The sequence below is a fragment of the Marinobacter sp. SS8-8 genome (assembly GCF_030540945.1).
GTDB lineage: Bacteria > Pseudomonadota > Gammaproteobacteria > Pseudomonadales > Oleiphilaceae > Marinobacter.
In genome coordinates this window covers 1-113,445 of sequence record NZ_JASSVN010000012.1, presented here as the reverse complement: position 1 = coordinate 113,445, position 113,445 = coordinate 1, and the positions used below count along the sequence as shown (strand labels likewise).

Genomic DNA, 113,445 nt, shown 5'->3' with positions numbered 1-113,445 from the left:
CTTGAGTATTGCTCGGGCAACTTTAAGACAATCGTCACTGCACTGCAGGTTGGTCATGTATTTCCCAAGCAATCCATCCAAACGGACGAAAAAGCCAGCGGGAAAGGTTTGCTCTACTACCTGTCGACTGGCAGTGATGAGCGGTTGGTAGACCTCGCGGGACAGATACTCTCCATACAAGCGGTGGTAGAGGTAACGAAACAGCTGTGATGCTTCGTTTTCTTCACTGCTTGGTACGGGGGTCCATCCCTGTGCATGGATATATTCCTCCATTGCCGTCAGGGTGAATCGGGTACCGGGAAAAGCGTCCTGAATCAGGCCTTCTATCCGGATGTCCTCAATCAGGTTGGTCAGGTTGCGTTCGATCGCCGACCGGCACCTGCTCAATGTGGTGAAGTCGGAATCACGAATGTGAGCCGATTCATGAGCCAGATATCCGAACAGAACATCTTTTAGCTCAGACAGCGAATCGAGCATCGGTAGAACAATCGTCTGGCCGTTGGTGCACGCATCGCTGCCCGAAAGCACAACGCGAACCCCAAACTGCTCCCCATAGGCCGCAGCTACGATCGGCAATGCCCGTTCCAGGGCAGTTTTCTGATGTCTCATATAACCCCCTAGAAGTAGGCGCCCATCGAAACGACAGACGGTTTTGGTGTGGTTGATGCAAGTGAAGCGCCGCTTTCGCTCACATCCGTTCTCAGTCCTTCAATGAGCCTGGTCACCGAGAACTGGCCGTTTACGATGCATTCCAGCTTTTTATCGTCGGAACACATGGTCAGAAAGGTCAGCACACGCCCGAAACACGGGTGATCCTGATCGATCCGAACCGCGGGGATGGATTCCCGAAGTGCTCGGAACTCACTCAGGACCCTGAGAATCCGGCCGTTGCCAAAGCTCAGGGTGTCCAGTTTGCTGACCAGCGGGTCCAGCTGCTTCGAGAGGTTCTGGCCGCTGATGGCGCGTTTCCGCTCCAACAGACGATCGGACATTTCCCGGCAGCTCAGGCCTATTTCGTGCAGGATCTGGTCAGCAATTTCGACCTCATCCGGCTCAAAACCCTCAAGGGGTTGGAGTTTGTAGAGCTTGAACTCGAACTTGAATGCGTTCGCTACCGTTTCCCGGTCTGGTACCTGGTCCCGGATAATGTGAGCGTATTCGTCGTTCTCCGTGATCCAGTCCTCTTTATTCCTGTCAAAATCGTTGAGAAATTGCTGCAACGCTGACTCAAAGGACTGCTTTACGGTTTCCAGTCTGGCAACCACGTCATCGATGGCATCGTCGCGAACGGCGAAACCACCCATAAAGCGGGTTCCCTGTGCCAGACACGCTCTTTCAGCCGCTTTTCGCTTATTCAGCAGCGGATCGAGAGCCCTGGGCGGAAATATTTTCTTCCGGCCCAGGTCCAGCAATTTCTGTGGCGGTAGTTTGCCGTTGACGCCTAAAAGAATATCGCTGTCCCGTGAGGCTTTTTTCTCGCCGGACCAGCAACGCATTTTCAAATAGACAAGGGTGGTTCCATGGATAAATTCCATGTCGGATCTCCTGAGTTGAGAAGGTGGTGACCGCCGGGATTCCGGCGGGTATGAGGTTTGGCTCAATGAGCCTGGAGGTTCAGTGTCGATCTCAGAAAAATGCGGCTTTGGTGCCTGAACAGATGGCGTTCAGATCAACCGGGGCATCACATGCGCCCAGTGCAACACCGTATTTTTTGAAATCCGATTCGGTGCAGCGCTGACGCAGCGCCGCGAATTCTGATCCTTTGGCGATAAGCTCGATGAGCTCATCAAAGTCCGAGGTCAGAAGTTGGTTGTTGTCGTCTGCAATCTGAACCGGGCCACGCAAGGTGTCCGAGGTATCGGATTTCCGGAAGTGGCGCCGAAATGCAAACAGGAGAAGCAATGCAAGGGGCCCTTCGCTGATTTCAGCGCCGCCACTGTACTTGCCATGGTAAATCGACTGAAAAACCGGCAACTGCTCCAGTTCTTCCGCCATATCGCAGAATTGCTCTGCAAAACGATCGCTTGTGGCGTCCAGCCAGTCACGCATTTGATGGTCAGAGACCTTCGAACTGACGTGATACCACAAGGATGAGGGAAGCGAGTTCTGCTCTTCGGAAAGAGCGATCACGCGGCAGGTTTCAGGGTCCACGGTCAGGCCTTCTGCCCGGGTGTAACCTTTGCCTAACTTATCGTTCAGCCGTTTCCGCCAATTGCTGTCACTCGTTGGCGAATAGCGGAGACTGGAACCACGGCGGCCATACCAGATGTCATGACCCCCATCCGAATTAGGCTTACTGTCGATGGCCCAGATCTTGTCTGAGGTTGAGTCCCGGTAGTGCAGGACGGTAATCGATCCGCTCATTGGGTATCTCCCTGTGTCCAGTTCGAACCAAAAACGTCCTTTGCGATCTGCTCGATGGCAATTCGCTGCTCAGGTTCGGCTTTTGCGGTCAGAGACTGCTTAAGCGCGTAGGCCAGAGCGTTTGGTGCATTACGAAAACTCAGAGACAGCTTTGCCCACCGGCACAACGTACGAGTGGACATGGTGACGGTCAGCGGTGTCGCTGATTCTTCACCGCCGATGAATAGCCTGCGGATCTGATTCGCAACGCGAACCATATTCCGGCGGATTTCTTCGGGCAGCTCCGGGGTTTTCTGTTCGAGGATCATCAGTTCGACATCCTCGGTTGGATAGTCCACTTCAACCATCCTGAAACGATCCAGAAAGGCAATATCAAGCTGGTTAACGCCTTGATACAGCCCGGTGCTGTCGCCAGAACCGAGGCTGTTGCCGTTTACGATGAACCGAAAGTTTTCATGGGCGTGAATGATCTCTCCCCCGTTTGTCGCAATGACCAGCGGGTGTCCTTCAAGGACATCGTGGAGAGCCGCTAGCTGACCAGGATCAGCTCGGTCAATCTCGTTCAAAATAAAGAGATGGCCGTCACGCATGGCGATGGAAAGGGGTCCGTAGACGAACTCCATAGAGCCATTCACCAGTTTCCATGTGCCCACCAGGTCATCGAATTCCATGCGCGAGTGCGCAGTAAAACTCTGCACCGGCCAGTTAAGGCGTGAGGCGACTTGGTACGGCAAGGTGGTTTTTCCGGCACCGTAATGACCAGAAAAGTACAATCCGTCACCATCGGGATCATCCAGAAAACTCAGGATGTCCCTCAGTGTCTCCCGGCGAAATACATAACCGTCATTTCGTTTTGGGATAAACGGGTTGCTGATATCAGAGAATCCAGCGGTCATCACTTCGACCGGGACGTCCAGGTTAAAGGTGTTGCGAATAGCCATAGCTTGGTCGCGTACAGTCATAAAAAGGCTCCTTGAGTGAGGTTTCTCACCGAACCAGAGCGCATCAACCACCCAGTAGGTGATGATGGCCTACTGGCTGGTAAAGATTTGAAGAGAGTGGATATACAGCCGTAGCCGTCGTGTCCGTTTCAATATCCGGGATAGACACTTATTTTGTCGTGCAAGCACGAACAAAATGCTTTCGGAGTTGCCTGGAGCCAGGTAACCGCCTTCCCTATGGCCCTACCCAAGAAGAACATAGGGGAGACAGATACAAAGCGGAAAATGAGCTGTTCCGAGGGGTAAACCCCGGAACAGTCATGCAGTGGATTAGAAGTAAGCGGCCTTCACTGACGTCACCAGCTCATCAACTGCGGGGTTGACCAAATCATCTTCTGACTTGGTGAAGCGAACTTCTTCCCGAGTTGGTTTGCGATAGGGTTCCAGTTCGCTACTCACATCTTTACCTGGGAAGGTATCCCGCAGATAAGCGAGGTAGTCGATGCTGCCGGCCTTCTCAAACCGCGTAACTTTGACACCTCCGATATCCGCGCGTTGAAACGCCCCCATCAGATCGGTCATAGCACGCTGGACGCCCTTCTGGTCTTTTTCCAAGGCCTTCAGTTCGTCCTTCAGTTTCCTGATGCGATGCTGCTGGCTGCGCCAGGCATCGGCATAGGCTTCCCACTTGAACTTTTCCGTTCCGCTTTCCGGTATATACCAGTCACGATCAGGGTCCAGTTCAGGAGGGGTTTTGGTCTGGACTTGTTCCCAGAACTGCTTGGCCGCTTCCAGAATCTGGTTCTCACGTTCAGGCGTCAGTCGAATCTCGAAATCCTGATCCGAACCGTCTTCACGGTAGAAAATCAGCCGTCCGACACGGGTGCCAGCAACAGTTAACTGTGCCTGCACCTGGGCTTCGTAAAGCTTGAATGTCGGTGACGCAACGCCGTTGGCTTCAAGATCCTCCCAGACTGCTTTGGAGGGCGCTTTGAACTCATAAGGCTGATTGTGTGAATCGATGCCATCGAATGACGCACGAAGTACATCCCATCGCGCACATTCGCCGCACACCGGTAGCAGAATTTCACCGTAACGGTTTTCTGCGACCTTGCGTGCCTCATCCTCCAGAGCAATGCCCCGCTGGATGTTGGGATTACCAGAGAGATCTGGTGGGTTAATGCGACCTGTTTTCTCAGCCCAGAGCTGCCAAACGGTCTTGTAAGGGCTGAGTCCCAGAATGACGGGAATGTCGGTGGCGGTGACCCCCAGACTTCTCCAGTTCAACCATTCGTCTGAACGCTGGTTCAGGTCTACTACAGTCATTTTCGGCATTACGAGATCTCCTGATCGGGGTAATGCCGCCCAAAGGGGTGCATTACCCCATTGGGAAGGTTGAGTGATTAAGCGGTCATTGCGATCGCTTGGTCTGTGATGTACTGCTCGCACATTTCGGCGAACAACTTCGCGTAGTTTTCACACGGAAAATCAGCGACCGGGAACTCCGGATACTGAAACTGAACGTCAGGCCTGAATTGACCAATGACGGAATACCAGGCTGGTTTCCCGTCGGATTGCTCAGCTTCCTTGTGAGACTCAAAAACCGCTTCGACCCTGAACGAGCCAAAGTCACGCATTTGTTCCAAGCGTTCGAAGTAAAACATCACGGGTTTGCGTTGAGTGTTCATCGGTTAAGTCCTCTTGAGGGTTAAGAGGGGGGATGAACACTCCGAAGGAGGCTCATGACCCCCTTGGGTGGTTTATAGGTGGTTAGGAATTGACTGCTTGATCGCTGATGTCCGAGTTGCACTCGGTTCTGGCTTTTTCAAGCTCGTCGAACGCCCAGGCCAGCTCTGCTGGCTGTTTGATTCGACTTTCCATAACTTCTTTGCACGCTTCGAAGGCATTTTGTTGCACTGCCCGGTCCACCAGTTGTTTCACGGTGTTTTGAACAGCAATGGATACCTCGTCACGTGGCGGTGGTGCAGGAAGAGCAGCCGGTGAGACGACATTGTTTGCCAGCACAGCCAGGCCTTCTCCATTTTCCTCATTGAGAATCTGAAGGGCCCGGGCCATACGGGGCGTCGACATCGGCCACCATTTGCTCGCTCGTTTAACAATGCTCTTGAGCATCATTTGTTCAGCCCAATCAACCCATGGTCCAAAGCCTTTTTTGAAGGCTTCGCTGACATCCCGAATTTTATCCATGTCCGCCTTGGACATAGCTTCAACGAGAACGCCACCGGAAGGCAGCTCCGCAAGGCAGTAACCCCCGCGAATAGCGCCTCGATCCGTCGAAAACGGATCGCATTTGTGATCGGGTTTATCGGCGGGGCCTTTGTAGGTGAACTCATCATTCTCATAGACGAGTTCAGCCTTGGCCCACCGGATAGCACCAGTTTCAACGCCGATTGCGATCAGGCCGCGATAAGAGATATCGAGCATGACCTTGGCGTCTTCGTTTCGGCGCAATCTGCGTGGAACGAGATAGGCCAGACCCTGGTTTGGGTTGAGGGTTAAGCCCACAGCCGCGACGTTGTACATCGCAAGCCTGAGGCTAGACGGGTTATTCTTTGCGACATCGAGCAGGTATGAATTGTTCATTAACTGCTGAGTGGCAAAGATCTGCTCTTGTTTGAAGTCCAGGCCGGAGCCGGAAAACTTCTCTTTTGAGGATTCAATGGCCTGATGCCACTGAGCGGGTTTCACGACTTGCGGTGTGTGAGTCATAAAATGATCCCTTGCGAGTTGAGTGTTCAGGGGGATAATCCCTGAAGAGGTGAGAGTTGATGCAGACCAACCATTACATCGTCGATGACGCAGGCAATTTTCGGTTCACATCGGTTGGGCTTGAGGAACAGGGGCCTTTGCTGGCAAAAGCGGGCATTGATCCAAAGTCCATCAAGTCCTATGAGGAGTACCTTCAGAGCAGAAAGGCCGCGAGGCCTTACTTTCTGGAGTACCTCAGAGAGCAAACTGACCGAATGCTGGAAGGTCAGCCGAACACCACAGAGTGGCAGGCCGTGCGATCCATTGCGTTTGGTTCAGATGAAGAGCAGAAAGCTCTGATTGAAAAGATGAAGCGCAAACAATCGTTCAGGATTGTTTAGCCTCGGCACGGGCATTGATCTCTTCGATGATTCTGGCGCGAAGCCACTTCAGCGATTTGATCTGCTCCCGGTTGGTGAGTAACACAAGCATTTCTTGCGAATTTGCCAGGTGCCGTTTGAGCTGCTCATCACTCGCTGTCTCCAGCCAGTAATGGACCTCTTTTCTTGAAAACCCCATGGCTGTTCCTTTGAAAAGGATGGGGCTCTCCGGTCAGGGGAAAGTCCCCATCCGGGTTTATTGGTCTACTTCACTACAGCGGAATGTCGTCCCAATCGTAATTGTCGATGGGCGGGCTCTCCTGTGAAGTCTGACCTGAAGGTACGGCAAGACCGTTCTGGGCGCCCTGAGCATCTCGTTTGAAATACTTCGGGAGCTTTTTCGGGAAGTCGTTCACCATAATTTCCGTGGTAAACCGATCTTCTCCGTTCTGACTTCGCCATTGACGGGTTTTCAATTCGCCTTCAATGAGCAGAAGATCCCCAGGTTCGATATTCATCGCGATGTGTTCAGCGGCTTTACCGAATGAAACACAGCGATGCCATTCGGTTGTTTCTTTCCATTGCTGCGATTCCTTGTCCTTGATGGACTTGGATGTAGCGACAGAATAAGAGACAACCTGGGTGCCGGTTGGCGTAGAGCGAACATCTTTCTGGCCAAGTCGGCCGATGAGCTGGACTTTCTGATACATAATCATTTCCTCTTGGGTGGAGTGTATTCAATCTCAACAGGCACACGGCTGTTGGACTGGATGAGTTGCTGCCTACGCATGTGCTCAAGTTCGAGAGGCGTAGCAATAATTGGCCGGATAGCCATGTGTTCAGGTTTCTTGACGCGGCTAAATGCATACCGAATCAGAAGGACAAGCCCTTTAACACAGTGCTGAAGGGCCCATTTCAGGGTTTGCCCCATAACCACGAGTAGGCGATCGCTAAGAGCGGTGCCCCATCTCATGGCATTGAAGACAACCAGGCTGCCGAAGCAGAACCAGAAAAGCGCAAACAAACCGATCAACAGTTCCATCACGCACTCCGTTTAGTCGAAAAGACATAGCCGAACTCGGTGTCATACACCCAGGTCAGGTCATTTCTGGTCGAAGCGTTGAAGTGAGGAAGAACCAACACTTCACCAGCTTGCGAGGTGGCCACGATATAGCGCCCATGGGTGCTTTTCTCGATGGCCAGTTTTATTAGGTACCCGATTTTGTTGGCGTGGGTAGAGTGATGCTTGGGGGCATCGATTTCATGAAGATTCATGAAGCGTTCCTTTTTTGAGTGTGAAACCAGATTGCCGCAGCAATCGCATCCATTTCATGGCTTAGTTGGGGATGCTTATCAGGCGCCGGCGTTCTATGAACGGTCAGCAGCAAGATTCTTGGAAAGCTTCACTGAGGACACACTCAAGTCTGTATCCGTTGACAGGGACACAGGCCGCAGTGGCCTCGGAACACTAGGGCGTGAGAATTGGCGTACCAGGTGAGATAAAGACAGACACGCAAAGACACCGGGCTGAGGTTAAGCAGCTCGAGTCAGTTGCGCGTACTGTCTGGGGGAGTTCGCGAGAAGCGAGGAGAATAGAGTCGGAAGACTCAGGACTGATGTGCGGTATGGCCGTGCTCTTTATCGGCTTCGGCCAGTAGTTTGCGATGATTGAGAGTATCAATTCTCGCGGCCACTGCGATTCCGACGACGATGAGCGCTGTTAAAACACCTACAAAGACTATCACTTGAGCCTCCATAGCTTATGAACCTCCTGTCAGTTTGGTTGATTCTTGATCATCCTTCAACTCCTTTGGGGAATTGGGGGGATGATCCAGACGGGTTCGTAAGAGTTCAACAACGGTTGTGTGATAAGCGACCTTACCAGCAACAATGACCCGTATGGCGAGAATGATGATCGCAAAGATCATATAGATCGCCAGCTTCAGGATGTCAGAGTTGATCATGACTTCCCAAAGAGACAGGCTGATGGGTAACACAGTAAAACTGGTTACCGCCATTGAAACAGCTCTCCAGCGGGCAGCGTTGGTTTTTGAGCTGATGTACAGCTTTTGATTTGATGTGAACATGGTTTTCTCCGGTTTAGCGTTAAGCCAGATTGCCGCAGCAATCGCATCCGTTTCGTGGCTAGGTTGGGGATGCTTATCAGGTGCCGAGTTCGGAGAACTGCAGCAACAAGATTCCGGAGATCGCCGTTTACACGGTCAGCCCTGCCCTCTCAAAGAAAAAAGCACGGCATGACCGGAGTTCTGGCTTATAGCGAGAAAATCCAGCAGCAAGGGATGCACTGAAGAACAGAACTACAGGGTTGAACAACGCAGATGCGAGGATACGGGAGGTTTGAGTCTGGCTATGAGCCTGATGCCAGGGTCGACTCGGTGAGGCATCAAAGAGAAAGTTACAACACCGGTCTGCGCCTGACAAGCAGTTATTCGAGCAAAATGCTCAGGATTGTTACCGGTGGTGGATTGCGTGAGTTGTGACGGGCCGTAATACAGATCTCACGGTTTATAGGGCCTTCTGCTGGGAATCTGTAACAGTACAATGAGTATGGACGCACAATGGGCAAGATTTTGAGGGGCCACACCAGACGCCGCCCGGTACCGAATGTGATAATCGTCGATTAAGGTTGCTTAGACTCATCGCGGATATAAGCTAATCCAATACACACAACCAACAACCAGAGCTTTTTATGAGCCGCGAAAAATTCGAGATCTACAGAACACGACGAAGCCTGATTGCCCAGAGCGGCCGACTAGCCTTGGGCAGTGAGCCAGGTCTGAAGAAAGTGATTCGAAAGATGTCAGATGATGACCTGGCGCGGCATCTCATCGCTTCCAGCCCTGAAGCTGCGTATGGCCTCGACGGTTTGGTCATAGCCGAGGAGCTTTTTTGGGAGTCGGAAGGCAAACACATTATTTTCCCCCAGTCGGCTGGTTTTATCGAACGTCTCCTCAATGCAAAATTCGATCTGAGTGTGGTTGGCGGCTTCCAGCTGCCCTTCCCTGCATTCATGCTGCCGATGCCACTGGGCTTTACCCATGGTGGCACCCACATTCGGGGCATTCTGGTGACCAGCTACCGCCTGAACGAGACGCGAGAGATCATGCTGCGATATGCAAATTATCTGCAGCAGCCGTTCAATCCGGTGCTGTCGCGAGGCTTGGGTATTGACGAACAATCCTGCAAGCGCCACTTCAAGGTGCCCGAAGAAGCTCAGAATCCGGTCTCTGAGGAGTTAAAAAAGGATGAACCTTTGCTGTGCATCTCCTTGTTGGATGGGAACCGGGATCCCGTGATGTCTTCGACCATCAGGGGATCAGAAGGATTTAGTCGAATCGGCGATCTTCTTTCAGCCTCAACTCCGGAGGAGTTTTCACAACGGCTTGGTCCTATGAAACAGGCCAATTACCGGGTTCGCGGACTCTCCCGAGAGGACGAAGCGGCTGAATTCTACGCATTCAAGATTGTTTGTGCGCTGTCTGTATACAACATGGCGACCAACGGTGATCTGCTGAAACCCGGTTTTCCGGGCGAGCTGGCACCCCATATCGAGGGTCGGCTGGATCGCAAAGGCAGTCAGAGCTTCACGCTCGGCTACAGTGAATCAATGAGTGAGCACCACTCGGCACCGGGTATGCACTACCGGCAATGGCATTTCCGGCAGCTCAAGGATAAGCGTTACTATCAGGGGGAGTACGAAAGCAAACCCGTCGGTTCGCGTTGGGTGTTTGTTCGCGATACGGTAGTCGCGGCCCGTGGCGCCGACGCCTATACCCTGGAAGAGTAGCCAGGAAACACATAGGTAGAGATTTACGAGATGTGCTGATGCGTTTAGTATCGGTGGCAAATTGCAGTCCACCGAATCCACGTTAGACAAAAGGGCGTGCCCCGTGCAAAACAAAGAACTGATTCAGCAAATTTTGAGAATCGCCAACAGTGCTCGTGAAAGCGGCCAATACGTGCAAATTGAGTCAATGCTGCCAACGGTATCGATCATGCGCGGCGACGATGATGAGTTCTTTTTTCAGGAGCACCAGGCGGACGACATTCTGGAGAAGGCGCAGAAAATCATCGTTGATCTTGGTGAGGAAGCAGAGATGGAGCTTTCGGTTGAGGATGTCTTACTGTACCAGGCTCAGAATTGGTAACAGTGCGGAAGTGGATGAAGGTCGCCGTCGGCTTACAGTTTCTTTGCTATATCAGCCAATCATAGCGTCTTAGTGGCTGATCTGGGGCCTCATCAGATATCCGTGTTCTACATATTGTGAGTGCTCGATTCGCTTCAAAGAGCCAAACACGGTATAGCCGCCAGCAGTCCACGTACCCATGAAACCGGTCTGCGGGATCCGTATACAGTGGCACTTGAGTCGTCTGATAATTTCTTTGCTCGTACTCGCGACTCCCTACGGCGTGATTCTGCTCCCACGAGGACAGCATAGTCGTCACCGGCCCAATCTCGATTTCCGGCAGCGCGTCAGCTACAGTCTGGGAAATGCCGTCATCAGCTTCGAAGTGATCCCGCATGATGTAGTAAAGACTCTTTAGCTGTTTCACTAATCCCACAATTGAGTCCACCGTATCTGGGATTTCGACTCCTCGTGAAACTGCTCGGTGCAGCATCTCGAAGCACGACTCCATCTCTGGTGAAAACCGAGCGACCGGCTCGTCTGGAAGAACAAATACCGGTCCCGTAGCTTTTCTGCTCATGATCTATCCTTACATCGATTTCTCATTTTTAACCACTACAAGAGCTTCGCCGATCACCCTCGGGTGTTAATGGATGGAAAAGCTGAGCGCCACAGCTGGACCCCATGAATTTGGCTGTGGGACGAAGTGTTTTATGCCGTCAGTATATCTCGCAGAATGCAGAACACCTCGAGACTATCTCTAAAATGGAAGCCATGCGTGTTCGGAGCGAAGTATTCGAACACAGTACTCCATGGTAGTTTTACCGACACCCATGGCATCGCAGGCAGCTTTCACCGTGTATCCCTGCTCGACCACCAGCTGGGCAGCCTCCAAATGGACTTCCGGACTGAAGGACCTCTTTTTTTCGTCTTCGTCTTCACCTGATTCATTATGTGAGTGATCATACAACTCAACATCAGGTGGCCAGATTCACTATGCCACTACATGAAATCTGTTAGGAACCGGAAGATGGATCGTGAACCAAACAAAGAATTTTCGATGACGATGCCGAACCCTCGCTTGTTAACAGAGATTGAAACGGCCAGGCAGCAAGTCGTGCGAGCGGTCAACAGCTCTATGGTTCAGACCTATTGGCATATTGGCCGGCTCATTATCGAGGACGAGCAGCAGGGGGAGGCCCGAGCCGCCTATGGAAGGCAGCAGCTTCAGCGCCTGTCCCAAGAATTAACCAAAGAGTTTGGAAAAGGCTTTGATGTCACGAACCTGCGTAATATGCGTCGGTTCTATGAAACGTTTCCGAATCGAGAGACAGTGTCTCCCGAATTGAGCTGGTCGCATTACAATCATCTTTCTCGCATTGAGAACCCCGAAGCTCGCGCATGGTGCCAGCAAGAAGCGATCCAGGAGGGATGGAGTGTTCGTGCACTGGAACGGCAGATCGGTACGCTGTATTACGAACGGCTCCTAAGTAGTCAGGATCGGACATCGGTAAAGCAGGAGGCCAAGATCCAGACACGCCCATTGTCCGAGCCGGACCCCCAACCAGTTTATTGATGCCATAACAGTTCTCCAGATCTAATCCAAGTTTCATTTTGACTTCCTTTTCAAATCGTTAATTTCAAAAAACTGTGAACTAACACTGCTCACGCATACCTGCTTGAAAACTCGTCCATCGAATTTGATACAGTAAACTTCACGTCATCACCCAGGGCCTCAAAGTGTGCATGACCGCATTTTATTTTGGCGTTTTCCTCTGGGCGGCGCTCTACCGAGAAGAGCGTGCTCTTGGTTTCAACAACGAAATAAAGTTTTGCTTTTCCGTCCTTTTCAATCAGTACCGCCCAATCAGGGTTATAACCGCCTAGGGGAGTATCGATCTTGAACCAGCCGGGGAGTTTGGCGTAGAGCTTAATATCGTCGTTTCGCTCAAAGGCCGAGGCAAACTCCAGTTCGATATCAGAGTCGTAAACGACGTGGTCGAAGACTGACTTTTCAGCTTTCACCATGTTGTCTTTCAGGTAGCCGAACAATTCGTTTTGTTGGAATAGCTCCTGAGCATAGAACTGATCGTCACCAATTTTGTGGTACTTGATCCCGTCGACGATAAACAGGCGCATCTGACTTTTGATGATGTTGGCGGCCTGCTCGATAAACTTCTGCGGGTTATTCTTGAAAGATTCCAGGCGGCCACTTTTTTTGATAATGGCAACAATGCTGCGGCGCGTCAGGTTGGTTTCGTTCTGTAAGTAAGTGATCAAATCGGGCAAATCAAATGCGCGGGACTCGTAAACACTGGTTGTTTCCTGAACCTGCTCGGTATGCACGCCGCCCCGGTCTATTTCAGTCTTCGCCTTACGGTAAGTGAAGCGAGCCTTACCCACCTGAAGGTTAATTTTGATCTCTTCGGCGCACTTTTCGATCAGCGCGTTGGCATCAAAGTCCACGCGGAACGTGGTTCTGTATTTAATACGATCCCACAGCGCCTGAAACTCGGGGCTGAGATACACGGCTTTGTTCAGAGAAACCTTGGCTTTGTCATCACGGTTCTTGATGTTCAGGTTGCCAGCTACTTTCTTCAGTACCGACACAATCTGTGCTGCATGGGGCTGGAATGCCTCAGGCAACGCCAGAGTACCGTTCTTTAACGATACCCTAAGGCTATCCTGGACTTTACCTTTGCTGTCAATGTGGCTTTCGCTCTGCAAGTGCTCCCACAACTGCTTTGACGCCTCGGTACCTAGATATTCGTGATTGTGGTCGTCAACCGGCACCACGATATTGGCAAACAGGTGCTTTTCAACCACACCAAACTTGATGCCTTCTTCGTTTTCGATTTCCTTCTGCAATTGCTCTGCAAATTGCTCGTAGGATTCATTGGCCATCACGGTGAGTGTATTCACAGCAAAACCGTGTACACGCTCGCCATCTTGGTTAACGCAGATGCGCAAGCCCCGACCGATCTCCTGGCGTTTTTTGATCACCGAACTGGTTTCGTTCAAGGTGCATATCTGGAAGACATTAGGGTTGTCCCAGCCCTCCTTGAGCGCTGAGTGAGAGAAGATAAACTTCAGCTTTGAATCAAAGCTCAGCAGTTTCTCTTTGTCTTTCATGATCAGGTTATAGGCGCTTTCATCGGCGGCAGTTTTGCCCGATGAGTCTTTCACCATCTCGTTGCCAGAGCTGTCTTTTTTCTTGTCGACAGAGAAATAGCCGTTATGCACACCTTGCGCCGCCGTATCTAAATCGGCACCTTCGAATAGCTGGCTGTACTTGGGCTTACGAATGGCGCGATCGTATTCTTCTTCAAACATCAGGGCGAACTTGCCCTTTTGCGCGTTGCCGTCTTCGTCATACCAGCGGTAGTTGGCGACCTTGTCGATAAAAAACAGGCTCAGCACCTTAATGCCCTGTGGGCGCAGGCGCATTTCTTTATCGAGATGTTCTTCAACGGTCTTGCGGATTTGCAGGCGCTTAAACTCATCCGGGTCTACTTCGCCCAAGGCCTGACCCAGTTTCAGAATATCGGGCTTACTGGTAAAGCTGATGTATTCATTGCCCTGTTCGCAGTAGATGTCTTCAATGATGTAGCCGTCGTATACGTCGCGTCCACCGCTGTACTTGGCATCCAGCAAATCCGCTCCGCTGGTCACCGTGACCTCCTTGCGCTTAATGCTGCCATTCTTCAGGCGAGCATCAATTTCGATTTTGGCACTGATCGGACTTTTTTTGTTGTTCACACTTAGCAGCTTGATATAGGCCTTGTTGTGGCCGTCCTTAACCTCAATACCCGCCACTTCAATCTGCTTGACCAGTTTTTGCTCATAGGCATCGACTGAGTCCAGCTTGTAGAGCATATGGTACGGATTTCTATGTGTTGCGGAATAACGCAGCGTGCACATAGGGTTAAGCGAGGCGATGGCCTCCTTACTTTTATCTGTGGTGTCAACGCTCTGGGGTTCATCGACAATCACAATCGGGTTGGTTTGCTGGATAAACTCAATCGGCTTGGCACCGGTCATGCGGTCGTGTGCCCGGTGAATGATGTTGGCTTTGTTCTCCTGCTCCGGATCGGTGAAGCTTTTCCGGAAGGCATCGATATTAATCACCATGATCTGAATGTCAGGGCTGGTCGCAAAGCTACGCACATCCGACAGCTTACTGGAATCGTAAGTGAAATAGTCAAAGGCAACGTTTTCGTACAGCTCTTTAAAATGAGTCGCCGTAATTTCCAGTGACTTTTGCACACCTTCTTTAATGGCAATGGACGGCACCACGATAATAAACTTGGAAAAGCCATAGAGCCGGTTCATTTCGAAAACCGTACGCAGGTAAACGTAGGTTTTACCTGTGCCGGTTTCCATTTCTACCGTCAGGTTGATACCGCCTTTTGAATCAAAATATTCTGACGGCGCGAGGCCATTTTTCAGCTGTATTTTGCGGATATTGGCATGGATATCTTCATCCAGCAGGCGTAGGCGGTTACCAATACCCAGAGTATCTTCCTGAGTGCCATGAAACAGCGAGCCTTCTTCCCATGATTGTAGCGGCGCTACCGTGAAGTTGGTCTGGCAGATTTCCTGGCCGGCGAATACGCCCGTTACCGACTCAATGGCATCACGCTGATAATCCAGATTGGCATCGAACTGAATCTTCATGCTCATCTTACAGGCTCCTTACGTCTTCAATACCGGCCTGCTTGAGAATCTGTACCGCGTTAGTTTTTACCACGTCATCGGCAAAGCCAGCGTCTTTGAAGACCACGCGCATAATTTCCGGCTTCAGTTCGTCTTTGAGTTTGGCAATGCCTTCTACTACGTCGAGAGTAATGTCGTCCGACAGACAGATCATCAGCGCACCCATACCGATATCAAAGACTTTATGACCTGCTACGATATGCTCAGTAATCGGTAACGTCAGATCCAGACCGTACTTCAACAGTACCTCGTAGAGCACATCCTCATCTTTGCGGCCATGTTTGATATTGGAGATTTGATCTTCCAGATCCTGCTCCGTCAGATCAAAGTCTAGTTCCCAGGGTTTTATATTGGTGGAATCCAACTTGAACACCTTAAAGCCAAGGTCACCAGCGTAATCCGCCATAGTGGTTTTTAACTTTTCACTTACGCCTACAAGACGTCTTTTACCGATATCAACAATTGATTTAAATCCTGCTGCAAAAGCTTCTGAGTCCTGTTTAATCGGTTCTGGAATTTGAACCAAAAGAATCTTTCGATTTGTGGATTGCTCTGCATTCAATTCAAAAACCGCCTGAGCAGTTGTACATGAACCTGCAAAAAAATCGACGATCACATCGTCTTGGCATGAAAATGTTGCAATCAAATATTTGAGCAATAAAACAGGCTTCACAGTATCTAAACCATGTTTATTTCCCACCAGATCGTTTAAATCTGATTTACCGGACTCTGCTGTCCCTGTAAGGTCGGGATCCATAAAGCAATAAATTGGGTATAGTGGGTCTTGTTCTTCATGCTCGTATTTCTTTTCTTGAGGAACACCATCATCATTTAACTGAATTCGATTATTCTTGAATAGGTTGTCTATTGTTTCCCGACCAGCCTTCCATCGATAATCTTCATCTGGCTGATAACCACCAGATTCAAATCGCATGGTTTCCCTTCTGAAGGTCCCTCGATTTGAGGTCAAAATTGTGGTTAATCTATATTTTCCGTCAGAATCTTCATTAGGATATGTTCTTAATTTTGCGGAAACAACATTGAACTTTAATTCATCTCCAGAACGTCTACCGTAAACTACAACGTACTCAGCTACTTTTTGTGGCCTAAATTTAGCATCTCCAGCATTGGTTGGTTTTGCTCTAGACTTCCAAGTAAAGATAGCTACGCGGTTTTCTTCACCGAAAATCTCATTCATTATTGAAATCAGATTCGCAAGCTCTGCATCACCTATAGAAACTAGGATTACGCCATCATCATTAAGCATGTTCCTTGCAAGCTTTAAACGAGGGTACATCATATTCAACCAATTAGTATGATAGCGTCCGCTTGTTTCCGGATTGCTGGATAAGTTGCGTCCTTCGTCGTCGACCTGACCAGTGAACTCTTTGTAGTTTTTGATATTGTCTTGAAAGTTATCTTTGTAAACAAAATCCTTACCGGTGTTGTATGGCGGGTCGATATAGATCATTTTGACTTTCTTGTGATAGCTCTTTTGCAGCAGCTTTAGCACTTCAAGGTTGTCGCCTTCGATAAATAGATTCTGAGTCGAGTCCCAATCAACGGATTCTTCTTTGCAGGGGCGCAGGGTGCCGGTACTTGGGGTTTGTGCTAGCATGCGGGCTTTGCTTTTGCCATTCCAGGTGAAGCTGTAGCGCTCTTCACGGCCATCAATGTAGCTACCCAGCACTTCTTTTAGGGCATCGAAGTCGACTTTGCCTTCGGTAAAGGCTTCTGGGAAAAGTTCTTTGAGTTTGCTTATGTTGTCGGCGACGATGTCCATGCTTTTACTATCCACTTCTGGAATAACATTTTTCACTGTGTTTCCTCTCAATCCTTTTGCTTTCGGCTTATTTCAGCTTCTACTATTTCAATTCTGTTAAAGGGCTTCAGCGATCTGCCTGAGCCGCTGTTCCTGCTGTTTAATCTGGGTATTCAACACAACCTGCTGGCTGAACTCGGCCTGTTTGATCTGGGCACGCAGTTTATTAATGTTCTGCTCGATTTGGCGGTAGTGTTGCAATTGTTTACGTTGCTGTTCCGCCGCCTCTCCATTCACTAAACCATCCACCAAACAAAAGCGCCCACTGACTTCAGCACACTGAAGCGCTTGTATGCGGCACATAAAGGCTTGGTAAAACTGCCAGAAATTACTGTGCGGCAAGCTGGTAAAGTTCAGACTGTTAAAAAATACTTTGGTGATTCCCGTTACGTTGCTCAATGATAACCAGGGCGATAGCTGAAAATCTTCAATGACCCACTTTGTTTGATCCGCTTTGTTTATGCGTTTGTCCGCAAGGCAAATAGCCAGTTGTTCTTTGGCGTGTTGTTTTTCGCGTACGTTTGAACCCGGCTCGCCAGTTGCTTTTGTGCCGTCTTCTATGATGTTGCTTTCAGAGTGCACCAAGAAAATCACTAATGGGTAAGGAACCGCCCTGTTAATCAGGTGACCAATGCGTTCAGCACTTTTGGTACTGCTTAATTCCACGTATAGAAAGGCCAACTCACCATAATCACGCAGGTCGTCACTAAAAGGCGCGATATTGATGGTGCTGGGCTTTAGGGTGTAGAGCCAGCGGATTTTATCAATATCGTCTTTCAGAGCCTTTTTGTCTTTAGCGTCAAGGTCGGCGTGCTCCTGAAACATCTTTTTGAACAGGGGTTTATTGAGCACACAGCTATCGGGCACGTTCAGGTCTTCCAGAAAGGCTTCGAATTGTGGCAAGCCTAACCCCATATCAGACATCACGCTCTCCTTGTGCTCTGTTCCCTTTAGACTCATCAGCCTCGTTAGGGGCTGTCAATATCAGGTAGGACACCACCATAAAGTCTTCAATGCCCTGACTGGAGGTGGCGGTAAGTACGGTACCGCCTTTGGCAAACAGGCTTTCAATGCCTTTTTCTTCGCTCTTTCCGGCAATGCTATCTACGGCGACGGCAAGCAGATGCTGGAAGTGGCTCATATCACGCCCGTGACGTGTCATGCGGTTGACTTCGGTGATGGCGGGGTGATCGGGCGTTTTGTGTTTGAAGGCTTCGCGCTTGAGCAGATCGAGTATCTTTTTACTTTGGGTAAAGTTCAGCTCAACCACCGTGCTGCCTTCGGCATCAGCGGTCACGTAGATCAGGAAGTACGGTGCCAGCGGGTAATTATCATCCACCTGAACCGCTTCTTTACCACTGCGGATATTCTTCAGGCAGAAGATGACGCCCGGTTTAATGCAATCGACGGCCATATCTTGGTCAATACTGACGGCGGCATACAGCCCCAGCGGTGCTTGCTCCAGCGTTGTGAGGCGCGCTTTGTCGCTCATATAGCCAGACAGATCCATGCGGAAGTCATTGAGGGTAAGATCGGTAATGGATACACCTCCGCTCATGTCCTCCAGATCGACAACCGCATCTTTGAGTTGCTGCAGTTGTCTGCGCCGGTATTCAAGGTCATTCATGTCTTTGGCGCTTTCATCGATGACGTTCTCTTCGCCCGTCGCGGATATATCCAGCAACACCATACGCCCCGAGACCCGCGCTTCCAGGTTGATGTATTCATCCAGCTCCATGTTGGGCCAGAAGTTGATGAGCTGGATTTGCGTGTTTTTACTGCCAAGACGGTCGATACGGCCAAAACGCTGAATGATGCGTACCGGGTTCCAGTGAATGTCGTAGTTGATGAGCGTATCGCAATCCTGCAGGTTCTGACCCTCACTGATGCAGTCGGTGGCTATCAGTAAATCCAGTTCGGTAGTGGCAGTTGGGTCTACTTTGCTGCGCTCTTTGGATATCGGCGAGAAGGCGGTAAGAATATTGTTGAGGTCGGAACCTAAGCCCGTCATGGTGGTTTTATTCGTACCGCCACCCGTCACCAATGCACTGTGAATGCCTAATTCGGAATGCGCCCATTGCGCCAGATGGGCATACAGGTATTGAGCCGTGTCGGCGAACGCAGTAAACACGATCACCTTTTTATTGCCCGGATTGAGCGGGTTAGCCACTTTACTGGCAATGGCCTGTTTAAGCTGCTCCAGCTTTGCATCACGCCCTGCATTTACACTTTGTGCTGTTTCTGCAATGTGGTTTAAAAACTCACGGTCGGCCTCCAGCTCCTGTCGGAAGCGAATGAGATCCATATCCTGGAGCAACACTTTGGTTTTGTTGCCCACCATGTAACTTTCCAGTTCAGTGGACTCCAGCTCAAAGTCGTGAATATCCTCGATATTCAGCTCGGTCAGTTCTTCTGATTCGTGGGCATCAATTTTGGCCAGCAGTCGGTCGACCTGCTGAGCGAGCTTGGTGGCCGTCAGCGTGAACGAGTGAATTGAGCTTTCCATGCGCTTGAGCAAATTGACGCGCATGAGGTGAATCAGGCTTTCTTCACGGTCAACCTGTTTGAATACCCCTTTGCCTGCGCCCACGGCTTTATCGTAACGACGGGCGTACTCGGCTTTTTTTGCTTCACGCACGAATTTCAGTGGAGAATAACCCGCCAGGGATAGCCGCCGGATGGTTTTGTTGACGTCTTTTAACGGCGGAAACTCGCCGGAAGCGTCGATGTCGGCATAGATGTTTTTTGGTGGCAACCGAGTTGGGAAGCGGCCGATATCTTCGGTGCCGTAGTACTTTTCAATGTGTTTTCGCGAACGGGCAATGGTAACGATATCGAGCAGTTTGAAGTAGTCAAAGCTCATAATGTCGAGCAAGGTTGCCGTGGTACGCTTTTCAACCGGTTCGCTCACCCATTGGTTGAACTGCTTCTGGGCAAGTCGCAGGGTGGATTCAATATTTTTAATACCCTGTTCGGCAAAGGCATCATCCCGACCTTCTGTAATAAAGGCGACCTGATTTTTCAGATCGTTCATGCGATTGTTGACCGGCGTTGCCGACAACATCAGCACCTTGGTTTTCACGCCTGAACGGATAATGTCGTTCATCAGGCGCTCATAGCGGCTTTTACCTTCCGCCTTGCTCGGTGTGTTACGGAAATTGTGGGATTCGTCGATGACCACCAGGTCGTAATTGGCCCAGTTTAGTGTCTCCAGATTGATTTCGCCCGAGTAGCCTTTTGGTCGGGTCAGATCGGTATGGTTCAGTACGTCGTAATTAAAGCGGTCAGCGGCGAGCAGGTTGCGCTTGTCGTTGACCGTATACATGGTCCAGTTGTCACGGAGTTTTTTCGGGCATAGAACAAGCACGCGATCGTTACGCAGCTCGTAGTACTTGATCACCGCCAGGGCTTCAAAGGTTTTACCCAACCCCACGCTGTCGGCAATGATGCAGCCGTTGTGCTTTTCGAGCTTGTCTATTGCACCCAGCACACCGTCTTTCTGGAATTTGTAGAGTTTGTTCCAGACCAGCATGTCTTTGAATCCGGTTTTGCTTCGAATTATGCTGTCTTCGTCGATATCTTCGAGGAAATCCTTGAATAGATGAAATAGCGTCAGGAAATAGATGAAACTGGCCGGTTGATCGGCAGCAATGGCATCCAACCTGGCGATGAGGCCATTTTTAATATCACGAACATTGTGTGGATCAGCCCAGACGTTATCGAACCATGCCAGAAGCTGCCGGGTGCTCTCCGGATCAGACAGGCCCATGTTCATTTGTAATAAATCAGAGCGCACCTCACCCAATCCGGTTGGATTGAAAGTGGCACTGCCACTGATGGCAAAGCTTTCCTCCGGTGACCCCAGATGAATAATGTTCTGACCCGGCTGAGACCGTACGCTGGCTCTCACTTCAGCCTTGTTTGCCAGCCACTGCGAGAACTCCCTGGCAGTGCGTTTTTGTTGTAGTCGATTAAGTAACCGAACTTCCTCTGCGGAGCCAATGAGCGATTGAAGGTTGCCGCCCCCCCATTCGGTTAGTAAAAGCCTGGCTCCATCCAACTGCGCTAGTTCATGCTTGAAATAGGCAAAGCCATAGAGGCTCATAAGGCTTGATAGTACCGATAATTTTGCCCCCTTGAATGGGTGCTTCTTAAGCTCCTGGCCAACAAACCCACTTGATTGATTATCGAGTAACACGCGTGTTCAACTCCTGACTAATTCCCGAGGTGAGAAGGGGGCGGCCTGGCCTTGCAATGATGCGGGCGTAGAGACTCCGAGTACTTTCTTTAAGTCGTTAATCAAACCCAGACGAAGTTATCGGAGCTCAGGGTCTGCTTCAAGTCGTATCTATAAGCACAAAGTTTTCCACCCAGCCCACCGGCAACGCTGTAATCCAGGCAAGCAATGCGCTCATTCAGTGGAGCCGGCTCCCCTTTCATCCAGTAATGCCCTACAAATACCGGCTTCTCGCCGTCGTAACCCGGCAAAACATGGGTGGCCACCGGCTCATGCGGAATACTATCGATGACCTCTTCCGGCACCATCGCCAGGTCGCGATAGGTCAGTTCACCTTCGCGCCACCATTCGGAGCGAATATTGGTTCGTTTATTCTTATCTTTGTCGAAGAAGTGATGGTCGCCCGGAAGCGGAATCTCCAACCCTTTGAGAAGGGTTTCAATCGCCTCATAGGCCTCTGAGCCCTTTCGACTTGCCTCCTCCCAAGCGGTCGGAAGTAACCGGTTTTCTTTATTGGTGTACTTGGCTATGGCCGCAAGATGCTCCGGGTGCCAGCAGGCGTGTACTACTCGAAATTCCGGCAAGTCCAGATACACCGGCAAGGTTTTGAACCACTCGATCATACTGTGGTGCAGCTCGCTGCCTTCACCTACTTGCTCCAGAAAGGCTCTGTGCTGCTTAAGATTCTTATCAATATGGGGGCGAAGATGTTCGCCAGGGTTTTGCGGGTCTTCCGTAGCCCAGGCTACTGCGTTGAATTCGTGGTTACCCATCACCGCCAGTGCTTGGCCATTCTCGACCATGTTTCGGGCAATGGTGACGGTTTCTACCTGTTCCGGGCCGCGGTCTACAAAGTCACCCAGGAAAATGACCTTTCGCTCGGGGTGCTGCCACACGCCGTCTATTTCTCGGTAATCCATCTTGCTGAGGAGGGCTTTGAGTTCAGTGGCGTGGCCGTGAATATCGCCGATCAGGTCGTACATCTTTCGTCCTTGTTTGGTAAATCTCTCTGCGCAGCCGGTCCGCCAAGTTCAGAAAAGTTAGGCTGCGTTGCATTCCGAGTATAAGCAATACTGCGTGAAGTTGGAGCGAATTCCAACAAACGTAACTATTGTTTACATGTTGCAAAGTATTTTTCGCCAATCACGTCACCTTCAGTCGACAGGACATAGGCGTGGCCTGGCGCCGGGATAAACCAGTAAGCTTCAATCTTGCCCCAGATACCGAGAGAGCCGGTGGTCTCGCGCATGTGTTCACGAATCTTTTCACCCGCTTTGGCCAATTGTTGCTCCAGTGGTAGACGCCAGAAACCCTTCGGAAAGAATAGGTGGCGGAATGATTCACACGCGGCCAAAGCGAAGATCGGCTGGGTGGTGCGTTTGAAGTTGGTATCTACCCAGAGATATGGCTTGAATGCATGCCACTCTTCAGAGAGGGGGTGCTCAAGGTGGCTGATCCGATGGCGAGCCTCCTGCCCCTCAAGACCTGCCACTTTACTCAGTGCCAGCAGAAACTCTGCCGAACTGTATTTCAGGTCAAATCCTCCTCCCTCGAGGCCAAGATGTTTACTGGCCAGCACGTTCTTCAGGCGCTTGATGTTCGCAGGAGTCGGGTTTCGGTAGCCCATGGCTATCAGAATGGCGGTATGGGACTTTCCCTTCAATCCGGCTTTCAGGTCGGTTCTAAGTTCACTCATGGTGTCGTCCCTCTTTCTCAAGCCATTCAATGACGGGCCTGATCACAGCGGGTTGCACTGGAAGATCCTCATCATCATAAAACCAGGCTCCGAGCGCACAGGCAAAAGCATGTTCCAGGGCTTCACCATTCTGTAGATGCTCACTGACACTCCGGGCCACTGCGTCGTACTCATCGAAGCAGTCATTCTCTGTGCAGCACGTGCGCATAGGATCTGTGTGGAACAATGCACGGGAGATGCTTTCAGCGGTGTAGTGGGTGCTCATTCATCCCTCCTTTGTTGATAAGTTCATTCTAAGGAACGTCTGCGACAATATGTGTCGCCCAACTAGCCTAGACTGATCGCAGTTGAACTGAACAGGGAGAAAACGATGAATCGTGCCGAAAAAGAACTGCTCAAGAAGCGCACCGCAGAACGGGAAGCTTTATCCGAGGAGGAGTGCCGAAAGCTGGATGAGCTCAACAAGCTTGTCCACGATGTACACTACGAACTCTTCCCGGAAGAATACGATGCCATGATGGATTCCATCGCAGACGCCAATGACCGTCGCCATGGTATTAATCCCATGAGTTTGGATTACACCGAGAAGGTAAACGCCCGTCGGAAAGAGCGCGGGGTGCCACCGCTGGGAGCTAACGGATTGCCTACCGACGATTCCAGCTGGGATGTTGCACGGGAAGAAGCGTTGCGCCGCTTAGGATAATCTCCTCCCTTCCCCTGAGCCCTTGCAGCTCAGGGGGCCTTCAGCCTGACTGAACGTCAGGCTTTTTGTCTGAGCTGGTAGTAGCCCATGCTTTTTTTGTCCTGGGCGGTCTTGCGGGTACCGTTGTCCGTCAACGCCGCGTATTTTGCCTCGGCTTCCTCTCGAGGCATCGCTTGCCCTTCGAAACTGTCCGAAGGATTCATCAGGTCAATATACTCCACTACCCACAAATCTTGCGGGAAGCCGGTTTTTGGTTTTTTGCTCATTATGCGGCGCTCCTGATCTTTTACGATTGAACAAATCCGATTGGTTGGCTGACAACGCCCTCCGTCTGCTGGCGCTGCTCTTCTTTCAGCGCCTCCAGCAGCCTCACAGTGCGTGCTTTGAAACCCCGCAGCCGGAGGTTCTGCACCGCAGCTCGGATCAGACCCGGGGTGAGATGGTCCAGGTGACTGAGCTGCTCGGGGGTTAACGCGCTCGCCTTATCCTTATCAACCACACATGCACTGACAATAGCCTTTACCTGCTCGGCTGTCAGGCAGCTGAACGCTACTTTCAGCTGGAATCGGCGCAGGATGGCTTTGTCGAAGCTGTCGAAGCGGTTGGTGGTGGCCAGGAAGACACCTTCAAACCGCTCAAGCCGAATCATGAACTCGTTCACCGCGCTCACTTCCCAGCTACGCTGGGCCATGCTGCGGGTGTAAAGGAAGGTGTCGGCTTCATCCAGCAATAGAACTGCACCGGTTTTTTCTGCTTTGTCGAACATAGCGGCGATGTTCTTCTCTGTTTGCCCGACGAACATCCCCAATAAGTCACTGCCCGATTGCAGCATGAACGGCTTTTTCAGGCGCCGGGCCAGTTCCTGGGCATAGGCGGTCTTCCCTGCGCCCGGTGGGCCGTACAAGCAAATGCGCGCGGTGCCTTCATCACGGGCCAGTCGCTCTGCGTTCCGTAAGGTTGGGCGGGTGTTGATCCACTCAATCCTGAATTCCGGGAAATCGGCTTTACGAGGCTTTTTCAGAATCTGCACCGGGCGATTCTCGCCCATCGCCACCAGGCGCTGTTCGATCAGTGATTCCAGCCTGTTCTGGTTTCGGGTGACCTGTTTTACTGGCAGATACTGCGCCACCTCTGACAGGTTTTTGGCCAGTGCAGGTGTCATCCAGGGCTGCTTGGCAGCACTCGATGCCCAGTCAGGTGAAACTGGCAACATAAGGAGTTCCCTTTCCATACGTTCGGTTTGCTGATCAGTTCCACTGCCTTTCACTTCAACAATGAAATCGAAACGACGTAAAAAAGCCGGATCCATTTCTGTAATGTTGTTGCTGATCCAGATAACCGGTGCCTGGTTTTCCTCCAGTAATTGGTTGAACCAGCCCTTGGCCAGCTGATCCGATTTACGGAAGGCATCTTCCATTTCATCAAACAGGAGGATGGCGCCAAGCCGGTCTTCTAGAAACATCTGGGCCAGTTTGGACGCATCCAGGCGTATCCGGCCTGTCATTGATCCGGTGTTGTCGCTTTTGGTCGGCACTTCATACAGAGGGGCTGCGAGTTTTTCGGCCATCGCCCGGGCCAACTGGGTTTTACCGGTACCGGGCTTGCCATGCAGCAGAATATTTTTGCCTCGGGCTTTACTGCGCAACGCATTCTGCAGATAGTCCAACATCAACTGCAGCTCTGGCACACCATTGAAATCACCAATTTTGTGCCGCGCAGCAGGGCCCGGTGGGCAGATTTGACGAAACAACATCTGCTCGAGGTCCTGCTCATCCTCTTCGTCGTTTGCTTCGGACGAAGCGATGACCAGCTGGCCAAGCAAGGGGCCACCCTCAACCAGGTCCCATATGTCACTGTTGCGATTAGGCGCTTCGAGCAGTCGAATCTGGCACAGCATCGCGTCTTCGTCCAAAGCGCGAGCGAGCATACGTGAGGATTCCCGCATGGCTTTGGCCAAAGCGTTTACCGAGTTGTTGAGCTCGGTGATTTCCAGCTCGCGCAGAACCTGTTTGGCTTGTGGATGCTTGTGCAACAACAGAGTGAAGATCAGAACTTTGATCTCCACCAGGTTGGGTTTTAGCAGTTTGGTGAGGCTCGACAGCAACGGCTCGAAAGACAGATTCGGCTTGCCTTTCAGGGATGCCGTCAGGGCTTTTTCGCGGTCACGAATCGCCTTCAGGTATACACCGGTACCCGACACGGAACCACCGCCTTCCGGCACCTTGATGCCCAGAAATGCCAGCGCGTCGTCCGCACCGAAAAAGCTAAGTGTGTTCTCATACCCGGAAGTGAGATACAGCCGGCACAGGTAGATCTGGAGCAGCTTCAGGTCATCCTTCGAGGCTGACAAGTCTGGCCCCGGGTCCTGCGCTTCGTTGATGAGCTCTTTCCACAGCAGCATAGAGGTGGTCTCCTGATCCATTTACCACCATCTTATACTTCGTTTGCGTCAGTTTATGTCGCTTACGGGCGTTAAGCTCTCAGTCCTGACTACCAGCCTGTGGAGCTCGCTATGCGCAAAATCGCCGTTATTGGTTCTCGCCACTTTACTGACTACGACCGCCTGGAGCGTGTGCTCCAACCCTGGTTGCCCGCGCACATCATCTCTGGCGGCGCAAAAGGCGCGGATGCACTGGCGGAGCAACTGGCCCGGGAACATAAGCTGCCTATTACCGTGATCAAACCCGACTGGAAACAATACGGCCGCGGGGCCGGCCCCATTCGTAACCGCACCATCATCGATACGGCGGATTTGGTGATCGCCTTCTGGGATGGCAAATCCCGGGGTACCGCATCCGCCCTGAATTATGCCCGGGCCAAAGGTAAAACGGTGATTGTTGAAACCGTGGGGGAGGCATGACCAGACAACAACTGATCTCTTCAATCAAAACTTATCGTCCTCAACACAACACCAATAAATGATAGGATGCGCACGAACAGGTCCACAGGCTGGAGGCTATGGCGTTTCGTTTTCGCAGAACCGTTAAGATTTTCCCGGGTGTTCGGTTGAACCTCGGTAAGCGTGGTGTGAGCGTGTCTGCTGGTATGCGCGGGGCCAATGTCACGCTGGGACGAAACGGGCTTTATGGCAACGTGGGTGTTCCCGGTACCGGTTTGTCCTACCGGGAAAAACTGCTCAAGAACCGCCAACCGGGCAGGCCTTCAGCCAGTGCGAACGGGGAGCATCCGCAAAGCTCGCCTCTGCCGCCCATCGCCGAGCAAATTGCTCAGGTTCAGCTCAATACGGCAACCGGTGAGATTTCCATCCTGGACGCAGATGGCCAGGATCTTGGCAGCGAAGCCATGGCGGCGGCCAAGGCCTATGCCCTCGACGCGCTTAAAGATACTCTCAATGAACAGGTGGATACCCATAACCGGATGATGGAGCGTATCGGCGCGATTCATCTGGGCACCCCTGCACCCGATCAGTTTCCCCAATTTCTCCCGGAACCCTTCGACCTTCCCGAACCTGTTCAACCGGTGCCTCGCAAGCCGGACTGGAAAGCCTGGTTTTGCCCGGCTCGCCGACGGGCCATTATGGAACGCAACCAGCTAAAGCTCTCGGAGTACCAACGCCAGCGGGTTCAATGGCAATCTGAACGGGAACACAACCAGCGTAAAGAAACGCAGCGGGCTACGCTGTACCAACGGGCCGTGCAAGGCAGTTTGTCTGCGATGGAGTCGGTGTTGGATGACCACTTGATGGACATCGACTGGCCCGAGGAAACCAGTTTGTCGTTTGAGTTGAGCGACGATGGTAAAACGCTGATGCTGGACGTGGATCTGCCGGAGATTGAGGATTTCCCAAAAACCGAGCTGCGGATGTACCAGCGGGGCATCGGGGTTTCCGTAAAAGAGCTATCGGATACGGCGCTCCGAAAGCTCTATATGGCCCACGTGCACGGCATGGGATTTCGGCTGATCGGTGAGGGATTTGCCTGTGCGCCGTCCGTCGAGACCGTGGTGCTTTCCGGTTTCACCCAGATGACCAACCGCGCCACCGGCCGGGTTGAAGATCGCTACTTGTACAGTGTGAAGGTCAACCGCGACACCTGGCGCCAGATTCACTTCGGCAACCTTGAAGCGGTGGACCCGGTTGAGGCCCTTGCCGCGTTTGCATTGCGGCGGGATATGACCAAAACCGGGATTTTCCGGTCTATTGAGCCTTGGTCTGCCGGGTCCGTTTCAGCCCCTGCTTAAGCGTGGCTTCAATCTCATCCCGCAACCACGCCGGCTCCAGGATATCGCAATGCACCGCCTGGGCGGTGAGCCACCAGCGCAAGTCCTGGGTGTCGCCCACGGTGACGGCCATTTCGAAGGCCTTGTCATCAATCTCGGTGGTGATCTGATCAAATCCCAGTGGGGATTCGATCAGGTGGTTCAGCACCGGTTTGTCGCAGCGTAACTTCAGATACACCGGCTCATCGGATTTCAGAATGCCCATGGCGCCGGAGTGGATGTACAAATCCAGATCAAAATCTTCCGGGCGCTCGATGAGCTCTTCCACTACTTCACCGGCCGTCGCCCTGTGCAGCACCAGCTGGCGAATCCCTTCCCTGCCGTCGATGGTACCAATCAGGTACACATTCGGATCCCGGAAGATGAGCCCGAACGGATGTACCACAATCTCTTCCGGTTCCGGCCAGCTGCGGGCCTGATACGTAAGTTTGCACTGGTACTCCCGGAGCAAGGCTCCGGTGACCGCTTCCAGAACATCGGCATCAACGGGCGGGCGCGCACCTCCTAATCCCCGATTGATCACCCTGACCCGGTCTGGCCATTGGCCCAGGGGGTTCTTTTCACGCAACAGCGTGCGGTGGGCTTCATCGAAGTGAGGCTTTAAGTGGGACAGCGCCCTTGGGGGCAGCATTGGCGAGAGGTAGGCCTTCGCCAGCTCAAAGGTCAGGGCTGCCGGCAGATCCAGCGCCGGTATGATGTCCATGGTGGCATTTCGGTCGAACGACCAGCGGTAAGGCCGGGAATTCTCGTCTACCAGCAGAGGGAAATCTGCACTCAGCTTTTCCAGATCCCGCTGGATCGAGCGCATGGTTACTGAAAAGCCCTGCTCTTCCAGGCGGCTCGTCAGTTGGGTGGTGGTGATGAATCTTGGGTATCGGGGCACCATCCGGAGCATGGTGAGGTAGCGAACGGCCGTGTTGGACATAGCGGGATCCTTGTCTTTTCTCGAAGTCGACAGCTTAAGCGACACATCTTGACGCTATATCATGCTAGATTCTTGTGCTGGCCAAGTAAAGCCGGTGGCCAATTCTGCCAACGACACAAGGAGCCCTGCCCTGAACAAACACAACTTTGCCGCCCTCCTGTTAGAACATGGGTTTACCCCAAAGACCTACGATTTCGACTCCACCATGCTGGGGTTCCAGCACGACATCTTTAATGCCCTGATCCACAACGACCCGGTGTTCAGCGAGCAATCGTTCATTCGGGAGCAGCCCGATTGCCCCGATGCCCTATTGCGCTGCGAGCTCGTCACCCAGTCAGATGATCTTTCCGCAGCCGTTCAGCATTTCTATGCCCGATGGTTTGAGGAGCTTCGCTATTCGAATTCTGTGCTGGAGTTGCTCAATCTGGAGATGCACGAAGATGCCGCCAGCATTCATGTGCTAACCATCAGCAAAGCCAATGCGATGACGTTTGTCTTTAACATCCAGCGAGGTGCGTGATGATTCTGATTTTAGCTGCGCTGGGTGCGGTACTCTGGGTTGTGGTGTCGATGCTGTGCATCAGCTATTTCAATGACCACGGTGTTGGTTGGGAGGAATGGGAAGCCTTCCCAGTGTGGTTAAAGATTCCGATCCTTGTGGTTGCGCCGGTGTTTTTTATTTCCTGGTGGGTTCGTTAAAAACAGCTAACCATCGGCAGAGATAACCTCCACACCGCCTACCGGCTCCAAGTTATGAGTACTCCGCACGGGCTCGCACACCAACGGTGCAGAAATATGCGTTCGCATCAGCCCCCGAAACGCATCCGTCTCGTGAAATTCTGGATCCAGCCACAGATCAAACTCCTCTGGCCGCAGCATCAGCGGAATGCTTTTCGGGTGGATATGGCTGAACCTCGGGTGCGGCGGCAGTGTGATGACGGTGAAGGAATTCACCTGCTCGTCCCCGAAATGCCAGGATTGCCAGAGCCCCGCCAGTGCAGTGGCCTCATTCTGCGGGTGCATGTTGTAGACCTGCTTACCCTTCCATTCGTGAAATGCGCTGACTGGAATAATGCAACGCTTGGTCGGGTACACCTTTTTCCATAACGGACTGCTGGTCAGCCGATCACTGCGGGCGTTGAAGGTGTGGAATTTCGGGTTGGGCCGGAAGCCATAGCCGTTTGGGTTTGGCTCAATCAATAGCGACCAGATCCCTGGTAGCAGGTACCGGTCATCTGCCGCTTCTATGACAAACTCGCCGATTCCGCCTGGTGGTACATTGTGTTGAGGCCTGGGTGCAATGCCAGACAGCCCCAGTTGTTCCATCAGCGTTTGGACTTCCGGAGAGTCGGTTACGTTATACCGTCCGCACATACACTGAATCCTTGCCCGACCTATCTGAGGCAGTGTAGCCAAAATCCAAGGATGCTCTAGGTCCAGGCTTGAGGCGAATTCTCAGTTACCAAGCTTAATGCAGAACATACTTACCCCCGAACACTGTTTTAATGTACAGTATTTTGGCGAGACAACACGAGTGGATCAACCCATCGTCGGACACAATGTCCTATACTCGGACTAATGCAGCTGCCTAGAAGGCGGGAGAAGTCTGTATGAAAAGCGTGATACTGATGTTTGTTGGTGGCTTGGTGGGCGGCCTGATCGGACCGGTGACAGCGTTGGTCGGTGTGGCCGCCGGCTACGTGGTAGGCCGCGCCCTGACGCACTCAGGAGTTACCCGGAAGCCTGCTGAGAATCAAGCTCCCTGTCGGTGAGGCCTCAATATAAACCGTATTTCCTGATCCTTTTGGCGTAAAAGGTGACCACGAGGGCAGCTCCAGATATCTGTCCACCAGAAATAGGCCCTGCCGGCCTGGACTTCGTTTGCCTTCGTGATCGCAACGTCTTGGACTTCATGGCCGCATTCCGGGCAATACACCGTAGCGGTTCCATCGGTTACCCAGTCATTAATCCGCTCTTCAACGAGGCCGAAATGGCCGCCCGGTAACCGACTCACCTTGCGGGTGTCGAAGGTCGAGTTCGCTAGCCAGATCGGCAGAGCCTCCCTCGCCGCTTGGGCACTGACGTTTTGAATCACCGTTTTCTCGGCGTCTTCCCTGGCCCAGGCCAACAACACTCTTGCAGGCACCGTAACATCGCAGAAAAAACCCTCTTCCTGGTCCTCGCTGGTGGCTACCAGTATTTGCCCTTCACATCTGGGAAGTTTCTCAAGATGCTCTTGAATCAAGACCCTCAGCTCGCTTTGTCGTTCTTCAGCGGCGAGCTGACGGCGATACGCCCGGGAAAACAGTTTTTTTAGATAGTGCGGAATGGAGTTCATAGTTACCCGCTTATGGCCAAGCTCTTTGCTTTGGTGCATCGCGCTGTCAGCGCGACCTACCGCTGCTGCAACATCCTTTCAATCATACTTGATTGGTCGAGACTGGGCGTACGTTATCAAGGAGGTGTTGAGAAACCCATAGCCACCCGCAGCAGATATGAACCAGGTTGTGGTGCGGTTTGGGTTTATTGGACAAGACCCATTTCATCACTCCACCTGATTAACCGTTGATAAGCTCGCTGGCCAGCAACCTCAGGCAGGGCGAACAATGATCTCTAAGCAGCGTGTGGCTCTGATTCTCCTTCTGGAGGGTCTCGCCAGTTCTGGCGTACAAATGGTCACAATACGCCAGACGGTGGCGTTTGTCGGCAGCTCCGTGCTTTGCACCTCTTTAATCATCAGTTGCTTTTTAGCGGCCCTGGCGCTTGGCTATTATCAGGGCGGGAAAACGCCACCTGAGAAATTTACCAGAGCCCTGTTGGTAAATCTCATTGTTGCCATCGGATTGTTCGGCATCGGTCTCTCCTACCCGTTTGTCAGCTGGTATTTTCTGACGGTCGCAGACATTACTGCGGGCATCCCGGGACTCCGCAATCCCCTGATCCATCTGCTGAGTTTCTGTGTGGTCATCATGGGACCACTGGTTTTCTTACTCGGACAGACAGTTCCCCTGCTACTCAACACAGCAGACCAAAACACTCGAAAAAGTGAAGCGGCCGGCAGCGCCACGGCTTTGAGCACAATCGGCAATGTTGTTGGCTGCCTGCTAACCTCTTTGGTGCTGATGTACTTTCTTGGCGTGGGCTATTCCATCGTCATTAATTGCGCAATACTGGCTATTTGCGCTGTATTGGTGATCAGTCCCGAGCGATCGCCCTTGAAATCCGCCCTGCTGGGCGTCGCCGCAATCTCACTCGCCATCACATTTGTTGCCAACGTGCGCATCCCGGGCCAGCTGTTTGCCGCGACCACCCCGTACAGCGATATTCATATTGCGCAGGATGCCGAAGGCAAGCGCTTAATCATCAACCGCAGCTCCGCCTCCTATATTGGCAGGGAGAATCGCGAAGGCTGGCCCTACATTGAGATGATGAAGCAGGCCATTTTTTCCGATGATGTGACCGGAAAGCACATCCTCGTGTTGGGCGCCGGCGGATTCACTTTGTCCGCAGAAATGACCGGTGGTGCGCGGTTTACCTACCTCGACATTGATCCAAAGCTGAAATCGGTGGTTGAGGAGGACTTTCTGGAGGAAAAGATTCAGGGGAACTTCGTTGCTCAGGATGCCCGAGCCTATTTGCTGACCAGCAAGCGGCAATGGGATGTCATCGTCGTGGATCTTTACACGAACGCCGCCACCATCCCGATGCATACGGCCACCTTTGAATTTTTTTCGCTCGTATCCGAACGCCTGTTACCTGACGGCAAAGCCATTCTGAATATCGCGGCCAACCCCAGGCTGACGGATCAATATTCCCTGACTATGGATAACACGGTTCGCCGGGCGTTTTCCCGGTGCGTGACAGACATCACGGGCTACCGGGATGGACTGGAGAATCTCGTGTACCTATGCGGAAAGCCGTCCAGCAAAGACCCGGTTGCGGGTTTGTATCGAGATGATACAACCAGAGTAACGGTAGACGGATATTTGTCTGCACTGAATGGCACGACCGAGCAGGACTGAACATGGGGAAGAATCAGCCTCAACAACGAACAGAGTGGATTTCGGCTTCTGACGTCGGACGCACCGTTTTCTGCCCGCATTCTGTGGCGCTCAAATATCAGGGTGCCACGCCAACCAAGCAGGCTGTCCTGGCCCGGCAGCAGGGTGACTTAAAGCATGAGGCATTGAACCGGCAGGCTCGACAGGACAAGCGCTGCTACGTGGCGTCATATCTCTATGGCGTGGATGATCCACGAACCAATGTTCTCCGAAAGTTTCGAGATGACGCGATATTAAAGTGGCCCGGAGGAGCCCTGCTCGTCAGGCTCTATTATCGACTGTCCCCACTGGCCATTCACTTGAGCCAGTCATCGCCCAGGATTACAGGCATTTTGCGCTTCCTGGTGGATCGACTGGTGTGCTGGTGCTCCCGAAGAGGGAATCAGTCATGACAGGTTTTCTTGCCTCGGCACTGCTTTTATTCGCTATCGCAGTCGTCATTCTCTGGCACCGTCTCAAACGTTCAGATGCGCTTGGCATTGATGGCCGTTTAATCTGGGTCGACGACGGACGGCGTACCAAGCCGTTTTTTAACGCCAGGTACAAGGTGTTCGGCAAACCGGATCTGCTCTATCGCGTGAACGGCGGTGTTCTGGCGGTCGAATACAAAAGCCGGAATGGCCCGATCTTTGAGAGTGACATCGTGCAGGCAAAATGCGCCGCATTGTCCGCAAGGGGCGATCAGTACAAGGTCTCCAGAATCCTAGTCAAAACAGGACAGGCCGAGAAATACATTACCCTGCCCCGCTCTGACCATGCCCTATACAGGGAGATTGAATCCGCAACAATTCTGGCCAGAAAAGCAAAAAATGGCGAGGCGGTACCCTGTCTGCCGGCGCCCCGGAAATGCCGTTCCTGTGCCTACCGGGACCATTGTCGGGAATCTGCAGGTAATTAATACATACACCGAGCAATGCTCTTCAATACCGGCCAACCGCGGCTCCGACCGAACTCAGCGATTTTGGTACTCTGAAATCTCCTGCTTCAGGCTGGCATACCATCCCAGCAAATCATCCTCGGTGACCTCACCCTGGGTTTGCTCACTGGCCTTTTGACGCTCGATCTGGGCGCGTTGTTCAGCATACACATCGTGAAGTGCTTCAACCGAGATGTTGTAGCCTTCATGCTCGTTGAGTTGTTTACGAAGCGCTTTAAAGGCAGAAGGGCCAACCGGATGTTTGCGCTTCATTTCAATATCTTTAGGCCGAATATCGAAAACCTCACCCCAATGGTCGACCGCTTGCTCCCAGGCTTGGGATAAGGTGCAGTCTTTTGTGATGAAGAAGCGGACTGGATTTCCGGGCTCATTCACGGAGAAATAACACCGCTCCTGATCAATCCGTTCCCCGGTCGTGATCCCCATCGTGATACCCCGGAACCCCACACCACGGCATGGGCGCGTGTTTGGGTGATTCGTTTTTAAGGCATCAATGTACTTCAAAGCCGCCGAGCGGGCAGACCATCGGGCATCGTAATAACGCGCTCGTGTTTCCTGATAGCGATGCCAGAATTCATTTGGAATCGCAGACGCTGGAGGAAGCAGGCTGAAGTACTTTTGGTAGCGCTTACCTCTTAGTGTCGCTGTCACCTGCCAGCCGTGAAAACCAGAGGATAGCTGGCCTTTCTCATAGAAATGGATGGCCATAGGTCGGTATAAGACCTCCGTTTTGGTTAGTGGAAAATTGCACAAATGGGCCTTACTTCTGAAAGCAGTCCGCCAAGTACCAGGAATACGACCCACCCCAGCATTCAGTTTCCCCTCAGCGAGGCCCTTTCTGCGCCGGGTGCGCCCTCGGCTGAAAAAGGATGCAACGTCTTGCGGCGGGCTCAAACAACCAGGAGAACCATTTCTGACTCACTGAGTTTCCCGGCTCAAGGTAAGAACGCCTGATTGCTGAGTGAAGTTCAGCTGGCTGAGGACGCTCATTCCCAACAACACCATGTCGGGATCCATGGCGGGACTGATGGTGCCGGGCACGTTAGTGAACCTCATATCGCCCAGACGGAGCTCCGGTATGATAGTACTCCACACTTTCACCTTACCAGCCGCCGTCTGTGCAACGCTGGGGCGGCCCCGAGTAAGGCCCGCTTTCTGGGCTACCGATTCTGAAATTGACACGGTAGTGGCGCCAGTGTCCAAAATAAAGGTGACGCTGTGGTTATTGATGGTGCCGTCCACCAGATAATGCCCTTGGCGATTGGCTTTCAGCTCAATTTCGGTGGCACCGCCACGGACATGGCTGACCAGTTGCTGATTGGGGTTGTTATTGCGGGCATCCACTCGGTCGAATAAATATGTCACAACACCGATCAATACAGCCCAAAAAACAGCAAAGTAAAGAATGTATCTGATTTCGGGTCTGATGGCACCGGGTTTACTCATCCCATTCCTTGCTGTGAATCCGCGACAGGCTGTTTTCTATTCTAACCCATCCTGAATTCCGGAACAGCCGGCCAACACGACGATGAATTCGAATCAGTATCCGTAAAGTACGGGCCACCAGAGCCGCACATAAATCACGGTTGTTCTGTCGCCCCTCCTCCTCGCGTACGAAAGGATCACGCAGAATCTGCAACGGCGCTCAGTTCAACTGCAGGCTGAGCTGGTGGGAGTCGCACTTTTCGGGCTCATTATCTAAACAAGCCACAATCAAGAGCTCCACTGTTTTAGGAATGACATTCAGAAACTCTGTGATATCCACCACATGACTTTCAAGCCCCCGTTCTCGCCCAGCCGGTAAGCTTGAGCAGACAAGCTCATGTCTATTGTCAGGGGCATAGTCACACCGGAACGATGCAAACTGACCACAGGCCGTCTGTTCTGAGGAGGGAAAAACACACTGAACCGAAAACAGCTCTACGTCATCTTCCACCTGGAACGCGCCGTCCTCACTCAGATAAACAGACGCTGTATAGGGAAAGGTCTCATCGAACCCGGGAACCGAGAGGTCGTCATAGTAGACATCCGTATTCCAGGTCAGACTGATGATATCTCCCGGTGAGAACTGATTTTCCTGGTCTTCTGAGAACGCGGCCAGATTGAAAACACTCGGTTCCAGTGGTGAACCGGAAAACTCGAAAACAAGTTCCTTGTTTGCGTCAGTGTTGCCTGATGATGAGGATTTCTCGATAGCAGCCCCATCGCCCCCTCCCCCACCACAACCGAGGAGAAGAGACGTTGTGAGTCCTATTAACGCAAACTTAAGGTGGGGCATGGCAAGGCTCCTCAGAAAAAAATCCATGGTATGCCGGGACTGCGGGGAGTAAATCGAGAATAGGTCTTTCGTTGATGTCCCTTTAACGGTTGAAAAAGGGCCCTCTTTCGAGGGCCAACCTCACTCAACACCCACCACAGGATCCGCACACTCTCGATATGAGTAATGTCTCATGGGTTTTGAAACCCGCAACCCCAGGGGCAGGCCCGCCTCTATACAGAGTGTTGCCGCCGGGCCGCTTGGTCCTATACTGAGATAAGCGCAGTCGGATCCGTCAATCCTTTGAAGATCGCTTGGGTTTGGGCCTACCCCCGGCCGTGAGTGGTGTTATTGACAGCATATTTTGGCCGGCTCGACCAAGTTATGGTGACATAACCCTTAGTCGTGACCGCCGCTCTAAACAAAAGCGAACATTCGCCGCACCCCCAATTCCAGGCTTTACGCCCCTTAAACGGGTAAGCAATGCCCCATCAAGAACTTGGCAAACGATCAAAAGGGCTGATGGTTCCAGCACGTCGATCGCCAATGACATGCGTGTAGATTTCTGTCGTTCGAATGTCGCTATGCCCAAGAATTTCCTGAACCGTCCTGATATCGCTCCCCGATCTCAATAACTCTGTCGCAAAGGCATGCCGAAAGGTATGAGCCGTCACACGCTTGGTGATTTCCGTGGCCAGAACGGCCTGCCTCAATCGCCGCGAGTACGATGAATGATGAAGATGGTGGCGGCACACATAACCAGCGATGGGATGAACGCATCTTGTTACGGATGGGAACAGGTACTGCCAACCAAAGTCCTTCATGGCCGGTCCATACTTCTTGTGAAGTGAGGCCGGCACTGACGTAAGCCCGAATCCATCGGCCAGATCGGACTCATGTACAGCTCTGACATGGGCGAATTGTCGCTCCATGTTTTCTCTTAGATTGCCTGGAATCAGTGTGTATCGATCTTTTCGTCCCTTACCGTTGAATACGAGCAAACTGCGGCTTTTTAGGTCGATGTCTTTCACGCGAAGCGAAAGAGCTTCGTTGATTCTCAAACCGCATCCATAAAGAAGCGCAGTGATGAGCCAATACTCTGCATCCATGTTTTGAAGAATAGAAGCAACTTCATCGGGACTCAGAACGGTTGGCATGCGTCGAGGCGTTTTCGTCATCTTGTACTGTAGGTTTTCAATCTCCCGCTTCAGCACATGCTTGTGGACAAAAATAATCGCGCATAGCGCCTGATTTTGAGTGCCCGGACTGACTCCCCGATTGACGGCGAGGTGATTCAGGAAACGCTCAATTTCGTGATTACCCATGACTTTTGGGTGCTTCTTGTCATTGAAAAGGATGAACTGACGAACCCAGTAAAGATAGGACTTCTCGGTTCGGTAGCTGTACTGCTTTGTCCTAATTTCTGTGCGGACCGATTGTAGAAACGGTGATTTCGACACGCTCGCCCTCCGTGGCTGAATGCTGTATGTACGTACAGTTATAATAAAAAACACCCAAAAACGCCAAAATTCTTGCGGCTTAATTTGCACGGCCCTGCTCGCTTTTCACAATGCATCTCTGTAGGTATCTGTTTCAGCATGGGAAAAATTCGACCCACTGGATTTAACGTGCAAAAACGTGCATAAATATCCCGCGTGCACACTTTTCACAGAACCAAAAGCTCAAAAGCGCCCTGAGATGGAGGGGTAATGATCTGAAAAATCGAGGTTATTCAGGTTGTGAAGCAGTATTGGACTGGGTGATGGTGTTGCGGTTTAATAAGAAAGCAAACTAATAAGCTGTTAGTGGCTTTTCTCCAGGTCATGTCAGGGTCACGAACGTTTGAAGTAATCCAGCAGTAATCCGACAGCTCCAGTGTTCGGCTAACGCCGTAGAAAGCACAATCTAGAGGTTGATTAACGAGATAGTAGATGGTCCGGTGAAACCGACTAAGAGAAAATTGTGAGTCTGTAACTGACGTTGTGACGCGGCCCGGAGAAATTATGATCGAGAGAGTTTTCAGAAGTAGTCGGTTTATGGTGTGGGTGGCAGTCGTTATCTGTGCGGTGTCATCTTTGCTCTTGTATGGTGCCTCGGTTAACATAATCTGGAATACCGCACTGGATGTAGTACGTGATATACCTGTCTCTGCTGACGACGGCAAGAGCCTCGCGGTTCGCCTCCTGAAGCTGTTGGATCTCCTGCTGATCGCTATTACTTTTCAGATCATGGCGGTTAGCCTGTATCGTCTGTTCATCCGTCCGGTGTCTGATGATGACAGAGAATCCCAAAACCCTCTGGACATTAAGAGCTTCCATGATTTGAAGATAACAGTAAGCCAAGTGGCTGTTGTGATACTGGTGGTTCTGTTCCTTGAGCAGGCGGTAGAGATTGGCGCTACGATCGCTACGTTATACTTTGGTGCTGCCATCGGTATCATTATTTTGGCCTCGGTATTCGCGTGGAAGAATATGAAAGACTGATGCACAGCACGCGGTTAGACGTCACCTGCTGGTTGCCTGAACTAGAGAGGCAACCACTCCGCAGAGAATGTAGGCGGCCAACGCTTCATGGGAGCCTGCTTTGGGCAAGAGCCAACGTCACGGGCGTCTGCCACTAACCAATCCAAGCATAGCGACACCATTTCGGTTGCGGCTTCGCCTTCACTACAAAGCTGCGCGTGTTGGCGGCGTTATGCGCATCCATAGAGAGGGTACTCTTATTATTGAAATCAGGAAGGCAGAAAAAGCGGACGTTCCTGCGATACTCGACCTTGTTCGAGGAAAAGCGGAATTCGATGGGTGTTTGAATTCGCTTCAATCTACGGAAGCTGACATTGAGGAAGCTTTCTTCTCCGAACAACCCAAGGCGTTTGCGCTCTTGGCCATGAAGTCAGGCGAGGCCGTGGGTATCGCGACGTACTACAGTATCTATTCCACGTTCATTGCCAAGCCTGGCATCTGGCTAGACGATCTGTTTGTCTATCCGCAGTTCCGGGGAAGCGGTGTGGGCGAAGCTCTACTCTCAGAGCTGTGTATCCTCGCTCAGAATACTGGCTGCGGGCGTATTGACTGGATCGTGACTACCGACAATGATCGAGGAAGGAGCTTCTACGAGCGCTCGGGCGCTCGGATATTCGAAGAGGTACGGCGTGCCCGGTTAGATGAATGTGCGATCAACGCACTTGCAGAGAAAGCGCATAACAAAGCAATGCACCTGACAAGCGGGTGATTGCGGCGTTAGGCAAGAGGAACATATGAGCGACTGGGACTTTCTGCACGATATGCATAATGAGGGTTTTAGCCCAGAGCAGATAGCGGATGCTGCTGCCTGTGGCTATAACCCTTGGGAGCATGGCGATTGGGATAACATCGAGGAGTTTATTGACGATGAAGCGGGCTGGGATTCTGGTAGTGAGCCAAAGAACCCTACGACTCTAGAGCTTTGGGAGTTGCTAGATGAATTGGTTGAAACCGCCCGAAATTACTTCGAAGTTACAGGTCGGCATCTGCCAATTTATGGAGAGCTTGGCGAGCTATACGGTGAAGCTAAATACGGAATCAAAAGGCATAAGCCTTATACACGAGGCTCCGATGGCAAATTGGGAAACGATTTCGTCGAAATAAAAACAATTAGCCCATTTAAGTCCGACAATGCCGTGCTAGTGAAGCGAGCCGGTAATTTCAGCAAACTTCTTATCGTGAAAATCAGCAAAGACTTCGAGTTTAAAGCAAAAATGCTCGATAGAAAGAGCTTTGGAAAGGGCACTGGCAAACACATTAAGGCCAAGTGGAGTGAATGAAATTGCCTAACAAGTACATGTTGGCGGACTGGTTTTCCGCTGCGCTCCAAACCAGCCGCAAATGTAGGCGTTATGCCCAAAAAATCTGACACGGAGTACAAATGTCCTTTCAAACACCAATTACGATTTCAGAAGCAATTAGAAACATTGAGCAAAACCGCTACTTGCTACCCTCGATTCAAAGGGAGTTCGAATGGAAGCATGAGAAAATCGAATGGTTGTTTGATTCGATCATGAGAAATTATCCTATCAGCTCATTTCTATTTTGGAGGGTTGAAGGAGAGACAAAACAAGATTTCAAGTTTTACCAATTCATAAAAGAGTACAGGCAACGCTACAAAACTCATAATGAGGAATTCAATACTACAGGTCACAATGATTTTACGGCGGTACTGGATGGGCAGCAGCGCTTGACTTCTTTGTATATTGGATTAAGAGGAAGTTATGCTTATCGAACGCCTAGATTGAAAGAAGAAAATTCTGAAAGAGTCTATCCAACCCGCAGGTTATATTTAAATATAGAGAATCCTCTCGAAAACGAAGAAGATGGCCGAATATATGAATTCAAGTTCCTAACTGATTCAGAATATTCAGCCAATATGAAGAAGTGGTTTCGAGTATCAGAGATATATGGGCTTTCAGATGATTTTGAGTTCAACAAGTATTTAGACGATAACGGCCTCAAAGAAAGTGAGTTTTCATACAGAAGCTTATCTACTCTTAAAAACGTAATTCACTCAAAGCCTATTGTGAATTTTTTCCTAGAGACAGAACAGGAGATAGACAAGGCTTTAAATATTTTCATAAGAATCAACAGCGGAGGAGAGCCATTAAACTTCTCTGATTTGATAATGTCTATTGCCGTTGCAAACTGGCAAAAGAAGGATGCCCGGAAAGAAATACATGGATTGGTTGATAATGTTCGTGACAAAGGATTCACGATATCAAAGGACTTTATTCTTAAAGTATTTCTTTACCTCCATAGCAAGGATATCAAATTCAAGGTAACAAATTTTTCGAAATCGAATGCAGAAGATTTCGAAACAGAATGGAATAGTATTAGGGATGCGGTTTTGGCTGTATTTGATTTCACCAAATCTCTCGGCTTTACCGACTCAACGCTAACGTCTAAAAATGCCTTAATTCCGGTAATTTACTACATATATCATCGCAAGATATATAAAGACTTTCATACCAAGTCTGAATATTCAGCTGACAGGGAAATCATCAAAAAATGGCTTCATGTTGCGCTCGTTAAAAGGCTCTTTGGCGGCACTTCGGATAGCGTTCTAAATCAAATTCGCAAGGCGTTTACGGACAATGTAGTCAAGTCTCCTATTTCAGAGAACACATCAGCCTTCCCCGTAAAGGATATAAATAAGGAAATCCGAAAGGATACGGGCATTAGCGATGAATTTATTGAAGAGTTACTATTGACGCAAAAAGATGATAGATACGCTTTTTCCTTGTTAGCTCTACTCTTTCCGCAACTCGACTACAAGAATAACGATTTTCATAAAGATCACCTTCATCCTGCATCAAAGTATGAAGAGCTGAGTGAAGATGATAAAGAGAAACATGGCTGGCAAACATATAATTCACTAAAAAACCTACAAATGTTGGATGCCAATGAAAATATGTCTAAGAATGACGAAGATTTAGAGTCATGGGTCGATAAAGAATTGAAATCAAAACAGAGAACTGCATTCTTGGATAGCCACCATATCCCTGATGTGAGCTTAAAACTGGCAGACTTTAATAACTTCATTACTAAGCGTTCAGAGATTCTTACAGAAAAACTGAAGAACATATTGGCATAACAATCACATGCACTCGGACAACAAAAAGCGCCGCTCGTTCCTCGCTATGCTTTTTGCTGCCGGTGATGTGAGGCGTTATTCCGAAATCTGAACGTTCGCTTTGCGACCCCTTCGGCCATTTCATGGTGTCAATCTCCGGCCACAATATGGTGGCATGACCAAGTGGTTTGAGCTGTGATCGCGAGTTATCCACAGAAATCGATGGATAAGTTGGCAAAATAATACGGAAATCGTCGTTACAGCAAGGAGTTACATGGATGGTTAATTTATGATCAAACCAAGTTCAAAAGTACAACTCAAGGCAGCGACTAAAGGAGACTATTGGCTGTTCAGGATTGGCCTGTGTGTAGGATCGACAGCTCTGGTGCTTTCGCTGGTCAGCCAGTCTTTATTTGCTCCGATATTTCTGATGTTGGGTACAGGTTTGTGCCTCTACGGAAAGAGGCACGGTGTAGTTTCGTTGGTCAATCATATGGACGAGAAGTATGGAGAGTTCGCTGGTTACCGAATTCTCAGGTGGATACTCCGAGCCGTGTTGTACTGTGCCGCCTTGATTATTGGCGCTATTTTTGGGCTCATTACAGCGGAAACGAGAGCTAACCGCCGCCACTCTGGAATGGCCGACATGGTTGAACCGAGTGTAGATGCAATTTGGGAGAGCGATCCCGCCAGGTATTATGAAAAGCAGGCACCGGGTCCCTTTGACCGATAAACCGTGATCAGTGGCATCCATGCCTGATTAATCGTTATTCCCTTGTTTTTTGAGTTTGATAACCGATTTAGGCCGGTTTCTAACCGAGGTCTGTTAACGGGTGGTTGTCTTGAGTCTCGCCGTCCAACGACGGATACACAGAGGTACGGTTCCAGGTAGGCCAGGACGCTGGCCATGCCCCCCCCCCCTTCTACCACTTGTGAGGACGGGAGCCACTATTCGGCAGCTCCCTTAACCAATTTATGGTCGGCCGCTCCGGCCTCCCATTTTGCTTGCCACCCTACCCGCGCCCCGTGCAGCAGCCATACCTCCAGCAGCTGCTCCACCGACTCCGCGAGAGAAGCCCGTTGCACCTGCTGCTGTGCCACCAGCAACGCCACCACCAGATATTCCTCTTAACATACCCGCCCCTGCGTAGGCCATGACGGACAACCAGACCATCGGTAGTAGCAGGATCGATGACGTAGCAACGGTGGAAATCAGCAACGAATTGGTTGCTTCATCAAACCATCCCGCTTGGGAGCCATACATATCGAGAATTCGGTTATCAAACCAGTAGGCAGCAGCCCAGATCGCATTGATGAACTCAAGGCTGAAATAGGTCAGGGCCAGCCCGAAAAATGAAACAAGACCGTAGTTACCAAACAGCATGACAAAAGGGGCCGCCAGGATAATCACCATCTGCAGCATCACCAAGATCATCGGACCCGCAATCTTGAACATCTGGCGAATGGAGTTTGCCTGCAGAAACTCGTTTGCAGAGGTACCAACATTGGCGATATCGAAGAGCTTGTCCAAAACCGAACGCCACTGTGACTGTTCAGCCTCGAAATTATTGCTCATATCGACGTCTGTGCTGGACTTCAGGTTCGCAGCGTTATTCTGCAGCACCAGCTTCAGGATCATGTCTTCTTTAAGCTCTTCGGTCACATTGGTCGTGGTGAAGACGTTGAAGCCCCACGTTTTCCAGTCACCAAGAATATCGCCGGCTTCATCCATAGGTATGTCATTGAGAAGTTTATGTCTTAGCCCCAGGCTCGCATTAACGCCCCCCCCAAGACTTTCTTCACCCAGCCAGACTTCTTTACAGGAGGGGTTAGCACCGAATTCATTGACCTGATCGCTTTGGCGCATCACAGTTTGTCGAGTAAAGCCTTTATCCTCCATCCGGTGCATGTAAGCCGAGGGATGTTCGTAGTATTCGTCCAGGTAGCCCAGCAGGATGTGGCTCCCCATCCAATCAATGTTCGCCCAGGGTGTCACGTTGGCCGGCAGCTCCGGCGTCGGTGGATTTTCCCGGAAACGCGCTATGGCCTTCTGGTAACACACCTCGTTGAATTGCTGTACCTCTTCCCGAAGCCGTTCGGATTGGATGCTGACGTTTGCAACCCGCATCAACATGTATTCGTAGTTATTCACGCACGTCATGCTCTTGATGGTAGTGTGCGTGATCGCTGTCGACAGGAACTCCACAAAGCTCCAAGCCACCGGCTTGTGAACCTGCCAGCCGGAAAGGTCACTGAACGTGGAGTTGTAGGCCGGAGACACGTTGTTGCCCGTCCCGGAGATATTGGACGGGGCGTTGCAGTCCGGTACGCCGAGTTCATAGCGTACCGTCGACAACTGTGTTGAGAAACCTTTATAAGGCAGCACACACAACATCAGAACCAGGATCATTCCCAGCAATGTGGTTTCCATGCTTCTGATGGTTTGAGCGGCTTCGCCCGTCGAGTAGTTATCCTTGAAGTTAGAGATGATGGCGACGATGAACGGGACCAACGCCAGTCCGGAACCGACCAGCACGTCCCAGATCGCCTCATACATGTTCCACCCGAACATCAGGGTGTAAATTTCCAGCAGCGTATTGGCAACCATCCCTGTCAGCCCCCCAGACCCAATTGTTGAATCAAAACCAGTTCAATGAAGATCAGCAACAAAACAATCTTCCACCACTGCGAGCACATGTGCAGATAGTCCGCGTGGCGTTTCTCCAGGATATCCTCTGACTCGGAGCCGTTTGCACCTTGCCCTGCGCGAGTTGCCCAACGGGAAATGAGAGGCCAGCAGCCCACTAAAGCTGCGTACATGGCCATCCGATACCATTTCCATTCAGAAATCAGATTCAGCGTGGATAACTCTTCAGCCGAGGTTTCGGTAAAGACGGAAATGACCATGCCAACCAGCATTAATGCAATCAAACCGCCGACACTTATCAGTAAGAACTTCCGTGTCCTGTTCATTCAAGGCTGCCCCAGCGAATTCAGGCCGGTTGGTTTTGCCCTCGAAGGTGCCCGAGTATTCTGGATTTCACGCTCTTCAGCACCAACGATGCGTTGAATGGTCAGCTTCGCAATGGCCTGACGGGTTTTGATTTCATTATCGAGTTGGTCGAGTTCAACCTGCAGGTGATCAATTGCATCATTGACCACAGCTTTGGCCGACTGCAGATTGGACACATTGGGCTCTTTAACACCCGAACGAAGCATTTGTGTCAGTAACCTGCCCTGCTCGACCAGGCGGGTGTAAGCAATTTCACCGGCTAACTTCCGAATCATGGTTGGCTGGCTATCCAGCGGTCGCTTTCGGATCGCCGCAATCACCGTGTCGTCAACCAACACCCCCGGTGGTGCAGACACTCTGTTCAGGTTCTGCCAGGTCATTGGCGTCACTCCGTTCACGAGGTCTTCCAGGTCGTTGTAGATACTGTCCGACATATCCCGGTGCTTGTAGGTCAGACCTTTACCCGGCGTGGTTTCCAGTTTTTTACAGGTCTCACACGTTCGGATTTCAGTATCACCCACCACTTCCATAGCCCATGTGGCGGCGGCGACCGGACCACTCCAGTACTCCCAGAGCGGTGTCCCCTGACCGGCAGCCGGAGGGATACTGGCCGTGGTGCAGGGGTTACTCTGATCGAACAACACGTTGTACCCGACAATCACGACATCTCGCAGCGCATTGATGGGCGGCATTGCTACGCCCCCTTTCTTGACGCCGCAGATCCACTCCGCCCCTTCGTTACCCGCTTCCAGCCTATCAACTTCATCCTTGGTGGCTTTAGCATCACCACCTTTAGCCCCAATTTGGTAAGCCCACTCGGAAACCTGGGCATTCACTTTGAATTTCTCAAACGGAAAGCCCTGATCGCCCATCATGACCGACGCCATTTCCTGACAGGAGGTCTCGGCCCACTCAAAGTCCATTTTTCCCTGCAAAATGCCCTGCTGAAGAAGGTCATACAGTGCCGGGTCCGCTCGCTGGATTGCCAGCGCGGGTAAGGATGCTACCGCTCCGGTGGCCGACTGGATGATGTTGTTCATCATGTTCTTGAAGCCATCGGTGATGCCGTTCAACTGATTTGACACCGTAATCTTCGGATCAAACTTTCCGCACTCCATACCGAGATCCCAGCCTGAACCGAAACTGAGCACCGGAACGGTATGAACGGCCGTTGGAGGCCCTGACAGCATTCCGCCTCCGATTCGGTAATCAAACGCATTTTTCAATCGCGGTGAACTGGTATCCAGCGCACACGCTGGTGCCACCAGTGACACTGCCAGCGCAAAGCAAACCAAACGTTCTTTAGGGTTTTTCATACACCTATCCTTGTCGTAAACAGCTTACCTGGTGGCGGTCATCAACCACTGTGCCAAACGAGGGTCTGTCCAACCCGCTGGCAGCACTTGTAGGCTTTCCAGAAATTCCAAACGTAAGAACCATCCGAGCTGCGCTTACTAGGGCCCGGCATCGCGGACATGGGGAACTGCGCGCAGGAACTCTCGTTGTCCGGATAAAGCATCTGAAACACGCCCGTGTCCTTGTCGTTCTGATCCAAGGGGCCGGCGGGCCAGTAGCCATCTTCACTGGGCTGGCCAATTGAGAAATACAGGTGAGGTTCAAAAGTACGTGTAATGAAATGCATCGCCCGGAAGGACGTCAGAACCGCACTCTTCAACCCATCGGCCTGTGTCAGAAACCCCATTCTCGGGAAGATCGAGCCGTAGTTATTCGTCATCGTGCCGAGATTGTAGGCAGGCACGCCAACAGCCCAGGACTGCGGGTAGAAGAGTTCTGGCAGATTCCAGCGCCAGGCAATGGAGTCCAGGTTTGAAATGTAATACGGAAAAAAGGGAAACGACCGGCCGGAGCAGACCATACCAAACAGGCCGGTCGCCATCGCATTGTAGGCAATCAACGCGGGGTTTCCGTAGGCGTCGACGAGTTTAAAATCCAGGTTAACGTGGTCATTTTTGACCGCTTCGTTCGATTGTCCGCCTCGGACCTCAGTGACATTGTAATTCTCGACCCAGGAAATCATCGTCGTCACCCAGCTGCTATCCGACGTCCCCTGGCTGACTTGATTGATGTCCTGGCTTTCTGTCCAGGGCTCACCGTTTGCCCTGTCATAACTCTGAACCACCAGATCGGGGACAAAGTTTTTGACCTTGGTGCTGGTGGTAAAAGTACAGATCGGCGGAACCACACAGCTCATCCAAACACAGGCGCCCCGTAACTCCCAGTCCATACAGGACATGGCCGCGGCCATTGTCTGCTGCGTAATATCGATCGTATTGATAACTCCGCTATACTGGTCGTTGGTCTCTCCATGACAGGCGATGCACTCGACCGTGCCGCGCTGTTCGAGCAGCTGTTGAGTACTGCCAATCGTAGTGTCCCGAACAGCGTCCGTGGAGGACGGGTTGTAGTTGGTCCAATCTGACGGGTATCCAACGGCCCATCCGGACGCCAACAACAACCAGACTGAAGCAAGTAATTTCAGATACGGATTCACCGCCTACCCTCCTTGTTGTAAACCTCCAGAGCAGCCTTGAGCGAGCGCTGGCCGTAGACAACTTTTTGGTCGTTAAACACCACTGCAGGTATTTTCTTGATCTGTAACCGAACAGCGGCTTCGATCGCCCGGCTACCCACTTCAATTTGCTGATAGACGCCCCCCCAATCAGGACTGTTCAACAGATCGCTGAAGGCGCGCCGGTGGGCTTCTTCGTAGGTCTGGAGATTGAGATCGCCTTGCAAGCGGGATCGAACCTGTCGGTTAAGCTCCTCTGTCGCTCGTTGGCTCGCATCCAGCTCATAAACCTCGACCGGTAGCCCGGGTGGCAGTGAAACGTCATCCAGCACGAAGGTTTCCTGGGTCTGAAATATCCGAAGACTGTGGATGGGCTCCAGCGCCTGGGCATTTCCCGTGATCAGGCTGACCAGAAGTAACAAGGCAACCGTGGTTTTTCTCACAAGGCTGTCTCCTTCTCAGCGGCCACATCAGCACGCAGCGTTTCCAATACTTCCTTGGCAACCGCGTCCTGGCCCTGATCAGCGTGTATTTTCTCCAGCCGCTCAAGCGTTGCCTCTGCCGCGGTTTTTCTTTTGCGGTTCGGAACGGGATCCGCCGGCTTTTCCGCAATACCCCGGTAGTAGTCGATCATTTTCCCGACGTATTCAGCGGCCTCTACCTCAGTGATTCCAAACTGTTTCATGTATCGGGCACGTTCCGTTTTCTCATCTTTCTCTGTACCTGCAAGACTCAGGTACAACGACGGCGGCACGTTTCGGAACAACGCCTCCATGTTTTCCGACAGAACGACCCCTTCCGTGTACTTCTTGGGTTCTTTGCGGGCCGAAAGCATCAGTTGCTTTTGTTCTTCTGTCAGGTTCTTGAAGCGGGCGATATCCTCAATCTCGTCCTGAGGCATCACCAGACAAATCCACCACTCAATCATGTTGAGCATCTTTTTCGCAGAACTCGGAAAGTCGGCCATGTTTTGAGTCGCCACCCACCACCAGGCACCCAGCTTTCGCCACATTTTCACGACTTTGACGACAAACGGCGCCAGCAAAGGGTTGGTTGTTATGATGTGGCCTTCATCGGTGAGCATGACGATGGGCCGTTCGTCGTGCTGGTGTTTCTCGGCAAGGTTGTTGATTCGCATCATGATCGATGTATAGGCAATGGCCAGCTGGGCGTTGTAGCCTTCCCGGGCAAACGTCGCGAGATCCACGATGGTCACATCGGTATCGGGCCAGGCTTCACCGTCTGTATTAAAAACCTCACCCTCGAACCCATCACAGAACATCCGAAGGGATTCGCCCATCTCGAAGGCCCGCATTCTCCGGTGCTCCGGATAGTCCCTGTCTTCGTTGATCATCCGAAAGCCGTCAGCCACATCTGAGGTCATGGTTCTCCGACCGGCTTGCTCTGCTTTTCGGGCACCATTGAAAATGGCATCCCTGATCATTCGGCGGTCTGCGCGGGACAGCTTTTTCGCCTCCTCCTCTTCGCCCCCGGTGATCATGAGCGTGGCGATAATTTCCATCTCACCCATGATGTCACGCTGGTCATCACCATCGTCATCGGCGGTTGTGTCCTCGGCCATCATCATCTCTGCCAGAACATCCATTGCCGCTTTGGCTCGCACCTGCTTCTGCTCAGCATCGTTCAGCTCGTGAAACGATTTCATCACACCATCGCTTCGAATCTTTTCTGGAATATGGGTTGCCAGGTCCTCCTCGCCGACTAATGAGCTATCGCTGACGATCCGAGACCCCAGAAGATCCTCTTTATTGGTCTGGAGAAGTTTGTCAGCGTCCACGAACGGAGGCAGGCATACGCCCGAGCCAGGCTTGAGCTGAACTTTGTTTACGGACAGGCCTTTGCTGGCGAAATAGTCACCCAAAAGCCCAAAGGAGTTACCCGCCTCGACAATGAAAAGCCGTGGCCGAAGCAAGGCCATGATCTGGCCTGCCATGTTCGTGATGTGCGCGGATTTGCCCGCACCGGTTGGGCCCAGGATCAGCCCATGAGCGTTTTTCTTTCGGTCTGCCCCATTGAAAGGATCGAAGGATACCGGCTCCCCACCCCGGTTGTACTGGGTTTGTCCCGGATTGCCTGTGCCTCTGTGGCGACCAAAAACGGAAGAGAGATTTGCCAGGTGCTGAGACCAAACCGGACGCGTGGCTTTAAAGTTAGCGTCCATGCCGGGCTCATAAACCATGGGCAGGTTGTAAACATAGGCATCGAGGCCAAGAGATTCGTCTTCCTCTCGCACCGGTGATAGCTGGTTGGTCAGAAGGATCGTACTCACTGCGTTGGACTTCTTGCGAAGATCGCGAAGATTCTCACCGCGAATATAGACGCACATCATCGCCCGATAGAGCTTGTGCTTGTTGCCCATTAAAGCCTTGGCGGTTTCACAGTCACCCCGGGCCATCGTCGCATCAACTGACTCGCCCTTGGATTTATCCTGGATCCTGTTGATATGGTTCTGAACTTCATCCTGAGGCGTGATGATGATGGTCGTCGCCATGACTGTGCCCGGCGGCATTTTATCCATCATGCAGGACGCTTTACCGGTGGTGAGACCGTCCGGCGTTACCGCGCTGACCTCCCCTGCGATCTGGCCGATTTTCGGTGTTCGACGGATCTTATGAACACGAATGCACCGATGCGGCAAGCCATCAAACCACCAGGTTTGCGAATCGGCATCCGACCTGGGCATGCTGAAAAACAGGGATTCCGCAAAGTCATCACCGTAAGGCAACGCCTCTTCTCCGGGATAACTGGCTAATTCAACAAATTTCCGGCGGTTGCCACCGGTCAGCTCCGGGCGCGGATTGAACCATTTAAGCAACCACTCATAATAGGTTTTGCCGTCATTGCGCACCAACGTGATGCCCGCATCGCGGAAAGAGGCTTCAAGCTTTTCAATCGTATCGTTCAGCTCTTCTTCGGGCGTCATCCCCGCGTACGATTTCCACTTTGCCGGCAGCCTGCGATAGACCACCATTTTGATGCGGCGAATTTTTCCACTCCAGGGGGCATCCAGGACTTCTTTGTCCTCGAACAGGCCGCCTTCTTTACAAATCCCTCTCAGGTGGGCTTCCATCTTTTCGAGCCAGTCCTGGGTGAACTCTGAGCCTTTACAGTAATGCTTGGGATACGCCCTCAACGCTGCGATGTAGGACTCCATGTCGTCATCGTCGTAGGTGTACTGCTGTATAATCCAGGGACCGCTGGTCAGCTCCTCAAAACAGTCCTGCAACGCATCCTGAATCATGTCCCGCCGGTTCTGGAGCCAGTTGTAGGATCGGCCCTCGGTCGCGATCGGCATGATGTCAAAGACAGCGCCTACGCTCTTACCGTCATCGAGCAGGACGGTTTTCGAGTCGGTCTGGAATTCGTACCAAGGCAGCTTCTGAACGAACGACGAAGGCCGCCCATACATGCGCTTGGCCTCCAGTGTACTAAGCGGTTTGGCTTTCGATTTATGTTCAATTTGCGCGGGAGATTCAGCTGTTCCCTCTCTCTGGCGGGCATTCCCTGAGGGGGAGAAAACATCTTTAAGTGCCTTGGCGAAATCCATATCGTTACTCTCCGAATTCGTTCCGCATATCACTGAGCTCGCCCGGCATCGCGTAGTGGTCTTTCTCCCACATACGGAACTCGGTCAAATAACCGGGTATAGGGACCTGGTCACTGGTGGCCAAGTGCGGAGCGACAAACATGTACATCGTCGGATTGGGAAGCAGTTTGAATCGTTTCTGCAGCTGATTTTTTTCGGAACGCACGTAATCGCTGAGCCGAACGTCTCCCTCGACCATTGGACGGCGAACCAGAGCGCGGGTATCCAGCAACTGTCCATCACCAACGCCGCTCATGTGATTTGCATAAACGGCTTTCATGTCCTGACTGGGCTGAGGAATAAAGTTGTCCTTACTCGCGCAACCAGTCAGCGCAACGCTAATCAAGGAAATACTCAGAGCGGCGATTGACATTCGCATAGTGGTTTACCTTTCTACCTTCGGGATCGTAATCAATGGCCAGTTGTTCCGAGATGTGAATCACCAGCTCCGTTCCTGGCTCAACGTAAATGGCGTCAAACGAATTGCTTTGGCGGGCATCAAGCCAGTCCGTCACCTCATCGAGGCTACTGGAAATGGCATCGTTCTTTGCGACCACCATGGGATCGCCAGTCAGGCCTTTGGTCTGTCCACCAAGGGCATTGGTTGAGGTGGTAAATTCGGAGTCCGCTTTGGCTTTGGAATAAGAACTGGCCCCCGTCAGGAGAACTTTCTGAGCGAGATAACTTGGCGCGTTTGTAATCCGCTGGCCTGTCACGCAAGGAATACCGTATTTGTCCGAAAACCACGCAATGGCATCTATAGACTTTTCGCCTGGCTCGGGATAGCTCACTATTGTTCCGTCCTGGAACGTGAACGTCATCGAGTCGATCTGTCCGCTGACACAGCTCAGAGTCCAGTCGCCCTTGGCAATCCCGGACATCTTGATGCCAGTAAGACCGGGAATTTTGATGCCATTTGAAGACAGGTTCTCAGGTCCAACGATCAGCTTGAACGGATACGGGTCAACCACCTGCCCCCCGATTGGAATGCGCCCCAACAGGGCTGTCATCGAGACTGAACCGAGTAACGTAGCGTTATCGGGAATGGTGTACGCTTTCACCAGCCGCTCTTCTTTAGACTTTTGCTTTTGTTGTGGCATCTCCAGGCCGGTGACCGAGGAAACACTGCTGGCGCCCAGATCAAAATCTGGCAGCGAAATCTTTGATGGGTCCCGGGGGTCTACCTCAGCTTCCAGGGGATTTGTCCAAATCACTTGATCAAAGTCGACGGGCGAGCCGCTGTCGTCATAACCAAGGCCCGTAGGGATTCCGGCTGAGTTAATGTCGTAGCCGTTGGCCGTGGTCTGGCTTTTTTCATTCGAGCCCTGAAGTTCCTCCAGCCGGCTTTCCAATTGAGCAATCAGGCCTCGCGTGCGATCCTGAGTGTTTTCAAGCTGTCGCTTCTGCACCGCTGCATCTCGCTCGGCGTTCTCGAATCGATTGGCAATCCGCTTATTGAGGCTCTCCTCCATCTTCAGGAGACTGTCGATCCTCGCCTTCAGGCGTTCGTTTTCTTCCTGCAGCTTAATGCTGTCCTCGCGAACCGCACGCGTCTCATTGGTCAACGTCCGCATCGTTTCAACGGGAGTATCAACGTCTACACCGAACTCTTCCTGAAGGTAATCCGCTTCCAAGGGATCTATCCCAAGACCGTTATCGATCTGACCGGGACCGCTCTCAATAGCTGAGAGACCCGAAGTCTCGATCGAGCCGGGATCAGATTGGGCCTGAGAGTCATTGGAACGGCCGCCTTTCATGATGATGACGAAGAGAACCGCAACCACGACGACGGCCAGTGTTTTGACAACAATGTTGGCTTTCATCAGGCTCTCCTTTAGCTGTCCGCTACAGACGCTTGGGTTTCACGCTTCAGGTCCTGGTAGTAAGTCCAGGGATAGAGTGTCTCTTTGAGGGACCGCTCAGAGATCAGGTACAACACCGTGCTATCGCCGGGCGTTCCCTGTGGCTCAAGACTGTGGTGCTGTAACGTGGCATGTGAAAACGGCAGGTTGAGGTCCAGATAATCCAGTTGAACCGTTTCGTCAGAAACATTCCGGATGTACAGCGCCGCAAGGTAATACCCGCCGCCCTGATAGGCCACAACAGGCTTTGAAAGGGTTTTGTAACGGGCCGGGCCTTTGAAAATTCGTACCGCGCCTTTGACCGCAAGCGGCGTTTCCGAAATCCCGGCTTGATCGTGGTGCAGTCGGGTGGGGCCGTAGAGCCTTTGCGCCGCGTAGCGAGTCAGGTCAATGGGCGTAATCAGCTCAACCTTTTCAGGCATAGATGCGGCAGCGTCGTCCGAAGAAACCACATTGTCCGATGCCAGCACGATCCGGACGTCCTCAAGTGATTTTTCTCCATCGGCTTTGTCGGTAGCGATGAGATCGAGAAGGATCACTTTACCGTCGTCCATGCGTCGGATTTGAACGCGCTGTTTATCAAATGCTTCGTAAGGGAGGAAATGAACGGCCCCCTGCGCGGACTGGGCCCGGAAGAGTTTCTTAACCTGCTGTCCTTTGGTGATGCCAACCTGAACATGGGAACCGAACTGAATGGATCGTTCCTCGCCATTATGCAGCTCAATGGTCACCGGCAGATTGTCATAATGAATAATCTGTTCCGCCCAGCTTGATGTGGCGACACACAGGAAGGCGACTGATGTGATAATGAATTTCCGCATGTTTATTCACCGATTTCCGAAGAGGTGTTCTGAACGTCATCCTGCTCCCGGCTGCCGCCTTCCAGTCGCCTCGGTTTTTTATAGAAACCGTCAAGCGCCAGGCCCCACAGATTGCACTCGGGATCCACATCCCAGCGCACGACTCGAATGGGGTATCGAACAAAAATGTCTTTGACGATCTCGGACCGGAACGTCTCTTTTACGTTGACGTCGTAGAACGCCACCCAACTGTCTCCAGATTCCACATAGACTCGTTTGGCCGTGTACGGGCGATCCGGCATTTCCTGAAGTGCGCGAGAGCGGGTGAGCTCGTGGTTTAAAAGGCGCTGCTGATAATCCCGCTCCAGTTCACCCTTAAATCGTGGAGTGATGTAGCAGCTCAGGCGCTCGATCTGTTGTTTATAATTATCGGTGCCTTCAACTGGCCAATTGTTCATCTGTTGCCAGATGTAGTAGCCAAACGCATAAATATTGAATGGATGCCGTTCGTCGATTCCACGGGTAGAGCCAGAACGAAGATCGGGCGGGATATCCACTTTGATGTGCTCGGGTGCATCCCTCCATCCCATGATCGTAAGAATCAGTGCGACACTTAAAAGTCCGAGCAGTATTCGTAGGGTCAGAATGTGCGAATCGCGACCATCGAGAGCTTTTTTTGTACGCCCCATTGTCACTCCTCCGTCTCCATATGAATTCGAACAACGGGCTTCTCGCGCCGTATATCCCAGCCTTGGGACGTCTCGATGTAGTTGAAATTGATAAAACTGAATTTTTTCTGGGCAAGTTTCTTCAGATAGACAATATGCAAACCGTCAGGTCTGCGGCGCTTCAGCTCCTGAAGGTATTTCCCTATGACCAGCAAACTGGCGATGGCCATACCCACTCCGATCCCAACGCCAAACAACCCCCACCCGAACGGCAGTAGCACCAGAACTGAGACAGGAATCCAAAAAACTAGGCCAACGCTGATGAGAACAACGACTTCCGTATCCGTTAGCCCCCGGAAAACAACCGGCTCTTCAATGAGCCGGTCGGGGATGAAGTCGATTTCTCGACCCTTCATTCCTGGTTGATTCATCAGAAGATAACGGTTGAGGCTTCGGTAAGCAGGAAGACAACAAAGACGAGCAGCAGAACGCCCATACCACCGTGCATCCCCATATCGCCCCAGGTTTTCTTGCCGTCCCCAATTTCGTTGTAGGTCGAAATCATGTTCCGAGCGACGGCCAGAAAGGCGATGGTGCCCAGAATCAAACCAAGTACGATGGCGATGTCATAGGCGTAGCCTTTCAGCAGTCCGATGTAATCGCCTTGGGCAGGCGCTTGGGAGGGGTTAGTTGTCGTCGGCAATGCAGCATGGACCTGTGTTCCAAACGCCAACATTGCCATGGCAACACCGTGTTTAAAGGCCCGCGCTTTGTGCAAACCTTGATGAATCGCTCTTTCCATTTTTCAATTACCCGGTTGTTTAGGTTGGTTTATTAGCTAACGAGTAGGTACAAAAGAACCATCAACAGAAAAACACTCCGACACCAGATGACGAGCATGCTTGTACCGCTGATTCGCTCCGCACCAAAATCCTCATAGGCCTGCATACAGAGCCAGGCCGTGTAGAGGAAAAACGCCGTCCCACCAATGAGCTGAATTGCATCGAGCATGGCCGCAGAGGTCTGGAAGCAAGGACCGCCCCCACACCCTGCGCCTTCAGCGAACCACTGCTGTTGTTGCGCATTCATTACTGATGCTCCGTGTAGGATTCACTGAGAGCATCAATAGCCGACGGAATAATGGGCTCCATCGGAACGGTCAGATGATGGGCAATACCTGCCTGTATCTTGCGCAGGTCAGCCAAGAGAGTTTCGTACTCGAACTGGGTGCGTTCGTTTGAGTTGGAACGGGCCTTAGCACTCATAACCAACACTTCGAGCGCGGCAAGTTCTGATCTGATATTGGAAAGGGCCTCACGCTCAGCCCATACGTCCGCGTTGGACACTGGCACAAATGCGAGGAGGCAAAACAGCAGAAGGTGTTTCAGGTTACTCATCACGAATCCATTGGACTGGCTTACCGGAGATGAGTTGAATTTAATCAGAGCGAGCGGAGGGCATCGGGTTTATTAGGTCAACAGAAGTTGACCTATTTCGTTACGGATTGGCAAAGAAACATTGGCTTACCAAGGACAGAACAGCTGTAGTGAAAGTGAAGCAATGACTGAGGTGATGGCTACAAACGGGCGCAGGATAAATCCAGCAAGAGGTGTTTGGGCGGTAGTGCTTTTCGCCAGCCGGATCTCGGAACATAGCCGTCTCACCCATACCCCCCGCGGATTCAAGGGAGTATGGGGAATTAGAACAGCCAGCATTCAAAGATACTTTTTGAACTTCGAGGTCATGACCATCAGACAAAGCCCAAAAAGAACCGCAAACGGCGTGATAATAAAGTTCGGATGGATCGAATTTGGAATCGACAGGTAGAGAATCCAGGCGAGGGCCAATACCGGTAGGGAGAATCGTTTTGCCCAGTGATAGACATACCCGGATTCATTCCCGCCACACCAACGCCGCAGATCCCGCTGCATCAGCCCATCGCTGATCCCTACAATGCCGAACAGTATGAAAGCCGGCATCGACAGAAAGAGAATGGCCATTCGAACCAGGAACATGATCAGAACGTAAACTGCCGCCATGAGGTAGTCGTAATATCCTGCTACTAGCCTCTTTACTGCAGCTTTGATCTCACCGTCATCCGGAGACACCGTTTTTACCGCTTGAAGATTGTCGACAATACCTGAATCGATAAAAAGAAAATTCGCTACGGTACTTACGGTTTCACTGGCCGATGAAATCGCACCTTCATTCATGCCGTCCCCGCCTGTCAGGGACTCGCTCAAATACCCAATCTCCGTTTGCATCATGGACTCGGCGTGGGCGTATCCTGGCTCGTCGTAGAAAAACGCCATACCGACCCACTCGATTACTACGGACATAAAGGCAGAAAAAAGGAGCAATCCGATTATTTTGAGAACCAGCTCAATCGTCTTGCCTATGGGCCCTCGCCGCCGGGCCGGGTGTTCAGTGCTCGCCTCAGCCATTACTCATGCCCACCAATTTTCCGCCGTGTGATAGTTTTTATCCATTTCCCGGGTGAGCGCCTGAAGATTCTCGGGCATGTCTTCATCATCTTCCACGGGCAGCGGAAATCTAACTTTCCAGAGTTGACCGCCATCCAACAGGCAAAAAGCCTGCCCTTTTGGCAATGAGGTTATGTGTCCGGGCTCCAGCATCGGTACACGGAGCATTGAGATCCGGTCCTGGGTATTAGACGTGAAGTCCACACTGGACTCGGTGTCTGAGGAATCACTCGCGCCAGATACCGTCATGATCTGCGCAATTTCAACTTCAGGCAGTTGATTGGTGAGCAGCTCAGCTGTTTCCTTTTCCTTGACCCTCAGCATAATCAGGTTGTTGAAGTTGCCTTCCACCTGGCGGGCCTTCGCGGTATTCCCCAAACGAGCCTCGATGTCGCCCCGGGACTGCGTATAGGCGGTAATTTGCATGCCGCTACCGCCCGATTTATTGACCATGGGGAGGAATTCGTCCCCCATCAGTTCATTGAACTCGTCTGCATGTAAGCATACTTTGGGCATAACGTTCGCCTTGCCTTCGAGCATTCCATGTTCGAAGCCGTGCTTATAGATAGATCCACAGACGCTGACCAGGTCTGAGAACATTGAGTTGCCAACGGCTGAGGAGATTTCTGTGTCCGTCATGGCATCCAGACCTATATAGACAATACCTCGCTTACGAATGATCTGCGTCCAGTCGAAAATCGGCCGGTCATCGTCGACATCGAAGTAGTCGGGTGCCAGTAGCTTGCCAATTCTGCCTGTGGTGAGTTTCTCAAGAAGGGGCAAAAGACTCGCTACCAGCTTGTCGAAGTACGTTTTGTCGTAGCGTAAGGCTGAAAGCAGTCCGTGCAGGATCGGATCACTCACCTGCATTTGCTCAACATATTTCCTTAAAGCCTCGGTTCGCGGATTGGCATGTTTAGCCATGCGGGGATTGGATCTGTATTGCCGTTCGGCATCAGCGGTCATCGCATTGATGTCTTCCATCCAGCCTTCATCACCGTTCATTGGCAGCCACCAATCCAGGTACTGATTGAAAAGAGGCTCAATGTCCGTCACGTACCGGAGAATGTTGTTGTAGTCCGGGCGCATTCCCAGGGAAACAAGCGCACGAGCGACAATATTAATGAAGCGCCACGCAAACTCCTTGAAAGCAGCACTGTTTCCTTCTGACGACAGCTGACCAGAAATGCGGCCGGCAATTTCAGTGATACGCGAAAAGTTACCGATAGCGTTGTAACGAGCACTGATCTCCGGGAAACCGAGGTGAAACATGTAAAAATCGTCTGTTCTTCCTGTTCGCTTCGCCGCCATATACATCCTGGTCAAAAGCCCAGGATCTGACTTTGGGTCGAATACGATGACGGGCCCTTCGTTACGGCGAATGTCCTGCTCAATCAGAATTTCGGCGAGGCGGCTCTTACCGACTCGGGTCGTTCCCATGCAAAGGGTGTGACCGACGCGCTCTGACATGGCCAGAAGCACTTCTTTTTCGTTGAGTTCAACCGCATGGATAGCCGGATTCCCGCCGACAGCCGGGTAAGGTCGCACGGGATTCAGTGGATGATCTTTACTGGTCAGTTCCGCAAGGAAGCCTAATCTGGTGTGCTCTATTCTTCTCTCAAATTCCCGAAACCAGGCGTTGATTCGGGACGGCCTCGTGTATTTGGCGAATGCTGGAGCCATCGTATCTTTCAAGCGCTGGGTATGGTGCTGACCCCAGCGAAACCCCTGCCCCAAATAGAGGTGTTGCCGATAGCAAGGAATCTGGCGCGATGACATCTCAAATCGTGGCAGACGCTTGAGGTTGCGCTGATATCGGGTAACCCGTGTTCCCTGAATGAAGCGGTATACAGCAAACGCGGTTAAGACCGCCGCCGAGGTGTAGCCAACACTCGGTGTCATCATCAATGTGGAGGGTGATAGCAGGCAGATCCCGGCCGCACCAATGCTGACACTCATCGACCAGTATTCCACCGGCGGCCTGAGCAGCCCTTCAAGTGGGTAATTGGCCACTAGCGCATAACTCCATCTCGATCCAGATAGAACGGGTAGTGTTTAATGTTCATGTATTCAGCGAAACGGTCACCGGGCATGGGTTGAAGCGTAATACCCTCGCCTGCGATGGACTGTAGTTCGTTCATCTGGGGAATTGTCTGTACGTTTACAACAAAGCCCACGGCATTCTTTGATGCCAGGAACTGGCGGTTTTCCTTAAGCCAGTTCCGGGAAACGGGGTCGTACCCAATCAGGAACATGGCCCGGGAGACCATGTGGTACGGGACATTTCTGGCTTCTTCATCGGTCACTCTGCCGATTGATAGCGATGGCGATGACACGGGAATGTGTGAGGTCATAAACCTGCGCCCTTTCCGCTCTTGTTGCAGCTTTTGCAGTTGGGCCCGAAAGTCTGCTTTCTGGGGCAGAAATGGCTGCGCAGACTGTCCACCAAAGTCACCGATGACCTCAAGCTCGTGGACTCCTGTCAGTGCTTCAGGGCTCGCTTTCGGGCTTGATGCCACTGTCGCCGAGCTCATCATCAGACCCAAGAGAAGCACGCTCAGATGTTTGACCATAGTTTCATAACTCTCTCTCGGTAGTTGGCAGCAATTCTTTTATCCAATGGCTTCTGTGCGGGTCTGTGATAACAACCAATGGCAAGATCCCAGGAATTACACTCCGGGCGTTCGTATTGCTCCCTCAGGTGTGCGGCTGACGCTGTCAGGTTCATGTATGGATCCAACGCATCCCACAGGTCACTAAAACGATGGCGATGCCAGCGCCAGTTCATCTGTCCAAGACCGACATCGAACTGGTAATCACCGGATTCCACCAGCTGTCGTGCAAACCGATAAGCCGCGGCTCTGTTATGGAAAAAATGTGGATTGCCCCGGTGGTTAATGGTCCAGGGCCAGGGCAATACTCTGTTGATATGCTTATTGGTGCTGCGGCTTTCATTCAAAATGATCGCGTAAAAAAGCTTTGCAGGAACATCTTGTTCTTCTGCGACCTGTAGATACATTCCAGGTATGTCTGAAGCGGCACTCGGGCCACTAATGAATAGAAGCAGTAGGGTTAGCATACGAACGAGGCTCATGCTTCAAACCTCACTCGTAATCCCGAATCTGACCGGTCTCAACGTCCATCACTTTGACGGCCGGCAGGCTGGAAAGGTCGACACCAAACTCCGCCGCTTTTCCGGACTCAAAGTTGAGGGTCACTTTCCGGGCTCTAACGATTTCCGGATCAATCTTCATGTGATTCGCCCAATGGCCGATGGACTCGGCTGTGGCATCACCGGCGAACCAGATATCAAGCCGGGCGGTTCTCGAGACCGAGGCACTGACTTCGTGAAAAAGGTCTTCGCAGTCCTCCAGGCAATCATCCGTAACAAAAAAACCAATGTACTGAGTCATTGAGTTGTACTTTCTGTTCCAGTCTTCAATCCACTCTCGGTTGTCGATCACAGGTTGAGTCCCTAGCAGCTGTTGAGCGGCTTTCTGGCGCTCGACCTCAAACGCTAACTCCAGCTCCATTCTTCGGGATTCGACCTTCATCCAGATCTCGGCATACCGGGCACGCTCTTTGGGATCGGTCTCAGACACCCCCAGAGCGGTCAAGGGATCAAGGCCGGGCGACCAGACACCCCTTGGTCCACTCATAATCTGCTTGTACTTTGTCCAATCTCTTTCTTCGAGCATCCACTGTTTGGCGAGACTTTTCTCTTCGTTAGTAAGGGCGGCTGGAGAGTTTCGATCCACACTAGACGATGAACTGGTATCAATCTGAGAGCTTCCGGAAAATGCCGAAGGCGAAACCTGAGCCTGAACCATCGTGGATAACACCACCGCTGACGAGATCAATATCGCTTTGCCAAGATGCATGAACCTATCCCCCGCACCCCAGGTCAACGGATTCGACAGGTAGTGTCTGGCCAGACTTAGGCACACTGAGGTCGGATACCAGCACTGGTTTGTCACAACCCTCAGGCTGAATCGGTTCAGGTGTCAGGTTCGAGATGTAGTAGCCATCGTCTGACCACGCAAAATAGCCACGCTCGTACCCAACGGCAGCGTTTGTTCTCACCAGCTCAATATGTGAACTTTGCTCAGAATCTCTAATGTCTGGCGCAGACTGATCGTTTATAAGGATGTCCCCGCCGACGAACAGAATGAATGCTGATACCATTAAAATTGGTTCCATGCTTCACTCCACCGCCAACCGGCGTGTTTTACTTCCAGACTTGAATATCGCCTCATTTCCTACGGCACCTTGTAGACGCCAGCCCTGGTAATATTCACCGGTCTGTAGTGGGATCCATCCACCGTTGCGATCGCGAAGAACAACATACGGCTGACTCCCCCACATATCGATTGAGGCAACCGTTGCACCTTCCAATGAATGGTTGAGTTGAGGCTGAGGAGCCGGAGCGGCTACTTTCTGGACGATGGTTTTTACAACCGGGCGATCATTCAGGATTTTGACCTGCTTGCCCATGTTGTCGATATCCTGGCGATGTTCATCAATAACCTTTTTCTGGGTATCGATGACGGTTTTAATACCTCCCAGCTCAACTTGGATGTCCTCGATCGCAACCTGCATCGTTCTAAGATCCCGCCCGAATTGCTCAATCGTTGTCACTCTTGAACCGTTGACCTGAACGATCGACTGCGTGTCCGACAAGTCTTCAGCGATTTCATTGTCGCGACTCGCGAGGGCAGACAGGCTTTCTTTGATATCGCTAATCGACTGACTGACGTTAACTTCGCCTGTTACTTGCTGGAACCCGATATAGCCACTAGCAACGAGTGCAGCCAATGAGATGGTTAATGCGGACGCTATGAGAAACTTTCCGCCGCCTGGATTCGATTTACGACTCTTTTGGTTCGGCTGTTCTGAAACGGGAATGGGTTCCGGTTCCCCGCGAGACTCGACTTCCGGTTGAACAAATATCTCTTCAGGCAAATCCAGAGTCGGGTCTTCAATACCTCCACTATGGACCGTGGCAGACTCAGAAAGTCCAGCTTCTGCGAATTCATCATCAGACGCCCCTTGGTCAACCCGATCTCGACGTTTACCACCCTCAATGGAGCGAATAATACTTTGACCCAGCTTCGGCATTACTGATTCCTCGCAACCAGGTTTGACGCAAGTTCAAATGCAACTTTCCGGTGCACAGGGTCAACGACAAGTTCGAACGCCTCACCGGAGAGAGTGGTCAGCGCTTTGTCGAGCGTCATTGGTCCTATTTTTCGATGGATTGCTGGCAACGGGAGGTTGAGCAACGCTTTAGCCTCTTCGCTTAACACCGCCGCATCCGCCAGGACATACCCGGAACGTGCGAGTAAAAACTCAACGGTTTGTCCGACAGAGCTGACTGATTGCGGAATGTTAGTGCGGACCACGACCTTTAAGGGATTCAGTTGATCTGCCGGCGGGATATTCTTTACATAGCTGTAGCGGCCCGTTTGAATCCGCTCGACAGTTTCATCTGGACTTCCCGGGTGTGTGTCTGCCTGTGCGAATGAGCTCAAACAACTCAGAGCTAGGGCAAGTGAGATTGATTTCATTAGAGTTACCTCAACACGGTTAAGCAGACTCACGGTAACTCGGGGATGGGCATGTCTTTGCTTTTTTAGGTCAGGGCCTGTTGACCTATTCGGAGGGTTATAAAGTAGTTAAGGGCGCGAACGAAATTGCTGAGGGGAGATCAATCAATGATCTCCCCTCATTAAATAAAGACTGGGCTCAGCGAAACCCATATTTGGAGACTGATCCGGAAATGGGGCGGCGGGATCGTTTTTCCCCTAGTTTTTCGTGCGGGCCTATAGCACTCGCACGGCATAGCTTCGCTACACAAAAGCCACTCGGCGTTTGGCGTCATCATCATACAAGAATCGCTTGCTTGCTGACCGAGTTTCCAGCATCGAGAAGGTTGTATTGTGAACGCTAACCGGACTCCCCCTACCCTGCTTCGCAGGTGATTCTGGTTAGCGCTCAAAATAGTGCAGGTAAAAGCAAGATTGCCTGATCCGATGCCGGGTTGGCACAATGGAGGTGTTGTTCAGAATAGCGAAGGGACTCTTCGCAGATAAGCCCGTAGGCTGCGGGTGATTCAGGAACTATTACAGAAGCCCTTCCGTTTTTCAACTAAATAGCCAGCTCTCGCAGCTCAGCGATTTCATTTTCTGATTGCTCAATTGAGTCTGCCATTGCCTTCAGCAAGCGCAAGTTCGCATTGAGATAGATAATCTCCTCCTCCAGAACCTTCAAGTGACGCACCTCTTCGCGATCGAGACTTCTGAGGTAGTCCTGGATGGAGACTGCCGCAAGTCGGACATACTTCCGATCCCGTTTGCTCGATCGAAACCGCCAAAAGTATTTTCTTGTCGTTCCGTCTGATCTCGAGCTGATCGCCAACTCAAAGTTATCACCAAAAATAGTCGCGAGATCATCCCCAATCTCTGATGCCCTCGCATCCAACTGTGCTCGGAATTTCTCGATCTCGGCCTTGTAGAGATTACGTCGAGCACCACTATTATCCTTAAAAGGTATTAGTAAATTTATATTTAAAGAGTCGGCCATCAAATTTCTGCCCCTGATCCAACCACTGATAACCGGTTCTGATCCAGCTACAGGGCTGGTTATGATCCAGGATCAGTCCGGTTCTGATCCAAGTACCTATCGAAAAAAGGCGCCGAATGAAGGCGCCTTAATAATTACGTTTCTCAAGCACTCATGCCGTTGCAGTAGCTTCCTGTTCGGCAAGAACTCGGTCTAGTTCTGACTCCAGATCAGTCAAGCGAGGATCCTGTAATTTTCCTTTCGCCTTAGGGTGTCTCGTCAGTTCACCGCCAAGCGTCTGGAGCCTTTTAACCGGTAACGTCGGGGCATTATCCGATCTTGTACTGCCTTCAAGATATCCGATCTCCAAATCACCCATCAGCTCTTTCGCTTTTTGCGCTCGCTGATTGTTTGCAGCCATATCGTCCCGGGTCACTCCGGTATGGCGATACCGATAAACGAGGTGCAGGACTCCTCTTACTCTTTTCTCAACTCTAGCCAATGTCTGGAACTTCTCCTTATTCGGAAGCAAGCCAATGTGATTGGCCAATAGAACACTCAGAACAATCTGATCAACCTTCAGCAACTGGTACACCAACTGAAACCCCAACCTTGAAGCAAACCGCACTGGAACTACTGCTGGATTCTTACTCGCGACATCTGGCAGACGCATTGCAGGTGGAATGTTTTCATCAATGAACGCCTTAATGTCTTTCAGTTCTTCATCCAGATCCTCGGAGAGGTGCTCGATGCCCTCTTCAATCTGAGCGAAGTGATAGTCAGCGTAGGGGTCGTCCTCTCTGATAGCCTGCTCAATGGAGCGAACTCGAGAGCAGAAACCAGGCAAGCCCAGAATGCCGTGACGATTCTCTGTCTTTTCACGGCCTTGCCAAAGCCTTAATGCTGGCCTTGTGGCTAACTCGATTTCGATATCCTGTGTTGGAGCAATCGATGCCATTTTGCTTTTTGCTTCTTTCGTCATTGTTCTATCCTCAAGCGCAGATTCGGGAGGCATTGCTGTGGGCTGTTGCAGCAACTTGTTCGATGATTTGGACTTCACGGTAAATCTGCGAAAGCGGGATTCCCGTGCTTTTAGCAACGACAAGCATGCGCTGACGCTTATCGGCAATCGTTATATTGGCTAACCATGCATCATAAACTTTGCGCTGTTCATCGAGAGTCGTAGCTGGAAGGCGCCCTTTCACAGTCGGAACATTCAGGAATCGTTTTCGGCTTGCAACCTGGGTGCTTCGAAGTCCAAACAGCTCAGCCATCATCTCTTTGCATGCGCCTCGACGAAGAAATTCATCGATCATGACATAGCGCTGTGCTTCCCTCGCTTCTATCTCAATGATTCGCGTCAGCTTAGACACATCAACGGGAAACCATTTGAGATTAGGCACGTCCCGGACGTAATTTTCTGAGATCGACTGGATCTGATCAGCCTTCAACTGATCCAAAGCCTGCATCGCTTCAAGCGATAGGCCCAGATCTTCTTGTAACCCGAAATCCCCTTCACGGCAGGATTCGAGTGCGCTAACCAAAATAGTGGAAAGAAACCTTGAAGATTCAGTTTTGAGTTTTACATTGGTGGCCACGACGTTTTCCCCTGTGTCGGCTAACCATGGGTCATGGCTGTTAGAAAAGCTAAGCCCGGGCGCAGTTATTCGCCACGGAACCCTTCTTTTCGAACACTAGAGGAGACCTCGGAACTCGAGAGCAGCATCCGTACTTCAGAACAAACTCTATGCCATGTTTTTCCGACATGATTAGCCCGAAGAGGCTTTGTGTCAATTTTTTTCGACTTATTTAGAGTTTAAAAATTTATTGAGACGTTTTTTTTAGACATTGATCACGGTTGTCAGGCATGCACAGGCCTGGCAAGGTATACGTAACACCAGCCTTCAGACTAGCCTGCTCGATGTTCGCGAAACTTTGCCAAGGCGCATGATGGCTTTCCACGGCGCCCTCGGGCGAAATTTATATGGCGACCCGCCCTACCCTCACCAGCCGCATTCTACAAATGACAGCGATCTTGGTCCGATCTAACCAATACAATTAGTCATATGACTAAACGCTGATGATTAGGCCTTCCCACAACGTGAAGTTTTATTTGTTAGTCACGTGACTATAATGATGGGCAAGAATGCTACCCCACTCGGTTGCAACCCATACCTACACGCAAAGGTCGGTCAGGATGGCTCATTTACCGCTTTTAACGGACGCCGAAGAGGCAATCGACTACTACAAATCCCAACCACACTTCTCTTCTGACCCTATCACAGCCCACGTCATTCGGATTCTGGTCCAGGATGGATACAAGAACAGAGACATCCGTGAAGCCCTGGGTATTGAGAAGGTTTATACAGTTACTCATTTCATCAGAGTCAGCCAGGCTTTAACCGATGGGGAAATGGATCTGTGGTTTAACAATCCTGATCGAATTACCCTTGGTCACCTTCGTGCCATCGCAAAGCTCGATTTCCCAACACGTGAGAAGCTGTTGAGAAAACTCTTAGTAGCCCGCTCCCCTGTCCATGAATTTGAATCAATAGCTCGTGGGGATACGCAGGAAAAGGATGTCGATATTGCTCGGTTTGCCAGCACAATGAGTGAAGTGACCGGCCGCCCCACAGACATTCGATTCAACAAGAAGAGAAAGAACGGAACCATCACTCTGAACTTTTATGACCTGGATGACCTGGATGATCTGTGTCGAAAACTGGGTTTTAATCCATCGGAGTACTTTTGATCTCTCATCTCAGATCCCGAATTCCTCACGCTTTATTCCCGGGATTTAACGGAAATTCTTCCCCCGTTTTCTCTCCGGTTCCGCCGTTAAAGGAGGAAAAAGTTTCCCTGATTTCTCAGCTATGTTGCCCAAAAAGCCGGAAACTTTTTCCGCACTTTTAAAGGCGATCCATAAACATACCCTTTTAATTTCAAGTGGTTAGGGGTAAAGAAAAGCCGGATTCCCGCGGCGGGAATCCGGCTTTTTGCTAAAAATTCCCGCAACGGGAATCTCCGGGATTTCCTAGCAATTCCCGTCGCGGGAATTGCCAGAACCTCAATTGCTCTCGTTAAGTTCAACCCCTAACGTCTTTGTCAGAAACTCCACAATCTTCGAGAGAGATTCTTCGTCCGCACCATCAATCTCAAACTTTGTGGTCCCCTTGTTAGTGATGCCATGCTTCAGAAAACGATCACCTTCAGGCGACTTGTACAGCACAGGAGCTTTAGCTTTTGGCTGGGCTTGCCTAACTCGAACAGAGCTTTTAAGCGCTTTGATAACCTCCTCAACACCCAGCGACTCCCCACCCTCTTTCATCGATTCTTTGCGAAGCTCTAACAGCTCATCCACTTTGGCTAAAAGGGATCTTTCATTCTTCTTTCTCAGCTTCGATATCATCTCTCCATAAGAAAGAGGCATATCAGAGGGTGATGGCAGAATGCGCACAAACTTTTCATCAAGCTCAACACACGCCTTGTATCTGTTGATATTTGACGAACTAATACCCTTAGCGGCCCCCAACTGTGTCCAGTTGGCAAACTCGCCATCATTAATTTGCCGCTCCCAGGCTTTCGCTTTTTCGAAATAACTAACATCCTGGTGCTTGTTCTCAATAACACTCAATTCACGTACGTCGGCGTCTGGAACGTCCCCGACGAGAGCCAGGTACGGCTTCTTGGCAAGCACAGCCGCCTTTAACCGTCGAGAACCTTCAATGAGCTCAAAGCGACCATCTTTTTTAGGCCTTACAGTGCCGGGGAACTGCTGCCCTTGTTTTCTGATAGATGGAAGAATGTCTCTCAGTGAAATCTCATCAAGAAACTCCTGAATGCGCTCATTTTCCGGAGAAACATCGATTTTGGATGGGTCAATTCTCTGAAGCTCGAAAACCACTTCCTGCTGAGTAACAGGCATTGTCAATACAATAGGCTTGCCCTTCTCCTCAGACTCTTTGCTCTCAAGAAGGCGGAGAAGCTCTTGTTTCTCTTCCTCAAACTTTGATGTAGCTTCTTCAAGCGCCCGCTCGGCTTTAGCCTTCTCCTCTTTCAGCGATTCTGTAACAGAAATTGGGCGTCTTTCCCCCTGCATCGCACCAAGAGCTGGCGATGGACGCCTCCTCTTACGAGTACTGGATGACGAATCCGTTTCTTCACCCCCACCAGGGAGAAGCTCATCGATATTTCCATACTTGTTAGGCTTAACCATCTTTAGGCCTCCTTATCTGACAAGCGGTTGGCTCTCTTAAGGTCATCACGAGCAAGATCCGCACTAGACATAATTTCGTCGATTTTATCCAAGTGTGATGAGCGCAAGGCATCCTCGAAACAAGTTTCCCAGACCGCATCATGCATTTCTTCAAAGAGCCGATCGAACATCTCTATCGTTTTCTTCAGTCGTTTTCGGTTATCTGACTCAGCGGGGTTCTTCTCATAGATGGAGTAAGTGCTGGTATTGGCCTTCCCTATTTCATCCGAGGCGTGAGCCTCCGTAGATAGGACATCACCTCTCTCAACAGTAAAAACGCGACGGATTATTTGCCCCATAAAGTGGGCGTAGCTTGATCCGCTGTATTTTGTGATGAAATAACGCATATCCGGAATGTTCGGATACATTTTTTCTTGCTTGTACATCTCAGCAGTCTCCGCAACCAGGCCTGCAAACTGAAGCGTAGAGGCAAAGTCCAGCATCGCAGCTGGTGTCGGGACGAAACAGACATCACAAGCGCTTACAACATTCAGCGTTGACAGGTTTAGTGAGGGGGTACCATCAATGATAATGAAATCGTAGTTTTCACCCACTTCCAACAGGCCGTTTCGTAATTTCATGATGCGATCCAACATTGGTACGTTGGCTTCATTCATCACGGAAGGCATCAAAAGATCAATATTGAGGTTTTGAAGGCAGGCAGGAATGATATCGATGTTATCCCAGTAGGTTTTCTGAATTGCATAGTGCAAAGACCTCGAAGATCCTTCCGGGTGGCCTGCCTCGACTAGAGCTTCATCGTCTTCCAGAAAAAAAGGGGCGACAGTGTTTTCGTAATGAACATTGTCATCAGGGCGTTTGCCAAAATAGAAGCTCAAAGAACCTTGGGGATCGGTATCCAGAAGCAAGCAGCGATACCCGCGAATTGCGAGGTACTGTGAGAATAGGTGGCAGGTCGTTGTTTTCTGAGACCCGCCCTTCAAATTCAAAATTCCAGCAATCGCAGCAGACGAACCCTCTGGTTTCCTGGGGGCGGTATTGAAGACACGTTGCATATGGTTGATATGGTTTATGGTGTAACCGGCTCGTACCTTCCTCGCCGTATCGCTGCGATATTCTGGTTCAGGCAGGCGACCATCTTGCTCAGCAGCATAGAGAAGGCCTACACTAATTCCTGCTAACTCAGCAGCTTGCGTGGTTCCATATCGACGCTGTTGAACCCTATCATCAACCTCACTCTCCTCAAGCCAGGTCAAGTCGTGCTTATCAATCTGAGCTTTCTTTACAAGGCCAGGGATCTCCTTCATGATTTTTTCACCGCGCGCGACGACCGTATTGATCTTTTTCAGCGCAGCTTCGAGGTAACTTTTTTCCGAATCATTGTCAGCCATATTGATACCCTTCCTGATTATTTGACATCCAGAATACATGTAGGATAATCATAGTCTAATGTTACCGAATGCCTTTGAAAATGCCTTTTTGGTGACATACACAAAACCAAGCGATTCATTGATAATTTTGGCTCGTAAAATCCGACGTTCGATATCGGAATACCGGACACTTAGCTTGACGCGGAAGGGCACATGGACAGGAAGGTTCTCAAACAAAAAGAAAAGTCTCAGCTGAAGCTTGATCTTTTCGGGCTGGATCCCTTAATAGATCAGAATTACAGCCATTCCTTCGAGATCTATGACACCGTAGGAAAATTCGAGTACGACAAAAAGAAGAAATATCGGCTCTCAGCTGCTGCGGATGACACTGAGTTCGTGCGGCAAACGGAGTACAACGGCTTAATCATTAATGTTTCGGTCACCGATGCAAACATTGAACGCATTATGCCCGATGGCACAAAGAAAAGAGTCTTTGTGCGACCTGGAGCCAGAGAAGAGATCATTGAAGACGTACTTCGAAAGCTCGCCACAGAGAGAAGGGCAGAAGCCTATGAAATTACCTCGGGTGACAGCAAGGGACAGCAGTTAGTTGGAATTGAGTTCAGCCTTTATGAGGTCTATGAAGAGCTCAAACGGATCAATAACGGTAAGGTTCAATATTCTTACTCCGAAATCCGTGAAGCAATCACCGTACTAAACCGGGCCCATCTCCAATTCGATGCCGAAGATGGCTCCATCAGTTTTTCGGCACCGTTCCTCCCATTTCTAGCCTTCGCAGAAAAGGCCACGAAAGGTGAGACCAAATCCTTTGTTTGCTTTCATCCGATGGTGACCAGCATCATCATGACTGCAAACTACCGTCGCTATAACTACAAAAAGGCTCTTTCTTTTAAGGGACAGTACACACGTTTGATTTATAAGCGGCTGTGTAATCGCTGGATCCAAGCCGGGCCGGGGAACCCGTATCGCGTCAAACTTTCAACCCTGGTTGCCGCCATGAAAGCTCCCTACAAAAACCTCTACCAGGATAAAGCGCTCCTGCAGGACATCCTTGAAGAGCTTATCGCTGAGCGGGTGATTGAAAGCTATGAAGCCACACCAAAGAAGATAAAAGCCAAGATCGTCGACTGGCTGTTTGAGTTAAGAGCTACGAATGAGTTTGCAAAGCAGCAAGCGGCCAGTAACAAAACAGCAAATCGCATTGCTGGAAAAGCACAGGCCCAGATCTCAGACAAGCGAGATCATCAACAGGCTGACGAAAAAGGTTGGTGGTCAGAAGCGAGGGCAGGGCAGGGCGACGACTCAGTCCAAGATATCGATCAGATTCCTTTCGATGAGTAAAGCCTAAGACTCCATCAAGTAAGCCCCTTACGAAACCACCAGCACAAAAGCCTCTCCTTGCCTTTTCTATCTCAAACCATAGTTTTTTGGCTTTAAATCTTGTCTATCCCAGCCTGCAGTATTTCCTGAAGAACCCACTTCTATCTCAAACCCAAGCAAACGGCTAACTACCACACGCCTCCTTTCTCAAACCCTAGTACTCTGACCCACCTAATTTAAACTCCTATCTCAAACCTGAGTAACCTTTAGGCCAAAAATCGAGCAATTCAGGAATTTTTTAATACGAAAAACACAATACTAGGGTTTGCCATAGAGTTTGTTCCTCAGGGCTTGTCCCTTGTCGCACAAGGGATTGGAGGCATGCCTGTCTTAGAGTCACCATAGCTTGCTCGCTAGGCTCAGATCCCAGGAACACTAAGGGCATACGTTTACTATCGCTTGATTTAAAAAAGCATTGAAGTGTCCGAGAAGAGTTTGCTGAAGCAAAAAAAATAACTGGGGGGATTGATCACTAAATAGAAGGGAAAAATACTTTAGATTTTCAAGAAAATCTCTATCCTATTGTTTTATATTGTTTTTTTGTATTTTTAAGGAGGCTGTCGAACCATAGCTAAAGAAAACGCTCGAACTGTTACTAGGGTTAGAGATAGAGAATTACTAGGGTTTGAGATAGAGGTCAAAAATATTACTGCGGTTTGAGATAGAAGTTGATAGATTGACGGTGCTCAGGCAACTACTAAGTAGATTTTTGTGGACAAAGCTGTGTATATCATGTTTATAACCTGTGGACAGGAATGTATAAATTTGAGTGTTTAGGGTTTGAGATAGAAAAACACTAAGGTTTGCCCGAGCAATTCACTCTGTTTAAAGAGAGCGGTTTACTCTGGTTACACGCAGCAAACTACTACGGTTTGTCATAGCAGTTTCTACGCTAAACCGTTATCCCACAAGGCCTACAGGCCCGATCGCAACAAGGTCTTCCGTAGCACTACCGTTGTTAACCCGTTATTAATCCGTTTTTGTCTTTAATAATCAGAGAAAAAAACTTGTCAGCTTTTTTCTTTAACCCGATCTACGATCCAGAATACGACGCAACAAGCTGCAACATTTTCTGACATGATCAATTAAAGAATTTTCTCAGCAGGGCAGGGGAGCAGAAACAGATGACAACTAAACGTTAATCGGAAACAGCCGCTCGGGCTCTAAGAAAATGAAACAGGGCCGTATGCAAAGCACGAGTGGTATTGCAGTTCCAGAAAGACTGCAGGTCCATCAACAATTCCGTTGACTCACAGATATAGTAGCTTTTGCTAACACCATTCCTCTGAGGGGCAATGGGCATCAAAGAGACACGATGCTCAAAGGCCCAGGCTACTGCAGAGTCCAAAAGCTGGTATTGGTAATCGATGGATTCATCCTTCGCGCAAAGCATCTTAACCAGCCGCTGATCTTTTGGATCAATCTTCAAAGTGAATGGGACGAGTTTCGGAATAGCCACATCTGACTCTAGGGTAGGTGGTTAGATGCCCAATTTTCTAACACCAAGCTATTACGTTCACTTCGTTTTGGGTCATCTTGATTCGACCCTTTTTAGTACAGGTTTCAATGGGGTTCGATCAGAATCACTCTGCGGAGGACTCTATGTTTAAACGATTGATACCGAAAGAACTAACTAGCTCACCAGAACCCAAAACACCTGAATACGCAGTAGCCCTTTCAGGTAAGGATCTATTAAAACAGCCAAAAAGGACTGAGCTTATCTCGAGGGTCAAGAGATTGTTCAGTGTCACGGAGCAAGTGTGGAACAAACACTATCTTTACGCTATTGAGCAATTCGCCGAGCTAGTCCAGGAAGTCCCAGCCTCCGAGATCCATCACCATTCAGAGTCAGGCGGATTAATCGATCACACTCTGGAAGCACTCTACGCAGGCGTCCGCATATCCCAGGGATACATCCTGCCACCCAACGCGGAACCAGAATCTATTGCGGAGTCCGCGGACCGTTGGCGATTCGCAGCCATGATCGCAATACTCTCTCACGATTTAGGCAAAATCGTTACTGATATCGAAGTGGTCTACCGGTTACCTGAAAAACAATTTCAGATTTGGCACCCTTGGTATGGAAACATCCCACCAGGTGCTGCGTACCGTTACCGGTTCAGAAGAAAAATCGAGAACACACGGCTAGCCAAGACATTGCATGAGAAATCAGCGATGTCGCTACTACCAAGACTTCTCACCAAGGAAGCTGCCACCTGGCTATTCAAGGATCTAGAGTTAATTTCACAGTTGTTTAGCACAATTTCACATTCTACTTTTGGAGGTCAGGTAATCGCAGAAATTGTTCGTGCTGCTGATGGGGCAAGTGTTTCAAAGAACGTTGGTGCGAATACCGGCAAGAAAGCTGACCACACAAACACAGTCCCACTCTATGAAAAGCTCATCGTTTCACTCCGTAAACTGGTTAACGATGGCGACCTCAAGCGAAACAAACCAGGCGCCGCAGTTTGGGTTACCGATCAGGATACCTGGGTGGTATCTAAGGCAACAATGGAGGCAGTACGAATCCAACTGATCAACGAAGGTCACTCCGGGATCCCCAAAAATGTTGTCACTCTTTTCGGCATTCTGAATGACCACGACTGCCTTGTTCCAAATCCCGATGGAGATAGCGTCTGGTACGCTGAAATCAATGACCACGGAAAGAATTGGCAGCAAAAACTAACTTTCCTGAGATTTAAAAACGAGATCATCTGGCCAACAAGCCAGCCAGACATGTTTGATGGCACTGTCACGCCAATCGACCGTAATGGTACCCCCTTGGAGATATCTCGGGTCGTTGAACCAGATCCAGAGGCAGGGGAAGGCCACTTGGATCACCTGCGCATAGAAAGCCATAACAATGAGCACAATCAGAAAGCACCAAAAGTAGCCACCGGTCCTGTCACTTCAAAGATAACTACGGCTCACAAAGAGAAGGGCGGTGCGGAACCTGAAGAGGCCAAGGAAAAACAATCGCAGGCTCGAGCTCAACCAGGAAGCAAAGCTCACGGTTTGACCTCAGAGAAGGCTGTAGAGCACTGGAAGACCAAACGTGAAGTGCAGGAAGATATTTTGAGAGAAAATGACTTCCTGGCCTGGTTATTGAAAGGCATTGCCCGCCGGCAAATTCGGGTAAATGAGCCTAAGGCGCCTGTCCACATCCTTGATGGCCACGTCGCACTGGTCACTCCGGCAATTTTTAATCTCTTCCTCGATAAGAACTCGCTAAAGAAACGCCTGTACGAAAAGAGAGCAGGGGATAAGCGGGTTTACACAGTTCTCCAACGAGAACTGGAAGTTTTGGATATTCATCAGAGGGGAACAGATGGACAAAATATCGTGACCGTTTCAGTGGAGGGCCAGCGTTCAAAGAGTGAACTGAAGGTCTACTTACTAAATCGAGCCTGTTTCCCATCCTTGAGAGCCTTTGCAGCTAATCCTGCGATCAAAATTCACCTTTAGTGGGGGGGCTTGCATTTGGCCATCGTGTGCTGAGGGGAGGGGAGAATAGTAGCGATCGCTGGGTGTAGTTCGTATAGGCCCCGGAAACTAGCTCCCAAAGATTGGATTAACCACTTTCCATGATGGACTGACGAAAAATTCTGGCGTATTGTTTTCAATGTCATATTTTTACGACACTGATCACTAATATCTAGAATTAGCGCTGGACTGTAACCGGCCAAGGCAACAAGAACGAATCTTATAATGGTCGTCATGGAAAAGGACAACACCGAGCAGTTCCAGACCCCTGGATCGCGCTTGGAACATCTTCTCGCTCAGATTGGCTTCGAAAAAAATCGAGGGAAAATCACTGATCTCCATAGCTATCTGGTTCAAGCAAGCCCAGAGCATTTTGGAGACCTTTCCTATGGCGCTGTCCGTGGTTGGTTTTCCGAGAATGCGCCACCGATGAGGAAGATCGGTCACGTTCTTGATGCACTTAAAAAGAAATATCCGATCAATTTTGACGAAAAACACCTGAAAACCTGGTGGAAAGTCGGCGGTTTTTACCCATTCCAGTCAGCCATCTCACAGGAAGAGCTCAACACCCTGAATAGTCAAGCGAAGGTGAAGCGAGAGAAAGCTGCCTATGTCGTAATGTCTCTGATTCATGAGGAAAGTGGAGATTCATTCAACGATCTCTCTACAGACGAACTGGATCGGATCAGCCAGATAACGAATGCGTTCGTCAATGACTTTACGGATCCTTACCAAACCAACTGTCCCAACAGCTACATCAGAGCAATTATTAGAGACCAGCTCAGAAACTTAGAGTGACAGATACATCACTTGGTCATATATTAGACAGAATCGTATTGCTTCAAGTTGAAAGGGTGGCTACCGACCTTCAGCTGCCTTCTCACTGGTGCGCGGTTGTTAGGTAAGTTTGTGTCTCATTATTCTTGAGGCTAGGTTGACGATATAAAAATCAAAAGAGTGATCAGGGACGAGTTATGAAAATGGAATTGGTCATATTTGCCAAAGGCAAGATGGATCGCGGAGATCGGGTGCTGCGGTCAACCCTCAAGAATTTCAGTCTATACGTCGTGGCACTGCTGATTGCTGGTTGTGGCGGAAGCGGTGGAGGAGACTCCTCTTCGAAAAATGAACAGGAAAGCCAGCCAGTCACAGTTCAGGCCCCCAAAAATCTACAAGCTGATTTCGGTGACGGGGAACTTTCATTGACCTGGGATGAGGTTTCGGGCGCGGATTCATACAATATTTACTACGCCAATGAGCCCGGAATCAGAACTGAAAATTATTCGTCCTATGATGGAGGAACCTGGCTGCGAGATGTTTCGTCACCGTTAACTATTACTCAGTTGAGGAATGGTGTTGGCTATTTCGCCATCGTTACAGCTGTCAGATCAGGAAAGGAAAGCTCCTCAAGTGGTGAAGTAAGCGCATTGGTTCGTGACCCTGACGCAGTGATTGCCGGTCGCTATAAGCCAGTCAATATACGTGGTGACGTCATATTAGACACGGTCAACGCACTTTACTGGAAGCGATGTTCAGTTGGTCAGGAATGGAATTTGAAGGACCAAACATGTACCGGCATCCCTCAAGAGATGAATTGGTATGATGCCGTAGAAAACTATGGAACTTGGGCCGACATCGAGAGTTTGCCCGCTGAATACGTGGTCGACCTGAAGTTGCCGCTACCAAGCGGAGAGTGGCGGTTACCGACGATTGATCAATTAGCGACCTTGCTGTACTGCTCAACCGAGCGACCTCAAAAATTCGGCCCTCTCAATTATTGCGAAGGTCGGGATTATCAAAAGCCAACAATTGTCTTGGAGGCATTTCCCGATGCACCACTTTATGATGTTTGGTCCGGTTCGGTTGGAGGAGAGATAGGCTCTGGACTCGATCTTGACGCCGCGTGGCGGGCTCATTTCTGGAGTGGAGGCTACACCTATAACAGCCGCTCAGGCTCTATGAATGCTATCCGGTTGGTGCACCCCCAAGAGTAAGGTTTTGAGAGACTTTAACGTAACCGTCCGGCAAACCCATCTTAAGCCAGGCGCTGCGGCCGTCAGGATAGTTTCCACTTATTTTTAAGTGGACACTTAATATGACCAACATAAGCGTAACCAAGGCCTACCAAAAACGTCGTCGTTACTCCAAAGAGCTATCGTCGCCGAATGTCTGAAGCCCGGAGCGTCTGTTTCCCGGGTGTCGCTGGATAATGAATTGCCTCAACGCCAACATGGTCCGACTCTGGGTGAGTGTAGATTCCTTGCGGTTCAGCTCTCTGAAAGACCGCCCGTCTGTTCTTGGGGAATCTGAAATTTGTCAATCAAAGACCGAAGAAAAGCACGCTCATTCTCCAGTCGTGAATTGTCGCCGGACAGCGATACGTTACGAGCCTTAATTGCAGAGAGCTTTTGTTGCCATTCTCGTTTTTCGAGCTGGTGCGAATCGCGTTCTTTAGAGAGACGTTGCTCGACCTTCTTAACTTGCTCTCTGAGGGATGCTATCTGCTGCTCCCTATTGACGACTTCGGACTTCAAGCTTTCAACTTCGCCATTGGCGGCTTCCTTTTCGATTACTTGCTGACGTATCTTTTCCTGTAGAGATTCGCTGCTTGAACGGGCTGCTTCCAGTTCTGCTGAAAGGGCACTGTAATCTTCACTGCGTTTATCCAGCTCTTCTTTGTATATCTTGATTTCCGCCTCGTGATTCTCCTGCATAGCCTGGCGCGCGATGTTGTTGTCTTTAATGATGATTCTCATTTCGTTGTGAGCTTCGGCCGTTTCAGATTCCTTCTGCTGTATTACTGATTTTGCGGCTTCTAATTGCTCAGCTTGTTGGATCACTTTCTCCTCAAGTCTGGCGAGCTCTACTTCAAGTTTTTGACTCTTATCGCGACTGAGATCCCTCTCCGCAATAGCTTTTTCGAGCTTTGCTTCAAACTCGTCGATTACTGACTGCTTGTCCCCGAGCTGGCGCTCCAAACTGCTTACCAGAGTAGCTTTTTCTTCTAGCTCGGTATTGAGCTGTTGGGTTGCTTGTCGAATTCGTTCTTTGGACTGCTCATCCAGCTCAAGGGCAACCGGCCTGAGCATGTTGACCAGCTTCAGTGTAAGGGGGTCGTCTTTTTCGGCGCTGTAGTCCGTCGTATGTCCCAGAGCTTTCAGGAAGTAACCAATTTTCGCGATGGATCCTTCACCAAGAATTTTGCGGACCTGGTAAGGGTTGACTGGTGTATGGGTGCTTTTTAGCTCAGCCACAGCTGATTCGACGGCTGATTCAGTGATTTTGGCTGGTCTTGGCATGATAGTAAGTCTCCACACAGAAAAAACGATCAAAAACAATGAATTAGTGAATTTTCAGCGTTTGATCCCTGGCGCTCTTCGAATTTCCGGTATTCATCTTTGGGTATTGCTATGAATAGTATAACGAAACGAACGAAAAGAAACACGAAATAAGAAAAAGTCACACTTTTATGTTAAAAACCAAGATTCGATAATAGAAGGTTATCGCATCTTGATGCTATACTGGGAGAGTAGGGTGGCTAAGTCTTGGTTTTTGGGATCGGGTCATCCGAAACCACGATGAAATGAAGCAGGCAGGTAAAGAGCAGTTCGAATATCCCTGGCACCTGGTTACACAGCAATGAAGAAACTGACTGAGCTAGATGCCAAGCTGTATGACATTCAGCGGGGTACCTTGTCGGTTCTGATTACTGGGGTACGGTGGATATTGATACAGTCAATGGAGAGCTGCTGATGGAATTAACTTGCTTCGAGAACGGATTGGAACAGCATGCGAATGCTATTCGCGCGACCATTAGACGTTTTGGTTTACACGTCCGGCATGTAGATGGTCTCAGCTATACGGTGGGTTTTGATAAAATTGGGTTTCCGGAACTGCTCATTGAGACCGCTCCGGCTGCACATGCGGAGGAGTTATTTCTGACCATGTACACAGCAGCCAGGTATCGGCTTCGTAACACTGATCATTGGCACACCTTAGCCGGAACGCTAGATCCAAAACCTCTGTTCTTGGATCTCCCGGAAGACCGTAAAAGGCAGGTTTTCGTTGATGCAAGGACCGGTTACGGACATTGGGATTTTCGGGCCAATCTGGTGCAACTCCCTCATCAGAGTGGCGGCCTGTGTCGGGCCTTCTGAATGTTACAAATTGAAATTCACTTGCGGACAAGTAAGCGCAGCGGGAGCCAGTGAAATGACCAGAAATGGATCCTACGAAAGCCAGGGTAATGAGCGTAAACGGGGCCTCGGAGATGAGAGCTTGTCCCACTCTCCAGGGCACCCAGACCAGTCAAAACTCACTAAATACCTAGAAGCTGCGCGGAGCACCAACACCGAGCTCGCCACCGCTAACGCGATTAAGCATTATCGGGAAGTGTATAAAGGCCCCTTCCCTTGCACGCCACATGATCTGTCTCTTTATCTGAGTCATTATGCCGGGACACTGAAAGTGGCGACGTTGGAACAGCGCCGCTCATTGATTGGCAAGTGGCACGAAGAGATGACCGGCTCTAACCCGAACAAGAGCAAACTCGTTCTAGAAACCATGCGAGGAATTCGGAAATTCCATAATGCCAGCCAGAAACAGGCGAATGCTCTGCCTTTAGACACCCTCAGGGAAACCGTGAGCTTTCTTGCGGATAAAAGAAATCGTCAAGAAGGTGCGGCTAATCGGGAGTGGCGCCGTTATTCGCGGGACAGGGCCATGCTACTCACGGCATTTTGGTTTGGTCTTCGAGGGAGCGAATTGGTGAATATACGGCTTTCCCACCTGACTTTTGATTGGAGAAGTCATCCGCCAAAATTGACGGTGATGATTCCCACCTCAAAGGCCGACCGCAGCAGTTCGGGGCGAGAGGTAACGCTTGTTGCTTTATCGGAACTATGCCCTATTTACGCAATTTCCGAGTGGATCGAGGACAGATTTGGGGGACTCGATATCGGCTCTGAAACAATTAAAGACCAGTTCTTGTTCAGTAAAGTCGACCGCTGGGGGGCGGTTTGGTCTGATGGCCTTAACTCGAATTCCATCAATAAAATTTTGAAGAGGGTTTTTGACGAGGCGCGCGAGAATGGAGCGCACATTCCGGAACATTTCAGTTCGCATTCGATGCGTCGTGGCGTCTCAGATTGGTTGATTGATCAGGGCGCGTCGTGGTCCCAATTAATGCATTGGGTCGGCTGGCGAGATGTCCGGTCGGCCAGAAAATACGTAGACTCAAAAGAGAGTCTGCCTTCGATCTTTATGGACAACAATCAGCGACTGAGTGTAGAACAATCAAACAAAGATAAAGGTCACGGTCAACCTAGTAAGATTGGGCATGATGAAAACCGGTAGGATGATCACTTAGAAAAGCCGATTTTACGCAGAAGATTTTTCCCTCGATATGTGAGTGAGTCCGGCCCCGATTTTTGTAACTCCTCCTGCTTCAATCGCAGAAACACCTCTTTACGATGCACTGGAACATGGGATGGGGCCTCTATCATCAGTCTGATTCGGTTGGTATCGATCAGGGTTACGGTCACTTCGATGTCCTCTCCAATGATGATGGACTCATTGGGGTCAGTTCACGAAACGGAAAAAATTGTACGCTAAGCCTTTGGCATCAATGATATCGACACCATTTTTTCCACAATTCATAAAGTTGCGCAGTAATTAGTCGACGACTGGCCCTTGCTAAATAATTTTCATTTCAGCATGAGTTGTGCTTTAAAAATTCAATTCTGCAACTACACTCATTGGGCGAACAGAGCGAGAAATCCGCCGTTAATTCCAATAGCGGGTACGCGAATGAATATCAGCTCTTAGGGGAATATTATGTTAAATTGTCTATTCACCGCTGAAGAACTAACCCCCCAATAACCCCTGCGCAAAATGCCCAGTAGCAAACGCCAGCCCCGCTGCGGCCGTACCCATGATCAAAGTCCGGAGTCCTGATCGCATTGCTGGTAAGCCATAGACGATACTTTTAAGCATTCCGATACCCAAGAAGACGACGCCTGCCAAACCAAGACTCGTCAGGAACTGAATCTGACTCTCCATACCCGGGATGGCATAAGGCAGTAAAGGTAAAGCACCAACCGACAAAAATGCGGCGAAGGTAGTCAACGCGGCTCGGCGTGGGCTGAGTCCGGCACCCGAGAGTCCGTACTCTTCTCGCAACATGGTTGCTACCCACACATCGGGATTACGACTGATAGCCTCCACTACTTGCTCCAGCAATTCGCCGTCGAATCCCTTCGCCTGAAACAGCTGGCGAATTTCCTCACGTTCACCTTCTGGCACAGCACGGATATGTTCACGTTCTGTGCGTTCAGCAAATTTGATCTGATTCAACTGCGCCTGGCCCGCTTCGTAATTACTTACCGCCATGCTGAAGCCGTCTGCAATCAGGTTTGCAAAGCCGAGTACCAACGCAACCTGTGGCGAGAAACCTGCGCCGAACGCACCCGATACAACCGCAAACGTTGTAACGCAGCCATCGATGCCGCCAAGCACAGCATCTGGTAGCGTCGAGGCCTTAACGGGACCAGCAAGCCGTGCACGAACGGCATTAGGCTGGTGCTCGCTGAGCAGTCTTTCATTTTCTGTGGATGGCATCTTTCAGCTTCCTGTTCAGGACGCGATTTGGTGCTTTGGGATTATAGGCTCAGTTCGACCTTGTCACTTTATCTGTCAATATACATCTTCAAGATAACGTCCCTGGCCTCTCAGAGTTTCAATATCGATGTGCAAGGGTTTGATAATGTCTTCTATAACCTGCCGCACAGCCGCCGCCATATCCCGGCCACCACAGACCAGTATCTGCGCACCGGTGTTAACCATCTGTCGCACGGCTAATTCATCCTGTTTGAGCTTATCCTGCACGTAGGCGCGCTCGTCTGTTCTTGAGAAGGCTGTGTTCAGCCCGCTCAGTCGATGATCCTCAAGATAGCGCCCAAGCTCAGGTTGGTAGAGAAAATCTGACCTGGCATCGCGACCGCCCCAGTACAGATACATAGGGTTGCAACTGGTATTGTTTCTGATGAAACCGGTTAACGGACCAATCCCGGCACCTGCACCGACAAGAATCACTGGTCGGTTACCGGTAGCTGGCCGAAAGCCTGGATTGGGGCGGATGAAGCCATCGATACAATCACCCGGCTTGAGGTCATGCAAATAACCGGAGCAAAGACCGCCGGCCTGCTTACGGACGCATATCTCAACAATTTCGTCATTTGCCGAGGACGCGAGCGAGTAGAACCGCGGGGGTTGACCGTGTGGGGGAATAACCCCCAAAAGGTCTCCCGCCTCGAACGGTGGCAGCGCTTTAAATCTTCTTGGAGAAGCCGTTAGCCATCCGCCCTGCTCCGCCGGTTTGAACCGGAAGATACTGGTGGGCGCCTGAACCGCAATCCCGTAATCCGCCCTTTCTACCAGTTCCAGTTTGACCGTTGCTGGCTGCAATGCACAGTAGTTCAAGAAAAGCGGAGTACCGATAACCTCACCAACCCGGTTTCCCCACTCACTGAATTGCGAGGCAGAACACCGATCAATCAGTTCAATGGCGTGCAAACGGCTGACGCCTTTACCGGCGAGCGCAGCATCCACCGACAAGGCAAACTGACAGAAGTTCGGAAACTGCCGGTCACCAAAACCCAGTACCGTGTATCGCAGGTTCTTCTCAGCCCGGAATTCTTTGAGCCTGGCCATAAACTGCCGGGCCGATGCGGGTGCATCACCATCACCGTATGTCGAAGTCAGCACGAACAGCCTGGAAGCCTGCGGATACTGCTTAGCCAGGGCATTCATCTCGCTGCAATGCACGCGGAAACCGGCCTTATTCAGGCTGCTATGGAGTTCCTGGGCAAATCCCCAGGTGGCATTACCTTCGGAGCCGACCAGAATAATTGTATCCGCCTGAGCGGCATCGGCGTTGTCAGGAAGCTGCCCTGAAGACCGGCGACGCTGCCACCAGATGGTTGCACCTGTTATCGAGAGAGCTGGCACAGTCAGTGCCGCAGCGCCAAGAATCAGGCCAAGCCACCATAGGCCTTCACCGGTGTGCAAACGTACAATCCAGTCCTGCAATACGCCGCTGTCAGAGCGCGGCTGGAACTGCAGCAACTCGCCCGTAGCCTGGTCCACGAATCCGGAGCCGCCGGCGGTTGACAGCGAATAGACGTCCTGCGGATCACCGGGATAGGGAAACACCAGTTCCCGGAGTTCGCCAAGATCGAAATTGCCTAGCGCTTTTAAGGTGCCCACAGGCGATGGTTGCCCGCCCGAGACCTCAGCCGGAAACCCTGGCCCTGTGTCAGGCGCTTCCGGCAGCAAACCAAAGCGCTGTGCCGACATATAGCTACCGGTCAGTGCGGATAACAGTAGGCCGAGCACGGCAAACCGGGCCAGCTCGGCATGGATTCGTTTCCCGCCTGAGCCGGAAAGCGGTCTTAGTATATTCTTCCAACCCCCGGTACGCCGGGCTATCAACAATATTCCCGAAAGACACAGAAGTACCATCAAAGCAGCTAATACGCCGGCCAGCGCTCTACCGGCATCATCCAGCATAAACGCACGGTGCAGGTCCTTGACCCAGCCAAAAAATGCGGAAGGTTCGTAGGGTGCGGTGCCCTCACCTGTTACCGGATTCACCAGATCCGCACCGGCCTGGCCGTCACGGCTGTAATAGACAATGACCTTGCCAGAAGGCTCTCGCACGATCTGCTCAGTCCCGGGATAGTGAGCAACGACCCGGTCTGCCAGCTCGGCAATACTGACTTCACCGGAAGCCGGAATGACCGCTGACACTCTATCCAGCGTCGGAGCCAAAGCCAACACAGCTCCCGTGACCGAGAGAACGATCAGGAACACGCCTGCAAGCAAACCCGGTAAACTGTGGAACTTGCGCAACATAATAGCCGATGCTCCTGGTGAATTATTGAAGCTCGTAGGTCAGAGCGCGCACGTAACCACGTCCTGAAACCGGCTTTCCGGACCCTTCGGTGGTCAGGGGGGCTATCACATCGGCTCTGATATCGCGCATATCTTCAACAGCAGAGTCGACTCGAACCTCATAGCCGTTGTCGATCAGCGAATCATCGAGGTTCAGAGTCACTTTCAGCGTGCGGCCACTGGTAACACTGGCGCCAGTCAAGCCGTCATACTCTGCAGGATCAAGCCCACTGCCCCGGGCCCAGCCTCCCAGGTGTTTGTAGTATTTAGATTTCTTCCCGGAAACCCAAAGGGTACCCTGATACTCTCCGGCGGCATCGGTAAGATACAGCGCCAGATAGGCTCCATCGCCGCCGTAATTCTGTAGTTCCGTAGTGAAGGTCACGTCACGGGCCTGGGCGAATACCGGTAAAGCCAAGGCGGCGAAAAGGCTGCAAGTGAGAACAAACGTTTTCATAAATGGTCTCCAAAAACCTGATGAACGTTAAAGGAACAGGGCAAATTCGCTCAGTTACTCAACGGTAACCGTGGGACGCCCCTTGACGATGCCGTTGCGTGGCGCCTGACTTTTGGGATTGTCCTGTCCATTTTTCCTGTTGCCGCGGTCCCTCTCCTCATCGTCACTGTCTTCACGCTCCCATTTCATCATGGTCAATGAAGCGGGCGCGAAAGAGGCTTCTGCCCTGACCCCATCGGCATCGAGGCCCCGGACTTCATAACAACCGTCGTCAACCTTTATTCGGTGAACTGTCCAGCCTTCGGCTTCCAGCTTTTCACGCAGATTTTCACGGGGCTGCCAACTCGCCACCGGATCATCGCAGTCGTCATCGGCCACTGCGGTACCGCTCAGAAGTAACAAAGACAGGCTCAGAATAATGGGTTTGGTCTTCATGGTGTCTCTCCTGCTGGTTGTGTTAAATCCACTCTAAGGCGCTAACCTGACAACGACCTGAACAAACGAGGCCATTTCAGCGGAACTGAAAAGCTTCTTTATGGAAGCGAGTCAGGCGGAAGGGTGCTGCCCGCAAGCCGTTTCTAATGGCTTCCCCCAGCCCTGCCGGGCCGCAGAACCAGACCTCTGCGCCTGCTGCCGAGCGTCCGTTGGTAGACAACGTCTCGGCAGACAACCTCTGCCCCTTGCTGCTGTCATGAATCTCGAGGTGTATCCCGGGAAAGCCATCGCAAAGCGCCCGAAGTCGATCCACCATGGGATCCTGGCCGGCGTTGCGCGTGCAGTAATGCAGATCGGCTTCAGGCACGGTGGCGTCGGTGGCGCTGCTTAGAGCTTCGAGCCAGGCCAGAAACGGCGTGATCCCGATGCCACCGGCTATCCAGATCTGGTGGGATTTGCGGTTGCGGCGATCGAAGTTAAAACAGCCGTAAGGGCCTTCTATATTTACGGTTTGCCCCACGCTGATTTTTTGGCTCAGATTGCGGGTGAAGTCGCCGAGCGATTTAATGATGAACGTAACCGTGCCATTTTCCCTATCGGCACTGGCAATCGTGAACGGGTGCGCGCCCTCTAGTCGGTCGAAGGTCACAAAGGCGAATTGCCCCGCACGGTGACCGGGCCATGCCGGCCCCATGTGGCAGGTAACTTCGGTGACGTCCCGGTCTGGTGTTTTGATCGCGGTGACCATGCCGCGAACCTGGCGACGACGACCAACTCTGCCGGTCAGGGATAGCCCGCTGGCGATGCTGCCGCCAAAGAGCAAAATGGCCATCAGCACACCGATTGGCTGCTGCCACCATTGCAGCGGAGTAAGCCACGCCGCGTGGAAAGCGAGCAACAGATAAAGCACCGGCATGCCGCGATGCAAATAGCGCCAGTATTTGTAGGGGAACTTGCGCAACAAGGTGATCAGCAGCATGGCGAACAGCAGATAGATGGCGAACTCCCCTACCTCTTCCGCCGCATCGCGCATGGTGTCGATGAACCCGGAATAATCCTGATCGTGCAGCTTGCCGGCTTTTCCGAACACCGACTCTATTACATCGTCACCCATTTCAATCAGCCAATGGGCGGCGGCGAATACCACTGCCAGAATGCCCGCCCATTTGTGGGTGCGATAGATCTGATCCAACCCGCCCAGCGGTCTCTCCAACCAGGCTGGGCGCAGTGCCAACATCATGGCTAGTGACATCAGAGCAATGGATAACAGCCCACTGAGCAGCAGGCTCTGGTCATAGACTGCCCAGGGAGAACCGGCCCCAGGACCTGCAAAGAGGTTCCAGGCCCATAGGCCCAAAACCAACACAACGAAAGGAAAAATCATCCGCATCATCACATCTCCTGCGATCGGTACCTGGAATATTCCCCCGAAGGCTAGCGCCCAAACCTGACAGCCAGCTGAAGGTCGGTGAAGAGAGATCGAAGCGTTATTGACCATTCAGGCTGTTGTCAGGTTCGAGCTGTAGTATCTTGATTTCAGGGCTGGGTCAGAGGTGAACAATGCGGGTTCTTTTGGTGGAGGATACGGCGGGATTGGGCGAGGCGGTCCGGGATCAGATTGCGGACGACGGCCACGCCGTGGACTGGGTGCAAACTCTGCGCTTTGCTGAGGCGAGTATCAGGACCACAGCCTACGACCTGATTCTGCTGGACCTGATGCTGCCCGACGGCCATGGCTTCGGCTTTTTGCGAACGATCCGGGCTACCGGAATAACAACACCGGTGATCATTCTGACCGCCAGGGATCAGGTGTCTGACCGGATTGAAGGATTGAATGCCGGTGCTGACGACTACCTGGTCAAACCCTTTGATCTTTCGGAGTTGTCGGCCCGCGTGGCCGCGGTGGCTCGCCGATATCGCGGCAATCCAAGCCCGATCATACAAGTGGGCGAGCTGATGATTGATCTTGGCGATCACCGCATCAGTCGCAACGGCCTGCCGGTAGAACTTACGGCACGGGAGTGGGCATTGTTTGAGGGCTTTATCCAGCGACCCGGAATGCTGTTATCGCGATCGCAACTGGAGGATCGTCTATACGCTTTCGGGGCCGAAATCGAAAGTAACACCATCGAAGTTTATGTCAGCCGTCTGCGTAAAAAGCTGGGGCGGGACGCTATCGTAACCGTCAGGGGAATGGGCTATCGCCTGGAAACACATGACCACTAGAACCAGCCTGCAAAAAACACTCGGTATCGGCCTGACACTCGGTGTCACCCTACTCTGGCTGTTGGGCGTGACCGCTTCGGGACTGGTGGCACAGCATGAAATGAACGAGGTCTTCGACAGTGCCCTGGAAGAAACCGCCCAGCGCATACTGCCACTGGCGGTCACCGACATCCTGAACCGTGAGAACGGCGCGGGCAATCAAAAGGCCCCAGCCCTGAAAGACCATGACGAATACCTGACCTATCTGGTACGGGACGAAGCTGGAAATATTCTGCTCCAGTCCCACGATGCCGACCCTGGCGTGTTTAGCAGGACCCCCGCGGAAGGGTTTTCAGATACTCTGACCCACCGGCTATATGGCGTATCTGCAGTCAGCAATACCATCTATCTTGAAGTGGCCGAACCCTTGGCGCACCGGCGTGAATCCGCTCTGGAGGCGGGATTAGCCTTACTGTTGCCTTTACTGGTGCTGATTCCGGTCAGCCTGTTGGGTGTCTGGTGGATTGTCCGGCTTTCCCTTCGTAAGGTGGTCGATTTTCAGCAAGACATTGAATCCCGCGGCGCGGGAGATCTGTCCCCTGTTGTAGAAGAGCAGTTACCCCGTGAATTTGAACCAATCGCCGGTGCCATCAACCGGCTGCTTGAGCGTTTGCATCGTGCTCTCGAATCAGAACGCAGCTTTACCGCCAACAGTGCCCATGAACTGCGAACTCCCCTGGCAACAGCGCTTGCCAAAGTGCAGCGACTGAAAACCAGAATGCCCGATGATTATCTCAAGAATGATGTTGCAGAAATTGAAGAAGCGTTACGCAGTCTCTCGGTGCTGTCCGGAAAACTGCTCGAGTTGGCAAAAGCAGAAGGTGGCGGTGCACTCTCACAAAGCCAGCAGGATCTTGTGCCCATCCTCGCGATGATTGCCCGGGATTTTGAGGCCCAGGCACCCGGGCGAGTTGTTTTATCCCTGCCGGAGCGCGAAGTGAACTCCTTTCTTGATCCCGATGCCTTCGCCATCCTGGTGCGTAACCTGATCGAGAATGCCCTTAAGCATGGTTCCCGTAGCGAGCCGGTGAAGATCAACCTGAACGATAATGGGGTTTTAAGGGTCTGCAATGGCGGTGCAAGAGTGCCACCGGAACAGCTCGCTCTTTTAAGAAACCGGTTTGCACGCGCCAAAACGGACGCTGCAGGTTCTGGCCTGGGCCTCGCGATTGCCGATGCGATTGCTAAAGGTGCCGGCATGACCCTGCATCTCAGATCGCCGGCAACAGGACGGCAGGATGGTTTTGAAGCGGAGCTGAATCTGGCATGTATCTGACACTCACCGACATTGTGCTGCTGACGAGCATCATTCAATCGCTGGCTCTTGCCGTTTTTCTCCTACTTCCATCCAACAGTGGGCTCATATCTAACCGACTCCTGGTTGCCACTCTGGTGTTCTTCGCCGCCGGGTTGGGAGAGATCTTCCTCTATGGCAGCGGGCTTGCGTTCCAGCACCCAAACTTCGCCTACCTCGGGACACTCATCGGGCTTCTGCAAGCAGGCACGCTCTATCTATATGCGCAATCGCTGATGTATCAGAACTTCCGGTTACGCGGGAAGCATCTCGTGCACACGTTGCTCTTCTGGGTGGTCGGCGCAATTTTTCTGGTTGAGTATTATTTGCAGCCGAGCGAGACCAAAATTCAGATTCTGCTTGAACGGGACCACCCGGGCGTACTTACCTCTCCCCTTCTTGCAGTCGCTATTCACGCGGTCTTTCTGGGCTACCTGTGCACGACGATTCGTGCGATCAACCGTTTCGGCCTTGGTATTCGACAGATTTTCTCGAGTATTGAAAACAAACAACTTGCGTGGTTACGGACGCTTCTGATCGGCTATGCAGTGGCCTGGACCGTAAGCATGTTTTACTGCCTTGCGGCGCATGTGTTTAGAAGCGTGCCTGGAACCGAGTGGGTGGCCGGCGCTGGCGCTGTAACGGGCTTCATTTTCATCAATTTTCTGATGATAAACTCTCTTCGCCAACCCGTTGTTTTCTCTGGATTGGCAGCAGACCAGGCCGCCTTGCTGGAAGAAGAGCCCACGCCGCAGTTTGATCAAACTTTAAAGGTCAGGCTCCAACAGTTAATGCACCAGGAAAAGCCCCACTTGCACCCCAACCTGACCCTGGAACAACTTTCACGGAAATTGGGCGCCCCTTCAAGAGAGGTTTCACGGGCCATTAACCAAGGCTTTGGCTGCAATTTCTTTGAGTTCGTCAGTCGCTATCGCATCGACGAGGCGAAATCGCGCCTGGCCGATGCAGCCAATCAGGCAAATATTCTGCAAACTATGTATGACTCTGGCTTCAACTCGAAGTCCGTATTCAACACTGCTTTCAAGAAAGAGACAGGATTTACCCCCAGTGAATATCGCCGACGAGCCCTGCAGGGCGATATCCGACCCTAGCCACGATCCTGAACCTGGCTACCCGGCGTTCGAGTACGCTCTCACCCGATACTGAAACCTCTATCCTTTTGAATTATATATTTTATTTCCAAACCGATGGAATCGGTTCGGTTTCGTACCTGAGAACGCTTCTTTGACCTCCCTTCCGTACTCTGATTGCCAAGCGCCACCAAACCCGGTGCTCGTGAAGCTCAACGCACTATGAGGAGGTCATGTATGAAAACCAAATTACGCAAAACCGCTGTTCCCGCAGTGGCCGCAGCAATCTTCAGCCTGATGTTTGCCGGTAGCGCCCAAGCTCATTGTGATGCTCTGGACGGTCCCGTGATTACCGAAGCCCGTGCGGCACTGGAGTCAGGCAATGTTAAGCCCTTGCTCAAATGGGTGCCGGCAAAGGATGAGGCCGAAATCAAAAGGGTATTCGCCGATGTGCGCCAAGTCCGCGGGCAAAGCGAAACTGCGAAAAACATTGCCGATCAGCATCTGTTCTCGACGCTCGTTGAGGTTCATCGTGCCTCCGAAGGCGCACCCTTTACCGGCATCAAGCCTTCCGGACAGATTGATCCGGGTTTAATGGCGGCGGATGCGGCGTTGGAAAACGGGCAAATTGATCGCCTCGTGGCAAATATAACCCGCAAGATCGAGAACGGTATTCGTGAGCGTTATCATGAGGCTCAGCGTACAAGGGCCATGGCTGATCAAAGCGGCGATAAGGGGCGTGCCTTTGTCGCTGACTACGTCAATTACATTCACTATATAGAGGGCGTGCATGGCGCTGCTGGAGGGCAGGGGCACTAATTCCTATCTTCACGCAGACGCAAAGCAGGCTGACGGCCTGCTTTGCCGTTGTATTCATTTCCAGTTTCGCCTTCGGCTGAATTGGTACCATCATTCTATTAAGGCGCATCAAAAAACATAAATGAAGCCAACACCAATCTCCGCTTCATAATCATTCCGGGATATCGGGCAGCCATATTACTAACTGAGGGGCGTGCTGTGTTTTATCTAATTTCGGTATTTCCGCAATTAGAGAAAAAAATTCCAAGCGCCAGGTATGGAAGGCGTATCAGCGAGTTAAATCAAATCGAGGTGCGGCCGGTGTAGATGGCCAGACGATTCAGGACTTTGATCGAGACTTAAGTAAGAACCTCTATCTAATTTGGAATCGGATGTCGTCCGGCAGCTATTTCCCACCGTCCGTCAAAGCAGTTCCAATTCCGAAGAAAAGTGGAGGAGAAAGATTGCTCGGGGTACCCACGGTTAGCGATCGTATAGCGCAAACTGTGGTTACTATGACGCTGGAACCTATCCTGGAACCTGTCTTTCATGTGGACTCGTACGGGTATCGGCGCGGGAAATCCCCGCATGATGCGCTTGCGATCACGCGAAAGCGGTGCTGGGAAAGGGACTGGGTGCTGGAGTATGACATCCGTGGCTTGTTTGATCATATTGATCATGAGCTATTGCTCAAGGCCCTTGACCACCATTGCTCTGAATCCTGGGTGCTGCTGTATGTGAGGCGCTGGCTAACGGCACCGATGCAGACGAAAGATGGTAAGCAGGAACGACGGAACGTTGGCACACCACAAGGTGGCCCGTTATCGCCAGTTCTGGCAAACCTGTTTCTGCATTATGCATTGGATCGTTGGCTGACCGTTCGTCATCCGGATATCCCATTCTGCCGATATGCAGATGACGGAATACTGCGTTGTCGAAGTGAGCGTGAGGCTCAGTATCTGCATTCCCAGCTAGATATGCGTGAGGTGGACCCAATAGCTATTCACAGAGATGCCCAACAAACGAGTATACTGGCCTGTGTTTGTCCAGGCTGCTCGGATAAATCACCATCAGCTCCTTGCTAAGGCCAGGCTCACTCACGGGAATAGCCACCAGACTTCCATTTTGGACCTCCTCCCGTACAGAACTTTCAAGCACCAACGATGCGCCAAGTCCGACCTTAACCGCTTGCTTGACGGCTTCGGTGCTACCCAGCTGCATAGATACCGTCGGAAATGGCCCATGCTCACCGAAGTAGGTCGCCAAAAGCCGGCCAGTGCCGGTGCCGGGTTCGCCGCCGATCAGAGCCATGTTAGACAGCGTATCGCGGTCGATATCGGTTCGACGGACTAACGGGTGACCAGGCGGAACGATTAGAACAACGGGCTCGTTACGCCACGCCTGAGCATGGAATCCGGGTAGATCATGCCACCACTCCATAATCGCCACGTCCAGCTCACCGTCCGATAAATGCCGTGCAATAGTCGGATTGGAATCTATTACCACATCCACCTCGGGCCCTACGCCCAGCTCCTTGTAACGACGGATGTAGGGCTGGAGCATATAAATCCCAATATTGGAGCTCGCCCCAACGCGAAGTCGAGCCTCCATAATGGAAGATCTCGCCTGCTCCTCCAGCCGGAGCAGACTTCGGGCAAAAGGCAACAAGGTTAAGGCAGCCCGGGTTGGCTCACAGCCAGAGCGCCCCCTGTGGACCAATAAAACGCCAAGTTGGTTTTCGAGTTTTTGAAGGTGCTGGGACAGTGTGGGTTGTGCGATGTCCAACTGGCGGGCTGCGGCCTGAAACCCGTTGTGGTCCAGCACCGCCACGAAATTCTTCAGCCAGACAAGATTCAGCATGGGCCGCTCTCGCGGCCACTGGGATCATTGATCGCATCACCCGGCCGCTCACCCCGAAGCACTTGCAGAATGTTCCGAGCAGCGCGTTGCTCGATAGCCAGACGCACCTGGCTGACTGCCGATCCGATGTGAGCAGTAAACAGCGTGTTGGGGTGGGCCCTGAGCCCCTGGGCGATCTCCCTCGGACGATCTTCTCTCGCCCAATCTTCCATCTCAAACACATCAGCGGCGTACCCCCCCAACTGACCGGATTGAAGCGCTTGCAGAACACTACCCTCATCCACCACAGATCCACGGCAGGGATTGATAAGGAATGCGCCCGGTTTCATTCCTGTTAGCGTTTCGCGATTAATGGTGTGGAGGGTTTGCTCATTGAGCGCCAGTGCCAGGATCACAATATCTGACTGGGCCAGCAGCATCTTGAGGGGAGTATGGGACAAACCCAGTGCCTGCTCATGCTGCACGGGTAAACGTTCCGGCTGGGAATAGATTAAATCCGCTCCCCATCCGTTCAGGCGCTGCGCCACCGCTTGGCCGATGGCCCCCATACCCACAATACCAATCCGTGAGCCTTCGATCCCCTGCCCATAGAAGCGTGGTGTCCAGCCAGTAAATTCACCGGATCGAACGAAGTGGTCCGCCGCCTTGACTTGTCGGGTGAGACTGATCGTCAGCCCGACCGTTAGCTCTGCAGTAGGCACGGTTAGCAAATCCGGTACAAATGTCAGCCAAACCCCATGACGCGTGCAGGCATCCACATCAAAGTTGTCATAGCCTTTCAGGGCTGCACCAATCACCTTCAAGCGCGGACACCCCTGTAGGAACTCCACTCCAACTCGGTCTGGCATGAACGCCATCATCGCATCAGCGTCTGCAACGCGCGCAGCCACTTCCTCCTGGGGCAACGTGGCGCCGGATTGGTTGGTGACCAGCTCGCAATCTTGGGCAAGTTCATCCAGAACACTGTCATGGATCTTATGGGTTATCACAACCTTGGGTTTCATCGACGTTCCTTATTTGAATTTCTTACGAAGGCGGCCACTGAGACTGTCCACGACGGTGACCATCAACAAGATGACAATGAGAATGGCGCTGACTTCCTGATACTGCATGATTCTCAGCGAGCCCATCAATTCGAAGCCAATACCACCGGCACCCACCATGCCCATTACGGTCGAGGCACGGAAATTGTATTCCCAGCGATAAATGGACACGTCCGCGAATTGAGGAAGTGCTTGTGGCAGCACGGCGTGATAGAGCACCTGCAAGCGAGTAGCGCCGGCAGCATCGGCCGCTTCCACTGGCGCCTCATCTACATGCTCAATCGCTTCGGCAAAAAACTTTCCAACCATGCCAATGGAGTGAAGACCGAGCGCCAGTACGCCAGGCAACGCCCCAAAACCAACAGCAGCCACGAAGATGATGCCCATGATCAGTTCCGGGACTGAACGCAAACCGTTTAAAAGGGTTCGAGTTACTTGGAACACCACCGGATGTGGAGAGGTGTTGCGCGCAGCCAGGAATGCCAGTGGCACAGACAAGGTTACTGCAATGGCAGTACCGGCAATGCTCATCGCAAGCGTGTCGATTAACGGCGACACCCAGCTGGCCACATTGGTGAAGTCAGGTGGAAGAGATTCGCCAATGAGTGTGCCTATGGCTGGCACGCCATTGGCAAGTGTATTGAAATTGAGCAGCCCTACGTACCAACTTGCGACAAAAATGATGAGCAGCACTAACAGCGACTGTCCGAGTTTTTTCCGCCAGCCTTTCGCGTGCTCATCCAGCACGGAGGCCGACGGGGCCGGCGACAGAGTCGCCGGTTCCGTCGTTGTATAGTTCATGGGGCACTCCTCACATTTTTGCGAAATCAAGATTGAGCAGGCCACCCATAGCGCGGATGACATCGTAATCTTCGTCGGTAATTGCCGCGAATCCCTCAGCCTTCAGGTTGTCGAGAATCTCCGGGTCATCGATCTGCAGAAAGGCTTTCTGAATGTTGCTCTTCAGCTCAGGGGCCAGGTTCGAACGCATGGCCCAGGGGTATTGAGGAAAGTCACCGCTGTAGCCCAGCACTTTGACCTTGCTCCGATCAATCAAACCGCGGTCCATCACATGCTCGAAGATAACTTCGGACAACCCTCCGGCGTCGGCATTGCCATTGGCGACGTTAACCGCAACAGCGTCATGGCTACCGACGAAATGAGCCTCATAGTCCTTTCCGGCTTCGAGCTCTGCCTTCTCAAGGAGTACGGTCTTGGGGATCAGGTGGCTGGAAGTGGATGCGCGGTCACCGTAGGCCATTTTCTTGCCTTTGATATCCGCGAAGGAGCCAACGCCAGAGTCCGCATTGGCAATAATGATGGAGCGATAAGTCGGCTTCCCGTCTACCACCATGGCGGCAAAGGGTTCAATGTCACTCTTACTCTTGGCCATCACATAGGACAACGGACCAAAGTAAGCCAGGTCAATTCGGCCAAAACGCATGGCTTCGATCATGGAGGAGTAATCGGTGGTAACAATCAGTTCTACTTCCTTACCAAGAGTGGTTTCCAGGTAATCCTTCAAAGGTTGGTTTCGCTTGATCAGTTCTGACGCGTTCTCATCCGGCAGCAAGGCAACTTTCAAAAGATCAGGGTCTGTATCTGCGGCATGGGCTGACCAATGGATGCCGAGCATCATTATCAGAGCCAGCAAAGAGTGAATCATTGTCTTCATTGTGCTATCTCCAGTACGTCTGTCGTTATCGGGGTGGTCTTAGGTTTATGGATGGCTGGTTTGCCTTCCGCAGCTACCACGCTGGGTGAACGGTGGTAAATCTCGTCCAGGTGTTTCGATTTCAGGTTTTCAGGAGCATCGTCAAAAACGATATGAGCGTTCGAAAGGCCGATGATCCGGTCTGCAAAACGCTGGGCGTATTCCAATTGGTGCAAGGAAATAACCGCGGTGATTCCATCTTCCTGACAAATATCGCGCAGTAGGCCGAGTACCTTTTCAGAAGTGGCCGGATCCAGGCTGGCAACGGGCTCATCGGCAAGAATCATGGATGGTTGCTGCACCAATGCTCTGGCGATTCCAACCCGCTGCTGCTGGCCGCCGGACAACTGATCTACTCGGGAAAGCGCTTTGTCAGCCAGACCTACGCGGTCGAGGCATTGCAGAGCCAACTCCAGGTCCTGCCGGGGCAGGGGAAGCAGGCTTCGCCAAGTACCGTGATACGCAAGTCTGCCTGTCAGCACATTCTGTAACGCGGTGTATCGTTCGATCAGCTGGTGATGCTGGAACACCATGGCGGTGCGGCTGCGGTGCTGTCGCAGGATTCTACGGTTGGTCAGTTCACCAAACTCGCCAGACACAACCTTCCCGGTTGTGGGCTTAACCAGGTGATTCAGTGAACGAAGCAGAGTGGATTTACCCGCGCCTGAAAGTCCCAGTAGCACGGTGAATTCGCCCTTGTGAAAGTGAACGTTGGTGGGTTTGAGCGCGAGGACGTTTCCCGGGTAGGTTACGCCCATACTCTCGACTCGAAGCATCACATTGGTTGATTGAGTTGGCGCCACAGGATCACCTTTTGCAATAAATAAGCTCGCCGTATTGCGAGTTACAATTGAACGGTAAAGCTGAGAGATGACACTGTCGTGTCACTGACGTGACAGGTTGATGAAGTGCTTTTGGTTCGCAAGGATTTTCCGAAGGGCTCTGTGAAATACATGGAGCTCAGCCAAAGTGGAACGAGCCACCCAGGAGCTTAAGCAACAAAAATTGCGTTCCACCGTCAGTCGGCGAATCTCACGGTACAGTTCGTCCGTGCTGAGTTCATCGAATTGCTTACCGACTATACTCTTGCCTTCGAGGAGGTCGGACGCGCTCTCCAATAGGTCGCGCTTCCAGGTGCTGACTATGGTGGGGTGGATCTGGAAACGGGCAGCAATTCAAGGTGTGGCCTTAAGGGTGGGCAAGGACAGCCTTGCACTTACTAATTCGAAATAAAGTAAGCAGGGCACTGTCACCGCATCACTGATGCTGCGCAAGCTCGGGAGCTATCCGCGTCAGAATGGCCTCGCGATCGCATTGCGCGAGCTGGGCCGCATTGAGCGAACATTATTCGCACTCGACTGGATGCAAAACGTCGAACTGCGTCGCCGCGTGCAGGTTGGTTTGAATAAGGGCGAGGCTAAGAACGCGCTGGCTCGTGCCGTCTTCCTGAACCGGCTCGGTGAACTCCGCGATCGCAGTTACGAGAATCAACGCTACCGTGCAAGCGGACTCAATCTCGTCGTCAGCGCTATTATCCTTTGGAATACGGTTTATATGGAGCGGGCGGTTCAAGCACTGCGCGAAGACGGCCGGGATATCGACGAGACGCTTCTGCGGCATCTTTCTCCCTTGGGCTGGGAGCACATCAACCTGACCGGCGACTATATCTGGCAGCAGGACAAACAGGTCGAACAAGGAAAGTACCGATCGTTACGAACACTGCAGAGGTCTTAGCGTACGATTTTTTCCGTTTCGTGAGCTGACCCCTCATTCAGTGCGCGTTGCAGGACCAGAGGCATATCAGTTTCCTTGTTAGTCAGGAGGTGAAAATGAGCTCACCAGTATGGAAGGTTCGCAAAGGTTGGACTCCAGAAGTCCTGTCGGGAAGGAGCCCTTCGAACACTTTGATAACTTCAATTCCAGGAATCGACTTGTACGCAGTCCGTTTCGTAAGCTGAACATAGGCGTCCAACGGGTTCATTGCCGGTACGTCGAAGCTGAACGTCTTGCGTTGTTCGGTAACAATATCGATGCTGAATGGGCGAGCACGTCCTGGGCGATCTCCGTCTGAAACGTCGGCCCTGGAGAAGAGTGTTGCCACCAACGGTTCAATGAAACCGTTATCCATTTGATCGGATACGGCTAAACCCTCCAGGTAGCCTGAAAGCCGATATCTCCATTCCAGGCCTTCGATCTCGTCTTTCGACGGATGCAGATTCTTCAGATAGCGAATTGGATTTGGATTGCCGCGTTTGATGCGCCCTTCAATATCCCTGAATAGATCTTTTACCCGGTCTTCGCTCAGATGTGTCATAGGTGATCCGTTGTGGTCTCGATTTCCGAAATAGCGTCTGCCAACAACCGCTGAAAGTCGGGACTATATGGAGAGGCAATCTGTGGTTGAACCAGGAAATTGGAGCTACCCATGGTGGTTTAACCTCTCGTTCCGATGCTTGAGAGAATCGAAAGAGCCTCTCCATTAGTCAAACCTCCGGGCAGCTTTTCCTGAAGGAGAGCCTGGGCCTGAGGGCTTTTCCTGGCAAGGTTGAATAAAACCTCGGTTACTTCTATGGATGCGGGATCCTGGGCAGGATGGAGTTCGGCCAGTGACCTGGCTATCTCAATTAGTTCGCTGATGGCATTGTGGGCGGCTGTATTCTCGAACACTGAAGGATGTGTGGCATTAATCGTATTGGAAGTAAGCGGTTGGTCATTTGAGAAAAAGCGCTCGAAATTAACCTCTGGTAGTAGGACTGTCAGCTTGAAGAGGCTGGGCATCGAGTAGTAGGAGGTAACAACACCAAGGACGAAGCCTATAAATAGTCTCAACATGGTGTTTCTCCCTTTGTCTGATGGGCGACCACCCTGGTCGCCCAGCCGTTATTAACGGGTTAACGCGGCTTTGGTTCTGAGTGCGAGACTGCCTGCAACATCGGCCGGTGTTATCGGGGAGTCTTCTCTAACCCAAACGGTAATGGTGATTTGGCTTTTATCGGTAGCCTGCTTTTCGATCTTATGATCGATGACGTATCTACCATTACCGTGTTCTCTCGGTGCACGCATGTGATAGTAGGCGGAAGGCGAAGCGCCATAGGCAGTGTCAAATTGATTGAGCTTGTCGTCAGCAACGATGCCCCACTCCTGGCGAATCTCCTGTTCCGTATAATATCGGTACTCTTTTTTTACCTTCACAAACGCAACATCCACGTCGATTGGAGCCGAGAACGTTGTTGTTTGCTCAATGTATGAAGAGCTTTTCTTTGCTGGTTCATCCGCCTGAGCAGTCTCGGCGATAGAGGCTGAGTTTCGGGACTCAATGGTGCTGCCGGGCGCTGATCCATCGTGATTGATGGGTTTGCCGGTAAGAGGATTGTTGATGCAGGTAAGGCACCTGCCATCGTTGGTGTAGATGTGTTCGCCACCGGCGCAACCAGCAAGTACGCCGATAAGCCCGAGGGCCAAACCGAGGTTGATCAATTTCACTGGGTTCTCCTTGCACGTCTTTTTCTTGGTTTGCTTCGAAAACCAGGGCCCGGGCGGACTGAGAGTCTGACGAGGAAAAGGAAACCCATGAGTGACCATCCTGAAGCCGGATTGAGTTTGCCGTTAAACGGCAATCAACCTGGCAAAAATGGGTCACAGCACAAAGACCTATTTGGTTGGCGGTAGACGTGGGTGAACCCGGGGGTTCGCACACAAGCCTCTCACGGAGAGAAATCCCATTCCTGAACTCGACCCAGATCTCTGGGGCACTTTCCTTAGTTGATGGCCAGAGCGGGCCATTGAGTTTTAAGGATTCAGGTGCAAGTTTGCCCCCGATTGGTGTATCCGAGCAACGCCCTGAGGTCGTACGTCGAGTGTTGGGATTCAATATTGAGAGCAAAATCATGTTTCGCTGATGATTTATTGACCACATGCGACATGCACATAGTAGAATCAGGCTGGTGCCATGGAGGCGCTGAATAAAAGCTTTCACGCTTTTTTTGACGACAGGGATGTACATACCATGATCAAACCCCGCGCCATCATCGCTGGGATTATTCCCGCCATCTTTATCGTTCTGTTACTGGCCTTGCTGCTGGCTAAGCAAACGGATTTGTTTCAAAAGCACACACACCCATGGCCACCACTATCGGGAGCACCACTGAGCGCTTTTGAAAACCCGCATCCACTCGAGTCGGACAACGGTACACTGAACCTGGATGAAATCCCCTCGACTGTGTTGTTGTCGGTATTTTTGTTCCTCTTAGCCGTTGCAGCGATTGCCTGCTCCCGCGCGATGAAAGGTTCCAGGGGCACCATGGTTTTTCTGTGGGCTCTGGCTAGTTTGCTGTCCGGGCTGTACCTCCTCTCGTTACGGAGTTTTCCCTTCGGTTCGTACCTCTCGGAACTGACCGTCGCAGCGCTTGTCTTCGCTGTTGTTGGCAATCTTCTGCTCGGGTTTTGGCTTTCACAGCTTAAAGGACGGTATGTCGCTCAGGGTAAAGCGATTGTGATGAAGCAAAATCTGCTGGCCATTGCTGCACATGAGCTGCGCACACCGATCACAAATCTCCGATCTCAAGCGGATCTGGCATTGGCCTATATCGATGGGGCCGCTCTTGGGGATGCCAGGGGTATCCTGCAAATGAGTCTTGATGACTTGGATACGCTTGACCATCACATAAAGTCTATCCTCGCTCTGGCGGCTCTGGAGAACGGGACTCTCAAGTCCAGAAAAGACTGGTTTGCAGTGGCGAAAATGTGCAATGAGTTGAACGGCCAGTTCGCCGGCACGGCGAATGTCGCCCTGATATGGGATTGCGTCGATGATCCTAGAATCGGAGTTACTGAGGTGTACTCAGACTACGATTTAATCAAAGTGGTGGTTCGAAACGCGATCGAAAACGCGTTTAAACATACGTCCGATGGCTTCGTGAAAATATCGATGTCTCTCCGAGACAAAGGAATTTCGATTTCTGTGCGAGACACCGGGGCTGGCATGTCCACCGCTGAGATGAATGCGCTGCTATGGCACAAAGACCCGCTTTCGCTTGGTATCCGTCGCGGAAAAGATGGATGGGGCATCGGGATGCCAGTGATGAAGAAATTCTCCGAATTCCTTGGTGGGAGAATCCGAATTGACAGTAAACCAGGCTTCGGGACCTGCCTGACGATCGATCTGCCCGTTGATTACCGGACCGGAGAGCTCCCCAAGCAAGCTGCAGTTCTGCCGGATCATGATATGGATCACGAGCCTGGGTCGATCCGGACATCAGAAAGCGGAGACCAGAAAACAAAGGTACTGTTGATTGACGATAACCACACTTTTCTTAAGCAAATGCAGCGTTTTTTTGCACCGAAGATTCTTGGAATTCCAGACGTCGAATTAACGGTCTGCGATGACCCGGTTTCGGGTATCACGAGACTCGAAGAGCAACGATTTGATCTGCTCTTGGTCGATTTCCACATGCCCCATGTTGATGGCCTAAAGCTGCTCGAATGGCTGGCCAGTCATGAGCATCCAAACCAGGGAATGGTTAAGATTATGCTCACCGCCGACCCAAGTATTCCGGAACGAAAGCGTGCGGCGATTGTGGCTGCTGGTGCAAGAATTGTCTCTAAAGGGATGCCGATCGAAGACATGAAGATCTTGGTTGCGGGGGTTAAGGAACAGAAAGTCCGAAACCAGGCGCAGATACGTGCAGCTGTCGAACTGACTGTTATCTGAAGGTGACTGACACCCACGAATAGTTTTCCACAACTGGTATAGCATCGAAGAGAACGTCCAGGCTGTCTTTGTTTGAGGGATTTAACTGATCGCCACGGGGATGTCAGCCCATCGAGTCGTGTAAGCCGGCGATAGATTTTCTCTTCGCATTTGCCAGCTTTGGTTTTTGTGAATCTGCCGGCCAAACTGGATCGTGTTTTTGCCAGCGATGCTGTTGATCTTGTCTAAGGTCCGCATCAGCTTCCGGTTGCGCTCGTCGTCCTCGACCTGGCTGAAAAAATCGGATTGGCAAGCACCAGGCACCCGGAAGTCTGTCAGTACAATGCCCGCTTTGTTGTACCGGTACCCCTCCCGCCACAACGACCGGGCAATACTGACCGCATGTCGTACGATTTCCCGGGTGTCTGAGGTCGGGAATGGCAGAGTAATCCCTTGCTGGTTGGCGTAGTGGTGACCGGTTCGAAACCGGCTCGTTGACATGAACGCGGCCAGATACCCGCAATCCCGGTTTTCGCGACGCAGCTTCTCAGACGCTCGGGATGCGTGAGCGGTAATCGCGGCAAGCATGGAATTCAGATCGGTGACGGGTGCCCCGAAGGACTTTGAACATAGAATCTGCTGCTTTGCCGGTGCTACTTCGAGAAGGTCTGAATGACATGGTATGCCGTTCAGCTCCCTGACGGTGCGCTCGACCACGACTGAAAAGTGATCTCGTATCCATTTAGGATCGGAATCGGCTAGATCCAGAGCAGTCTTTATTCCCAGGGCATCCAGTCGTTTGCTCAGTTTCCTGCCGATTCCCCATACTTCTTCCACCGGTGTCAGGTGCATAAGACGTCGTTGCCGGTCTCGGTCAGTCAGATCCACGACACCCCGGGTGGCGGGATAGTGTTTTGCGGCGTGATTAGCTAATTTTGCCAATGTCGGACTTGGAGCGATTCCGATACAGATAGGTAAGCCCGTCCATATTCGCACCAGCTCTTTGACGTGGTGGCCGAAATCCAGATACGACGCAACGGAATCGATACCGGTCAGATCAAGAAAGGCTTCATCAATACTGTAGGGCATGACCCGAGGTGCGCATTCCGCCAGGGCAAGCATGAATCGATGGGACATATCTCCGTAGAGTGCATAGTTGGATGAGCAAACAATCAGGCCGTGCTTTTCGACGTACTCCCGCAACTCAAAAATGGGTTGGCCCATCTTTATACCGAGCGCTTTCGCCTCCGGTGATCGTGCAACGGCACAGCCATCGTTGTTACTGGCGACCACGACCGGCCGGCCACGAAACGCTGGATTGAATAACTGCTCGCAGCTGGCGTAAAAGCTGTTCATGTCACAAAGAGCGAACACCTGTTTCATGTCAGAGCGCATGCACCACGGTGGTTACAACACCGAAAATTTCGAGTTCATCCTCCTCCCGAAGCGTGATGTCGGGGTAATCTTCGCTTTCTGCCCGCAACACAGGCCGGCTCGGAACACTCAGGTCCAGGCGTTTGCACACAAACTCGCCGTCAACGGACGCAATGACGATCTTGCGATGTCCCGGTGGCAGACTGCGATCGACAACCAGCACATCACCATCGTGAATCCCCGCCCTTTCCATGGAGGAGCCGGATGCACGAACGAAGTAGGTTGCAGCCGGCGTCCGAATACACAGGTCGTCCAAAGACAGTGTTTTTTCAATGTAATCCTGGGCCGGTGACGGGAAGCCGGCCTTGACCGCATCACTGAAGAACGCAATGGAGCTCCGGAGTTGCTCTGTTGGACGGAAAATCTGTTTGATCAGCATTGGACACCGCATCTCAATAAACTGTATGGATGAACAGTATATTACTTGAAGGTGGTTTGATCGACCCCTGCAAGTTTTGGTCTGAAGTTTTATACCAGATCCGCCTCAGGCACCCAGAGTGGCCAGCCCTCATCTTCGGAGCATGGCTAAACAAAGGAGAAGGCTTTTCCGTCCTGAGCCCTGCGCGGCGTAGCCGTGCCAAGGTTATTTCAGGTTAACAAAGAGAATTGAAGGTTAGTTCAGGAGCGTGTTTGGATCTCATCTGAGAGGTTGCGGGATACTCCGGCTTTTTTTGTCGTCTAAGGCCGATCTGGTATAAAAAACCATATCATTAAAGATTGGGTAAGCGGATTAAATGGTTGATCTTACCTTTGCATGAGAGTGAGACAGACCGGCATCTCATCGGATTATCTGGTTGATGCTTCACCTACTGCTGGTGCATGTTTCCTTCGCTAATTCCAGCAAGAACCCCACACGCCTCAACTTCCCGGTCATCGTTGCAACTCGCTCTCAGTGAAACGAGTTGTTTCTCAAGCGCTTGCAGAGCGGTTATCTGCGACCGCACATGAGAGATGTGATCATCGAGCAAGGCGTTGACGGCGGTACAAGGCTGATGAGGGTCGTCCTGATAGCTCTGTAGTTCCTGAATCTCAGCCAGTGACAGGCCCAGGATTCTGCAGCGACGGATGAAGGCCAGCCCCTCACCATGCTTCTCGGTATAGACACGGTAACCGTTGTCCTGCCGATCAGGCGGCGGCAACAAGCCCTGCTGTTCATAGAAGCGGATCGTCTGTGTTTCGACCCCTACCAACTGCGCCAACTGACCAATGCGCATCAGCCTCCTCCCCAACGGATTCTTTACTCTATTGACCTTATAGTAGCTTTATAGTTTTAAATGGTACCACAACATTGTTCAAGTGGAGTCGTATCATGAGCAAATCCTGTGGTGGCGCCTGTGGCGGTGATGCAACGTCCGCAGCGGATACCGATATACAGGCCTCCTCCGAGGCGCCAGGGAGATGGGTCAGTGTTTATGCCGTGCCGAAGATGGACTGTCCATCAGAAGAACGAATGATTCGCCTAGCCCTGAACGGCTTTGAGGAGATTCGGGCGCTGTCCTTCGACTTGTCGAACCGCCGGCTGAAGGTCGTGCATGACGGCGAGGTCGAGCCCGTCACCTCGAAACTGAAGACCTTGGGGCTAGGCGCCTCGCTTCAGGAAACCGTCGCTGCAAATCCGGAGACCATCAAGGCCGCCGAGTTTTCGGCAGCTTCTGCTAAGCAAGAATCCGGGACCCTGCGCTGGTTGCTCGGCATCAATGCACTTCTGTTCGTGGTGGAAATGACTGCCGGTCTGATCGCCCAGTCCACCGGCCTGATTGGAGAATCCCTGGACAATTTTGCCGATGCGGCGGTGTACGGGCTTGCCCTTTATGCGGTTGGACATAGCGTGAAAAGGCAGGTACGTGCCGCGCATCTTGCTGGTGTACTGCAACTGATCTTGGCTGTGGGCGTGCTCGTAGAGGTGGTGAGACGCTTTGTATTCGGTAGTGAGCCTGAATCGCTGGTGATGATGGCTATCGCATTCGTCGCATTGATTGCCAATACCAGTTGTCTGCTGCTCATATCCAAACATCGGGAAGGCGGGGCGCACATGAAGGCAAGCTGGATATTCTCGGCCAACGACGTGGTGATCAACCTGGGGGTCATCACCGCCGGCGCCCTGGTCGCGTGGACCGGTTCCAATTATCCGGATCTGATTATCGGCACCATCGCGGGGGGCATTGTACTTAACGGTGCCAGACGCATTTTGGCGTTGAAGGGTTAAATAATGCTCATTATTGGCAAAAAGCTCTTGGGACGCCACCACACGGCTCCAGGCAGAAGCCGCCCTGGACGAGTGGATAGCCACCATCCCGAAGGGCCAAAAGGAAGTCTGGAGCGATCTGGTCAGGGCAGTGGGAAACTGGCGCGAAGAGACCATGACCTACTTCGAGACGGACATGCCCGTCACCAACGCTTACACGGAGTCCATCAACCGACTGGCCAAGGACAAGAACCGTGAAGGGCGCGGTTACTCCTTCGAGGTGATGCGGGCACGAATGCTCTACACCACGAAGCACAAGAAGAAGGCACCGACTGCGAAGGTCTCTCCTTTCTACAAGAAAACCATCGGTTACGGACTGCCGGACTTCGCAGAGGAACTCAACTACGGAGTCGATCTATCAACCATCTGAGGGTGGTACCAGATTGATGGGGTGAAGGTGCCCCATCAACCATTAAATCCGTATACCCTAAAGATTAAGATGAAGGTAATCCTCGGATCATCCGAAAACCGCAGGGGCATAACGCATCGCGCTGAACCGTGGACCGACGTTTCCCTGGTCAGCTTGAGAGCCCCCTTACCCAATTATCAAATTCGGCAGGTAGGTGCAGCTCCGCTTTAACTCGCGAGATCGCGGTGTACACGCTGGACACGAGAGCATCTTTTGAGACCATGTTGGTCTGACTGAAAAAATCGTCCGCAATAACAACTTTTTCAAATTCCATGTTCTTGGTGTGCTCTGGCATCCCTAGCCACAGAACATTTACAGAGCCCCTCGCCTGCCGAGACAATGATTCATCGAGGTGTTTGAGCTGATAACCGCGGGAAAGCAGGTCGACAATACGACTGATATCGGCGTGTTGCGATTCACGCTTTACCAGTTCATCGAAGGTTCCGTACCGGAATAAGCTTGGGAAGCTTGGGCGCGTACCGTGATTGAACAGCTCGATTACGTCGCCCATGAACCACTGCAGGGCTTTCTCCGATCCTGGCATCAACGTGAAAGCGGCTTTTTCATGGGCGCATCGCTGGAACTGCTCAAACAAGGCCCAGTATGAGCGAAAAATGATGGCGCAGTTTCCGCTCGGCGCCGGCAGGGTCTGGTAGGACACAACCCGGGTGTTTTCTGGTCTGATGCCGACAAACTCCAGCTCCGGAGTAATGGGGTGTGCCGCAAGAACCTGGTTAAAAAGCTCCGTTGTGCTCTCACCAGCCCTGACTGATACGCCTAGTTCTCGACCTCGTGATCGCCCTGGTCGCTGAGTTCCTCCGGCCCCGAAAAGGTGTTGGTATCGATCACCAAAGGTAAATGTCGCCTGTGGTGGCGGCGTTCGCTCAAGAATATTAATAATGGGCAGGGGCAGATCGTGGGCTTCATCGACCAGGGCGATACGGATCGTAGGAGGAAGCACCTTGCCTTCAACATCAGCATGCTTGATTTGGTGATAGATCCGCATTGGCAGTTCAGATTCCTGATTTGGCGGATTCACAATGACTTCCCACATCCTGCGAGCAACTTCTACCAGAATGACTTTGTCTGAGGCGGACCAGTGAGATTTTATCGTAGCGGGTAGATGTTCAGTCGTGATCTCATGACCGGAGTTGTGGCAAAACGACGTTACCGTCTTCCACGCAATTTTGGCAACCTCGGGAGGCTTCGCTCGCTGAAGCGGTTGGATCCCCAGAATATGTGCCATTTGCTCATAGGTGCGGTTGAAGCGCTGCCCCATCCGGTAACGCGAGCCCCTGGAGGGCCTGGGTGCAGGCTCTCCAGGATAGACCAGCTCTTTCATCAATTCCGCTAACGTCAATCCCCGAACGGCTTGCGTGCGTTCCATGAGCGCTGTGAGTTGCTGACGGGTGTGAGCCAGAGCTACAACAGAGAGACCTTTGGCGCCCAAGGATGCCGCAAGCGTTGTGATGAGGTAGGTCTTACCCACGCCGGCAAAGCCTTGAATGGCCATGGGTTCGTCCGGCTCGGCCTCGATGGCTCGAATCAAGCGGTCATGCTCAGTCGATAGTGACACATTCCGCTGCAGACCCAGGATGTTACGTTTGATGAACACCTGGTTGAACTCTTTCGAGCAACCGTAACGCCATCGGTTTTTTTGTTCCAGGTAACTTTTGTTGGCAACGTCCGAGACTGACATGAGAAAGAACATGTCGCTGTTGCCCGGAGCCAGGTCAGAAAAGTGCTCTACTCGATCCTGTACCAGGTCCTCAATTTCTGATCTGGCCTCTTGAGAATCACCAATCAGCAGGAGGCTTTCCGCAAGGAGACGTTCACTCGCAGGGCCATTAAAGGGTTTTGATGAGTTGGCCAGTTTAAACAGGGTAAACAAACCCGCCAGCTCAGCATTGGTTAAGCCGGAGAGTCTTGTCCGGTCTTTATCCAGCTCTTGTAACGTCTCAAGGCTTAGTGGGATCGCAAGTTTCGTCATGGTGTCCAATTCGTGAGTTCAGGCAATCTCAAGGATCTTTTGCTTAGGTGCAACCAAGATACCGTCAGAGTCTGGTATTGGCTAATGAAGAGATTCGTCTGCAGGAATATATGGTATAATAAATCAGGTCTTTGATTTTGTTTGTGTTCACACAGTGTCCGTGCCGTACTCTGATATTGGGAGATCCAAAACATGTTGAACTCTGATGTTGGCGATGTCCCTGTCCCGCGTGACTTGATCGAGGAGCTTTCGACTGCTTATCAATCCCTCGTCGATCATTGTGAGGGGCTAAAGAAGCTATCAGAAGCGGATCATGCCAGAAATTTTGAAGTGTATATCCCAACTTTTGGCGCCACTGAAAAACAGCGCTATACCGCGGATGCGCGCAGAGCTGCGATTATAGATGCGGTTGGGCTGACCATTGACGATACTCACAACAGGAAATACGAAGCGGGCATTATTTGTGCTTCAGATGCGACAGTGTCGGCGGTCGAGCAGCTAAATGCAGCTAAAAGTCACTTCAAGGAAACTGTTCTGAAAATCCGGAACCTTTCCCTTGAGAAGCGCGGGGTATCACGAGAAACGGTGCTAAAGAACGCTCTGAAAAGTGCAGGAATTCAGACGCTTGATCTGCGGGAGTGTTACCGACAGATCCGGATCATGCCTCGTAATTTGGATTCAATCTCCTGGACCTGGGCAACCAGTCACGCCCGGATCCAGAAACTCAGCTTTGATGAGGCCATGGCGCTTGCCGAAGGACTCAGGGATCGCGATGTGGAGTTGGCAGACACCGCCGTAGATGTCCTGAGGCGAAAATGTTCACCCGATCAGCCTTTGGTCCGCCGAATCACTCTGCCGAATCAATTGCGAGCAAACTACGCCTATCGCGAGGCGGGTAAGGTCCTCCGGAAGAGTTGCCCGATTTCGGGAGTAGTTATTGCACAACAGGAGACTCTCCCGAGGTTGGCTTGGCGTGAAAATCCAGCATTTCGTAATGAGGTTCCAGTTCGACTCCAGCGCGAATCCAAGATAGAACCCGAACCTGTCATTCAAGCATTGAGCATTCATCGCTATGTCGACAGTCAAGCCTGAACACCCTGCTCTCCAGGCAAAAGTACGCTGTTTCGGTTCAAAGGCGGCTCTCACTGCAGAGGCGACCTACATCACCCAAGAGGGTGGCGTGCCGCTTGCTGCCCTGAATTTGGAAGTCGCACCACGCCAAGGTGAACGCATTGAATGGAATAGGAAGATTGTTCTCCAATTGGGCGAGGACGACCTACCACTTCTTTGTTGTGTGTGTCTGGGCTATTTACCCAAGGCCGAGTTTAAGCGGCCAACAAAGGGGATAACGATTGAGCGCCAGCCCGGCAGGATTTACCTGACTGCAAGCCAAGGATCAGGCACCGGATACGCCCTACCCCTGCCCATTTCACAAAGTTTTCGGCTTGGCGCACTGGCTCTCGCACAATTAAAGAAACAGTCCGTTTGTGACGACGAGCAATTGGTATTGGCAGCGCTAAGAGGGGCGGCAGCACTGTATAAAGGTTAGGTAGAATGCCACCTGCAGCTCTCTTGGGGCTTGACCCATCCGCCAGAGATCGTGGACTCGTCGGTTTGCTCCAGCCCTGCCTGAGAGCAACGCCAGGTTTTATACCTCTTATGCTGATGACGGACTGGCAGCGAGAGCATTCATTTTATGAATGGAACCAAAATCTCACTACAGGCCCGTTATCCAAAACTTTGAACGCTCGTTCGGGCGACAATTCCTGGTTGCGACCATTCTCAAGATGGAAGATCAATCAGCTGACCAATTGTACCCATAGGCAAGTAAAGCGACTGCAGATCTCCGAATTGCCTTCCCATAGGCAGGAAGCCGTAGCGCTTAAAAAAACGATCACTGCTCTGGGTAAGAGGGTCCGTTACAACCGCTATTCCCATGCCAGTGTATTGAACAATCCGATACGCCTCTTCCAACGCCTCAAGAACTATCGTTTCACCGTATCGGTGCTCGGATCCGTGTAGTTTGCTATCCACACCCAGCCACGCAAGCTTGATCACTGGAATGGGATAGGCCGGGTATCGGCTACGGGTCTCCTGATCTGGCAGCTCATCACGCACTACGGTTGCGCTGGTCAGGGTGAAATACCCCAGGACCGGAACTGGCAACACATTTGTAGGTTCATCATCCACCAGCACCCAGGTGCGATTAATTTTCTTGTCCATCTGCTTGCGAGCTTCTCGCCTAAGGAACTCATTTACCCGTTCCAGCCCACAATCAAACGATTTCCGGTCATGCGACTTCTTATCTAATGGCTCTAACCTCAAGGTCACCGTTTTCCATCCTTTTACTCCGGCGACGTTTCGCCCTCAGCAATGCCTCGTTCGGTGCTGGAGCTGCTTCGCAGGCTGCTACAAAAGCATCAAACGACTGGCTGTTCAGGCGATACACCTCAGCCTCCTCGATCACGCGAACCGACTTCTCCCGGATTGCCTGGATGACAAACTCTGAGAGACTGTGACTCCCGGTCAGAGCTGAAGCGCGCGCCGCCAATTCTTTAATAGCCGGATCAATTCGTAAATCCAGCCGCGCGCTTGTCTTTGACATGCGGTGTTCCTCTTTCAACTGGCTGGCCAATCGGCCAGAACCTCTGTTTTAGTGTTTTCCATTATGCTGCACTACTGGCTTAAACCTAGAAGCCATAATGTACGGAAAATAACCGTACATTAACTATCGGCTAAAGCTATCCCAATGTCAACGGGGCTTAATCCACTGAAACGCCGTATTGTAGAACAATTACAAAAAGTGTGATCACAGAAGAAACCGCTCATATGCTATGAGCAAGTCTGTATAGCTGCCCAACCGCTATCCTGGAACGCACTTCGCAAGGTGAAACATTGGGATACGAATCATTACATCGATTAAGCCTGGCCCCGGCGGGTGCGGAAGGTTTAACTGGTTGTCAGAAAATCGCACCTGTCCGCAAAAAACCAGAGACTGATTTCACGACCCCTCGCCCATTCAACGGAACAACGTATTTGTTCCGCAAAAGAGTGACCGTTCGATGAGCCCCCTTGGGATGAGATCGGAACAAGCTATTGGTACTCGGTATGGTCGCAAAGCGAACATTCAGGTGGCCACAAAGCGGACATTTTTGCCTAGCCCATTTGGCCCTTAAGGCCACAGCCCTCGACTAGTGCATAACGCAGAATGGGTTTTTGAGCTTGGTCGCGTGAATTTGAAAACAGATACTGTAAGCTGTCATCTAGCCATCCTTGGAATCGGCGCAGGTCATGCCTCCGGGAGTGAGTCAATTATGTCAGCATTCATTGGGGTAACTTTCATCATAATTGGGGTTTCCTGCCTACTCCACCGATACAGAAAAAAGTGGATGATAGGCGGCTCAGTACGTGTTGCCGGCGCTACTTTTTCCGGTCACATGACGCACAAGATAAGCCTCTGGATCTATGCTGTCTTGGGCTATTCGCTTGTGTTAATCGGCATCTCGATTTTGCTATCCTCGCTACCACCAATATTGGGAACACTGGGCTTTCTAGTCATAGCTACTTTTATTGAGATAGCGCTATCTCCGAGAAGCTGTAAGCGTGCCTAAAACCTTGAGCCGAATTCGAATCAAAAAAAGCGATGTATGCGAGCCGTACGATAAGGGGCTTAGATGTTTCGGCTGATCATCAAGTCATTCCGTTGGATCTTTCGTCATTTCGCTCTTTTTTTGCTTATTCTGCTCCTATTGGTTGCAGGGGACGGATTTGTTTCAGTTGCGAGCAACTGGGAGGAGGTCACCTCTGATCCTTCGATTGACAGTCCAATCCCTACTCTTTCGCAGGAACTCCCAGGCAACATCCCCAGTCGTGCCCAAAGTGCTATTTGTTCAGACAAAGAAACGGATTTGTTGCAACAGAGAGCGGAACTTAGGTCAAAAATTAAGACCCTTCGCGAAGATTACAGCGGGCTGTATTTTTACCAAATTGACGAGATGCTCAGCCGGGAACTCGAAATTCGAAAAATTGATAGCGAATTGCAGTTGATTAATCAAGCTATCCGCTATCTCCAGCGTTGTCAGGCTATCGCAAGCAACGAAGACACCAGGTCGAAATGCGAAGATCTGAGGCAAAGGTGTTTCAGAAAGGCGAGTCAGTGCAAATCACTTAAAAAATCCACACCCAAAGAGTGCGCTTCTTGGGAACGCCACATCCCTCCTTGGCCAGGCATCTGTGATTCACAAAAAAATAACCTAGAAGCTTGTTATCAATCTCAAGCTTCTATTTGCAGCGCACGGTCTTCGATTTGTTCTTTGCTCAAGGAAACACCTGGTGGGCCCCTGGGGCCGTTTGAGCCAGTGATAGAGCCACCTGATTCGGAAGGCTCAGTTATAACTTTTCTTGTTGGATTAATGCGCTTTTGGAAAGAGTTTATTAGTCAGTCTCCGAAGGCTTTTGCTATCGTGGTATCGATAGTTCTCTCTCCTCTACTTATTAACGGTATTATATTTTTTGGCCTCGCCAAGCTAATCGAGCGAACGTATAGGGTACGATTGAATGACTCACCATCGATGCCCATCTCAGAGATTTCCGCACCGCAGGACTTGATCGGAGTTGATCTTGAAGCAAATAGCGAATTGCTTCTGAAGCCAGAATTTATTAGAAACGTGCCTGATAAACTGCAAGCTGATACGAAAGCCTTGCTGAACAACAGTACACCGTTCACGAGCTTAGCTGCGGGCCTGCACATGTTGACACGATTTAGGACAAACATAGAAAGCGGAAGCATTGCGGTTAAAATAGCTGAATCAAACGATACCGAGACGAAGATATCGGTAGTCGAATTGGACAACCACAGTGAGGTCGTCCTGAGCCCCCGTCAAATCGTGGGCATAGTGCAGGATAAGGATAAGCCGCTAAAGATTTCGTCAAGGTGGCTGATATTCAAACCCTCGGCTTGGCTAGCGGGACAGCTTAGAGTACTCGTTTTTAAAGGGCCTGCCAGGCTCATTCTAAAGGGCACTCGGGGAATCTTTCTTCAAAAGGTAAATCCTTCTACACCATGTTTATGTGAGGGCGTTATCGGTTACTCTGCCAATCTAGTCATGGAATCAAGTAGAACTGAAACTTTTTGGGCTTTCCACAGAAACAAGCGAGAGTTGTTTAAGCATCGCTTTTCCGGTGCAGAGGGCGTCATTTTGCAAGAGATTCACCCGCAAAGAAAGAAGGTCAACATTAGTGGGTGGAGTTTGCAGCGTCTTGGAGACTTGATCTTAAATCTATTTGGTATTTAAAAGAGGCGTTATATTTCTAAACTGTTAGTGGCCAATTAAAGTGACCCACTACTGGCCATTAATTTTGACCCACCTCCGAGTGGCCGTCAGGCCACAGAACCAGCTACTGTCCCCCGCTTTTATCGATGGCCGGGGGCATGTCAGTGAAGGAGTGGGTTGTGATACACAAGATCAAGGCAATGCACGATAACGGTAAAGGTTCGTCGATCCGCGCCATCAGTCAGGAACTGGGGTTATCCCGGAACACGGTACGCAAGTATTTGCGGATGGAGGTGGATGCGATCACAGAGCAGTTTGCAGATCCCTCACGGAGCAAGCGCCTCGACGATCACCGGGATTACCTGGTGACTTTGCTCAAGCGGTTTCCCAAGCTCAGCGCCGTCAAGATTGCCCGTAAGCTGCAAGCGAAAGTGGGTGAATTGCCAGCTTCGGATCGTTCCATTCGCCGCTATGTTCGAACGCTCAAGGAGGAGGTAGCCTCGGCCCAGATGCGCTACTACGAACCCATTCTGGACGATGTGCCGGGTGTTCAGTGCCAGGTGGACCCCGGTGAATTGCGCGGCGTGCTGATTGGCGGCGAAGAGCGCACGCTGCACTTTGTGGTGTTCGTGCTGTCTTACTCGCGGTTGATGTACGTGGGTCTGGCCTTCCGGCCGCTGGATACCCAGACCTTTATCCAGCTCCATGACGAAGCCCTGCGTTACTTCGGTGGGCTGCCGGAGGAGTGCGTTTACGATCAGACCAAGCTGGTGGTGATCAACGAACAGTACCGGGAATTGACCCTCAACCAGCGGTTCCATGGGTATGCCACCACGGTCGGGTTCCGGATCCATGCCTGCGAAGGCTACGTGCGTAAACCGCTGAAGGTTGCCACCCATTCCACGTGAAGCCTGCCACCCGGACCGGAGCAAGGCTGCCACCCATCGGAGCGTAGCGACGCGGGGTTTCTCTTCTTACTCCGAAGTCTCAGTGCTCGTCAACTTTGCCTGCTGTTTTCGCATGGATTCGCCCCGCAGATTGATCTTGTAGGCGTTGTGTACGAGCCGATCCAGAATGGCGTCTGCCAGAATGGCGTCACCGATCACGTCATGCCATTGATCCATGGGCAGTTGGCTAGTGGCGATGGTGGAGCGTCTGCCATGGCGGTCTTCCAGCACCTCCAGCAAGTCTCTTCGGTTCTCTGCGCTCAGCTTCATGAGCCCCCAGTCATCCAGGATCAGCACATCCACTTTGGCGAGGTTGGTCAGGAGCTTGGCGTACTGGCCATCTCCCTTGGCAATGGTCAGCTCCCGCAGCAGTCGGGTCAGGCGGACGTACTGGGCGGTGTAACCCTCCCGGCAGGCTTTGTGCGCCAGAGCACAGGCCAGCCAGGTTTTGCCGACCCCGGTGGGGCCGGTGATGAGCACGTTCAGATGTTCCTTCACCCATTGGCAACCGGCCAGTGACTGGACCAGCCCTTTATCCAGGCCCCGTGAGTTCCGGTAGTCCAGGTCTTCGAGAATGGCCGTGTGTCGCAGCTTGGCCCGGCGCAGCCGGCTGGTCATGCGTCGGTTATCTCGCTCGGTCATTTCCCGATCCACGAGTAGCCCGAGGCGTTCCTCGAAGCTCAGATCGGTGATGTCGGGGATGGTCGACTGATCCGCCAGGGCGGCGGCCATGCCGGCCAGTTTGAGGGCGTGGAGTTTATCCAGTGTGGGATGTTTCAACATGTCAGGTTCCTTCAGTGGTAGTAGGCGGGGCCACGGATGTTGTCGTGAGTGTCCGGTAAAGCCAGTTCCTGTTGCTCTTCCAGAGGCTGCTGATCCAGACGGTGTTTGAGGATGGATTCAATGCTCTTGTACCGGCAACTGCCCAGCATCAGGGCGCGTTGGCAGGCGGCTTCCAGCCGCGACTCGCCGTAGCTCTGCCCCAACCGGAGAATGCCCAGACAGGAGCGGTACGCCTGCTGTGGGTGTTTGCGGGCACCCAGTGCGGTGCGGATAAGCTTCTCCGTCGCCGGTCCGGTCTTGGCGGCCCAGCCGATCAGCCTTTCCGGCGACCACTCGCCCGCCTGGCGATGGGATTCGGGCATGTGCGCGGCGATGGTGGTGTGCCGTCCCTTCTGGTCGGAGCGCCGGTGGCTGGCGATCCGGTTGCCCCGGTAAAAGCATTCGATGGTGTTGTGAGTGATGCGAACCTCCACCTCTTTCTTGATCAGGGTGTAGGGCACCGAGTAGTAATGCCTGTCGATGGCGACGTGGTAGTCGATGTGGACCCGGGCCTTCTTCCACTCGGCGTAGACATACGGCTCTGCCGGCAATGGCTGTAAAACCGGTTTATCCAACTGTTCGAAGTGGTCGCGCCGGCAGCCGGGTAACTTGCGGAAGGGGCGGCTGTTGAGCTTCTCCAACAGCTCACGGATGGTGGCGTTGAGTTGCCCCAGGGAGAAGTGCTGGTGATGGCGCAAGGCCGCCAGGATCCAGCGCTCAACGATCAATACACCACCCTCCACCTTGGCCTTGTCGCGGGGCTTACGGGCGCGGGTAGGAACAATGGCGACCCCATAATGGGCGGCCATGTCCTGATAGGTTGGATTGAGGTCCGGCTCGTACCGGTGAGCCTTGGTAACACCCGATTTTAAATTGTCGGGGTTATGTTCCCAATCCCATTATGTTCCGTTCACCCTGGAAGCCCTTGAATCCATAGGGAGGATTCCGTGTAAAAGGACACATAACGACAGATGCCGTTTGGGCGCATGATTTCCTT

113 protein-coding genes and 4 pseudogenes (1 of these 117 only partly in view) are annotated in these 113,445 nt (G+C 51.6%); 38 read left to right on the top strand and 79 right to left on the bottom strand.

Features of this window, described 5'->3' with window-relative positions; translation table 11 throughout:
* The 7 genes from QPL96_RS13250 to QPL96_RS13220 all read right to left on the bottom strand — a co-directional run.
* A protein-coding gene (locus QPL96_RS13250; protein ID WP_011783430.1) for a VWA domain-containing protein crosses the window boundary here: on the bottom strand, positions 1 to 609 show its 5' end (the start). It extends 1,146 nt beyond the left edge of the window; 609 of the gene's 1,755 nt are visible here — the first part of the coding sequence; it begins with the start codon at positions 607 to 609; its stop codon lies beyond the left edge, outside the window.
* An 8-nt stretch (positions 610 to 617) separates the two neighbouring features.
* Entirely contained in the window at positions 618 to 1,535 is a 918-nt protein-coding gene (locus QPL96_RS13245; protein ID WP_011783429.1) for a DUF3150 domain-containing protein, read from the bottom strand.
* Positions 1,536 to 1,626: 91 nt separating this feature from the next.
* Complete coding sequence (locus QPL96_RS13240; RefSeq protein WP_011783428.1) at positions 1,627 to 2,364, bottom strand: hypothetical protein; 738 nt, start codon at positions 2,362 to 2,364, stop codon at positions 1,627 to 1,629.
* Positions 2,361 to 3,305, bottom strand: coding sequence for an AAA family ATPase (locus QPL96_RS13235; RefSeq protein WP_228263806.1), 945 nt, complete (start codon positions 3,303 to 3,305; stop codon positions 2,361 to 2,363). The genes QPL96_RS13240 and QPL96_RS13235 overlap by 4 nt, the downstream gene beginning before the upstream one ends.
* Positions 3,306 to 3,635: 330 nt before the next feature.
* Positions 3,636 to 4,640, bottom strand: a complete 1,005-nt coding sequence (locus tag QPL96_RS13230) for a YqaJ viral recombinase family protein (RefSeq protein WP_083557638.1) — start codon at positions 4,638 to 4,640, stop codon at positions 3,636 to 3,638.
* Positions 4,641 to 4,708: 68 nt separating this feature from the next.
* Positions 4,709 to 4,993: a hypothetical protein gene (locus QPL96_RS13225; RefSeq protein WP_072678484.1), complete on the bottom strand. Its 285-nt coding sequence runs from the start codon at positions 4,991 to 4,993 to the stop codon at positions 4,709 to 4,711.
* Positions 4,994 to 5,075: 82 nt separating this feature from the next.
* Positions 5,076 to 6,035 carry a recombinase RecT gene (locus tag QPL96_RS13220; RefSeq protein WP_072678483.1) on the bottom strand — a complete coding sequence of 320 codons (960 nt, stop codon included), beginning with the start codon at positions 6,033 to 6,035 and terminating at the stop codon, positions 5,076 to 5,078.
* Positions 6,036 to 6,094: 59 nt separating this feature from the next.
* On the opposite strand from QPL96_RS13220, the gene QPL96_RS13215 reads away from it, so the two are divergent.
* Positions 6,095 to 6,415, top strand: coding sequence for a hypothetical protein (locus QPL96_RS13215; RefSeq protein ID WP_303287800.1), 321 nt, complete (start codon positions 6,095 to 6,097; stop codon positions 6,413 to 6,415).
* On the opposite strand, the gene QPL96_RS13210 is transcribed toward QPL96_RS13215, so the two are convergent.
* The 6 genes from QPL96_RS13210 to QPL96_RS13185 form a co-directional block, all read right to left on the bottom strand.
* Positions 6,402 to 6,593 (bottom strand): hypothetical protein, encoded by a 192-nt coding sequence (locus tag QPL96_RS13210; RefSeq protein ID WP_041657523.1) that lies wholly within the window; start codon positions 6,591 to 6,593, stop codon positions 6,402 to 6,404. The two genes, QPL96_RS13215 and QPL96_RS13210, sit on opposite strands and share 14 nt — an antisense overlap.
* A gap of 73 nt (positions 6,594 to 6,666) precedes the next feature.
* Positions 6,667 to 7,104: a single-stranded DNA-binding protein gene (locus QPL96_RS13205; protein WP_072678481.1), complete on the bottom strand. Its 438-nt coding sequence runs from the start codon at positions 7,102 to 7,104 to the stop codon at positions 6,667 to 6,669.
* Positions 7,105 to 7,106: 2 nt separating this feature from the next.
* The gene (locus tag QPL96_RS13200; protein WP_303287799.1) at positions 7,107 to 7,436 is read right to left on the bottom strand and encodes a hypothetical protein; all 330 of its coding nucleotides are present in this window, start codon (positions 7,434 to 7,436) and stop codon (positions 7,107 to 7,109) included.
* Positions 7,436 to 7,669 carry a hypothetical protein gene (locus QPL96_RS13195; RefSeq protein ID WP_303287798.1) on the bottom strand — a complete coding sequence of 78 codons (234 nt, stop codon included), beginning with the start codon at positions 7,667 to 7,669 and terminating at the stop codon, positions 7,436 to 7,438. The genes QPL96_RS13200 and QPL96_RS13195 overlap by 1 nt, the downstream gene beginning before the upstream one ends.
* A 332-nt stretch (positions 7,670 to 8,001) precedes the next feature.
* Positions 8,002 to 8,151 (bottom strand): hypothetical protein, encoded by a 150-nt coding sequence (locus QPL96_RS13190; RefSeq protein WP_157680784.1) that lies wholly within the window; start codon positions 8,149 to 8,151, stop codon positions 8,002 to 8,004.
* 3 nt (positions 8,152 to 8,154) lie between these two features.
* Complete coding sequence (locus QPL96_RS13185; protein WP_011783420.1) at positions 8,155 to 8,481, bottom strand: hypothetical protein; 327 nt, start codon at positions 8,479 to 8,481, stop codon at positions 8,155 to 8,157.
* Between the two features lie 623 nt (positions 8,482 to 9,104).
* On the opposite strand from QPL96_RS13185, the gene QPL96_RS13180 reads away from it, so the two are divergent.
* Positions 9,105 to 10,202: a hypothetical protein gene (locus tag QPL96_RS13180; RefSeq protein ID WP_303287797.1), complete on the top strand. Its 1,098-nt coding sequence runs from the start codon at positions 9,105 to 9,107 to the stop codon at positions 10,200 to 10,202.
* A 103-nt stretch (positions 10,203 to 10,305) separates the two neighbouring features.
* A complete protein-coding gene (locus tag QPL96_RS13175; RefSeq protein ID WP_303287796.1) occupies positions 10,306 to 10,563 on the top strand; it encodes a hypothetical protein in 258 nt (85 codons plus the stop codon).
* 739 nt (positions 10,564 to 11,302) lie between these two features.
* Here QPL96_RS13175 and QPL96_RS19485 read toward each other — a convergent pair.
* Complete coding sequence (locus QPL96_RS19485; RefSeq protein ID WP_011783419.1) at positions 11,303 to 11,512, bottom strand: transposase; 210 nt, start codon at positions 11,510 to 11,512, stop codon at positions 11,303 to 11,305.
* A gap of 60 nt (positions 11,513 to 11,572) precedes the next feature.
* Here QPL96_RS19485 and QPL96_RS13170 point away from each other — a divergent pair, with 60 nt between their 5' ends.
* Positions 11,573 to 12,118 (top strand): DUF1016 N-terminal domain-containing protein, encoded by a 546-nt coding sequence (locus QPL96_RS13170; protein ID WP_303287795.1) that lies wholly within the window; start codon positions 11,573 to 11,575, stop codon positions 12,116 to 12,118.
* Positions 12,119 to 12,207: 89 nt separating this feature from the next.
* Here the strand turns inward: QPL96_RS13170 and QPL96_RS13165 are convergent, their stop codons facing one another.
* The 7 genes from QPL96_RS13165 to QPL96_RS13135 all read right to left on the bottom strand — a co-directional run bounded on the left by QPL96_RS13165 (position 12,208) and on the right by QPL96_RS13135 (position 23,278).
* Entirely contained in the window at positions 12,208 to 15,225 is a 3,018-nt protein-coding gene (locus QPL96_RS13165; RefSeq protein ID WP_303287794.1) for a type III restriction-modification system endonuclease, read from the bottom strand.
* Between the two features lies 1 nt (position 15,226).
* Entirely contained in the window at positions 15,227 to 17,077 is a 1,851-nt protein-coding gene (locus QPL96_RS13160; protein WP_303287793.1) for a site-specific DNA-methyltransferase, read from the bottom strand.
* A gap of 60 nt (positions 17,078 to 17,137) precedes the next feature.
* Entirely contained in the window at positions 17,138 to 18,004 is an 867-nt protein-coding gene (locus QPL96_RS13155) for a DUF4391 domain-containing protein (RefSeq protein ID WP_303287792.1), read from the bottom strand.
* A complete protein-coding gene (locus QPL96_RS13150; protein WP_303287791.1) occupies positions 17,997 to 21,278 on the bottom strand; it encodes a helicase-related protein in 3,282 nt (1,093 codons plus the stop codon). Before QPL96_RS13150 ends, QPL96_RS13155 begins: the two co-directional genes overlap by 8 nt.
* 101 nt (positions 21,279 to 21,379) lie before the next feature.
* The gene (locus tag QPL96_RS13145; protein ID WP_303287790.1) at positions 21,380 to 22,300 is read right to left on the bottom strand and encodes a metallophosphoesterase; all 921 of its coding nucleotides are present in this window, start codon (positions 22,298 to 22,300) and stop codon (positions 21,380 to 21,382) included.
* Between the two features lie 125 nt (positions 22,301 to 22,425).
* Positions 22,426 to 23,013: a hypothetical protein gene (locus QPL96_RS13140; protein ID WP_303287789.1), complete on the bottom strand. Its 588-nt coding sequence runs from the start codon at positions 23,011 to 23,013 to the stop codon at positions 22,426 to 22,428.
* Entirely contained in the window at positions 23,006 to 23,278 is a 273-nt protein-coding gene (locus QPL96_RS13135; protein ID WP_232901401.1) for a hypothetical protein, read from the bottom strand. Before QPL96_RS13135 ends, QPL96_RS13140 begins: the two co-directional genes overlap by 8 nt.
* A 105-nt stretch (positions 23,279 to 23,383) precedes the next feature.
* Between QPL96_RS13135 and QPL96_RS13130 the strand changes: the two genes are divergently transcribed.
* Entirely contained in the window at positions 23,384 to 23,716 is a 333-nt protein-coding gene (locus tag QPL96_RS13130; protein ID WP_303287788.1) for a hypothetical protein, read from the top strand.
* A gap of 56 nt (positions 23,717 to 23,772) precedes the next feature.
* Here the strand turns inward: QPL96_RS13130 and QPL96_RS13125 are convergent, their stop codons facing one another.
* Together QPL96_RS13125 and QPL96_RS13120 are read right to left on the bottom strand one after the other, a co-directional pair.
* Positions 23,773 to 23,982 carry a hypothetical protein gene (locus QPL96_RS13125; RefSeq protein WP_303287787.1) on the bottom strand — a complete coding sequence of 70 codons (210 nt, stop codon included), beginning with the start codon at positions 23,980 to 23,982 and terminating at the stop codon, positions 23,773 to 23,775.
* A gap of 20 nt (positions 23,983 to 24,002) precedes the next feature.
* Positions 24,003 to 26,117, bottom strand: coding sequence for an AAA family ATPase (locus QPL96_RS13120; protein ID WP_303287786.1), 2,115 nt, complete (start codon positions 26,115 to 26,117; stop codon positions 24,003 to 24,005).
* 111 nt (positions 26,118 to 26,228) lie between these two features.
* Between QPL96_RS13120 and QPL96_RS13115 the strand changes: the two genes are divergently transcribed.
* Positions 26,229 to 26,576 (top strand): SLOG family protein, encoded by a 348-nt coding sequence (locus QPL96_RS13115; protein WP_303287785.1) that lies wholly within the window; start codon positions 26,229 to 26,231, stop codon positions 26,574 to 26,576.
* A 98-nt stretch (positions 26,577 to 26,674) separates the two neighbouring features.
* Positions 26,675 to 27,916 carry a DUF4236 domain-containing protein gene (locus QPL96_RS13110; RefSeq protein ID WP_303287784.1) on the top strand — a complete coding sequence of 414 codons (1,242 nt, stop codon included), beginning with the start codon at positions 26,675 to 26,677 and terminating at the stop codon, positions 27,914 to 27,916.
* Here QPL96_RS13110 and QPL96_RS13105 read toward each other — a convergent pair.
* The gene (locus QPL96_RS13105; RefSeq protein WP_303287783.1) at positions 27,873 to 28,880 is read right to left on the bottom strand and encodes a YafY family protein; all 1,008 of its coding nucleotides are present in this window, start codon (positions 28,878 to 28,880) and stop codon (positions 27,873 to 27,875) included. The genes QPL96_RS13110 and QPL96_RS13105 overlap by 44 nt on opposite strands.
* A 94-nt stretch (positions 28,881 to 28,974) precedes the next feature.
* On the opposite strand from QPL96_RS13105, the gene QPL96_RS13100 reads away from it, so the two are divergent.
* Together QPL96_RS13100 and QPL96_RS13095 are read left to right on the top strand one after the other, a co-directional pair.
* On the top strand, positions 28,975 to 29,400 hold the full coding sequence (locus QPL96_RS13100; RefSeq protein WP_303287782.1) for a hypothetical protein: 426 nt from the start codon (positions 28,975 to 28,977) through the stop codon (positions 29,398 to 29,400).
* Entirely contained in the window at positions 29,400 to 29,579 is a 180-nt protein-coding gene (locus QPL96_RS13095) for a hypothetical protein (RefSeq protein WP_278351268.1), read from the top strand. The genes QPL96_RS13100 and QPL96_RS13095 overlap by 1 nt, the downstream gene beginning before the upstream one ends.
* Before the next feature lie 6 nt (positions 29,580 to 29,585).
* Here the strand turns inward: QPL96_RS13095 and QPL96_RS13090 are convergent, their stop codons facing one another.
* A complete protein-coding gene (locus QPL96_RS13090) occupies positions 29,586 to 30,254 on the bottom strand; it encodes an SOS response-associated peptidase (RefSeq protein ID WP_303287781.1) in 669 nt (222 codons plus the stop codon).
* 236 nt (positions 30,255 to 30,490) lie between these two features.
* On the opposite strand from QPL96_RS13090, the gene QPL96_RS13085 reads away from it, so the two are divergent.
* Positions 30,491 to 30,652, top strand: coding sequence for a hypothetical protein (locus QPL96_RS13085; protein WP_178338807.1), 162 nt, complete (start codon positions 30,491 to 30,493; stop codon positions 30,650 to 30,652).
* On the opposite strand, the gene QPL96_RS13080 is transcribed toward QPL96_RS13085, so the two are convergent.
* Positions 30,634 to 31,218, bottom strand: coding sequence for a hypothetical protein (locus QPL96_RS13080; RefSeq protein WP_072678808.1), 585 nt, complete (start codon positions 31,216 to 31,218; stop codon positions 30,634 to 30,636). The two genes, QPL96_RS13085 and QPL96_RS13080, sit on opposite strands and share 19 nt — an antisense overlap.
* 268 nt (positions 31,219 to 31,486) lie before the next feature.
* On the opposite strand from QPL96_RS13080, the gene QPL96_RS13075 reads away from it, so the two are divergent.
* The 3 genes from QPL96_RS13075 to QPL96_RS13070 are packed head-to-tail and all read left to right on the top strand — an operon-like array spanning position 31,487 to position 33,839.
* Positions 31,487 to 32,902, top strand: coding sequence for a fused MFS/spermidine synthase (locus QPL96_RS13075; protein WP_303287780.1), 1,416 nt, complete (start codon positions 31,487 to 31,489; stop codon positions 32,900 to 32,902).
* Between the two features lie 2 nt (positions 32,903 to 32,904).
* Entirely contained in the window at positions 32,905 to 33,333 is a 429-nt protein-coding gene (locus QPL96_RS19480) for a CFI-box-CTERM domain-containing protein (protein WP_368388917.1), read from the top strand.
* Positions 33,330 to 33,839: a PD-(D/E)XK nuclease family protein gene (locus QPL96_RS13070; RefSeq protein WP_138436186.1), complete on the top strand. Its 510-nt coding sequence runs from the start codon at positions 33,330 to 33,332 to the stop codon at positions 33,837 to 33,839. Before QPL96_RS19480 ends, QPL96_RS13070 begins: the two co-directional genes overlap by 4 nt.
* A gap of 54 nt (positions 33,840 to 33,893) precedes the next feature.
* Here QPL96_RS13070 and QPL96_RS13065 read toward each other — a convergent pair whose 3' ends face one another.
* The 4 genes from QPL96_RS13065 to QPL96_RS13050 all read right to left on the bottom strand — a co-directional run bounded on the left by QPL96_RS13065 (position 33,894) and on the right by QPL96_RS13050 (position 37,595).
* Positions 33,894 to 34,586 (bottom strand): hypothetical protein, encoded by a 693-nt coding sequence (locus QPL96_RS13065; RefSeq protein WP_303287779.1) that lies wholly within the window; start codon positions 34,584 to 34,586, stop codon positions 33,894 to 33,896.
* A 210-nt stretch (positions 34,587 to 34,796) separates the two neighbouring features.
* Complete coding sequence (locus QPL96_RS13060) at positions 34,797 to 35,324, bottom strand: TIGR02281 family clan AA aspartic protease (protein ID WP_138436187.1); 528 nt, start codon at positions 35,322 to 35,324, stop codon at positions 34,797 to 34,799.
* Positions 35,325 to 35,523: 199 nt separating this feature from the next.
* Complete coding sequence (locus QPL96_RS13055) at positions 35,524 to 36,156, bottom strand: hypothetical protein (protein WP_303287778.1); 633 nt, start codon at positions 36,154 to 36,156, stop codon at positions 35,524 to 35,526.
* A gap of 470 nt (positions 36,157 to 36,626) precedes the next feature.
* Entirely contained in the window at positions 36,627 to 37,595 is a 969-nt protein-coding gene (locus QPL96_RS13050; protein WP_303287777.1) for an integron integrase, read from the bottom strand.
* A gap of 543 nt (positions 37,596 to 38,138) precedes the next feature.
* Here QPL96_RS13050 and QPL96_RS13045 point away from each other — a divergent pair.
* From QPL96_RS13045 to QPL96_RS13025, 5 genes are all read left to right on the top strand, one after another.
* Positions 38,139 to 38,618 (top strand): YqhA family protein, encoded by a 480-nt coding sequence (locus QPL96_RS13045; protein WP_011786640.1) that lies wholly within the window; start codon positions 38,139 to 38,141, stop codon positions 38,616 to 38,618.
* A gap of 100 nt (positions 38,619 to 38,718) precedes the next feature.
* Complete coding sequence (locus QPL96_RS13040) at positions 38,719 to 39,366, top strand: GNAT family N-acetyltransferase (RefSeq protein ID WP_303287776.1); 648 nt, start codon at positions 38,719 to 38,721, stop codon at positions 39,364 to 39,366.
* 25 nt (positions 39,367 to 39,391) lie between these two features.
* Positions 39,392 to 39,937, top strand: coding sequence for a hypothetical protein (locus QPL96_RS13035; protein ID WP_303287775.1), 546 nt, complete (start codon positions 39,392 to 39,394; stop codon positions 39,935 to 39,937).
* Positions 39,938 to 40,038: 101 nt separating this feature from the next.
* Entirely contained in the window at positions 40,039 to 41,757 is a 1,719-nt protein-coding gene (locus tag QPL96_RS13030) for a DUF262 domain-containing protein (RefSeq protein WP_205229137.1), read from the top strand.
* A gap of 268 nt (positions 41,758 to 42,025) precedes the next feature.
* Positions 42,026 to 42,469 (top strand): hypothetical protein, encoded by a 444-nt coding sequence (locus tag QPL96_RS13025; protein WP_303287774.1) that lies wholly within the window; start codon positions 42,026 to 42,028, stop codon positions 42,467 to 42,469.
* A gap of 240 nt (positions 42,470 to 42,709) precedes the next feature.
* Here the strand turns inward: QPL96_RS13025 and QPL96_RS13020 are convergent, their stop codons facing one another.
* The 24 genes from QPL96_RS13020 to QPL96_RS12905 form a co-directional block, all read right to left on the bottom strand.
* Positions 42,710 to 44,344, bottom strand: a complete 1,635-nt coding sequence (locus tag QPL96_RS13020; protein WP_303287773.1) for a conjugal transfer protein TraG N-terminal domain-containing protein — start codon at positions 44,342 to 44,344, stop codon at positions 42,710 to 42,712.
* A gap of 5 nt (positions 44,345 to 44,349) precedes the next feature.
* The gene (locus tag QPL96_RS13015) at positions 44,350 to 44,709 is read right to left on the bottom strand and encodes a hypothetical protein (protein ID WP_303287772.1); all 360 of its coding nucleotides are present in this window, start codon (positions 44,707 to 44,709) and stop codon (positions 44,350 to 44,352) included.
* Positions 44,710 to 46,065 (bottom strand): integrating conjugative element protein, encoded by a 1,356-nt coding sequence (locus QPL96_RS13010; protein WP_303287771.1) that lies wholly within the window; start codon positions 46,063 to 46,065, stop codon positions 44,710 to 44,712.
* A gap of 41 nt (positions 46,066 to 46,106) precedes the next feature.
* Entirely contained in the window at positions 46,107 to 47,261 is a 1,155-nt protein-coding gene (locus tag QPL96_RS13005; protein ID WP_303287770.1) for a TIGR03756 family integrating conjugative element protein, read from the bottom strand.
* Positions 47,258 to 47,722, bottom strand: a complete 465-nt coding sequence (locus tag QPL96_RS13000; protein ID WP_303287769.1) for a DUF1525 domain-containing protein — start codon at positions 47,720 to 47,722, stop codon at positions 47,258 to 47,260. Before QPL96_RS13000 ends, QPL96_RS13005 begins: the two co-directional genes overlap by 4 nt.
* Entirely contained in the window at positions 47,719 to 50,847 is a 3,129-nt protein-coding gene (locus QPL96_RS12995) for a conjugative transfer ATPase (RefSeq protein ID WP_303287768.1), read from the bottom strand. The genes QPL96_RS13000 and QPL96_RS12995 overlap by 4 nt, the downstream gene beginning before the upstream one ends.
* A gap of 4 nt (positions 50,848 to 50,851) precedes the next feature.
* Complete coding sequence (locus QPL96_RS12990; RefSeq protein ID WP_178338804.1) at positions 50,852 to 51,259, bottom strand: TIGR03751 family conjugal transfer lipoprotein; 408 nt, start codon at positions 51,257 to 51,259, stop codon at positions 50,852 to 50,854.
* Complete coding sequence (locus QPL96_RS12985) at positions 51,225 to 52,709, bottom strand: TIGR03752 family integrating conjugative element protein (RefSeq protein WP_303287767.1); 1,485 nt, start codon at positions 52,707 to 52,709, stop codon at positions 51,225 to 51,227. The genes QPL96_RS12990 and QPL96_RS12985 overlap by 35 nt, the downstream gene beginning before the upstream one ends.
* Before the next feature lie 11 nt (positions 52,710 to 52,720).
* A complete protein-coding gene (locus tag QPL96_RS12980) occupies positions 52,721 to 53,569 on the bottom strand; it encodes a TIGR03749 family integrating conjugative element protein (RefSeq protein WP_199447791.1) in 849 nt (282 codons plus the stop codon).
* Positions 53,570 to 53,571: 2 nt separating this feature from the next.
* Positions 53,572 to 54,237 carry a PFL_4703 family integrating conjugative element protein gene (locus QPL96_RS12975; RefSeq protein WP_072678431.1) on the bottom strand — a complete coding sequence of 222 codons (666 nt, stop codon included), beginning with the start codon at positions 54,235 to 54,237 and terminating at the stop codon, positions 53,572 to 53,574.
* 2 nt (positions 54,238 to 54,239) lie between these two features.
* On the bottom strand, positions 54,240 to 54,632 hold the full coding sequence (locus tag QPL96_RS12970) for a TIGR03750 family conjugal transfer protein (RefSeq protein ID WP_199447792.1): 393 nt from the start codon (positions 54,630 to 54,632) through the stop codon (positions 54,240 to 54,242).
* Between the two features lie 14 nt (positions 54,633 to 54,646).
* Positions 54,647 to 55,018, bottom strand: a complete 372-nt coding sequence (locus QPL96_RS12965) for a TIGR03745 family integrating conjugative element membrane protein (RefSeq protein ID WP_011783549.1) — start codon at positions 55,016 to 55,018, stop codon at positions 54,647 to 54,649.
* A 32-nt stretch (positions 55,019 to 55,050) separates the two neighbouring features.
* Positions 55,051 to 55,305, bottom strand: coding sequence for a DUF3262 family protein (locus QPL96_RS12960; RefSeq protein WP_041657474.1), 255 nt, complete (start codon positions 55,303 to 55,305; stop codon positions 55,051 to 55,053).
* Positions 55,305 to 55,613 (bottom strand): RAQPRD family integrative conjugative element protein, encoded by a 309-nt coding sequence (locus tag QPL96_RS12955; RefSeq protein WP_303287766.1) that lies wholly within the window; start codon positions 55,611 to 55,613, stop codon positions 55,305 to 55,307. The genes QPL96_RS12960 and QPL96_RS12955 overlap by 1 nt, the downstream gene beginning before the upstream one ends.
* 318 nt (positions 55,614 to 55,931) lie before the next feature.
* A complete protein-coding gene (locus QPL96_RS12950) occupies positions 55,932 to 56,660 on the bottom strand; it encodes a TIGR03747 family integrating conjugative element membrane protein (RefSeq protein WP_011783546.1) in 729 nt (242 codons plus the stop codon).
* Positions 56,661 to 56,663: 3 nt separating this feature from the next.
* The gene (traD, locus tag QPL96_RS12945; RefSeq protein ID WP_041657475.1) at positions 56,664 to 58,712 is read right to left on the bottom strand and encodes a type IV conjugative transfer system coupling protein TraD; all 2,049 of its coding nucleotides are present in this window, start codon (positions 58,710 to 58,712) and stop codon (positions 56,664 to 56,666) included.
* Positions 58,712 to 59,233: an integrating conjugative element protein gene (locus QPL96_RS12940; protein WP_303287817.1), complete on the bottom strand. Its 522-nt coding sequence runs from the start codon at positions 59,231 to 59,233 to the stop codon at positions 58,712 to 58,714. Before QPL96_RS12940 ends, traD begins: the two co-directional genes overlap by 1 nt.
* A gap of 23 nt (positions 59,234 to 59,256) precedes the next feature.
* Positions 59,257 to 59,793 carry a transglycosylase SLT domain-containing protein gene (locus QPL96_RS12935; RefSeq protein WP_303287765.1) on the bottom strand — a complete coding sequence of 179 codons (537 nt, stop codon included), beginning with the start codon at positions 59,791 to 59,793 and terminating at the stop codon, positions 59,257 to 59,259.
* A gap of 10 nt (positions 59,794 to 59,803) precedes the next feature.
* Entirely contained in the window at positions 59,804 to 60,529 is a 726-nt protein-coding gene (locus QPL96_RS12930) for a TIGR03759 family integrating conjugative element protein (protein WP_303287816.1), read from the bottom strand.
* A gap of 373 nt (positions 60,530 to 60,902) precedes the next feature.
* Positions 60,903 to 61,817, bottom strand: coding sequence for a hypothetical protein (locus QPL96_RS12925; protein ID WP_303287764.1), 915 nt, complete (start codon positions 61,815 to 61,817; stop codon positions 60,903 to 60,905).
* A complete protein-coding gene (locus QPL96_RS12920) occupies positions 61,817 to 62,266 on the bottom strand; it encodes a PilL N-terminal domain-containing protein (RefSeq protein WP_303287763.1) in 450 nt (149 codons plus the stop codon). The genes QPL96_RS12925 and QPL96_RS12920 overlap by 1 nt, the downstream gene beginning before the upstream one ends.
* Before the next feature lie 580 nt (positions 62,267 to 62,846).
* On the bottom strand, positions 62,847 to 63,281 hold the full coding sequence (locus QPL96_RS12915) for a hypothetical protein (protein ID WP_303287762.1): 435 nt from the start codon (positions 63,279 to 63,281) through the stop codon (positions 62,847 to 62,849).
* 151 nt (positions 63,282 to 63,432) lie between these two features.
* Complete coding sequence (locus tag QPL96_RS12910) at positions 63,433 to 64,242, bottom strand: PFL_4669 family integrating conjugative element protein (RefSeq protein ID WP_011783538.1); 810 nt, start codon at positions 64,240 to 64,242, stop codon at positions 63,433 to 63,435.
* Positions 64,243 to 64,252: 10 nt separating this feature from the next.
* The gene (locus QPL96_RS12905; RefSeq protein WP_303287761.1) at positions 64,253 to 64,858 is read right to left on the bottom strand and encodes an STY4526/YPO1902 family pathogenicity island replication protein; all 606 of its coding nucleotides are present in this window, start codon (positions 64,856 to 64,858) and stop codon (positions 64,253 to 64,255) included.
* Between the two features lie 599 nt (positions 64,859 to 65,457).
* On the opposite strand from QPL96_RS12905, the gene QPL96_RS12900 reads away from it, so the two are divergent.
* A complete protein-coding gene (locus QPL96_RS12900; RefSeq protein ID WP_303287760.1) occupies positions 65,458 to 66,012 on the top strand; it encodes a transcriptional regulator in 555 nt (184 codons plus the stop codon).
* 315 nt (positions 66,013 to 66,327) lie between these two features.
* Here the strand turns inward: QPL96_RS12900 and QPL96_RS12895 are convergent, their stop codons facing one another.
* Both QPL96_RS12895 and QPL96_RS12890 read right to left on the bottom strand, forming a co-directional pair.
* Positions 66,328 to 67,476, bottom strand: coding sequence for a ParB/RepB/Spo0J family partition protein (locus QPL96_RS12895; RefSeq protein WP_072678419.1), 1,149 nt, complete (start codon positions 67,474 to 67,476; stop codon positions 66,328 to 66,330).
* A 2-nt stretch (positions 67,477 to 67,478) separates the two neighbouring features.
* Positions 67,479 to 68,867, bottom strand: coding sequence for an AAA family ATPase (locus QPL96_RS12890; RefSeq protein ID WP_227663915.1), 1,389 nt, complete (start codon positions 68,865 to 68,867; stop codon positions 67,479 to 67,481).
* 192 nt (positions 68,868 to 69,059) lie between these two features.
* Between QPL96_RS12890 and QPL96_RS12885 the strand changes: the two genes are divergently transcribed.
* The 4 genes from QPL96_RS12885 to QPL96_RS12870 all read left to right on the top strand — a co-directional run bounded on the left by QPL96_RS12885 (position 69,060) and on the right by QPL96_RS12870 (position 75,724).
* Positions 69,060 to 70,208 (top strand): RepB family plasmid replication initiator protein, encoded by a 1,149-nt coding sequence (locus QPL96_RS12885; protein ID WP_011783533.1) that lies wholly within the window; start codon positions 69,060 to 69,062, stop codon positions 70,206 to 70,208.
* A 1,641-nt stretch (positions 70,209 to 71,849) separates the two neighbouring features.
* Positions 71,850 to 73,712, top strand: coding sequence for a MobH family relaxase (gene mobH / locus QPL96_RS12880; protein WP_303287759.1), 1,863 nt, complete (start codon positions 71,850 to 71,852; stop codon positions 73,710 to 73,712).
* A 243-nt stretch (positions 73,713 to 73,955) separates the two neighbouring features.
* Positions 73,956 to 74,528: a hypothetical protein gene (locus QPL96_RS12875; RefSeq protein ID WP_303287757.1), complete on the top strand. Its 573-nt coding sequence runs from the start codon at positions 73,956 to 73,958 to the stop codon at positions 74,526 to 74,528.
* A gap of 176 nt (positions 74,529 to 74,704) precedes the next feature.
* Entirely contained in the window at positions 74,705 to 75,724 is a 1,020-nt protein-coding gene (locus QPL96_RS12870; RefSeq protein ID WP_303287756.1) for a DUF1566 domain-containing protein, read from the top strand.
* 273 nt (positions 75,725 to 75,997) lie between these two features.
* Here QPL96_RS12870 and QPL96_RS12865 read toward each other — a convergent pair whose 3' ends face one another.
* Complete coding sequence (locus QPL96_RS12865; RefSeq protein WP_303287755.1) at positions 75,998 to 77,029, bottom strand: hypothetical protein; 1,032 nt, start codon at positions 77,027 to 77,029, stop codon at positions 75,998 to 76,000.
* A 420-nt stretch (positions 77,030 to 77,449) separates the two neighbouring features.
* On the opposite strand from QPL96_RS12865, the gene QPL96_RS12860 reads away from it, so the two are divergent.
* The gene (locus QPL96_RS12860; protein WP_127334557.1) at positions 77,450 to 77,887 is read left to right on the top strand and encodes a hypothetical protein; all 438 of its coding nucleotides are present in this window, start codon (positions 77,450 to 77,452) and stop codon (positions 77,885 to 77,887) included.
* Between the two features lie 55 nt (positions 77,888 to 77,942).
* Complete coding sequence (locus QPL96_RS12855) at positions 77,943 to 79,085, top strand: tyrosine-type recombinase/integrase (protein ID WP_303287754.1); 1,143 nt, start codon at positions 77,943 to 77,945, stop codon at positions 79,083 to 79,085.
* A gap of 5 nt (positions 79,086 to 79,090) precedes the next feature.
* Here the strand turns inward: QPL96_RS12855 and QPL96_RS19475 are convergent, their stop codons facing one another.
* The 6 genes from QPL96_RS19475 to QPL96_RS12830 form a co-directional block, all read right to left on the bottom strand.
* Positions 79,091 to 79,297 (bottom strand): carbon storage regulator, encoded by a 207-nt coding sequence (locus tag QPL96_RS19475; RefSeq protein ID WP_081432106.1) that lies wholly within the window; start codon positions 79,295 to 79,297, stop codon positions 79,091 to 79,093.
* 298 nt (positions 79,298 to 79,595) lie between these two features.
* Positions 79,596 to 80,348, bottom strand: coding sequence for a VIT1/CCC1 transporter family protein (locus QPL96_RS12850; protein ID WP_011784790.1), 753 nt, complete (start codon positions 80,346 to 80,348; stop codon positions 79,596 to 79,598).
* 75 nt (positions 80,349 to 80,423) lie between these two features.
* Entirely contained in the window at positions 80,424 to 82,643 is a 2,220-nt protein-coding gene (locus QPL96_RS12845) for a PepSY domain-containing protein (protein WP_011784789.1), read from the bottom strand.
* A gap of 22 nt (positions 82,644 to 82,665) precedes the next feature.
* On the bottom strand, positions 82,666 to 83,139 hold the full coding sequence (locus QPL96_RS12840) for a DUF2271 domain-containing protein (RefSeq protein ID WP_011784788.1): 474 nt from the start codon (positions 83,137 to 83,139) through the stop codon (positions 82,666 to 82,668).
* A 54-nt stretch (positions 83,140 to 83,193) separates the two neighbouring features.
* A complete protein-coding gene (locus QPL96_RS12835) occupies positions 83,194 to 83,574 on the bottom strand; it encodes a PepSY domain-containing protein (RefSeq protein ID WP_011784787.1) in 381 nt (126 codons plus the stop codon).
* Positions 83,575 to 83,650: 76 nt separating this feature from the next.
* On the bottom strand, positions 83,651 to 84,967 hold the full coding sequence (locus QPL96_RS12830) for a ferric reductase-like transmembrane domain-containing protein (RefSeq protein WP_011784786.1): 1,317 nt from the start codon (positions 84,965 to 84,967) through the stop codon (positions 83,651 to 83,653).
* A 167-nt stretch (positions 84,968 to 85,134) separates the two neighbouring features.
* On the opposite strand from QPL96_RS12830, the gene QPL96_RS12825 reads away from it, so the two are divergent.
* From QPL96_RS12825 to ltrA, 5 genes are all read left to right on the top strand, one after another.
* The gene (locus QPL96_RS12825) at positions 85,135 to 85,800 is read left to right on the top strand and encodes a response regulator transcription factor (RefSeq protein ID WP_011786648.1); all 666 of its coding nucleotides are present in this window, start codon (positions 85,135 to 85,137) and stop codon (positions 85,798 to 85,800) included.
* Complete coding sequence (locus QPL96_RS12820; RefSeq protein WP_011786649.1) at positions 85,790 to 87,115, top strand: ATP-binding protein; 1,326 nt, start codon at positions 85,790 to 85,792, stop codon at positions 87,113 to 87,115. Before QPL96_RS12825 ends, QPL96_RS12820 begins: the two co-directional genes overlap by 11 nt.
* A complete protein-coding gene (locus QPL96_RS12815) occupies positions 87,106 to 88,245 on the top strand; it encodes an AraC family transcriptional regulator (RefSeq protein ID WP_022989540.1) in 1,140 nt (379 codons plus the stop codon). The genes QPL96_RS12820 and QPL96_RS12815 overlap by 10 nt, the downstream gene beginning before the upstream one ends.
* Positions 88,246 to 88,461: 216 nt before the next feature.
* Complete coding sequence (locus tag QPL96_RS12810; protein WP_303287753.1) at positions 88,462 to 89,043, top strand: DUF6448 family protein; 582 nt, start codon at positions 88,462 to 88,464, stop codon at positions 89,041 to 89,043.
* Between the two features lie 218 nt (positions 89,044 to 89,261).
* On the top strand, positions 89,262 to 90,107 hold the full coding sequence (gene ltrA / locus QPL96_RS12805; RefSeq protein WP_081265577.1) for a group II intron reverse transcriptase/maturase: 846 nt from the start codon (positions 89,262 to 89,264) through the stop codon (positions 90,105 to 90,107).
* On the opposite strand, the gene QPL96_RS12800 is transcribed toward ltrA, so the two are convergent.
* From QPL96_RS12800 to phnC, 5 genes are read right to left on the bottom strand one after another with little or no spacing between them, the layout of a single operon-like run.
* Positions 90,022 to 90,882, bottom strand: a complete 861-nt coding sequence (locus tag QPL96_RS12800; RefSeq protein WP_303287752.1) for a LysR family transcriptional regulator — start codon at positions 90,880 to 90,882, stop codon at positions 90,022 to 90,024. The two genes, ltrA and QPL96_RS12800, sit on opposite strands and share 86 nt — an antisense overlap.
* A complete protein-coding gene (locus tag QPL96_RS12795) occupies positions 90,876 to 91,886 on the bottom strand; it encodes a phosphonate dehydrogenase (RefSeq protein WP_011783502.1) in 1,011 nt (336 codons plus the stop codon). The genes QPL96_RS12800 and QPL96_RS12795 overlap by 7 nt, the downstream gene beginning before the upstream one ends.
* 9 nt (positions 91,887 to 91,895) lie before the next feature.
* Positions 91,896 to 92,726 (bottom strand): phosphonate ABC transporter, permease protein PhnE, encoded by an 831-nt coding sequence (gene phnE / locus QPL96_RS12790; RefSeq protein ID WP_011784781.1) that lies wholly within the window; start codon positions 92,724 to 92,726, stop codon positions 91,896 to 91,898.
* A 10-nt stretch (positions 92,727 to 92,736) separates the two neighbouring features.
* Entirely contained in the window at positions 92,737 to 93,600 is an 864-nt protein-coding gene (gene phnD, locus QPL96_RS12785; RefSeq protein WP_011784780.1) for a phosphate/phosphite/phosphonate ABC transporter substrate-binding protein, read from the bottom strand.
* Entirely contained in the window at positions 93,597 to 94,415 is an 819-nt protein-coding gene (gene phnC, locus QPL96_RS12780) for a phosphonate ABC transporter ATP-binding protein (protein WP_020833797.1), read from the bottom strand. Before phnC ends, phnD begins: the two co-directional genes overlap by 4 nt.
* A 460-nt stretch (positions 94,416 to 94,875) precedes the next feature.
* Between phnC and QPL96_RS12775 the strand changes: the two are divergent.
* Positions 94,876 to 95,373: pseudogene (locus QPL96_RS12775) on the top strand (Tn3 family transposase); the annotation flags it as partial.
* Positions 95,374 to 95,455: 82 nt separating this feature from the next.
* Here the strand turns inward: QPL96_RS12775 and QPL96_RS12770 are convergent.
* The 3 genes from QPL96_RS12770 to QPL96_RS12760 all read right to left on the bottom strand — a co-directional run bounded on the left by QPL96_RS12770 (position 95,456) and on the right by QPL96_RS12760 (position 97,122).
* Complete coding sequence (locus tag QPL96_RS12770; RefSeq protein ID WP_011783497.1) at positions 95,456 to 95,953, bottom strand: hypothetical protein; 498 nt, start codon at positions 95,951 to 95,953, stop codon at positions 95,456 to 95,458.
* A gap of 119 nt (positions 95,954 to 96,072) precedes the next feature.
* Positions 96,073 to 96,471, bottom strand: a complete 399-nt coding sequence (locus QPL96_RS12765) for a hypothetical protein (protein ID WP_303287750.1) — start codon at positions 96,469 to 96,471, stop codon at positions 96,073 to 96,075.
* Positions 96,472 to 96,522: 51 nt separating this feature from the next.
* Positions 96,523 to 97,122: a hypothetical protein gene (locus QPL96_RS12760; RefSeq protein ID WP_303287749.1), complete on the bottom strand. Its 600-nt coding sequence runs from the start codon at positions 97,120 to 97,122 to the stop codon at positions 96,523 to 96,525.
* Positions 97,123 to 97,588: 466 nt separating this feature from the next.
* Between QPL96_RS12760 and QPL96_RS12755 the strand changes: the two genes are divergently transcribed.
* Entirely contained in the window at positions 97,589 to 99,349 is a 1,761-nt protein-coding gene (locus tag QPL96_RS12755) for a hybrid sensor histidine kinase/response regulator (RefSeq protein ID WP_303287748.1), read from the top strand.
* Between the two features lie 81 nt (positions 99,350 to 99,430).
* Here the strand turns inward: QPL96_RS12755 and umuC are convergent, their stop codons facing one another.
* The 3 genes from umuC to cadR form a co-directional block, all read right to left on the bottom strand.
* Positions 99,431 to 100,711, bottom strand: coding sequence for a translesion error-prone DNA polymerase V subunit UmuC (gene umuC / locus QPL96_RS12750; RefSeq protein ID WP_303287747.1), 1,281 nt, complete (start codon positions 100,709 to 100,711; stop codon positions 99,431 to 99,433).
* A gap of 1 nt (position 100,712) precedes the next feature.
* The gene (umuD, locus tag QPL96_RS12745; protein WP_011783492.1) at positions 100,713 to 101,141 is read right to left on the bottom strand and encodes a translesion error-prone DNA polymerase V autoproteolytic subunit; all 429 of its coding nucleotides are present in this window, start codon (positions 101,139 to 101,141) and stop codon (positions 100,713 to 100,715) included.
* 427 nt (positions 101,142 to 101,568) lie between these two features.
* Complete coding sequence (gene cadR, locus QPL96_RS12740; protein WP_068812297.1) at positions 101,569 to 101,976, bottom strand: Cd(II)/Pb(II)-responsive transcriptional regulator; 408 nt, start codon at positions 101,974 to 101,976, stop codon at positions 101,569 to 101,571.
* Positions 101,977 to 102,071: 95 nt separating this feature from the next.
* Here cadR and QPL96_RS12735 point away from each other — a divergent pair, with 95 nt between their 5' ends.
* Together QPL96_RS12735 and QPL96_RS12730 are read left to right on the top strand one after the other, a co-directional pair.
* Positions 102,072 to 102,968 (top strand): cation transporter, encoded by an 897-nt coding sequence (locus QPL96_RS12735; protein ID WP_110070512.1) that lies wholly within the window; start codon positions 102,072 to 102,074, stop codon positions 102,966 to 102,968.
* Positions 102,969 to 102,996: 28 nt separating this feature from the next.
* A pseudogene (locus QPL96_RS12730) lies at positions 102,997 to 103,377 on the top strand (transposase); the annotation flags it as partial.
* Positions 103,378 to 103,525: 148 nt separating this feature from the next.
* Here the strand turns inward: QPL96_RS12730 and QPL96_RS12725 are convergent.
* Complete coding sequence (locus tag QPL96_RS12725) at positions 103,526 to 105,406, bottom strand: AAA family ATPase (protein WP_303287746.1); 1,881 nt, start codon at positions 105,404 to 105,406, stop codon at positions 103,526 to 103,528.
* Between the two features lie 192 nt (positions 105,407 to 105,598).
* Between QPL96_RS12725 and QPL96_RS12720 the strand changes: the two genes are divergently transcribed.
* A complete protein-coding gene (locus QPL96_RS12720) occupies positions 105,599 to 106,498 on the top strand; it encodes a DNA replication terminus site-binding protein (RefSeq protein WP_303287745.1) in 900 nt (299 codons plus the stop codon).
* Positions 106,479 to 106,955 (top strand): hypothetical protein, encoded by a 477-nt coding sequence (locus QPL96_RS12715; RefSeq protein ID WP_303287744.1) that lies wholly within the window; start codon positions 106,479 to 106,481, stop codon positions 106,953 to 106,955. Before QPL96_RS12720 ends, QPL96_RS12715 begins: the two co-directional genes overlap by 20 nt.
* A gap of 233 nt (positions 106,956 to 107,188) precedes the next feature.
* Here QPL96_RS12715 and QPL96_RS12710 read toward each other — a convergent pair whose 3' ends face one another.
* Together QPL96_RS12710 and QPL96_RS12705 are read right to left on the bottom strand one after the other, a co-directional pair.
* Positions 107,189 to 107,629 carry an acetyltransferase gene (locus tag QPL96_RS12710; protein WP_228704081.1) on the bottom strand — a complete coding sequence of 147 codons (441 nt, stop codon included), beginning with the start codon at positions 107,627 to 107,629 and terminating at the stop codon, positions 107,189 to 107,191.
* A gap of 79 nt (positions 107,630 to 107,708) precedes the next feature.
* A complete protein-coding gene (locus QPL96_RS12705) occupies positions 107,709 to 108,011 on the bottom strand; it encodes a DUF1778 domain-containing protein (RefSeq protein ID WP_072678555.1) in 303 nt (100 codons plus the stop codon).
* A 1,069-nt stretch (positions 108,012 to 109,080) separates the two neighbouring features.
* Between QPL96_RS12705 and QPL96_RS12700 the strand changes: the two genes are divergently transcribed.
* Positions 109,081 to 110,700 carry a hypothetical protein gene (locus QPL96_RS12700; RefSeq protein ID WP_303287742.1) on the top strand — a complete coding sequence of 540 codons (1,620 nt, stop codon included), beginning with the start codon at positions 109,081 to 109,083 and terminating at the stop codon, positions 110,698 to 110,700.
* A 158-nt stretch (positions 110,701 to 110,858) separates the two neighbouring features.
* Positions 110,859 to 111,548 (top strand): annotated as a pseudogene (gene istA, locus QPL96_RS12695) (IS21 family transposase); the annotation flags it as partial.
* 105 nt (positions 111,549 to 111,653) lie between these two features.
* Here the strand turns inward: istA and istB are convergent.
* The gene (gene istB / locus QPL96_RS12690) at positions 111,654 to 112,409 is read right to left on the bottom strand and encodes an IS21-like element helper ATPase IstB (RefSeq protein ID WP_303287741.1); all 756 of its coding nucleotides are present in this window, start codon (positions 112,407 to 112,409) and stop codon (positions 111,654 to 111,656) included.
* An 11-nt stretch (positions 112,410 to 112,420) separates the two neighbouring features.
* Positions 112,421 to 113,329 (bottom strand): annotated as a pseudogene (locus tag QPL96_RS12685) (IS21 family transposase); the annotation flags it as partial.
* Positions 113,330 to 113,445 lie beyond the last annotated feature (116 nt).

Excerpts from the sequence above, each read along its gene's own strand:
- QPL96_RS13245 (WP_011783429.1), bottom strand. The coding sequence starts at position 1,535 with ATGGAATTTATCCATGGAACCACCCTTGTCTATTTGAAAATGCGTTGC.
- QPL96_RS13240 (WP_011783428.1), bottom strand. The coding sequence starts at position 2,364 with ATGAGCGGATCGATTACCGTCCTGCACTACCGGGACTCAACCTCAGAC.
- QPL96_RS13235 (WP_228263806.1), bottom strand. The coding sequence starts at position 3,305 with ATGGCTATTCGCAACACCTTTAACCTGGACGTCCCGGTCGAAGTGATG.
- QPL96_RS13230 (WP_083557638.1), bottom strand. The coding sequence starts at position 4,640 with ATGCCGAAAATGACTGTAGTAGACCTGAACCAGCGTTCAGACGAATGG.
- QPL96_RS13225 (WP_072678484.1), bottom strand. The coding sequence starts at position 4,993 with ATGAACACTCAACGCAAACCCGTGATGTTTTACTTCGAACGCTTGGAA.
- QPL96_RS13220 (WP_072678483.1), bottom strand. The coding sequence starts at position 6,035 with ATGACTCACACACCGCAAGTCGTGAAACCCGCTCAGTGGCATCAGGCC.
- QPL96_RS13215 (WP_303287800.1), top strand. The coding sequence starts at position 6,095 with ATGCAGACCAACCATTACATCGTCGATGACGCAGGCAATTTTCGGTTC.
- QPL96_RS13210 (WP_041657523.1), bottom strand. The coding sequence starts at position 6,593 with ATGGGGTTTTCAAGAAAAGAGGTCCATTACTGGCTGGAGACAGCGAGT.
- QPL96_RS13205 (WP_072678481.1), bottom strand. The coding sequence starts at position 7,104 with ATGTATCAGAAAGTCCAGCTCATCGGCCGACTTGGCCAGAAAGATGTT.
- QPL96_RS13200 (WP_303287799.1), bottom strand. The coding sequence starts at position 7,436 with ATGGAACTGTTGATCGGTTTGTTTGCGCTTTTCTGGTTCTGCTTCGGC.
- QPL96_RS13195 (WP_303287798.1), bottom strand. The coding sequence starts at position 7,669 with ATGAATCTTCATGAAATCGATGCCCCCAAGCATCACTCTACCCACGCC.
- QPL96_RS13190 (WP_157680784.1), bottom strand. The coding sequence starts at position 8,151 with ATGGAGGCTCAAGTGATAGTCTTTGTAGGTGTTTTAACAGCGCTCATC.
- QPL96_RS13185 (WP_011783420.1), bottom strand. The coding sequence starts at position 8,481 with ATGTTCACATCAAATCAAAAGCTGTACATCAGCTCAAAAACCAACGCT.
- QPL96_RS13180 (WP_303287797.1), top strand. The coding sequence starts at position 9,105 with ATGAGCCGCGAAAAATTCGAGATCTACAGAACACGACGAAGCCTGATT.
- QPL96_RS13170 (WP_303287795.1), top strand. The coding sequence starts at position 11,573 with ATGGATCGTGAACCAAACAAAGAATTTTCGATGACGATGCCGAACCCT.
- QPL96_RS13165 (WP_303287794.1), bottom strand. The coding sequence starts at position 15,225 with ATGAGCATGAAGATTCAGTTCGATGCCAATCTGGATTATCAGCGTGAT.
- QPL96_RS13155 (WP_303287792.1), bottom strand. The coding sequence starts at position 18,004 with ATGTCTGATATGGGGTTAGGCTTGCCACAATTCGAAGCCTTTCTGGAA.
- QPL96_RS13145 (WP_303287790.1), bottom strand. The coding sequence starts at position 22,300 with ATGTACGACCTGATCGGCGATATTCACGGCCACGCCACTGAACTCAAA.
- QPL96_RS13140 (WP_303287789.1), bottom strand. The coding sequence starts at position 23,013 with ATGAGTGAACTTAGAACCGACCTGAAAGCCGGATTGAAGGGAAAGTCC.
- QPL96_RS13135 (WP_232901401.1), bottom strand. The coding sequence starts at position 23,278 with ATGAGCACCCACTACACCGCTGAAAGCATCTCCCGTGCATTGTTCCAC.
- QPL96_RS13130 (WP_303287788.1), top strand. The coding sequence starts at position 23,384 with ATGAATCGTGCCGAAAAAGAACTGCTCAAGAAGCGCACCGCAGAACGG.
- QPL96_RS13125 (WP_303287787.1), bottom strand. The coding sequence starts at position 23,982 with ATGAGCAAAAAACCAAAAACCGGCTTCCCGCAAGATTTGTGGGTAGTG.
- QPL96_RS13120 (WP_303287786.1), bottom strand. The coding sequence starts at position 26,117 with ATGCTGCTGTGGAAAGAGCTCATCAACGAAGCGCAGGACCCGGGGCCA.
- QPL96_RS13115 (WP_303287785.1), top strand. The coding sequence starts at position 26,229 with ATGCGCAAAATCGCCGTTATTGGTTCTCGCCACTTTACTGACTACGAC.
- QPL96_RS13110 (WP_303287784.1), top strand. The coding sequence starts at position 26,675 with ATGGCGTTTCGTTTTCGCAGAACCGTTAAGATTTTCCCGGGTGTTCGG.
- QPL96_RS13105 (WP_303287783.1), bottom strand. The coding sequence starts at position 28,880 with ATGTCCAACACGGCCGTTCGCTACCTCACCATGCTCCGGATGGTGCCC.
- QPL96_RS13095 (WP_278351268.1), top strand. The coding sequence starts at position 29,400 with ATGATTCTGATTTTAGCTGCGCTGGGTGCGGTACTCTGGGTTGTGGTG.
- QPL96_RS13090 (WP_303287781.1), bottom strand. The coding sequence starts at position 30,254 with ATGTGCGGACGGTATAACGTAACCGACTCTCCGGAAGTCCAAACGCTG.
- QPL96_RS13085 (WP_178338807.1), top strand. The coding sequence starts at position 30,491 with ATGAAAAGCGTGATACTGATGTTTGTTGGTGGCTTGGTGGGCGGCCTG.
- QPL96_RS13080 (WP_072678808.1), bottom strand. The coding sequence starts at position 31,218 with ATGAACTCCATTCCGCACTATCTAAAAAAACTGTTTTCCCGGGCGTAT.
- QPL96_RS13075 (WP_303287780.1), top strand. The coding sequence starts at position 31,487 with ATGATCTCTAAGCAGCGTGTGGCTCTGATTCTCCTTCTGGAGGGTCTC.
- QPL96_RS19480 (WP_368388917.1), top strand. The coding sequence starts at position 32,905 with ATGGGGAAGAATCAGCCTCAACAACGAACAGAGTGGATTTCGGCTTCT.
- QPL96_RS13070 (WP_138436186.1), top strand. The coding sequence starts at position 33,330 with ATGACAGGTTTTCTTGCCTCGGCACTGCTTTTATTCGCTATCGCAGTC.
- QPL96_RS13065 (WP_303287779.1), bottom strand. The coding sequence starts at position 34,586 with ATGGCCATCCATTTCTATGAGAAAGGCCAGCTATCCTCTGGTTTTCAC.
- QPL96_RS13060 (WP_138436187.1), bottom strand. The coding sequence starts at position 35,324 with ATGAGTAAACCCGGTGCCATCAGACCCGAAATCAGATACATTCTTTAC.
- QPL96_RS13055 (WP_303287778.1), bottom strand. The coding sequence starts at position 36,156 with ATGCCCCACCTTAAGTTTGCGTTAATAGGACTCACAACGTCTCTTCTC.
- QPL96_RS13045 (WP_011786640.1), top strand. The coding sequence starts at position 38,139 with ATGATCGAGAGAGTTTTCAGAAGTAGTCGGTTTATGGTGTGGGTGGCA.
- QPL96_RS13035 (WP_303287775.1), top strand. The coding sequence starts at position 39,392 with ATGAGCGACTGGGACTTTCTGCACGATATGCATAATGAGGGTTTTAGC.
- QPL96_RS13030 (WP_205229137.1), top strand. The coding sequence starts at position 40,039 with ATGTCCTTTCAAACACCAATTACGATTTCAGAAGCAATTAGAAACATT.
- QPL96_RS13025 (WP_303287774.1), top strand. The coding sequence starts at position 42,026 with ATGATCAAACCAAGTTCAAAAGTACAACTCAAGGCAGCGACTAAAGGA.
- QPL96_RS13020 (WP_303287773.1), bottom strand. The coding sequence starts at position 44,344 with ATGGTTGCCAATACGCTGCTGGAAATTTACACCCTGATGTTCGGGTGG.
- QPL96_RS13015 (WP_303287772.1), bottom strand. The coding sequence starts at position 44,709 with ATGAACAGGACACGGAAGTTCTTACTGATAAGTGTCGGCGGTTTGATT.
- QPL96_RS13010 (WP_303287771.1), bottom strand. The coding sequence starts at position 46,065 with ATGAAAAACCCTAAAGAACGTTTGGTTTGCTTTGCGCTGGCAGTGTCA.
- QPL96_RS12995 (WP_303287768.1), bottom strand. The coding sequence starts at position 50,847 with ATGGATTTCGCCAAGGCACTTAAAGATGTTTTCTCCCCCTCAGGGAAT.
- QPL96_RS12990 (WP_178338804.1), bottom strand. The coding sequence starts at position 51,259 with ATGTCAATCGCCGCTCTGAGTATTTCCTTGATTAGCGTTGCGCTGACT.
- QPL96_RS12985 (WP_303287767.1), bottom strand. The coding sequence starts at position 52,709 with ATGAAAGCCAACATTGTTGTCAAAACACTGGCCGTCGTCGTGGTTGCG.
- QPL96_RS12980 (WP_199447791.1), bottom strand. The coding sequence starts at position 53,569 with ATGCGGAAATTCATTATCACATCAGTCGCCTTCCTGTGTGTCGCCACA.
- QPL96_RS12975 (WP_072678431.1), bottom strand. The coding sequence starts at position 54,237 with ATGGGGCGTACAAAAAAAGCTCTCGATGGTCGCGATTCGCACATTCTG.
- QPL96_RS12970 (WP_199447792.1), bottom strand. The coding sequence starts at position 54,632 with ATGAAGGGTCGAGAAATCGACTTCATCCCCGACCGGCTCATTGAAGAG.
- QPL96_RS12965 (WP_011783549.1), bottom strand. The coding sequence starts at position 55,018 with ATGGAAAGAGCGATTCATCAAGGTTTGCACAAAGCGCGGGCCTTTAAA.
- QPL96_RS12960 (WP_041657474.1), bottom strand. The coding sequence starts at position 55,305 with ATGAATGCGCAACAACAGCAGTGGTTCGCTGAAGGCGCAGGGTGTGGG.
- QPL96_RS12955 (WP_303287766.1), bottom strand. The coding sequence starts at position 55,613 with ATGAGTAACCTGAAACACCTTCTGCTGTTTTGCCTCCTCGCATTTGTG.
- QPL96_RS12950 (WP_011783546.1), bottom strand. The coding sequence starts at position 56,660 with ATGGCTGAGGCGAGCACTGAACACCCGGCCCGGCGGCGAGGGCCCATA.
- QPL96_RS12940 (WP_303287817.1), bottom strand. The coding sequence starts at position 59,233 with ATGAGCTCGGCGACAGTGGCATCAAGCCCGAAAGCGAGCCCTGAAGCA.
- QPL96_RS12935 (WP_303287765.1), bottom strand. The coding sequence starts at position 59,793 with ATGAGCCTCGTTCGTATGCTAACCCTACTGCTTCTATTCATTAGTGGC.
- QPL96_RS12930 (WP_303287816.1), bottom strand. The coding sequence starts at position 60,529 with ATGGTTCAGGCTCAGGTTTCGCCTTCGGCATTTTCCGGAAGCTCTCAG.
- QPL96_RS12925 (WP_303287764.1), bottom strand. The coding sequence starts at position 61,817 with ATGCCGAAGCTGGGTCAAAGTATTATTCGCTCCATTGAGGGTGGTAAA.
- QPL96_RS12920 (WP_303287763.1), bottom strand. The coding sequence starts at position 62,266 with ATGAAATCAATCTCACTTGCCCTAGCTCTGAGTTGTTTGAGCTCATTC.
- QPL96_RS12915 (WP_303287762.1), bottom strand. The coding sequence starts at position 63,281 with ATGGCCGACTCTTTAAATATAAATTTACTAATACCTTTTAAGGATAAT.
- QPL96_RS12910 (WP_011783538.1), bottom strand. The coding sequence starts at position 64,242 with ATGACGAAAGAAGCAAAAAGCAAAATGGCATCGATTGCTCCAACACAG.
- QPL96_RS12900 (WP_303287760.1), top strand. The coding sequence starts at position 65,458 with ATGGCTCATTTACCGCTTTTAACGGACGCCGAAGAGGCAATCGACTAC.
- QPL96_RS12895 (WP_072678419.1), bottom strand. The coding sequence starts at position 67,476 with ATGGTTAAGCCTAACAAGTATGGAAATATCGATGAGCTTCTCCCTGGT.
- QPL96_RS12890 (WP_227663915.1), bottom strand. The coding sequence starts at position 68,867 with ATGGCTGACAATGATTCGGAAAAAAGTTACCTCGAAGCTGCGCTGAAA.
- QPL96_RS12885 (WP_011783533.1), top strand. The coding sequence starts at position 69,060 with ATGGACAGGAAGGTTCTCAAACAAAAAGAAAAGTCTCAGCTGAAGCTT.
- mobH (WP_303287759.1), top strand. The coding sequence starts at position 71,850 with ATGTTTAAACGATTGATACCGAAAGAACTAACTAGCTCACCAGAACCC.
- QPL96_RS12875 (WP_303287757.1), top strand. The coding sequence starts at position 73,956 with ATGGTCGTCATGGAAAAGGACAACACCGAGCAGTTCCAGACCCCTGGA.
- QPL96_RS12870 (WP_303287756.1), top strand. The coding sequence starts at position 74,705 with ATGAAAATGGAATTGGTCATATTTGCCAAAGGCAAGATGGATCGCGGA.
- QPL96_RS12865 (WP_303287755.1), bottom strand. The coding sequence starts at position 77,029 with ATGCCAAGACCAGCCAAAATCACTGAATCAGCCGTCGAATCAGCTGTG.
- QPL96_RS12855 (WP_303287754.1), top strand. The coding sequence starts at position 77,943 with ATGACCAGAAATGGATCCTACGAAAGCCAGGGTAATGAGCGTAAACGG.
- QPL96_RS12850 (WP_011784790.1), bottom strand. The coding sequence starts at position 80,348 with ATGCCATCCACAGAAAATGAAAGACTGCTCAGCGAGCACCAGCCTAAT.
- QPL96_RS12845 (WP_011784789.1), bottom strand. The coding sequence starts at position 82,643 with ATGTTGCGCAAGTTCCACAGTTTACCGGGTTTGCTTGCAGGCGTGTTC.
- QPL96_RS12840 (WP_011784788.1), bottom strand. The coding sequence starts at position 83,139 with ATGAAAACGTTTGTTCTCACTTGCAGCCTTTTCGCCGCCTTGGCTTTA.
- QPL96_RS12835 (WP_011784787.1), bottom strand. The coding sequence starts at position 83,574 with ATGAAGACCAAACCCATTATTCTGAGCCTGTCTTTGTTACTTCTGAGC.
- QPL96_RS12830 (WP_011784786.1), bottom strand. The coding sequence starts at position 84,967 with ATGATGCGGATGATTTTTCCTTTCGTTGTGTTGGTTTTGGGCCTATGG.
- QPL96_RS12825 (WP_011786648.1), top strand. The coding sequence starts at position 85,135 with ATGCGGGTTCTTTTGGTGGAGGATACGGCGGGATTGGGCGAGGCGGTC.
- QPL96_RS12820 (WP_011786649.1), top strand. The coding sequence starts at position 85,790 with ATGACCACTAGAACCAGCCTGCAAAAAACACTCGGTATCGGCCTGACA.
- QPL96_RS12815 (WP_022989540.1), top strand. The coding sequence starts at position 87,106 with ATGTATCTGACACTCACCGACATTGTGCTGCTGACGAGCATCATTCAA.
- QPL96_RS12810 (WP_303287753.1), top strand. The coding sequence starts at position 88,462 with ATGAAAACCAAATTACGCAAAACCGCTGTTCCCGCAGTGGCCGCAGCA.
- QPL96_RS12800 (WP_303287752.1), bottom strand. The coding sequence starts at position 90,882 with ATGCTGAATCTTGTCTGGCTGAAGAATTTCGTGGCGGTGCTGGACCAC.
- QPL96_RS12795 (WP_011783502.1), bottom strand. The coding sequence starts at position 91,886 with ATGAAACCCAAGGTTGTGATAACCCATAAGATCCATGACAGTGTTCTG.
- phnE (WP_011784781.1), bottom strand. The coding sequence starts at position 92,726 with ATGAACTATACAACGACGGAACCGGCGACTCTGTCGCCGGCCCCGTCG.
- phnD (WP_011784780.1), bottom strand. The coding sequence starts at position 93,600 with ATGAAGACAATGATTCACTCTTTGCTGGCTCTGATAATGATGCTCGGC.
- phnC (WP_020833797.1), bottom strand. The coding sequence starts at position 94,415 with ATGCTTCGAGTCGAGAGTATGGGCGTAACCTACCCGGGAAACGTCCTC.
- QPL96_RS12770 (WP_011783497.1), bottom strand. The coding sequence starts at position 95,953 with ATGACACATCTGAGCGAAGACCGGGTAAAAGATCTATTCAGGGATATT.
- QPL96_RS12765 (WP_303287750.1), bottom strand. The coding sequence starts at position 96,471 with ATGTTGAGACTATTTATAGGCTTCGTCCTTGGTGTTGTTACCTCCTAC.
- QPL96_RS12755 (WP_303287748.1), top strand. The coding sequence starts at position 97,589 with ATGGAGGCGCTGAATAAAAGCTTTCACGCTTTTTTTGACGACAGGGAT.
- umuC (WP_303287747.1), bottom strand. The coding sequence starts at position 100,711 with ATGAAACAGGTGTTCGCTCTTTGTGACATGAACAGCTTTTACGCCAGC.
- umuD (WP_011783492.1), bottom strand. The coding sequence starts at position 101,141 with ATGCTGATCAAACAGATTTTCCGTCCAACAGAGCAACTCCGGAGCTCC.
- cadR (WP_068812297.1), bottom strand. The coding sequence starts at position 101,976 with ATGCGCATTGGTCAGTTGGCGCAGTTGGTAGGGGTCGAAACACAGACG.
- QPL96_RS12735 (WP_110070512.1), top strand. The coding sequence starts at position 102,072 with ATGAGCAAATCCTGTGGTGGCGCCTGTGGCGGTGATGCAACGTCCGCA.
- QPL96_RS12725 (WP_303287746.1), bottom strand. The coding sequence starts at position 105,406 with ATGACGAAACTTGCGATCCCACTAAGCCTTGAGACGTTACAAGAGCTG.
- QPL96_RS12720 (WP_303287745.1), top strand. The coding sequence starts at position 105,599 with ATGTTGAACTCTGATGTTGGCGATGTCCCTGTCCCGCGTGACTTGATC.
- QPL96_RS12715 (WP_303287744.1), top strand. The coding sequence starts at position 106,479 with ATGTCGACAGTCAAGCCTGAACACCCTGCTCTCCAGGCAAAAGTACGC.
- QPL96_RS12710 (WP_228704081.1), bottom strand. The coding sequence starts at position 107,629 with ATGGACAAGAAAATTAATCGCACCTGGGTGCTGGTGGATGATGAACCT.
- QPL96_RS12705 (WP_072678555.1), bottom strand. The coding sequence starts at position 108,011 with ATGTCAAAGACAAGCGCGCGGCTGGATTTACGAATTGATCCGGCTATT.
- QPL96_RS12700 (WP_303287742.1), top strand. The coding sequence starts at position 109,081 with ATGTTTCGGCTGATCATCAAGTCATTCCGTTGGATCTTTCGTCATTTC.
- istB (WP_303287741.1), bottom strand. The coding sequence starts at position 112,409 with ATGTTGAAACATCCCACACTGGATAAACTCCACGCCCTCAAACTGGCC.